At 62.1% G+C, this 115,343-nt stretch carries 90 protein-coding genes, 2 tRNA genes and 1 riboswitch (2 of these 93 only partly in view); of the genes, 28 read left to right on the top strand and 64 right to left on the bottom strand.

Annotated elements, in window-relative coordinates; translation table 11 throughout:
- A protein-coding gene (gene azu / locus J3P84_RS24705; protein WP_434631516.1) for an azurin crosses the window boundary here: on the bottom strand, window positions 1-232 show its 5' portion. It extends 215 nt beyond the left edge of the window; only the first 232 of its 447 coding nucleotides appear in the window; it begins with the start codon at window positions 230-232; its stop codon lies beyond the left edge, outside the window.
- A 342-nt stretch (window positions 233-574) separates the two neighbouring features.
- Here azu and J3P84_RS24710 point away from each other — a divergent pair, with 342 nt between their 5' ends.
- A complete protein-coding gene (locus J3P84_RS24710; protein ID WP_434626360.1) occupies window positions 575-1,162 on the top strand; it encodes a TIGR00730 family Rossman fold protein in 588 nt (195 codons plus the stop codon).
- A gap of 68 nt (window positions 1,163-1,230) precedes the next feature.
- Window positions 1,231-1,416, top strand: coding sequence for a hypothetical protein (locus J3P84_RS24715; RefSeq protein WP_434569990.1), 186 nt, complete (start codon window positions 1,231-1,233; stop codon window positions 1,414-1,416).
- 73 nt (window positions 1,417-1,489) lie between these two features.
- Here J3P84_RS24715 and J3P84_RS24720 read toward each other — a convergent pair whose 3' ends face one another.
- The 14 genes from J3P84_RS24720 to rnr form a co-directional block, all read right to left on the bottom strand.
- Window positions 1,490-1,867, bottom strand: coding sequence for an NUDIX hydrolase (locus tag J3P84_RS24720; protein WP_434626361.1), 378 nt, complete (start codon window positions 1,865-1,867; stop codon window positions 1,490-1,492).
- An 80-nt stretch (window positions 1,868-1,947) separates the two neighbouring features.
- Window positions 1,948-2,841: a transglutaminase family protein gene (locus J3P84_RS24725; RefSeq protein ID WP_434626362.1), complete on the bottom strand. Its 894-nt coding sequence runs from the start codon at window positions 2,839-2,841 to the stop codon at window positions 1,948-1,950.
- Window positions 2,841-5,327: a circularly permuted type 2 ATP-grasp protein gene (locus J3P84_RS24730; protein WP_434626363.1), complete on the bottom strand. Its 2,487-nt coding sequence runs from the start codon at window positions 5,325-5,327 to the stop codon at window positions 2,841-2,843. The genes J3P84_RS24725 and J3P84_RS24730 overlap by 1 nt, the downstream gene beginning before the upstream one ends.
- 208 nt (window positions 5,328-5,535) lie before the next feature.
- Window positions 5,536-8,829: a DUF2126 domain-containing protein gene (locus J3P84_RS24735; RefSeq protein WP_434626364.1), complete on the bottom strand. Its 3,294-nt coding sequence runs from the start codon at window positions 8,827-8,829 to the stop codon at window positions 5,536-5,538.
- A gap of 175 nt (window positions 8,830-9,004) precedes the next feature.
- Window positions 9,005-9,466, bottom strand: coding sequence for a hypothetical protein (locus tag J3P84_RS24740; protein ID WP_434626365.1), 462 nt, complete (start codon window positions 9,464-9,466; stop codon window positions 9,005-9,007).
- Window positions 9,463-10,389, bottom strand: a complete 927-nt coding sequence (locus J3P84_RS24745; RefSeq protein ID WP_434626366.1) for an NAD synthetase — start codon at window positions 10,387-10,389, stop codon at window positions 9,463-9,465. Before J3P84_RS24745 ends, J3P84_RS24740 begins: the two co-directional genes overlap by 4 nt.
- Window positions 10,390-10,690: 301 nt before the next feature.
- Window positions 10,691-12,991: a YgiQ family radical SAM protein gene (locus J3P84_RS24750; RefSeq protein ID WP_434626367.1), complete on the bottom strand. Its 2,301-nt coding sequence runs from the start codon at window positions 12,989-12,991 to the stop codon at window positions 10,691-10,693.
- Between the two features lie 206 nt (window positions 12,992-13,197).
- The gene (gene dnaB, locus J3P84_RS24755; RefSeq protein ID WP_014336312.1) at window positions 13,198-14,595 is read right to left on the bottom strand and encodes a replicative DNA helicase; all 1,398 of its coding nucleotides are present in this window, start codon (window positions 14,593-14,595) and stop codon (window positions 13,198-13,200) included.
- Window positions 14,596-14,712: 117 nt separating this feature from the next.
- Entirely contained in the window at window positions 14,713-15,159 is a 447-nt protein-coding gene (rplI, locus tag J3P84_RS24760) for a 50S ribosomal protein L9 (RefSeq protein WP_003186385.1), read from the bottom strand.
- A gap of 18 nt (window positions 15,160-15,177) precedes the next feature.
- Window positions 15,178-16,071 (bottom strand): hypothetical protein, encoded by an 894-nt coding sequence (locus J3P84_RS24765; RefSeq protein WP_305497181.1) that lies wholly within the window; start codon window positions 16,069-16,071, stop codon window positions 15,178-15,180.
- 36 nt (window positions 16,072-16,107) lie between these two features.
- Entirely contained in the window at window positions 16,108-16,338 is a 231-nt protein-coding gene (gene rpsR / locus J3P84_RS24770; protein ID WP_002551829.1) for a 30S ribosomal protein S18, read from the bottom strand.
- Window positions 16,339-16,366: 28 nt separating this feature from the next.
- Window positions 16,367-16,795 carry a 30S ribosomal protein S6 gene (gene rpsF / locus J3P84_RS24775; RefSeq protein WP_003186395.1) on the bottom strand — a complete coding sequence of 143 codons (429 nt, stop codon included), beginning with the start codon at window positions 16,793-16,795 and terminating at the stop codon, window positions 16,367-16,369.
- A 302-nt stretch (window positions 16,796-17,097) separates the two neighbouring features.
- The gene (rlmB, locus tag J3P84_RS24780; protein WP_434626368.1) at window positions 17,098-17,859 is read right to left on the bottom strand and encodes a 23S rRNA (guanosine(2251)-2'-O)-methyltransferase RlmB; all 762 of its coding nucleotides are present in this window, start codon (window positions 17,857-17,859) and stop codon (window positions 17,098-17,100) included.
- Complete coding sequence (gene rnr / locus J3P84_RS24785; RefSeq protein WP_434626369.1) at window positions 17,856-20,474, bottom strand: ribonuclease R; 2,619 nt, start codon at window positions 20,472-20,474, stop codon at window positions 17,856-17,858. Before rnr ends, rlmB begins: the two co-directional genes overlap by 4 nt.
- 226 nt (window positions 20,475-20,700) lie before the next feature.
- Here rnr and J3P84_RS24790 point away from each other — a divergent pair.
- From J3P84_RS24790 to J3P84_RS24805, 4 genes are all read left to right on the top strand, one after another.
- A tRNA-Leu gene (locus J3P84_RS24790) sits at window positions 20,701-20,787 on the top strand.
- Between the two features lie 175 nt (window positions 20,788-20,962).
- Window positions 20,963-21,049: transfer RNA gene (locus J3P84_RS24795), tRNA-Leu, on the top strand.
- Window positions 21,050-21,338: 289 nt separating this feature from the next.
- Window positions 21,339-22,349 carry an extracellular solute-binding protein gene (locus tag J3P84_RS24800; protein ID WP_434626370.1) on the top strand — a complete coding sequence of 337 codons (1,011 nt, stop codon included), beginning with the start codon at window positions 21,339-21,341 and terminating at the stop codon, window positions 22,347-22,349.
- Window positions 22,349-23,914: an ABC transporter permease gene (locus J3P84_RS24805; RefSeq protein ID WP_434626371.1), complete on the top strand. Its 1,566-nt coding sequence runs from the start codon at window positions 22,349-22,351 to the stop codon at window positions 23,912-23,914. The genes J3P84_RS24800 and J3P84_RS24805 overlap by 1 nt, the downstream gene beginning before the upstream one ends.
- Window positions 23,915-24,439: 525 nt before the next feature.
- Here J3P84_RS24805 and J3P84_RS24810 read toward each other — a convergent pair.
- The 12 genes from J3P84_RS24810 to J3P84_RS24865 form a co-directional block, all read right to left on the bottom strand.
- Window positions 24,440-26,374: a methyl-accepting chemotaxis protein gene (locus tag J3P84_RS24810; protein WP_434626372.1), complete on the bottom strand. Its 1,935-nt coding sequence runs from the start codon at window positions 26,372-26,374 to the stop codon at window positions 24,440-24,442.
- A gap of 151 nt (window positions 26,375-26,525) precedes the next feature.
- Window positions 26,526-27,818 (bottom strand): adenylosuccinate synthase, encoded by a 1,293-nt coding sequence (locus J3P84_RS24815; protein WP_003186407.1) that lies wholly within the window; start codon window positions 27,816-27,818, stop codon window positions 26,526-26,528.
- Between the two features lie 54 nt (window positions 27,819-27,872).
- Window positions 27,873-29,060: an ATP phosphoribosyltransferase regulatory subunit gene (locus J3P84_RS24820; RefSeq protein ID WP_434626373.1), complete on the bottom strand. Its 1,188-nt coding sequence runs from the start codon at window positions 29,058-29,060 to the stop codon at window positions 27,873-27,875.
- Window positions 29,061-29,381: 321 nt separating this feature from the next.
- The gene (hflC, locus tag J3P84_RS24825) at window positions 29,382-30,251 is read right to left on the bottom strand and encodes a protease modulator HflC (RefSeq protein ID WP_305497195.1); all 870 of its coding nucleotides are present in this window, start codon (window positions 30,249-30,251) and stop codon (window positions 29,382-29,384) included.
- A complete protein-coding gene (hflK, locus tag J3P84_RS24830; protein ID WP_434626374.1) occupies window positions 30,251-31,426 on the bottom strand; it encodes an FtsH protease activity modulator HflK in 1,176 nt (391 codons plus the stop codon). Before hflK ends, hflC begins: the two co-directional genes overlap by 1 nt.
- 85 nt (window positions 31,427-31,511) lie before the next feature.
- Window positions 31,512-32,813 carry a ribosome rescue GTPase HflX gene (gene hflX / locus J3P84_RS24835; RefSeq protein ID WP_434626375.1) on the bottom strand — a complete coding sequence of 434 codons (1,302 nt, stop codon included), beginning with the start codon at window positions 32,811-32,813 and terminating at the stop codon, window positions 31,512-31,514.
- Between the two features lie 12 nt (window positions 32,814-32,825).
- Window positions 32,826-33,086: an RNA chaperone Hfq gene (gene hfq / locus J3P84_RS24840; RefSeq protein WP_058546527.1), complete on the bottom strand. Its 261-nt coding sequence runs from the start codon at window positions 33,084-33,086 to the stop codon at window positions 32,826-32,828.
- A gap of 91 nt (window positions 33,087-33,177) precedes the next feature.
- The gene (gene miaA / locus J3P84_RS24845; protein ID WP_434626376.1) at window positions 33,178-34,149 is read right to left on the bottom strand and encodes a tRNA (adenosine(37)-N6)-dimethylallyltransferase MiaA; all 972 of its coding nucleotides are present in this window, start codon (window positions 34,147-34,149) and stop codon (window positions 33,178-33,180) included.
- Window positions 34,149-36,062: a DNA mismatch repair endonuclease MutL gene (gene mutL, locus J3P84_RS24850; RefSeq protein ID WP_434626377.1), complete on the bottom strand. Its 1,914-nt coding sequence runs from the start codon at window positions 36,060-36,062 to the stop codon at window positions 34,149-34,151. The genes miaA and mutL overlap by 1 nt, the downstream gene beginning before the upstream one ends.
- A complete protein-coding gene (locus tag J3P84_RS24855; protein WP_370871022.1) occupies window positions 36,059-37,489 on the bottom strand; it encodes an N-acetylmuramoyl-L-alanine amidase in 1,431 nt (476 codons plus the stop codon). Before J3P84_RS24855 ends, mutL begins: the two co-directional genes overlap by 4 nt.
- Window positions 37,490-37,492: 3 nt before the next feature.
- Window positions 37,493-37,960, bottom strand: a complete 468-nt coding sequence (tsaE, locus tag J3P84_RS24860; protein WP_434626378.1) for a tRNA (adenosine(37)-N6)-threonylcarbamoyltransferase complex ATPase subunit type 1 TsaE — start codon at window positions 37,958-37,960, stop codon at window positions 37,493-37,495.
- Complete coding sequence (locus J3P84_RS24865; RefSeq protein ID WP_434626380.1) at window positions 37,948-39,447, bottom strand: NAD(P)H-hydrate dehydratase; 1,500 nt, start codon at window positions 39,445-39,447, stop codon at window positions 37,948-37,950. Before J3P84_RS24865 ends, tsaE begins: the two co-directional genes overlap by 13 nt.
- 63 nt (window positions 39,448-39,510) lie before the next feature.
- Between J3P84_RS24865 and queG the strand changes: the two genes are divergently transcribed.
- A complete protein-coding gene (queG, locus tag J3P84_RS24870; protein WP_434626381.1) occupies window positions 39,511-40,590 on the top strand; it encodes a tRNA epoxyqueuosine(34) reductase QueG in 1,080 nt (359 codons plus the stop codon).
- Here queG and J3P84_RS24875 read toward each other — a convergent pair.
- The gene (locus J3P84_RS24875; RefSeq protein WP_305497211.1) at window positions 40,572-41,183 is read right to left on the bottom strand and encodes a trimeric intracellular cation channel family protein; all 612 of its coding nucleotides are present in this window, start codon (window positions 41,181-41,183) and stop codon (window positions 40,572-40,574) included. The two genes, queG and J3P84_RS24875, sit on opposite strands and share 19 nt — an antisense overlap.
- Before the next feature lie 244 nt (window positions 41,184-41,427).
- Window positions 41,428-41,970 carry an oligoribonuclease gene (gene orn, locus J3P84_RS24880; protein WP_305497212.1) on the bottom strand — a complete coding sequence of 181 codons (543 nt, stop codon included), beginning with the start codon at window positions 41,968-41,970 and terminating at the stop codon, window positions 41,428-41,430.
- 109 nt (window positions 41,971-42,079) lie between these two features.
- Here orn and rsgA point away from each other — a divergent pair, with 109 nt between their 5' ends.
- Window positions 42,080-43,111 carry a small ribosomal subunit biogenesis GTPase RsgA gene (rsgA, locus tag J3P84_RS24885; RefSeq protein WP_217861119.1) on the top strand — a complete coding sequence of 344 codons (1,032 nt, stop codon included), beginning with the start codon at window positions 42,080-42,082 and terminating at the stop codon, window positions 43,109-43,111.
- Window positions 43,112-43,259: 148 nt separating this feature from the next.
- Here rsgA and motB read toward each other — a convergent pair whose 3' ends face one another.
- Window positions 43,260-44,306 (bottom strand): flagellar motor protein MotB, encoded by a 1,047-nt coding sequence (gene motB, locus J3P84_RS24890; RefSeq protein WP_434602651.1) that lies wholly within the window; start codon window positions 44,304-44,306, stop codon window positions 43,260-43,262.
- 3 nt (window positions 44,307-44,309) lie between these two features.
- Window positions 44,310-45,161 (bottom strand): flagellar motor stator protein MotA, encoded by an 852-nt coding sequence (motA, locus tag J3P84_RS24895; protein ID WP_305497215.1) that lies wholly within the window; start codon window positions 45,159-45,161, stop codon window positions 44,310-44,312.
- 167 nt (window positions 45,162-45,328) lie between these two features.
- Between motA and J3P84_RS24900 the strand changes: the two genes are divergently transcribed.
- The 6 genes from J3P84_RS24900 (at window position 45,329) to J3P84_RS24925 (ending at window position 52,384) form a co-directional block, all read left to right on the top strand.
- The gene (locus J3P84_RS24900) at window positions 45,329-46,867 is read left to right on the top strand and encodes an HDOD domain-containing protein (RefSeq protein ID WP_434626382.1); all 1,539 of its coding nucleotides are present in this window, start codon (window positions 45,329-45,331) and stop codon (window positions 46,865-46,867) included.
- A 42-nt stretch (window positions 46,868-46,909) separates the two neighbouring features.
- Window positions 46,910-47,725: a rhodanese-like domain-containing protein gene (locus tag J3P84_RS24905; protein ID WP_434626384.1), complete on the top strand. Its 816-nt coding sequence runs from the start codon at window positions 46,910-46,912 to the stop codon at window positions 47,723-47,725.
- Window positions 47,726-47,744: 19 nt separating this feature from the next.
- Window positions 47,745-48,605, top strand: coding sequence for an archaetidylserine decarboxylase (asd, locus tag J3P84_RS24910; protein ID WP_434626385.1), 861 nt, complete (start codon window positions 47,745-47,747; stop codon window positions 48,603-48,605).
- 100 nt (window positions 48,606-48,705) lie between these two features.
- Window positions 48,706-49,926, top strand: a complete 1,221-nt coding sequence (locus J3P84_RS24915) for an O-antigen ligase family protein (protein WP_434626386.1) — start codon at window positions 48,706-48,708, stop codon at window positions 49,924-49,926.
- Window positions 49,916-50,494 carry a serine acetyltransferase gene (locus tag J3P84_RS24920; RefSeq protein WP_305497220.1) on the top strand — a complete coding sequence of 193 codons (579 nt, stop codon included), beginning with the start codon at window positions 49,916-49,918 and terminating at the stop codon, window positions 50,492-50,494. Before J3P84_RS24915 ends, J3P84_RS24920 begins: the two co-directional genes overlap by 11 nt.
- Window positions 50,495-50,623: 129 nt before the next feature.
- The gene (locus J3P84_RS24925) at window positions 50,624-52,384 is read left to right on the top strand and encodes a molecular chaperone (protein WP_434626387.1); all 1,761 of its coding nucleotides are present in this window, start codon (window positions 50,624-50,626) and stop codon (window positions 52,382-52,384) included.
- Window positions 52,385-52,561: 177 nt separating this feature from the next.
- Here J3P84_RS24925 and serB read toward each other — a convergent pair whose 3' ends face one another.
- Complete coding sequence (gene serB / locus J3P84_RS24930) at window positions 52,562-53,776, bottom strand: phosphoserine phosphatase SerB (protein ID WP_434626388.1); 1,215 nt, start codon at window positions 53,774-53,776, stop codon at window positions 52,562-52,564.
- Window positions 53,777-53,909: 133 nt separating this feature from the next.
- Between serB and J3P84_RS24935 the strand changes: the two genes are divergently transcribed.
- Entirely contained in the window at window positions 53,910-55,427 is a 1,518-nt protein-coding gene (locus J3P84_RS24935) for an AhpA/YtjB family protein (protein WP_434626389.1), read from the top strand.
- A 238-nt stretch (window positions 55,428-55,665) separates the two neighbouring features.
- Here the strand turns inward: J3P84_RS24935 and J3P84_RS24940 are convergent, their stop codons facing one another.
- The 9 genes from J3P84_RS24940 to J3P84_RS24980 all read right to left on the bottom strand — a co-directional run bounded on the left by J3P84_RS24940 (window position 55,666) and on the right by J3P84_RS24980 (window position 66,171).
- Entirely contained in the window at window positions 55,666-56,370 is a 705-nt protein-coding gene (locus tag J3P84_RS24940; protein ID WP_305497225.1) for a PqiC family protein, read from the bottom strand.
- 177 nt (window positions 56,371-56,547) lie between these two features.
- Window positions 56,548-58,812: a DNA topoisomerase IV subunit A gene (parC, locus tag J3P84_RS24945; protein ID WP_305497226.1), complete on the bottom strand. Its 2,265-nt coding sequence runs from the start codon at window positions 58,810-58,812 to the stop codon at window positions 56,548-56,550.
- A 10-nt stretch (window positions 58,813-58,822) separates the two neighbouring features.
- Window positions 58,823-59,344 carry a retropepsin-like aspartic protease family protein gene (locus J3P84_RS24950; protein WP_434570018.1) on the bottom strand — a complete coding sequence of 174 codons (522 nt, stop codon included), beginning with the start codon at window positions 59,342-59,344 and terminating at the stop codon, window positions 58,823-58,825.
- Window positions 59,341-60,327 carry an esterase-like activity of phytase family protein gene (locus J3P84_RS24955; protein WP_434626390.1) on the bottom strand — a complete coding sequence of 329 codons (987 nt, stop codon included), beginning with the start codon at window positions 60,325-60,327 and terminating at the stop codon, window positions 59,341-59,343. The genes J3P84_RS24950 and J3P84_RS24955 overlap by 4 nt, the downstream gene beginning before the upstream one ends.
- Window positions 60,327-62,231: a DNA topoisomerase IV subunit B gene (gene parE / locus J3P84_RS24960; protein WP_434570021.1), complete on the bottom strand. Its 1,905-nt coding sequence runs from the start codon at window positions 62,229-62,231 to the stop codon at window positions 60,327-60,329. The genes J3P84_RS24955 and parE overlap by 1 nt, the downstream gene beginning before the upstream one ends.
- A 41-nt stretch (window positions 62,232-62,272) precedes the next feature.
- Window positions 62,273-62,881, bottom strand: coding sequence for a YqiA/YcfP family alpha/beta fold hydrolase (locus tag J3P84_RS24965; protein ID WP_305497232.1), 609 nt, complete (start codon window positions 62,879-62,881; stop codon window positions 62,273-62,275).
- A gap of 1,315 nt (window positions 62,882-64,196) precedes the next feature.
- Window positions 64,197-65,012: a 3',5'-cyclic-AMP phosphodiesterase gene (gene cpdA, locus J3P84_RS24970; protein ID WP_434626391.1), complete on the bottom strand. Its 816-nt coding sequence runs from the start codon at window positions 65,010-65,012 to the stop codon at window positions 64,197-64,199.
- Between the two features lie 98 nt (window positions 65,013-65,110).
- The gene (locus J3P84_RS24975; RefSeq protein ID WP_003186471.1) at window positions 65,111-65,563 is read right to left on the bottom strand and encodes a DUF1249 domain-containing protein; all 453 of its coding nucleotides are present in this window, start codon (window positions 65,561-65,563) and stop codon (window positions 65,111-65,113) included.
- Window positions 65,554-66,171 (bottom strand): NUDIX domain-containing protein, encoded by a 618-nt coding sequence (locus J3P84_RS24980; RefSeq protein ID WP_434626392.1) that lies wholly within the window; start codon window positions 66,169-66,171, stop codon window positions 65,554-65,556. The genes J3P84_RS24975 and J3P84_RS24980 overlap by 10 nt, the downstream gene beginning before the upstream one ends.
- Window positions 66,172-66,385: 214 nt before the next feature.
- Here J3P84_RS24980 and J3P84_RS24985 point away from each other — a divergent pair, with 214 nt between their 5' ends.
- Window positions 66,386-67,132 (top strand): DUF3298 domain-containing protein, encoded by a 747-nt coding sequence (locus tag J3P84_RS24985; protein WP_434602640.1) that lies wholly within the window; start codon window positions 66,386-66,388, stop codon window positions 67,130-67,132.
- Here J3P84_RS24985 and cytX read toward each other — a convergent pair.
- The gene (cytX, locus tag J3P84_RS24990) at window positions 67,101-68,393 is read right to left on the bottom strand and encodes a putative hydroxymethylpyrimidine transporter CytX (RefSeq protein ID WP_434626393.1); all 1,293 of its coding nucleotides are present in this window, start codon (window positions 68,391-68,393) and stop codon (window positions 67,101-67,103) included. The two genes, J3P84_RS24985 and cytX, sit on opposite strands and share 32 nt — an antisense overlap.
- Window positions 68,394-68,584: 191 nt before the next feature.
- Window positions 68,585-70,474 (bottom strand): phosphomethylpyrimidine synthase ThiC, encoded by a 1,890-nt coding sequence (gene thiC / locus J3P84_RS24995; RefSeq protein WP_434626394.1) that lies wholly within the window; start codon window positions 70,472-70,474, stop codon window positions 68,585-68,587.
- Window positions 70,475-70,649: 175 nt separating this feature from the next.
- A riboswitch (TPP riboswitch) is annotated at window positions 70,650-70,755 on the bottom strand.
- Window positions 70,756-70,912: 157 nt separating this feature from the next.
- Between thiC and J3P84_RS25000 the strand changes: the two genes are divergently transcribed.
- Window positions 70,913-72,352, top strand: coding sequence for a TolC family outer membrane protein (locus J3P84_RS25000; RefSeq protein WP_434626395.1), 1,440 nt, complete (start codon window positions 70,913-70,915; stop codon window positions 72,350-72,352).
- A gap of 159 nt (window positions 72,353-72,511) precedes the next feature.
- Here the strand turns inward: J3P84_RS25000 and waaA are convergent, their stop codons facing one another.
- Both waaA and J3P84_RS25010 read right to left on the bottom strand, forming a co-directional pair.
- Window positions 72,512-73,786, bottom strand: a complete 1,275-nt coding sequence (gene waaA, locus J3P84_RS25005; RefSeq protein ID WP_434626397.1) for a lipid IV(A) 3-deoxy-D-manno-octulosonic acid transferase — start codon at window positions 73,784-73,786, stop codon at window positions 72,512-72,514.
- A gap of 22 nt (window positions 73,787-73,808) precedes the next feature.
- A complete protein-coding gene (locus tag J3P84_RS25010) occupies window positions 73,809-74,699 on the bottom strand; it encodes a LysR family transcriptional regulator (protein ID WP_434570036.1) in 891 nt (296 codons plus the stop codon).
- A 103-nt stretch (window positions 74,700-74,802) separates the two neighbouring features.
- Between J3P84_RS25010 and J3P84_RS25015 the strand changes: the two genes are divergently transcribed.
- The 4 genes from J3P84_RS25015 (at window position 74,803) to J3P84_RS25030 (ending at window position 78,229) form a co-directional block, all read left to right on the top strand.
- Window positions 74,803-75,135 (top strand): DMT family transporter, encoded by a 333-nt coding sequence (locus J3P84_RS25015; RefSeq protein WP_305497247.1) that lies wholly within the window; start codon window positions 74,803-74,805, stop codon window positions 75,133-75,135.
- A gap of 110 nt (window positions 75,136-75,245) precedes the next feature.
- Window positions 75,246-76,421: an NAD(P)/FAD-dependent oxidoreductase gene (locus J3P84_RS25020; RefSeq protein ID WP_434626398.1), complete on the top strand. Its 1,176-nt coding sequence runs from the start codon at window positions 75,246-75,248 to the stop codon at window positions 76,419-76,421.
- Window positions 76,418-77,230: an aldo/keto reductase gene (locus J3P84_RS25025; protein WP_434626399.1), complete on the top strand. Its 813-nt coding sequence runs from the start codon at window positions 76,418-76,420 to the stop codon at window positions 77,228-77,230. Before J3P84_RS25020 ends, J3P84_RS25025 begins: the two co-directional genes overlap by 4 nt.
- Window positions 77,231-77,263: 33 nt before the next feature.
- Window positions 77,264-78,229: a metal ABC transporter ATPase gene (locus J3P84_RS25030; RefSeq protein ID WP_305497250.1), complete on the top strand. Its 966-nt coding sequence runs from the start codon at window positions 77,264-77,266 to the stop codon at window positions 78,227-78,229.
- A gap of 156 nt (window positions 78,230-78,385) precedes the next feature.
- Here J3P84_RS25030 and hldE read toward each other — a convergent pair whose 3' ends face one another.
- The 6 genes from hldE to J3P84_RS25060 all read right to left on the bottom strand — a co-directional run bounded on the left by hldE (window position 78,386) and on the right by J3P84_RS25060 (window position 86,435).
- Complete coding sequence (gene hldE / locus J3P84_RS25035; RefSeq protein ID WP_434570040.1) at window positions 78,386-79,807, bottom strand: bifunctional D-glycero-beta-D-manno-heptose-7-phosphate kinase/D-glycero-beta-D-manno-heptose 1-phosphate adenylyltransferase HldE; 1,422 nt, start codon at window positions 79,805-79,807, stop codon at window positions 78,386-78,388.
- A gap of 115 nt (window positions 79,808-79,922) precedes the next feature.
- Window positions 79,923-81,356: a PIG-L deacetylase family protein gene (locus tag J3P84_RS25040; protein ID WP_434626400.1), complete on the bottom strand. Its 1,434-nt coding sequence runs from the start codon at window positions 81,354-81,356 to the stop codon at window positions 79,923-79,925.
- A gap of 37 nt (window positions 81,357-81,393) precedes the next feature.
- Window positions 81,394-82,290, bottom strand: a complete 897-nt coding sequence (locus J3P84_RS25045) for a GNAT family N-acetyltransferase (RefSeq protein ID WP_434631519.1) — start codon at window positions 82,288-82,290, stop codon at window positions 81,394-81,396.
- Complete coding sequence (gene msbA, locus J3P84_RS25050) at window positions 82,290-84,080, bottom strand: lipid A export permease/ATP-binding protein MsbA (RefSeq protein WP_305497257.1); 1,791 nt, start codon at window positions 84,078-84,080, stop codon at window positions 82,290-82,292. The genes J3P84_RS25045 and msbA overlap by 1 nt, the downstream gene beginning before the upstream one ends.
- A gap of 73 nt (window positions 84,081-84,153) precedes the next feature.
- Window positions 84,154-85,236 (bottom strand): O-antigen ligase family protein, encoded by a 1,083-nt coding sequence (locus tag J3P84_RS25055; protein WP_434626401.1) that lies wholly within the window; start codon window positions 85,234-85,236, stop codon window positions 84,154-84,156.
- Between the two features lie 77 nt (window positions 85,237-85,313).
- Entirely contained in the window at window positions 85,314-86,435 is a 1,122-nt protein-coding gene (locus J3P84_RS25060; protein WP_434626402.1) for a capsular polysaccharide export protein, LipB/KpsS family, read from the bottom strand.
- A 153-nt stretch (window positions 86,436-86,588) separates the two neighbouring features.
- Between J3P84_RS25060 and J3P84_RS25065 the strand changes: the two genes are divergently transcribed.
- Window positions 86,589-87,221, top strand: coding sequence for a toluene tolerance protein (locus J3P84_RS25065; protein WP_434626404.1), 633 nt, complete (start codon window positions 86,589-86,591; stop codon window positions 87,219-87,221).
- 16 nt (window positions 87,222-87,237) lie between these two features.
- On the opposite strand, the gene J3P84_RS25070 is transcribed toward J3P84_RS25065, so the two are convergent.
- The 11 genes from J3P84_RS25070 to glnE form a co-directional block, all read right to left on the bottom strand.
- Window positions 87,238-88,497, bottom strand: coding sequence for a capsule biosynthesis protein (locus J3P84_RS25070; RefSeq protein ID WP_434626405.1), 1,260 nt, complete (start codon window positions 88,495-88,497; stop codon window positions 87,238-87,240).
- 23 nt (window positions 88,498-88,520) lie between these two features.
- A complete protein-coding gene (locus tag J3P84_RS25075) occupies window positions 88,521-89,426 on the bottom strand; it encodes a glycosyltransferase family 2 protein (RefSeq protein ID WP_434626406.1) in 906 nt (301 codons plus the stop codon).
- On the bottom strand, window positions 89,419-91,167 hold the full coding sequence (locus J3P84_RS25080; protein ID WP_434626407.1) for a carbamoyltransferase family protein: 1,749 nt from the start codon (window positions 91,165-91,167) through the stop codon (window positions 89,419-89,421). Before J3P84_RS25080 ends, J3P84_RS25075 begins: the two co-directional genes overlap by 8 nt.
- Window positions 91,168-91,541: 374 nt before the next feature.
- Complete coding sequence (locus J3P84_RS25085) at window positions 91,542-93,002, bottom strand: lipopolysaccharide kinase InaA family protein (protein ID WP_434626408.1); 1,461 nt, start codon at window positions 93,000-93,002, stop codon at window positions 91,542-91,544.
- The gene (locus J3P84_RS25090) at window positions 93,002-93,754 is read right to left on the bottom strand and encodes a lipopolysaccharide kinase InaA family protein (protein WP_434626410.1); all 753 of its coding nucleotides are present in this window, start codon (window positions 93,752-93,754) and stop codon (window positions 93,002-93,004) included. The genes J3P84_RS25085 and J3P84_RS25090 overlap by 1 nt, the downstream gene beginning before the upstream one ends.
- Window positions 93,751-94,485 carry a lipopolysaccharide kinase InaA family protein gene (locus J3P84_RS25095; RefSeq protein ID WP_434602622.1) on the bottom strand — a complete coding sequence of 245 codons (735 nt, stop codon included), beginning with the start codon at window positions 94,483-94,485 and terminating at the stop codon, window positions 93,751-93,753. The genes J3P84_RS25090 and J3P84_RS25095 overlap by 4 nt, the downstream gene beginning before the upstream one ends.
- On the bottom strand, window positions 94,485-95,291 hold the full coding sequence (gene rfaP, locus J3P84_RS25100) for a lipopolysaccharide core heptose(I) kinase RfaP (protein WP_434602621.1): 807 nt from the start codon (window positions 95,289-95,291) through the stop codon (window positions 94,485-94,487). Before rfaP ends, J3P84_RS25095 begins: the two co-directional genes overlap by 1 nt.
- Window positions 95,291-96,412 carry a glycosyltransferase family 4 protein gene (locus J3P84_RS25105; protein WP_434626411.1) on the bottom strand — a complete coding sequence of 374 codons (1,122 nt, stop codon included), beginning with the start codon at window positions 96,410-96,412 and terminating at the stop codon, window positions 95,291-95,293. The genes rfaP and J3P84_RS25105 overlap by 1 nt, the downstream gene beginning before the upstream one ends.
- Complete coding sequence (waaC, locus tag J3P84_RS25110; RefSeq protein WP_434626413.1) at window positions 96,412-97,470, bottom strand: lipopolysaccharide heptosyltransferase I; 1,059 nt, start codon at window positions 97,468-97,470, stop codon at window positions 96,412-96,414. Before waaC ends, J3P84_RS25105 begins: the two co-directional genes overlap by 1 nt.
- A 1-nt stretch (window position 97,471) precedes the next feature.
- Window positions 97,472-98,506, bottom strand: a complete 1,035-nt coding sequence (gene waaF / locus J3P84_RS25115) for a lipopolysaccharide heptosyltransferase II (protein ID WP_434626414.1) — start codon at window positions 98,504-98,506, stop codon at window positions 97,472-97,474.
- Between the two features lie 761 nt (window positions 98,507-99,267).
- Window positions 99,268-102,207, bottom strand: a complete 2,940-nt coding sequence (gene glnE / locus J3P84_RS25120; RefSeq protein ID WP_434626415.1) for a bifunctional [glutamate--ammonia ligase]-adenylyl-L-tyrosine phosphorylase/[glutamate--ammonia-ligase] adenylyltransferase — start codon at window positions 102,205-102,207, stop codon at window positions 99,268-99,270.
- 382 nt (window positions 102,208-102,589) lie between these two features.
- Here glnE and aceE point away from each other — a divergent pair, with 382 nt between their 5' ends.
- The 6 genes from aceE (at window position 102,590) to J3P84_RS25150 (ending at window position 112,795) form a co-directional block, all read left to right on the top strand.
- Window positions 102,590-105,235: a pyruvate dehydrogenase (acetyl-transferring), homodimeric type gene (gene aceE / locus J3P84_RS25125; protein WP_434626416.1), complete on the top strand. Its 2,646-nt coding sequence runs from the start codon at window positions 102,590-102,592 to the stop codon at window positions 105,233-105,235.
- 11 nt (window positions 105,236-105,246) lie between these two features.
- Window positions 105,247-106,902, top strand: coding sequence for a dihydrolipoyllysine-residue acetyltransferase (gene aceF, locus J3P84_RS25130; protein WP_434626417.1), 1,656 nt, complete (start codon window positions 105,247-105,249; stop codon window positions 106,900-106,902).
- Between the two features lie 418 nt (window positions 106,903-107,320).
- Window positions 107,321-108,712 carry an alkaline phosphatase D family protein gene (locus tag J3P84_RS25135; RefSeq protein ID WP_434626418.1) on the top strand — a complete coding sequence of 464 codons (1,392 nt, stop codon included), beginning with the start codon at window positions 107,321-107,323 and terminating at the stop codon, window positions 108,710-108,712.
- A gap of 194 nt (window positions 108,713-108,906) precedes the next feature.
- Window positions 108,907-111,600, top strand: a complete 2,694-nt coding sequence (locus J3P84_RS25140; protein ID WP_434626419.1) for a putative bifunctional diguanylate cyclase/phosphodiesterase — start codon at window positions 108,907-108,909, stop codon at window positions 111,598-111,600.
- 84 nt (window positions 111,601-111,684) lie between these two features.
- Window positions 111,685-112,332, top strand: coding sequence for a peptide-methionine (S)-S-oxide reductase MsrA (gene msrA / locus J3P84_RS25145; protein WP_434631522.1), 648 nt, complete (start codon window positions 111,685-111,687; stop codon window positions 112,330-112,332).
- Between the two features lie 292 nt (window positions 112,333-112,624).
- Complete coding sequence (locus J3P84_RS25150) at window positions 112,625-112,795, top strand: hypothetical protein (protein ID WP_434631586.1); 171 nt, start codon at window positions 112,625-112,627, stop codon at window positions 112,793-112,795.
- Between the two features lie 87 nt (window positions 112,796-112,882).
- Here J3P84_RS25150 and J3P84_RS25155 read toward each other — a convergent pair whose 3' ends face one another.
- Window positions 112,883-113,722 carry a 23S rRNA (adenine(2030)-N(6))-methyltransferase RlmJ gene (locus J3P84_RS25155; RefSeq protein ID WP_434626420.1) on the bottom strand — a complete coding sequence of 280 codons (840 nt, stop codon included), beginning with the start codon at window positions 113,720-113,722 and terminating at the stop codon, window positions 112,883-112,885.
- A 136-nt stretch (window positions 113,723-113,858) separates the two neighbouring features.
- On the bottom strand, window positions 113,859-115,343 hold the 3' portion of the coding sequence (locus J3P84_RS25160) for a type VI secretion system tip protein VgrG (protein WP_434626421.1). It continues 543 nt past the right edge of the window; 1,485 of the gene's 2,028 nt are visible here — the last part of the coding sequence; its start codon lies off the right edge, out of view; its stop codon occupies window positions 113,859-113,861.

Raw genomic sequence — 115,343 nt, forward strand, 5'->3', positions numbered from 1 at the left:
GCTGCATGTCAGCCTCTTTGCTCAGCACCCAGTTATGACCCATGACGTTCTTCGGCAAGCTGCCCGAGTGCTTCAGCTCAACGGTGAAGGTTTTGCAGCTCTTGTCGATTTCGATGGCCTTGGTATCGAAGGACATCTGATCGGTGGAATCAATGGTGGTCTTGCATTCCGCTGCCATCAGTTGGCTGCTGGCCAGCGTCAACAGGGATACTGCTACAAGTTTGGCGAACATCATGAATCTCCAAGGCATGGTTAACAAAATTCCGTCAAAGGGGAAGACTGCCTGATTTTCCAGCAAGTTCCTATGACCTGTGTCAAAGATTGTATACAACTTAAGACTATCAGCCTGATGGACAGAATCAACCAGCCACAAGTATGACTCGCCCGTTACGATCGGCTCCATCACCTCTCTGGAGCAACCGTCATGAACCTCAACAGCCTGTTATGCAGCCTGCTCGCCGCCTACGCCTGCGGCGCCAGCGGCACCTACGAAAAACCCCGGCGCGAGGTTTAATTCTTTGCGCGACAAGGGGCAGGCTTTACTCTGGACCGGTTAGCGATCACGGAGTAAAGCATGTCCATAGCGTCTGTTTGTGTATTTTGCGGTGCCAGCGCCGGCAACCATCCCGCCTATCGCGAAGCGGCTCAGGCCCTGGGGCAGGCACTGGCGGAGCGAAAACTGACCCTGGTCTACGGCGGCGGCGCGGTCGGCCTGATGGGAATCGTCGCCGATGCAGCCCTTGCGGCTGGCGGCGAAGTGATTGGCATCATCCCGCAAAGCCTGAAAGACAAGGAAATCGGCCACAGTGGCCTGACGCGCCTGGAAGTGGTGGACGGCATGCATGCGCGCAAGGCCCGCATGGCTGAACTCAGCGACGCCTTCATCGCCCTTCCCGGCGGCCTCGGCACCCTGGAAGAACTTTTCGAAGTGTGGACCTGGGGCCAGCTCGGCTACCACGCTAAACCGCTGGGGCTGCTGGAAGTGAACGGTTTCTACAGCAAACTCACCGGTTTTCTCGATCACATCGTCGGTGAAGGCTTCGTCCGGGCGCCGCATCGTGACATGCTGCAAGTGAGCGACTCGGCCCATGACCTGCTCGATGCGCTGGATGAATGGCAACCCTCGGTGCCGCCGAAATGGGCCGAGCAAAAACCCAGCTAACGGCTCGACCCCGATACAGGGCAGAATACGCGCCGCTCAACCTCACCTTCGACCCCAGAGGATCGCCCATGGCCAAACCCAATTATTCCTTCGCCAAACGTCAGAGAGACCTGGCCAAGGAGCAGAAGAAAGAGGAAAAGCTCCAGCGCAAGAAAGCCACCGCCGATGAAGCAGCACTGAACCCCGATGCTGAAGGTGAAGTGGCGGCAGACGATGATGCAGATGCACCGAAAGACCAGGCCCCCGACGCCTGACTCCTCCAGGGCCCGATGATCCGATCCGGCCCCACGGTTTTGTGTCCAGGGCCGGCAGCCTCGCTGCCGGCCCTCACAACCCCAGCGCGTTGATAATCGACAAGCGATAACCAGCCGGCATGTTCGCTGGCAACTGGCTTGGCTCGAACAGCCCGATCTCCTTGTGCTCATGACTGATCGTCGGCACGAAACCGCCCAGCAACTGGCAGCGGTAAGTGGAGATGAACACGTGTTTGCCGGGAATCACCTCGAACAGATACGAATCCAGTGGTTCGCCCACGCTGACCTCGACCGCCAACTCCTCGGCGATTTCCCGTGCCAGGCACTGCGGCGGCGTTTCGCCCAGCTCGATCCGCCCACCGGGCAGCTCCCATTCGTCACGCTCGTTGAGCATCAGCACGACCAGGCCGTCGGGAGATTGCAGTACGCCTTTGATGGAAACCGGGAACATATAAAAGTCTCATTGTCAGTCAATTCACCTGTGGCGAGGGAGCTTGCTCCCTCGCCACAGGTGTTCATTGGAACATCAGATCACTGTTCCAACGGCATCACCGTCACCCGTACCTCCGGGTCATGGGTACCGCCCCCCAGGATCACCCCGCGCAAAGGCGACACATCGGAAAAGTCCCGGCCCCAGGCCAGGGTGATGTGCTCCAGGGACGGTTGCACGTTGTTGGTCGGATCGAAATCCACCCATCCCAGCACCGGGCAAAACACCGAAATCCAGGCGTGAGAAGCATCGGCACCAATCAATCGAGCCTGGCCGGGGGGTGGCTGCGTCAACAGATAGCCGCTGACGTAACGCGCCGCCAATCCGCGAGAGCGTACGCAGGCCAGCATCAGGTGGGCAAAATCCTGGCAGACGCCCCGGCGTCGCTCCAGCACTTCCACCAGCGGTGTCGCGACCTGGGTGGCCTCCGCGTCGAAAGTGAATTCCTCGAAGATTTTTTCCATCAGCGCCTGGACGCCGAGCATCAACGGACGACCAACCGGGAAACAACTTTCGGAAAACTCGACGAAGCTGCGCTTGAGGTGCACATAGGGTGACTCGAAACGATAGCGGCATGCATCCAGCAACTGCGCCGTCAGCGGCCGGCCGCTGTAGGTCAATGCATGACGAGTGGATTCCCAGGCGGGCGATGAACCGAAATCCAGTGGCGGGCGCGCCAGCACCTCGACGCTCAGGCGGGCATTGACCAGCAGCTCATCGTGGGGCCGCTCGAAGGCCAGGCGGGTCAGCGGATTGCCGAACACATCCTCTTCATCGCGACGGGTCGTGGGCTCCGGGCTGATGGTCAGTTGTCGTTCGGTACAGCGCTGCCATTCACAGGGCCGCGGCCATAGATGCGCCAGTTGCTGGGCGAGGGACACCGGGCTGTCGTAATGGTAGTGGGTGTCGTGAAGGATCTGGTAACGGGCATTCATCAGACGGATACCGTGCGCTGGCTGACGTCGTCAACATGGGCGAAATGGCGCAAGGCCAGGCGATCGGACACGTGCCCGCTGACATCGGCGACTTCCTGCAGCAGATCGGCCAACCCGTCGAGCGCCGCGCGCAGGCTGGCTTCGCCAAACAAAAGACTCTCCAGGCAGCGCAGGTCAAAGCGCGACAGTCGCGACACCAGTTCCGGCAGGGCGGTTTCTCTCGGCGCGCCAAAATCGTCGTTCAGACGCTTGACGGTGCGCGCCACCAGTTTCAACTGGAAGAGCACTGCGTGAGGGTTCTGTTCGTCCAGCAACAGAAGATCGAGCACCGGGATCAGCTGCGCCACCGCCAGGTATCGCGAACGGTAGGTGATGCTGCTATTGCCCAACTCCAGCAACCATTCCAGCCCGGCCTGATCGAAAACCGCCTCGCCGCGCAGGAATGCCGCCAGGCTGCTGCTGAGAAATTGCAGACGCTCCAGGCGCCGGCCGATCATCAGGAAACGCCAGCCCTCGTCGCGGGTCATGTCGTCCAGGGCGAACCCGGACAACGCGGCCAGGGACATCACCAGTCGATTGAGAAAATCCAGCAACTCACCGAAGTCCGGCTCGCTGGTTTCCAGTTCCACGGCTTCGCGTTGCAGTTCCACCAGTGCCTGCCAGTTCTCCCGGGACAGCTTGCCACGGACCTGGGAGGCCGCCCACTGCAAGCGCTGCAGATTGGAGCGCAGGCTGAACGACCAGTCATCCCCGAGCATGGCCGCCAGCAGGCGTTCGGGCAACTCGCCCTCCTCCGGCAACAACATCAGGCTCTCGCCCAGGGCGACCGCCGATTGCAAGGCCTGCGGATCATCGCCATCGACATAGCGCGCCAGCATGATCCGCAGCAGACGGGCGCTGTCGTCGCAACGTTCGCAGTAGCGGCCAAACCAGAACAGGTTTTCCACCACACGAGACGGCAGATAGGGATCGCGGCGCACCAGATCATGCACGCCCACGGTTCGCTGGGCCTTCCATTGCTCACCGCCGGGCGCCTGCTCGCCAAGTACCCAGGTGTCCTTGCTGGCGCCTCCGCGCTGCATCGACACCACTTCGGCATCAGCCTCGGCGGCCACGCGGGTCAGGCCTCCCGGCAGCACTCGATAATCGTCTTTGCCGGACACCGCATAAACCCGCATGCCAATGGCTCGAGGCTGGATCTGGCCGTCTTCGGCCTGCCATACCGGCGCCTGGGACAGTTGCGCCAGTTCCTGAGCAACATAGGCATAGGGCCGCGCCTGCATGCGTGCGGCCAATCGAGCGCGCTGGTCTTCGTCCAGGTCACGACCGAATACCGGCGTGAAGCTCTGGGACGGAAACGCCGGCTTGATCAACAACTGCGGCAGTTTCTCCAGGGCCTGGGCCAGCACCGGCGGCTCTCCGCACCACCAGGTGGCGATGGAGGGCAGCATCAGCTCTTCACCGAAAAGAAACTGACTTATTTTCGGCAGGAATCCCAAGAGCCCGGGAGACTCCAGGACTCCGCTACCCAGTGCATTGGCCACCAGCACCCGCCCCTGACGCACCGCCTCCAGCAATCCGGGCACGCCCAGGGCCGAATCGGTGCGCAACTCCAGCGGGTCGCAGAAATCATCATCGAGCCGACGCATGATCGCGTGCACCCGACGCAGCCCGCTAAGCGTCTTCAGATAGACCGTGGCGTCGCGGACGGTCAGGTCGCCGCCTTCCACCAGCGGATAGCCGAGTTGCCGCGCCAGGTAGAGGTGTTCGAAGTAGCTTTCGTTGAACCGACCGGGCGTCAGCAGTACCACCAGCGGCGGCTCGCCGTTGCTGGGAGCCTGTCGCGCCAGGGTTTCTTGCAACGTGCGGAAGAAACCGGACAGGTGTTGCACCTTGAGGTCGCGATAAAGGTCGGGAAAGGCTCGCGACACGATCGTGCGATTTTCCAACGCATAACCGGCGCCCGAGGGCGCCTGGGTCCGATCCGCAGTCACCCACCAGCGGCCGTCGGGCGCGCGCGCCAGATCCACGGCATACAAGTGCAGGAAGTTGCCGTCTGGCGGCGTGATGCCCTGGCAGGGCCAAAGGAAATTGTTGTGCCCGAACACCAGCTCTGCCGGCAACAGCCCCTCGCTGATCAACCGCTGCGGCCCGTACAGGTCGGCCAGAACGGCATTGAGCAAGCGTGCCCGCTGGGCAATGCCGGCCGACAGTTGCGTCCATTCCCGAGCGTCGATGACATGGGGCAGCAGGTCCAGCTCCCAAGGCCGATCAGCTCCCTTGGGGTCTGCATAGACGTTATAGGTGACGCCATTTTCCTGGATCTGCCGGGCGAGCAATGCCTGGCGCTGGATCAACTGAGCCGGCGTGCTGCGCTGCAATTGGTCGAACAGCCGCCGCCAATGCGCACGCACCGCACCGCTGTCATCCAGCAATTCGTGATAGGTGCCCGTCGTCAACGGGTAACGGTCAAGCAGGTCAGGCATGGAAAGCTCGGCAGGACGGCAATGAAAGGTGAGACTAGCGCAGGCAGATGACACCCGGATAGGTATGTTTGAGCTGAATCCGGCAAGAGGCTTCAGGGGCAATCATCGTGGCGAGGGAGCTTGCTCCCGCTCGGTTGCGCAGCGACCGTAAAATCCTGGGGCTGCTGCGCAGCCCAGCGGGAGCAAGCTCCCTCGCCACAGGGTAAATCTATCGCTTCAATGCCCCTTGGAAGCGTCGCAGATCGAGAGTGAAGGGAAATTCGTCATCCGTTGCCAGGTTCGGTATCGGAAGTTTCCCAGGCGTGTGTCCGATCCTAAAGAAACGCGCCATCCGCCGGCTCTCCGCCTCGTTGGCGTTGACCGGCAGGCTGTCATAGTTGCGCCCGCCCGGATGCGCCACGTGGTACTGACAGCCGCCCAGCGAACGTTGCATCCAGGTGTCGAGCACATCGAATACCAGCGGCGCATGGACCGGGATGGTCGGTTGCAGGCAGTTGGCCGGTTGCCAGGCGCGGAAACGTACCCCGGCGACGAACTCACCGACTCGACCGGTGGGTTGCAAGGGTACCGGTACGCCGTTGCAAGTCAGCAGATAACGTTGTGGCGCCAGGCCGCTGAGCTTGACCTGCAAGCGCTCCAGGGACGAGTCCACGTAGCGTACGGTGCCCCCCGCCGTGCCCTCCTCTCCCAGCACATGCCAGGGTTCCAGCGCCTGACGCAACTGCAGCTCGATACCATTGACCGCGTAATCGCCGACCTTGGGAAAGCGGAACTCCAGGTGCGCGGCGAACCACTCGGCCCGCAGCGGATAACCGGCGACATTGAGGTCGTCGATGACATCGGCAAAATCCTGCTCGATGAAATGCGGCAGCAAGAAGCGATCGTGCAGCTCGGTGCCCCAGCGCGCCAGTTTCGCCGGCGCGTAGGGTTCACGCCAGAACCGCGCCACCAGCGCCCGCAGCAGTAACTGCTGGGCCAGGCTCATGCGGGCGTGGGGCGGCATTTCGAAAGCGCGCAGCTCCAGCAAGCCGAGACGCCCGGTGGCGCCGTCCGGTGAATAGAGCTTGTCGATGCAGAACTCGGCGCGGTGGGTATTACCGGTCACGTCGATCAACAGGTTGCGCAGCAATCGGTCCACCAGCCAGGGCGGACACGCTTCGCCAGGCTCGGGCATTTGCGCGAAGGCGATCTCCAGTTCATATAACGCGTCGTTGCGCGCCTCGTCCACGCGGGGCGCCTGGGACGTCGGGCCGATGAACAGTCCGGAAAACAGGTAGGACAACGACGGATGGTTATGCCAGTAGCTGATCAGGCTGCGCAGCAAGTCGGGACGACGCAGGAAGGGCGAGTCAGCCGGCGTCGCGCCGCCCAGGACGAAATGGTTACCGCCACCGGTGCCGGTGTGTCGACCGTCGATCATGAATTTTTCGGTGGTCAGCCGGTTCAGCCGCGCCTGCTCGTAAAGAAACTCGGTGCGCTCGACCAGCTCATCCCAGGTCGCCGACGGTTGCACGTTGACCTCGATGACGCCCGGGTCAGGCGTGATGCGAAAATTGCTCAGGCGCGGATCGCTCGGCGGCTCGTAGCCTTCCAACAGCACAGGGCAGCCCAGTTCTTCTGCTGTCGCCTCGATGGCGCTGACCAGTTCCAGGTAATCCTCGACCCGTTCCAGCGGCGGCATGAACAGATAGAGCCGCCCGTCCCTGGCCTCGGCACAGAACGCGGTGCGCGTCAGCCAATCGGCCGATTCGTCGACCTTCGGCGCGCGCTCCTGTTCCAGGGCCGGCTCGCCGTGATGGGTGAGTTGCTCGGTGCCAGGCAACTCGGGCAAGTCCTGGTTCGGGTCGGTGGGGTGGATGAAGGGATACTCGGCTGCCGTCACCCATGGCTGCGACGCCAGCGGCAAGCGATAGCCCAGCGGCGAATCGCCCGGCACCAGCCGACAATGGCTGTCGCGCAAATACCAGCGGCCGCTTTGCCATTGATCGCCCTTGGCGGTGCGCGCCAGCGGCAGGACCTGGCCGACCACTTTGTCCAGGCCCTGGCTGAACACCTTGCGCAACCGCGCCCGCTCCAGGGGATCCTCGAGCCTAGGGTCCTCGGCTGTCACGTTCGAAGGCAAATTACCCTCGCGCCAGAGGTAATGGAAATTATCTTCGTAGGCAGCGAAGACGAACCGCGCAGGAATATTCAGGCGTTCGGCGACACTCGCCAGGAAGCGCCCGGCCAGTTCGCCATCGGCGCCGTAGTCCTGCTGTTCATCGGCGATCAGCGCGTTGTCGCGCCAGATCGGCACGCCGTCACGCCGCCAATAACAGTTGAGCGACCACCGCGGCAGTTGCTCGCCGGGGTACCACTTGCCCTGGCCGAAGTGCACCAGCCCCTCGGGCGCGTAGTGCTTGCGCATGCGCTGGAACAACTCGGCGGAGAGGCGACGCTTGTCCGGGCCGAGCGCTGCGGTATTCCACTCGGCGCCGTCCGGATCGTCGATGGAAACGAAGGTCGGCTCGCCGCCCATGGTCAGGCGCACGTCGCCCTCCAGCAGGTCGCTGTCGATCTGCCGGCCCAACGCCTGGATCGCCTGCCATTGCTCTTCGGTGTATGGCTTGGTGACCCGTGGCGCCTCCCAGATTCGCTCGACGGACATTTTGTGGCTGAACTGGCACTCGCAAGGTTCCACCAGGCCGCTGATCGGCGCTGCCGAGGACGGATCGGGACTACATGCCAAGGGGATATGCCCTTCACCGGCGAACAACCCGGACGTGGCGTCCAGGCCGATCCAGCCAGCGCCGGGCAGGTACACCTCGCACCAGGCATGCAGGTCGGTGAAGTCCACTTCCGTACCGGACGGGCCGTCGAGGCTTTTCACATCGGCGGTCAACTGGATCAGGTAACCGGAGACAAACCGCGCCGCCAGGCCCAGATGACGCAACAGTTGCACCAGCAGCCAGGCCGAATCCCGGCAGGAACCGGACGCATGCTCCAGGGTGTGCTCCGGCGTCTGCACGCCGGGCTCCATGCGGATCAGGTAACCGATGTCTTCGCTCAGGCGCTGGTTCAACGCCACCAGGAAGTCCACCGCCGGCAGCGGCGTGCGGTCGATGCCGTCCAGATAAGCCTTGAATCTCGGCGTCAGCGGCAGCTTTTCCAGATAGGGCATCAGCTCGTGTTTTTCGTCGGCTGCATACGTAAACGGAATTTTTTCGGCGTAGGGCTCGAGGAAAAAATCGAATGGATTGAACACTGCCATCTCGGCGACCAGATCGACCTCGACCCGCAGCTCATCGGTCTTTTCCGGGAACACCAGCCGCGCCAGGTAATTGCCCTGAGGGTCTTGTTGCCAGTTGATGAAGTGCTGATCGGGCGAGACTTTCAGCGCATATGAAAGAATGCGTGTACGGCTGTGGGCGGCCGGGCGCAGGCGCACGATCTGCGGACCGAGTTCGACAGCGCGCTCGTAGCGATAGTGTGTGACATGGTGCAAAGCGACATGGATCGACACGGCGTGCCTCCTGCGGAGCCTGGGCGTTATCGAAAGCGGCGCAAGACTTATGCCATGCAGGCAGGTCGGACACTTTCTACGTCTACTCAGGGCAGTAGAGCACTAAAACCGCGCGATGCCTGTATTGATCTGCAACGGCCGCACATAAATGCGGCGCGGGCGGTAGCGAATCGACTCAACGGCGCGGGCGCGAGGCCTTGGCGGATTGGATGATGCGTTCGCGCTGGTGGCGGATCTCGACGAGCTTGCGGCGCATTTCCCGGTGGCGTTTGCTGTTGATCAGGAGCAGTCCCAGTAGCGGTAACAGCACAGCGAAGATGTACACGCCCTGGTGCGGCCCGTAAGCAAACGTCGGCACCGCCGCCGCCAGACAGGCTAGGAAATAACCCGCCACACCCCAGATTGCCCAAGCGCGCCCGCGTGCAATCAGCAGGTTGCCCAAGACTAGAACCATCACCAGGGCCAACGTGCCGAAACCGACATAGTCGGTCCTGATCGAGGGCTCCAAGGCGCGCCAATAAGTGGCTCCGGCCAGAACGAGCAGCGTGGAACCGGAAAAACAGCCGAGCAGGATGGTGCCCATGAAAATCGGAAAATAGCGGGCCAGGAATGGCTTCAGTGATCCGCCGCCGATCATTCCGTGAACTCTTCGTACAGGCCGACGGCAACGGTTTTCACATGGCCACCACCGGTATAACTGCCGATGACGCCCAGGGCGCCGCCCAGCGAGTCCTTGATCTGAGTCAGGGTCGCATGCCGGATCTCAGCGGACGAGTAACGCTTGGGCAAAGCCCCTGCCCGTTGCTGCAACTTGAGCAACTTAGCGGTCAGGCTTGGGTCCTTCAGCGTCAGAAGTTCCTTGGTCAACTTACTGCGCTCTTGGCGATTCAGGCCCTTGAGCAACTGGTACCAGCTCTTGCCGGTGCCGGCCGCCTTGTTGGCCTTGAGCAATCGAACAGTCGTCAGCGCCGAGCCACCGACGCCCACCAGGGAAACACCGTCAAGAATCGGCGACACGATGTTGTACCAGTCAGCATCGTTCATCTCATCGTTGCCAGTAGGGTTGCTCAACTCGTTCGCCACCCGCATTCCGCCAATGACGCACTGCGCGGTACTGGCCGTAGCGGCAGCGGCGCCCAAGGCGACCACAAAAGCGCTGGCACCAGCCGTAAAGGGCACGGCAACGCTGCCACTGAATACCACCACCCAACCAATCACCGCGGCGACACAGGACAAGCCGGCATTGGTCGCCTCAATCCCGAGCTTCGACTCGCGTGGACTGCTTTTCACCTGTTCTATGAATTGCTGCGGAGCAATGTACTTTTTCGCCTCGCGCAAAATGATGCGTTTGGGCGCGATGCTGCAGATCGGCTTGAACTCCCGCAGCGTCACCACGTTGTAGTCGGAATCGACATACACCACCCCCGCACCGGTGATGTTGGGGTCGGCGTCGATCGCGGCAAACAGGCGCGGCAGGTTGATCTGGCTTTCGATGCGTTGACGGGCCATGAACTGGGAAAAGCTCAAGTCCATGCCGATGCCCGTTGAAGCGCTGCTCATATGAATCGTCCTTGAGAATCGATGGATTTAATTTCTTTCCACACGGAACCCCGTGGCGAGGGGATTTATCCCCGCTGGGTTGCGGAGCAGCCCTAAAAGGCTTAACGCAATCGACCTGCCCCACCGAGGTGGAAGGTTCTAGGACTGCTGCGCAGCCCAACGGGGATAAATCCCCTCGCCACAAGGACCTCGTATTCACCTCGGCGCCATAACGCGGCGCCACGATAACAAACGGCCAGCACTGCCGCTAGAAAGCAAAACGCCAGCACTCAGGCTGGCGTCTTGCGATTGGGCGGGGCGATCAGCGCGGCACAACCGGCTTGCGCGCAGGCTTCGGTCCCTTGCCCTTGGCCGCATCCTTGCGCTCCTTGGCAGCCTGCTGATTACGGGCGAACGCAGCGGCCTTGGCTTGCTCGCGTTTATCCCAGGCATTGCCGCCGTCACTGGCCCGCGGCGGCAGGCCGGTGTGCTGGGTCAGGATCTTGGTGGTCTCCTTACCGACCTTATGGCTGCCAGCCGGGGTCGAGTTCTTGCGACGGGCACTCTGGTAGCTGTCGGTGGCAGGCTGGTGCAACGGAATCAACTGGTTCTTGCCCGGCCCGATCAGGTCGGCGCGGCCCATGCGGGTCAGCGCTTCGCGCAGCATCGGCCAGCCTTTCGGATCGTGATAACGCAGGAACGCCTTGTGCAGGCGGCGCTGCTCTTCGCTCTTGACGATGGTCACCGCGTCGCTCTTGTAGGTGACCTTGCGCAGCGGGTTCTTGCCCGAGTGATACATCGCGGTGGCCGTAGCCATCGGCGACGGATAGAACGCCTGCACCTGGTCGGCCCGGAAGCCGTTGCCCTTGAGCCACAGCGCCAGGTTCATCATGTCTTCGTCGGTAGTGCCCGGGTGAGCCGCGATGAAGTACGGAATCAGGTACTGCTCTTTCCCGGCTTCCTTCGTGTACTTCTCGAACATCCGCTTGAATTTGTCATAGCTGCCGATGCCCGGCTTCATCATCTGGTTGAGCGGGCCTTCCTCGGTGTGCTCCGGGGCGATCTTCAGGTAACCGCCGACGTGGTGGGTCACCAGCTCCTTGACGTACTCCGGCGACTCGACCGCCAGGTCGTAACGCAGGCCGGAGGCAATGAGGATCTTCTTCACCCCAGGCAACGCACGGGCGCTGCGGTACAGCTGGATCAGCGACGAGTGGTCGGTATTGAGGTTCGGGCAGATGCCGGGGAACACGCAGGACGGCTTGCGGCACGCGGATTCGATTTCCGGGCTCTTGCAGGCGATGCGGTACATGTTCGCGGTCGGGCCGCCGAGGTCGGAAATGACCCCGGTGAAACCAGGCACCTTGTCGCGGATCTCTTCGATCTCGCGAATGATCGACTCTTCCGAGCGGTTCTGGATGATCCGGCCTTCGTGCTCGGTGATCGAGCAGAAGGTGCAGCCACCGAAGCAGCCACGCATGATGTTCACCGAGAAACGGATCATCTCGTAAGCGGGGATCTTTTCCTTGCCATACGCCGGATGCGGGACACGCGCGTAAGGCATGCCAAACACGTAGTCCATTTCCTCAGTAGTCATCGGAATGGGCGGCGGGTTGAACCAGACGTCGACTTCGCCGTGCTTCTGCACCAGCGCACGGGCGTTGCCCGGGTTGGTTTCCAGGTGCAACACGCGGTTGGCGTGGGCATACAGCACCGCATCGTTGCGCACCTTCTCTACCGATGGCAGGCGAATCACGGTCTTGTCGCGGGTCATCCTCGGGCTCGCCAGGATCTGTACGACCTTGGCTTCGCTCGGGTCATCGACCGGGCCCTTTTCCTGCTCGATGGCGCAGGCAGCGGTGTCCTGGGTATTCACGTACGGGTTGATGATCTTGTCGACCTTGCCCGGACGGTCGATGCGCGTGGAATCGACTTCGTACCAGCCTTGCGGCGTGTCGCGGCGAATGAATGCGGTGCCGCGCACGTCGGTGATGTCTTCGATCTTGTGGCCGTAGGACAGGCGCTGGGCCACTTCGACAATCGCCCGCTCGGCGTTGCCATAGAGCAGGATGTCGGCGCAGGCGTCGATCAGGATCGAGTTGCGCACCCGGTCCTGCCAGTAGTCGTAGTGGGCGATGCGGCGCAGGGACGCTTCGATACCGCCGAGGACGATCGGCACGTGTTTGTAGGCTTCCTTGCAACGCTGGCTATAGACCAGGCTCGCACGGTCCGGCCGCTTGCCCGCCAAACCGCCCGGCGTGTAGGCGTCATCGGAACGGATTTTCTTGTCGGCGGTGTAGCGGTTGATCATCGAGTCCATGTTGCCGGCCGCGACACCGAAGAACAGGTTGGGCTCGCCGAGCTTCATGAAGTCGTCTTTGGACTGCCAGTTCGGCTGGGCAATGATGCCAACGCGAAAGCCCTGGGCTTCCAGCAGACGGCCAATGATCGCCATGCCGAACGACGGATGATCGACGTAGGCATCACCGGTCACGATGATGATGTCGCACGAATCCCAGCCGAGCTGATCCATCTCCTCCCTGCTCATCGGCAGGAACGGCGCCGGTCCGAAACATTCGGCCCAGTACTTGGGATAATCGAATAATGGCTTGGCTGCTTGCATGTCGATGACCGGTATAGAAGATGAAAAATCGCGGGCGCGGAATATAGCACAAAAAATAACCAATTGTGGCGAGGGAGCTTGCTCCCGCCCGGCTGCACAGCAGCCGGATCCCCCGCACACCTGGATTACATGTGCAAACTGGGGGCTGCTACGCAGCCCAGCGGGAGCAAGCTCCCTCGCCACAAAGGCGGGTCAAGCGAACAGATTTACTCGTCATCATCAAAATTGTAGCTACCCGGCGCCAGGTTTTCGAAGCGCGTGTATTTGCCGATAAACGCCAGGCGGATGAAGCCGATCGGGCCGTTCCGTTGCTTGCCGATGATGATTTCGGCAATGCCCTTGTGTTCCGTCTCGGGGTGATACACCTCGTCACGGTAAACGAACATGATGACGTCGGCGTCCTGCTCGATCGCTCCGGATTCCCGCAAGTCCGAGTTCACCGGACGCTTGTTGGGGCGCTGTTCCAGGGAACGGTTCAACTGCGAAAGGGCAACGACTGGGCAGTTGAATTCCTTGGCCAGGGCCTTGAGGGAACGGGAGATCTCGGAAATCTCGTTGGTCCGGTTGTCGCCGCTAGAGCCGGGGATCTGCATCAACTGCAGGTAGTCGATCATGATCAGCCCGACCTCGCCGTGCTCACGCACCAGGCGGCGGGTTCGGGCGCGCATCTCCGACGGGCTGATACCTGCGGTATCGTCGATGAACAGCTTGCGGTCGTTGAGCAGGTTCACCGCCGAGGTGAGGCGCGGCCAATCGTCGTCTTCCAGCTGGCCGGAACGGACCTTGGTCTGGTCGATACGCCCGAGGGACGACAGCATACGCATGATCAGCGATTCGCCTGGCATCTCGAGGGAGTACACCAACACAGCCTTTTCACTGCGTAGCACGGCGTTTTCCACCAGGTTCATCGCAAAGGTGGTCTTACCCATGGACGGACGGCCGGCGACGATGATCAAGTCGGACGGCTGCAGGCCGCTGGTCTTCTCGTCGAGGTCGGTGTAGCCGGTGGACAGGCCGGTAATGGCGTTGTCGGTGTTGAACAAGGTGTCGATGCGGTCGATGGCCTTGGTCAGCAGGTCGTTGACGCTCACCGGGCCGCCGGTTTTCGGCCGCGCCTCGGCGATCTGGAAGATCTGCCGCTCGGCTTCGTCGAGAATCTCAGCGGCGGTGCGACCTTCCGGGTTGAACGCACTGTCGGCAATCTCAGTGCTGATGCCGATCAACTGGCGCAAGGTCGCCCGCTCGCGCACGATCTGGGCGTAAGCCTTGATGTTGGCGACCGACGGCGTGTTTTTCGCCAGTTCGCCGAGGTAACCGAGGCCGCCGACCTGGGATGTCTGACCTTCCTTGTCCAATTGCTCGGCCAGGGTCACGACGTCGATCGGCATGTTCTGATCGGCCAACTTGGCGATCGCGCGGAAAATCAGGCGGTGGTCATGCCGATAAAAATCGCCGTCGGAGACTTGATCAAGCACGCGTTCCCAGGCGTTGTTGTCCAGCATCAGACCACCGAGCACGGCCTGTTCGGCCTCGATGGAATGCGGAGGCACCTTCAGGGCAGCGGTTTGCAGATCGTATTGCTCGGGGGCGGTGATTTCGTTCATGGCCACGTCAGGTTATGAAAATCAGGAATTGCAGAAAGACAAAGGGCACGACCTGTAGACAGGATCGTGCCCGATGTTACCGGTTGGCGCCCGAGGGTGCCAACCGACAGGTGTTGCTTAGGCTGCTACCACGACAACGCGTACGGTGGCTTCAACTTCGGCGTGCAGGTGCACGGCTACGTCGAATTCACCTACGTTGCGGATGGTGCCGTTCGGCAGACGAACTTCGCTTTTCGCAACTTCAACGCCGGAGGCGGTCAGTGCGTCAGCGATGTCGTGAGTACCGATCGAACCGAACAGCTTGCCTTCGTCGCCAGCGGTGGCAGTGATGGTCACTTCCAGCTCGGCCAGTTGGGCAGCACGGCTTTCAGCCGATGCCTTACGGTCTGCGGCGGCTTTTTCCAGCTCAGCGCGACGCTCTTCGAACGCAGCCAGGTTGGCAGCGGTCGCAGCGGTGGCTTTGCCGAAAGGCAGCAGGTAGTTACGGCCGTAACCGGCCTTAACGTTTACTTTGTCGCCCAGGTTGCCCAGGTTGGCGATTTTTTCCAGAAGGATCAGTTGCATGTGAAAATCCTCTAACTTTTAACCTTCACCGTTCGCGTTGTCGGCGTCTTTCGGCGCCATACGACCGCGAAAATCAATCAGGCTGTCGACGATGGCCAGGACCACCAGCAACGGATAGATCAGCTGCATGAACAGCAACAACGTGACGTACAACCCGACCAGCCAGAACCTGGCCAGTCGCTTTTGCGCCACAAGCCCGTGAATCAGGGCCAGGGCGGCAAACACCAGCGGTACACTGCACAACGGCGTGAGCATGGCCATCTGCGGACCGAAATTCGGCCCCAGGAGCATGCCCGCCAGCAGTAACATCGCCAGCCCGAGCGGGAAACGAATGGCGCGAAATTCGCGACCAAAACCACCCGGGTTGTACAACAACGCTTGCCAGTAGCGCCCGATAATCAGGCTCAGCACACTGACGATTTGCAACAAGGCCGCAATCAGGCCGGTCAGGACCGGTGCGATCAGGGACGCGAAACGCGCCTGCTCCTCTGCCGACATCTGTTGGTAGAGATCACCGAGGGCCTCGGGCAGGATTTTTATCAAAGCCTGCGAGAGCATCTCGATCTGGGGTGCGAAAGCCACCCCGAGCACCACTGAAAACACCACTCCCATCGCTATGCTGACCAGCAGCACGCGGTTCCAGGATTCGCTGGCGCGCAACACCAACGCCAGCGCCGAAGACCCCAGCAGCACCATCAGTGCCCGCGGGTCAGCGGAATACAACCACCAGAGCAAGGCCGGCAGCAGTCCCAGAGCAAGAACGCCAAGGGCGTCCCTCAATCCGCGCCGCAGGAGTACGAGACTCACCGCGGCAGCACCCAACCAATACAACAACGGCAATGCCGCGCATCCAGCCACTACGAGAGTGGCCTGCATACGACCGCGCATGATGAACTCAGCTAAGGCGCGCATGCATTCAATCCTTTGCTACGTATCGACTGCCCGGTCTCAGCGGCCGTGGCTGTCGGTGTAGGCCAGCAGGGCCAGGAAGCGGGCGCGCTTGATAGCGGTGGCCAGCTGACGCTGATAACGTGCTTTGGTACCGGTGATACGGCTTGGAACGATTTTGCCGGTCTCGGATACGTAGGCTTTCAGAGTGTTGAGATCTTTGTAATCGATCTCTTTCACGTCTTCAGCGGTGAAGCGGCAGAATTTACGACGACGGAAGAAACGTGCCATGTGATTGGCTCCTTAAAAGGTCCGTGGATTACTCGTCAGCGTTATCGCTGTTGTCGCTGTCGCTATCGCTGTCATCGCCATCGGCGCTGTCAGAGTGCTCAGGACGGTCGCGACGCTCACGGCGCTCACTGCGGTTTTCTTCAGCCTTGAGCATCTCGGATTGGCCGGTGACGGCTTCTTCGCGACGGATGACCAGGTTACGGATCACTGCATCGTTGTAGCGGAAGTTGTCTTCCAGCTCGGCCAGGGCCTTGCCGGTGCACTCAACGTTCAGCATCACGTAGTGAGCCTTGTGAACATTGTTGATTGCGTAGGCCAGTTGACGACGGCCCCAATCTTCCAGACGGTGGATTTTGCCGCCGTCTTCTTCGATCAGCTTGGTGTAACGCTCAACCATGCCGCCGACTTGCTCGCTTTGATCCGGGTGGACCAAAAAGATGATTTCGTAATGACGCATGAATGCTCCTTACGGGTTGTAGCCTGCCGCTCAAAAACGGTCAGACAAGGAGTGAATGACACTTATGGACTTGAGGACGCTAGACACATAAGTGCCTGCCATCACAGCAAGGGGCGCAATTGTAGAGAAGGGTCGAGGGCGGCGCAAGGCAATTGGCGATTATTTGAACAACCACCGTTTTCAATTACACACAGACCAATGTGGGAGCGAGCCTGCTCGCGAAAGCGGTGCGTCATTCAAATAGTTATTGAATGTCAGTGCGCTTTCGCGAGCAGGCTCGCTCCCACAAGGTTGTACTGCGATCAGGGCTTTTTGGCAGCAGTCTTGGCCCCACGCTGGCGCTGGGCTTCGAACAGGCACACGCCGGTGGCAACCGAGACGTTGAGACTGCTGACACTGCCGGCCATCGGCAGCTTGACCAGGTAGTCGCAATGCTCGCGGGTCAGGCGGCGCATGCCCTTGCCTTCGGCGCCCATGATCAGGATGGTCGGGCCGGTCAGGTCCTGGTCATAGATGCTGACCTCGGCCTCGCCCGCCGTGCCGACGACCCACAACCCGCGCTGCTGGAGTTTCTCCAGGGTGCGCGCCAGATTGGTCACGGCCACCAGCGGGATCACTTCCGCCGCGCCGCAGGCGACTTTACGCACGACCGGGGTCAGGGTGGCCGACTTGTCTTTTGGCACGATCACCGCCAACGCCCCGGCGGCATCCGCCGAACGCAGGCAGGCGCCGAGGTTGTGCGGGTCGGTCACGCCGTCCAGCACCAGCAGCAACGGCGCGCCCTCGGTGCGATCGAGCAACTCGTCGAGCATCGCCTCGCCCCAGACCTGACTCGGGCTGACTTCGGCGACGACGCCCTGGTGCACGCCTTCAACCCAGGCGTCCATCTCACGCCGCTCGGCCTGGCCGACCGCCACGCGATTTTCGCCCGCCAGCTCGATCAACGTCTGGACACGCGGATCGCTGCGCCCTTCCGCCAACCAGATCTGCTTGACCCGCTTGGGGTGGTGACGCAACAGCGCCTCCACGGCATGCACGCCGTAGATTTTTTCCAGCTGACTCATGACTTGCCCTTGGGTTTACGCGCCCCGCCACTTTTGGCTGGGGACGAGCCCGCTTTCGGCGGACCTTTACGGTGCTTGCTCGGCTTGCTGGTCGCCTTGTCCGGGGTCGACCTTCCGGTCTTTCCCCCAGACGCCGCTTTACCACCGTTCTTGGCTTCGGCCAGCAACGCCTGTTTCATTTCACGGCTTTTGCGCAACTCGGCATTTTTCGCCGCCGCATCGCTCGGGCGATAGGCCTCGACAGCCTTCTCCTTGGCCGAACCGCGGCGCCCCGACTTGGCCGGGGCAGGCTCGGCGGCGGTCTTGGTTGCTGGCGCAGCCGTTTCGGTGCCGCGCTTCTTGCGACCGATCGGCGCGCTGATGGTTTTTTCGGCCATCTCGAAGTCGATCTTGCGCTCGTCCAGATCGACGCGCATCACCCGCACTTCAACGGTATCGCCAAGACGGAAGCTGCGACCGGTGCGCTCGCCCGCCAGGCGGTGATGCACAGGATCGAAGTGGTAGTAGTCGCCAGGCAGCGCGGTGACATGCACCAGGCCTTCGACGTAGATGTCGGTCAGCTCGACGAACAGGCCGAAACCGGTCACGGCGGTGATCACGCCCGGGAAAGACTCACCCACGCGATCCTTCATGTACTCGCACTTGAGCCAGTTCACCACGTCGCGGGTCGCTTCGTCGGCACGTCGCTCGCTCATCGAGCATTGCTCGCCGAGCTGCTCCAGGGCCGCCTCGTCGTACGGGTAGATACGCGCCTTGGGAATGGTCATCGCGCCGGCACGCTTGACGTGCGGGGTGTCCATCTTCGAGTGGATCACGCTGCGAATCGCCCGGTGCGTGAGCAGGTCGGGGTAGCGACGGATCGGCGAAGTGAAGTGGGTGTAGGCTTCGTAATTCAGGCCGAAGTGGCCCTGGTTGTCGGCGCTGTACACCGCCTGGCTCAGCGAACGCAGCATCACGGTCTGGATCAGGTGGAAATCCGGACGATCCTTGATGCTTGCCAGCAAGGCCTGGTAATCCTTCGGCGACGGACCTTCCTTGCCCTTGTGCAACGACAGGCCAAGCTCGCCCAGGAATGCCCGCAATTTTTCCAGACGCTCTGGCGGCGGACCGTCGTGGACGCGGTACAGCGCAGGAATTTCATGCTTCTTCAGGAACTCGGCCGTGGCCACGTTGGCCGCCAGCATGCATTCCTCGATCAGCTTGTGGGCGTCGTTGCGAATCGTCGGACGGATCTCGGCGATCTTGCGCTCGGTACCGAAGATGATCCGGGTTTCCTGGGTTTCGAAATCGATCGCGCCCCGCACGTGACGCGCCGCCAGCAATACCTTGTACAGCGCGTAGAGCTGCTTGAGGTGCGGCACCACGTCGGTGTACTCGCCGCGCAGCTTGCGCGATTCGGCGAGTTTCGGCGTTTCCAGCATCGCACTGACCTTGTTGTAGGTCAGGCGGGCATGGGAATGGATCACCGCTTCATAGAAGCAGTAGTTCGTCATCTCGCCGGATTTGGAGATATCCATCTCGCAAACCATGGCCAGGCGATCGACCTGGGGGTTGAGCGAACACAGGCCGTTGGACAACTGCTCGGGCAGCATCGGCACGACGCGCTCGGGGAAATACACCGAGTTGCCGCGCACCTGGGCCTCGGCATCCAATGCAGAGCCGAGCTTTACGTAGCTGGAGACGTCGGCAATCGCCACGTACAACTTCCAGCCGCCGGAGAACAAGCGCAACTTGCCTGGCTTGGCTTCGCAGTAGACCGCGTCGTCGAAGTCACGGGCGTCTTCGCCGTCAATGGTGACGAACGGCAGATGGCGCAGATCGATGCGCTTCTCTTTGTCCTTCTCTTCGACTTCCGGCTTGAGCTTGGCAGCTTCCTTGAGCACCGCCTCAGGCCAGACGTGGGGGATGTCATAAGTGCGCAGGGCAACGTCGATTTCCATGCCCGGAGCCATGTAGTTGCCGACCACTTCCACCACGTCGCCTTGCGGCTGGAAGCGCGGGGTTGGCCAGTGGGTGATTTTCACCTCGACGAACTGACCGACCTGGGCGTTGGCGTTGCGGCCCGGCGTCACCAGCACTTCCTGCTGGATCTTTGGGTTGTCGGCGACGACAAAACCGATGCCGCCCTCTTCGAAATAACGACCGACAATGGTCTCGTGGGCACGGGACACCACTTCGACGATCACACCCTCACGACGCCCACGGCGATCCAGGCCGGAAACACGGGCCAGGGCGCGGTCGCCGTCGAACACCAGGCGCATCTGCGCCGGGCTCATGAACAGGTCGTCACTGCCGTCATCCGGAATCAGGAAGCCGAAGCCGTCGCGGTGCCCGGCAATACGACCCAGGATCAGATCGAGCTTGTCGACCGGCGCATAAGTGCCACGGCGGGTATAGATGAGTTGAGCGTCGCGCTCCATGGCGCGCAGACGGCGGCGCAGGGCCTCGAGCTGGTCCTCGGTGGTCAGACCGAATTCTTCGACCAACTGCTCACGGCTAGCAGGCGAACCCCGATCGGCGAGATGCGCCAGGATCAGTTCGCGGCTAGGAATAGGGTTTTCATATTTTTCCGCTTCACGAGCGGCCTCGGGATCGAGGGACTGCCAATCGGCCATTAGAGAGTTTTCACCTTGTCTATATGCGGGTTAGTTTGGCATAGGCGTAATGAAACGGGAAATTTCAAGCGTCAGATGCCTTTTCTAAAGCCTTTTGACACGCCTTTAAAGCCTGTGATTGCACCGCTCGTGAAATTTAGCTTTTTTTTTGCACCGAGGGGTTTACAGTTAAAAACACGCTCCGTATAGTGCGCGCCATCGACGACGCACACACGCTGTCGATATTGCCCAGATGGTGAAATTGGTAGACACGCCAGCTTCAGGTGCTGGTGACCGCAAGGTCGTGGAAGTTCGAGTCTTCTTCTGGGCACCAATTTCAAGCAGCAGATAATGTCTGCGAGCTTTTACAGAAACCCGCGAAAGCGGGTTTTTGCATTTTTGCCCCCGTCGTTTCGTTTTGGCAATTACCAAAACAAAAACAGGGGTTTACAGATCAAAACGCGCTCCGTATAGTGCGCGACATCAACAGCGGCAACGCTGAAGATGCTGCCCAGATGGTGAAATTGGTAGACACGCCAGCTTCAGGTGCTGGTGACCGCAAGGTCGTGGAAGTTCGAGTCTTCTTCTGGGCACCAATTCAAGCTTCAAGGTTTACGTACCTTGAACCTCACAAAAACCCGCGAAAGCGGGTTTTTGCGTTTTCGGGATCCGAAAATTCCCTCTGTGGCGAGGGGATTTATCCCCGCTGGGCTGCGTAGCAGCCCCAAAAGCAACGATCTCAATCTTACTGGCACCGAGTTGTCTGGCCGGGGGCCGCTGGGCAGCCCAACGGGGATAAATCCCCTCGCCACAACGCACATGAGAAACAATATCGTTTATCATTGTTACAAGTTTTTGCTACACGACAGTGAGGAACCCCCGCGAATGATGTTTCGAACCACCCTGCGCCGCGCCCTGACCTGCACCCTGCTCGGCCTGACCCTCGCAACGCCCCTCACCCAAGCCGCCGACAAGGTGGAACTGACTCTCTACAACGGCCAGCACAAAGAAGTTGGCGATGAACTGGCCAAGGCCTTCGAGGCCAAGACCGGCATCCACGTCAACGTGCGCAAGGGCAGCAGCAACCAGCTCGCCAGCCAGGTTGTCGAAGAAGGCGAGCGCTCCCCTGCCGACGTGATCTACACCGAAGAGTCGCCGCCCTTGAACAAGCTCGGCGAGCAAGGGCTGCTGGCGAAGATCGACGACGCCACGCTCAACGTACTACCCAAGGATTATGTTGCGAGCAATGGCACCTGGATGGGCGTGACCGCCCGCGTGCGTGTGGTTGCCTACAACCCCAAACTGATCGACGAGAAAGATCTGCCGAAAACCGTCCTCGATTTCGCCCAGCCGCAATGGCAGGGCAAGGTCGGCTTTGTACCAACCAGCGGCGCGTTCCAGGAGCAAGCCGTCGCCATCATCAAGTTGCACGGGATGGACGCCGCCGAGGAATGGCTCACCGGGCTGCGCGCGTTCGGCAAGGTCTACAGCAACAATATGGTTGCCCTCAAGGCCGTGGAAAACGGCGAAGTGGCGACGGTCCTGGTGAACAATTACTACTGGTTCGCGCTGCAGCGAGAGATGGGCCAGCTCGACTCCAGGCTGCACTATTTCACCGGAGGTGATGCCGGCGGCCTGGTGACCGTGTCCAGCGCCGCCGCGCTGAAATCCAGCAAGCACCCCAAGGAAGCCCAACAACTGCTCGCCTACATGGCCAGTGAAGAAGGCCAGCGCGTGATTACCCAGACGTCCGCCGAGTACCCCCTCCACAAAGGCATGGTGTCGGACCGTGGCCTCAAGCCGTTCACTGAACTTGAACCGCCAAAAGTCACTCCGGCCGACCTCGGCAATGCTGAAGAAGCCCTGGAGCTGGAACGTGAAGTCGGCCTGAACTGATGACACCGTCGCTGAACGCTCCCTCTGCCGCGAGGAGCTATATTCCCCGGCGCAAGCGCCCGTCGATCGGTCTGCTGCTCCCGGTTCTGCTGCTGGTGCTGCTGAGCGCGTTGCCGCTCCTGTATGTCATCGCGAAGGCCTGGCAGGCCGGTTGGACAGAAGCATTGCACTTGCTCTGGCGGCCTTATGTATTCGGCCTGCTGCGCAACACCTTGGCGCTGATGATCGGTGTCACGCTGGCCTGTGGCGTGATCGGCCTGTCGCTGGCCTGGCTTTTGGAGCGCAGCGATCTGCCGGGACGCAGGGTCTGGGGCGTGATCCTCTGCCTGCCATTCGCAGTGCCGGCGTTTGTCAGCAGCTTCACCTGGGTATCGCTCAGCGCGCAATTCGAAGGACTGGGCGGGGCCATCCTGGTCATGACGCTGTCCAAATATCCGCTGATTTTCCTGCCGGTGGCGGCAACGCTACGCAATCTCGATCCCTCTCTTGAGGAATCCGCACGAACCCTGGGGCAAAATCGCTGGGGCGTGTTTTTTCGCGTCACCCTGCCATTGCTCTGGCCCTCGCTGCTGGCCGGCTCACTGTTGATTGCCTTGCACATGCTGGTGGAGTTCGGCGCGTTGTCGATCATCGGACTGCAAACGTTTACCACCGCGATCTATCAACAATTCGAGCTGGAGTTCAGCAACGCCAATGCCGCCATGCTGTCAGCGGTGTTGTTGGTGCTTTGCCTGGCACTGTTGTGGCTGGAATTGCGCGTGCGCGGCAAGGGCCGCCACGTACGCATCGGACAAGGCGCGGCACGCCGCGCGGAACAGGTACGGCTCGGCCCCTGGGCGTTCCTCGGCAAGCTGTATTGCGCGGCATTGACGGTCATTGGCAGCGGTATTCCGCTGGGGATGCTGGTGTATTGGCTGGCGGTGGGCACTTCCGCCGCCTTCCCGGTGGGCGAGATCGGCGAAGCCCTGCTGTCATCCCTGGCGCTGTCACTGGGCGGCGCCGCGCTCTGCCTTGTACTCGCGGTGCCGGTCGGCCTGCTGGTGGTCCGTCACAAGGGGCGCCTGGCGCTATGGGCAGAACGCCTGCCGTATTTGCTGCATGCACTGCCAGGCCTGGTGATTGCCCTGAGCCTGGTGTATTTCGCGCTGCACTATGTGCCGGCGCTCTATCAGACCTCGGGTTTGCTGCTGATTGCCTACGCGCTGCTGTTCCTGCCGCTGGCCCAGGCCCCGGTGCGCACGGCGCTGAACAAGGCCGCGCCGCAGCTGGAAGAGGCGGCTCGCACGCTGGGGGCTTCTTCTTTCAGTGCGTTTTGCCGGGTGACCTTGCCGATTATCTTCCCGGCGCTGGGGGCGGCATTTGCGCTGGTGTTCCTGGACGCGATGAAAGAACTGACTGCTACTTTGCTGCTCAGCCCGACCGGGCTCAACACCCTGGCGACAGCGGTCTGGGCACATACCTCGAACATCGAGTTTGCGGCAGCGGCGCCTTACGCGGCGCTGCTTATCCTGGTGTCGGGGTTACCGGTCTATTTGCTGACGACGCGGATGTATCTGAGCCGCTGAAATCGCTTTCGCGAGCAGGCTCGCGCCTACAGGGGCTTGTTGCGCATGTGGATGCAATGAACACTGGAGATCAGCGTGAGAGCGAGCCTGCTCGCGAAAGCGGTGGGTCAGCTTGCATCAGCGTTGAATGTGCCGCCTTCGCGAGCAGGCTCGCTCCCACAATGGGATTGGAATACAACCGAAGAGCCAGGTCGGCTGTCAGGCCGCCTCGCCGTGGATGTTGATCTCGGCGCCCCGTTAACCACGCTGGCCGAACGCAGGCATTGCGCAGTGGGCATCCCGGCATGGATGCCGGGATAGCCGCGCTGGGCCAGGGACGGCCCTTCGCGGCGGGCCCACGGAGCAATGCCGGAGTGAGGGCATGCCGAGCCCAAGCGAGGCACCGAGTGGTGGGGCAAAAGCGTTTTGCTTACTTTTGCGCTTCATAAAAGTGAGCCGCCGTCAGGGCGGAACCCTAAGCAGCCGTTACTACAGCAACGGATATGTACCCGGTCAAACTGTCAGTCCGTCATCGCCTCCACCTGATCAGGCCCTGAACTGCCCCAGGCTCGCCTTCAACTGCGCCGCCAGACTGTCCAACACCTTGCCGCTGGCAGTGGTCTCGACCACCGCCTGGGCGGCTTTTTCGGCCTGGGCGTGGATGGTTTCCACCCGTCCGCGCACCGCTTGGGCGCCCTGGGCCTGATGCGCCGCTGCCTGGGTCGCCAGGCCGATGGCCGCGTGGACCTGCTCGACCGAAGCCTGCACTGATTGCTGCAGCCGCGCGCTGTCTCGCAGCACCGCCAGACCCTCGTTCGCTTGTCGTCCAGCCTGGCCAATCGCAGCCACCGCTTCGCGCGCACCTTGTTGCAAGGCGACGATATGCGCCTGGATGTCGCCGGTCGAACTCTGGGTCTTGCTCGCCAGTGCCCGCACCTCGTCCGCCACCACTGCAAATCCGCGCCCGGTTTCGCCTGCCCGCGCCGCTTCGATGGCCGCGTTCAACGCCAGCAGGTTGGTTTGCTCGGCGATGCCATGGATAACCGTCAGGACCACTTCGATCTGCTCGCTCTGCTGCGCCAGCCGCTCGATGACCTTCGCCCCGGTGTCGACCTGTCCGGCCAGCGCTTCGATCAAGCCGCCGACCTTGGCCGCGGTGCGGGTCGTTTCATCGGTGGCCTGGCGGATCTCCACTACCTGCTGCAAGGCCGCCTGCATCGCCTGGCTTTCCGACTGCGCCTCATCAGCCATCTGCGACAGGGCCCGCAGGCTCTCGGCCACTTCGTCGCGCTGCATGCCGGCCGCCGCGTCGGCGCCGGAGTTGCGCAGGGTCATTGCACCGATTTCCTGGCCGGTGCGCTGGGCCACGTCACCCGCTTCACGCACGATAGGTTGCAATTTGTCGACAAAACGATTGACCGCCGAAGCCATGTCGCCAATTTCATCCTTGCTGCTGATCTGTACACGCTTGGTCAGATCGCCCTCGCCCGCCGCCAGGTCGTTCATCGCTGCAATCAACAGCTTCAAGCGATTGACCACTCGCCGCCCCAGCACCACGGCCAGCAATGCCAGCACGCCGAACCCGACCAGCGCCAGGCCCAGGCCGATGCGCCAGCGCAACGTTCCCGCAGCCTCCTGCACGGTGGCGGCGGTATTGGTCTGCATTTGCGTGGCGGTTGCCTGCGCCGAGCCCAGGCGGCCACGCATGGCGGTGGCGCTGTCCGCGGCTGCGCCCTTGAGGCTGTCACCGACCAATTGGTCACTGCTGGCGATCAATGCGGAGAAGCGCTGGTCCAGAGCTTTCAGATCGGTTTCCACCGAGGCGGTAGAAACGCCCATCAGCACTTTGCCAATTTCCACACCGTTGGGGTTGATCGACGCTTCGAGGTAATAGACCGACGGGTCGTTCTTCGCCGCGTCCAGCACCTTGTCCAGTGCTCGCTCGCCCTTGCCTTTTTCCAGCAGGGCCTTGTTGATCGGGTTTTCACGGTTCAGATAACGAGTCAGGTGTTCGCCGGCAGCGTCGTCATAGATGACGAACAACACGTTGGGATTGCGCTGGGCGCGGCGGGCGAATTCGGAAAGGGTCGGCACGTCGCTGTCCCACATGGCGCGAGGCGCGACCGAGGCCAAAAGCTGCGCCATATCATTGGCGGAATCCCTCAGGTCTTTTTCCAGAGTCGCACGCAGATGGGCCTGTTCCTCCTTCAGCCGCGAGGACAAACCGGCGTTCAACCGTTGGCGGGTGCTGGCGGAAAGGCTATCGAGGCTGGAGGTGACTTCACGCCCGGCCTGCTCCAGCTCACCGGAGAGTTTCTGGCTGTCAGCCCCAAGGCGCGCGTTCAGGTCGGCCTCCAGCGCAGTGACCGTGCTTCGGGTCAGCGCAACGGCGACCAGTACCTGCACCAAAAGGGCGATACCGAGCGTAACGAAAACAGGCCGCAGCAAACGGCTTTGTAACAGTGAGAGAACGGCCGACACAGGGGAATCCCTCTACTAACGCCAGTAAATTGATGGCACTTCACAAGAAGTACTTATTATCAAGGGTGCGTAGCAAAGGTCGTGCCGTCTGACAGACAGAGACGACAAAGGACCCAAACGAGGGTCCTTTGTGTGTTACATCAACGACTTATCAGGCAAAAGGGTGACGCAGAACGATGGTTTCGTTGCGGTCCGGCCCCGTCGAAATAATGTCGATCGGCGCACCGACCAGCTCTTCGACGCGCTTGATGTAGTTGCGGGCCGCCACGGGCAGCTCTTCCAGGGTCTTGGCGCCCACGGTCGATTCGGTCCAGCCTGGCATCTGCTCGTACACCGGCTCCAGGCCAATGTAGCTGTCTGCATCGGTCGGTGCGTCGATGACGGCGCCGTCCTGGTTCTTGTAGCCCACGCAGATGTTGATGGTCTCCAGGCCGTCCAGCACGTCCAGCTTGGTCAGGCACAGGCCCGAGATGCTGTTGACGTCGATGGCGCGACGCAGGATGACGGCATCGAACCAGCCGCAACGACGGGCACGGCCGGTGGTGGCACCGAACTCGTGGCCGCGCTTGGCCAGGAAGGCACCGACGTCGTCGAACAGCTCGGTCGGGAACGGGCCCGAACCGACGCGGGTGGTGTAGGCCTTGGTGATGCCGAGGATGTAGTCCAGGTACATCGGGCCAAAACCCGAACCGGTGGCGATGCCGCCAGCGGTGGTGTTGGAGCTGGTGACGTACGGGTAGGTGCCGTGGTCGATATCCAGCAGCGAACCCTGGGCGCCTTCGAACATGATGTCCTTGCCGGCACGGCGCAGCTCGTGCAGCTCGGCGGTAACGTCGAGCATCATTGGCTTGAGCAGCTCGGCGTATTCCATGCACTCGTCCAGGGTCTTCTGGAAGTCGATGGCCGGCTCTTTGTAGTAATTGACCAGGACAAAGTTGTGGTAGTCCAGCAACTCGCCCAGCTTGGCGGCGAAACGTTCGCGGTGGAACAGGTCGCCGATGCGCAGGCCGCGACGGGCGACCTTGTCTTCATAGGCCGGGCCGATGCCGCGACCGGTGGTGCCGATCTTCAGCTCGCCACGGGCCTTTTCACGGGCCTGGTCCAGCGCAACGTGATAGGACAGGATCAGCGGGCAGGACGGGCTGATGCGCAGGCGCTCGCGCACCGGTACACCCTTCTCTTCCAGCTTGATGATTTCCCGCAGCAGGGCGTCGGGGGCAACCACCACGCCGTTGCCGATCAGGCACTGCACACCTTCGCGCAGCACGCCCGAGGGAATCAGGTGCAGAACGGTTTTCTCACCGTCGATCACCAAGGTGTGACCTGCGTTGTGGCCACCCTGGTAGCGCACTACGGCGGCAGCATGTTCGGTCAGCAGATCAACGATCTTGCCTTTGCCCTCATCACCCCACTGGGTGCCCAGGACTACGACATTCTTACCCATAACACTTGTCCTCATTCGCGCAAACTTGGTGCCGGCGATGGCCGGCAGGAAAACTCAAGAAGCCAGCGGCAATACTTGCCAAAGCCCGTTCTGCTGAATCAATTGCCGGTCGCAGTCCGCTTCACGGGCGGCGGCCAAAGGTTGCCCAGGCAATGCCTGGACGACACGCTGACCCTCACCGCGCAACTGGCAGACCATCTGCCAGAGTGCCGCATCCGTACTGTCAGGCATCCAGATACCGCCAGACGGTAACTCGATCTCAGCACGCCCCAGGGTCACCAGGGTTTTCAAATCGGTAGAGAAGCCGGTCGCCGGACGGGCACGACCGAAATCGGCACCGATGTCGTCGTAGCGACCGCCTTGGGCGATGGACTGGCCAACGCCCGGTACGAACACCGCGAACACCACGCCGGTGTGGTAGTGATAACCGCGCAGTTCACCCAGGTCGAAATACAACGGCAGCTCCGGGAAACGCACCGACAGACGCTCGGCAATCGCCAACAAGTCATCAAGGGCCGCCAGCACAGGGGCCGGCGCACCGGCCAGACGCTCGCGAGCGGCGCCCAGCACCTCACGGCCGCCACACAGATCCACCAATGCCCGCAGCATGCCGGACAATTGTGTCGGCAGGCCTTCGGTCAGGCTGATGACTTCGTCGATGGCCTTGCGCTGCAACGCATCGAACAACTGCTGTTCCACTTCGCCGGACAGGCCGGCCGCACGCGCCAGGCCGCGGTAGATGCCGACATGGCCCAGGTCCATGTGGACATCCGGCACGTCAGCCAGTTGCAGCATGGCCAGCATCAGGCTGATGACTTCCACGTCGCTGCTCGGGCTCGCGTCGCCGTACAGCTCGGCGCCCAGCTGGATCGGGCTGCGCGAAGACGACAAGGCACGCGGCAAGGCATGCAGGACACTGCCGGCGTAGCACAGGCGGCTCGGACCTTCACGACGCAGGGTGTGAGCATCGATGCGCGCCACTTGTGGCGTGATGTCGGCCCGAAAACCCATCTGCCGACCCGACTGCGGATCGATGACCTTGAAGGTGCGCAGATCCAGGTCCTGGCCCGCGCCGGTCAGCAGGGATTCCAGGTACTCGATATGCGGGGTCACGACAAACTCGTAACCCCAGCTCTGGAACAGATCCAACACCTGCCGACGCGCTACTTCGATACGCGCGGCCTCCGGTGGCAGTACTTCTTCGATGCCATCTGGCAGCAGCCAGCGGTCTACCGTTGCCATTACGCCATTCCCCTATGATCCGGGCGGCCAACTTTCGGGCTGGCCTTGAGTGAAGCAGAAAATGCCCGCGCCATGCGAAAAACCGCAAACCACGCGCAAGGGCGACGTGACGAATGGCCTTGAATCGGCCTCGCCAAGCACTTTCCTCGAAAAACCTGTCGGGTCATTTCACCCGACGCCTGCAACCAACACCACAATCGAACGTGCAGACGCAAAAAAGCCGGGAATTTCCCGGCTGCCGCATCATACACACGTTTTCCCAAAGGATCACCCCGCCCGACGTTTTAGCCGCCGGGCGGAGTGCTTCAGGTCAACGTCGCATCAAGGCTTGGCCTTTTCCAGGTAGTGGAAAAAGTCGCTGCTTGGGTCCAGGACCAGAACGTCGGACTTGTTCGCGAAGCTTTCACGGTAGGCGCGCAGGCTACGATAGAACGCGTAGAACTCCTGATCCTGGCCGTAGGCCTTGGCGTAGATCGCTGCGGCCTGGGCATCGCCATCACCACGGACTTCTTCCGACTCGCGATAGGCTTCGGCCAGCAGCACACGGCGTTGGCGATCGGCGTCGGCACGGATGCCTTCAGCCAGCTCGTTACCCTTGGCACGGTGCTCGCGGGCTTCACGCTCACGCTCGGTGCTCATGCGCTCGAACACGCTGCGGTTCACTTCCTTCGGCAGGTCGATGGCCTTGACGCGGACATCGACCACTTCGATACCCAGCTCTTTTTCCGCCATCGTGTTCAGCGAACGGGTGATGTCGGACATGAGCGCATCGCGCTCACCGGAGACCACTTCATGCAGGGTACGCTTACCGAACTGGTCACGCAGACCCGATTCCAGGCGACGGGACAGACGTTCGTCAGCGATCTGCTTGAGGCCGGACGTCGCGGTGTAGAAGCGCTCGGCATCCTTCACGCGCCACTTGGCATAGGCATCGACCATCACGGCTTTCTTTTCCAGCGTCAGGAAGCGCTGCGTCGGCGCGTCCAGCGTCATCAGGCGGGCGTCGAACTTGCGCACCTTGTTGACGTACGGCACTTTCACATGCAGCCCCGGCTGGACATCAGCCTGGACCACGCGACCGAACTGCAGCAACACCGCACGCTCGGTCTGAGCCACGATGTAGAAGCAGTTCCAGGCAGCGATCGCCACGACGACACCGACAATAAGGGCGATCAGCGATTTATTGCTCATCAGCGACTCTCCCTGGTACGTGCTTGCTGTTGCTGCAGGTCCGCCGCCGCGCGGGCATTGGCTTCATTGCTGGCGGCTGCCGCCGCGCCGGTTGACGGCGTGCCGGTGTTGCGACCGCTCTCGACCATCTTGTCCAGCGGCAGGTACAGCAGATTGCTCTGGCCGTTCTTGTTGCCGGTCACGAGGACCTTGCTGGTATTACTGAAGACTTCCTGCATGGTGTCCAGGTACAGACGCTGGCGGGTCACTTCAGGAGCCTTGCGATACTCGGCCACCAGCTTGGTGAAGCGATCAGCCTCACCCTTGGCGCGGGAAACCACTTCGTCGCGATAACCGTTGGCATCCTCGATGATGCGCTGGGCCTGGCCACGGGCTTCCGGCACGACGCCGTTGGCGTAGGTTTCGGCCTGGTTGCGCGAACGCTGCTCGTCTTCACGGGCACGGATCACGTCGTCGAAGGCTTCCTGGACTTCACGCGGTGCCGCTGCGCTCTGCACGTTGACCTGGGTGACAGTGATACCGGTGCGATAGGTGTCGAGGAAGCGTTGCAGACGCTCCTTGATTTCGCTGGCCATCAGCTCGCGACCTTCGGTCAGCACCTGGTCCATGGCGGTGGAGCCCACCACATGGCGCAAGGCACTCTCAGTCGCGTGTTGCAGGCTGATTTCCGGCTGGTCGACGTTCAGCACGAAGTCCTGCAGGTTGGTGATCTTGTATTGCACGGTCAGCGGCACTTCGACGATGTTCTCGTCCTCGGTGAGCATCTGGCCCTGCTTGGTGTAGGCACGCTCACGCGTGACGTTCTCCATGTACTTCTGGTCGATCGGCGGGAAATAGATGTTCAGGCCCGGGCCGACGGTTTCGTAGTACTTGCCGAAGCGCAGCACCACGGCTTGCTCCTGCTCGTCCACGACATACACCGCGCTGTACAGCCAGACAGCCGCAAGCACGACAAGACCGATGCCGAGCAGGCCGAAACCACCGCCTCTGCCCGGACGGCCGCCGCCATCGTCACCGCGTTTCTTACCACCACCGAACAAACCGTTCAGGCTTTCCTGCAGCTTGCGGAAGGCCTCGTCGAGATCCGGTGGTCCCTTGCGGTCGCCGTTGTTACGACGCTTGCCGCCCCAGGGATCCTGGTTGTTCGAGTTGCCACCCGGCTCATTCCAAGCCATAGCGCTCTCCATCTGATAAAGCAAAGACGCACCCACGGCGCGCCGGCCAATGCTACAGAATGCCTGACACAGCTTTCTCAGGCTTTTATTGCAAAGTGTGTTGCTCGATGAATTCCATCGGTTGCAGCCCTTCACGACTGACCAGCCGGTTCAGTTCCGACCGAGGCAGGCGAACGGCCAGCAGGCAGACACCGTCTTCGTCGTGTTCTTCTTTCTGCACCGCCCCCAGCTCGAAAAACTGGGCACGCAGCCGGGCAAAACGCTGTGGCAGCTTCAGGGTGCCGACAAACAGGTCGTCGCCCAGCAGCTCCGCCACGGCCTGCTTGAGCAGGTCCAGGCCGCTGCCATCACGCGCCGACAGCCAGACCCGCTGCGGCTTGCCGTCGGCATCGCGCTGGATCTGCGGTTCCACGCCCTCGAGCAAATCGAGTTTGTTGTATACCTCGAGGATCGGCAAGTCCTGCGCCCCGATCTCGCCCAGCACCACCATGACCTGCTCGATCTGCAGCATCCGGTCCGGCTCGGCAGCATCGATCACATGCAGCAGCAGGTCGGAGTTGCTCGACTCTTCGAGCGTAGCCCGGAAAGCCTCGACCAGTTTATGCGGCAGGTGCCGGATGAAGCCCACGGTGTCGGCCAGTACGATCGGCCCGAGGTCGTCCAGGTCGAGCCGGCGCAGGGTCGGGTCGAGCGTGGCGAACAACTGGTCGGCCGCGTAGACGTCGGACTGGGTAACGTGATTGAACAGCGTCGATTTGCCGGCGTTGGTATACCCCACCAGTGAAACCGTCGGGATGTCCGCCCGCTTGCGGCCGCGTCGCGACTGCTCGCGCTGGCTGCGGACCTTCTCCAGCCGCCCCTTGATCTGGCGCAGGCGAACCCGCAGCAGGCGCCGGTCGGTTTCCAGCTGGGTTTCACCCGGGCCACGCAGGCCGATACCGCCTTTCTGGCGCTCAAGGTGAGTCCAGCCGCGAACCAGTCGTGTGCTCATGTGCTCAAGCTGGGCCAGTTCGACCTGGAGCTTGCCTTCATGGGTACGCGCGCGTTGGGCAAAGATATCGAGAATCAGCCCGGTGCGGTCGATCACGCGACACTCGAAGACACGTTCGAGGTTACGTTCCTGACTGGGCGTAAGGATGTGATTGAAAATCACCAGATCGATGTGCTCGGCCTTGACCAGGTCGCGCAACTCCTCGACCTTGCCACTGCCGATCAGGAACTTGGCGGTTGGCCGATGACGCGGCACGTTGACAAACGCGACGGTCTCGGCGCCGGCCGAAATTGCCAATTCCTGAAACTCCTGCGGATCTTCGCGCGCCTCAGGGTCCTGTCCTTCCAAGTGAACGAGAATAGTCCGTTCACCACCACCGTGGCGCTCAAAGAACAAAGGAGGCTCCTATCAAGCGTTACCCGGCTCAGCGTCAGCGCCTTCGGATTCGGTTGCGCTAGGCAGACGAATTGGACGAACCGGCACTACCGTCGAGATAGCGTGTTTGTAGACCATCTGGCTGACGGTGTTTTTCAGCAGGATGACGAACTGGTCGAAAGACTCGATCGTGCCTTGCAGTTTGATCCCGTTGACCAGATAGATGGACACCCCAACTTTTTCTTTACGTAAAGTGTTCAAGTAAGGGTCTTGTAGCGAATGCCCTTTTGACATGTGCCGCACTCCTTTAAGGATCAATTATAAAAATCGGAATCAGATGGCTTGGGCCGTCACACCCCCAAGGATAGACGGCAATTGCAAGGACTCAGCTCAATATGGAGATGGTCCCAAGGTATTTCAAGGCGCGTGGCAGATTGTCGCAATCAAGGCTGTCGAGCCAATGCAAGTCAGTCCAGCTGCGCAACCAGGTGAACTGGCGCTTCGCCAATTGGCGCGTGGCGATAATCCCACGCTCGCGCATCTCGGCTGACGTCAGCTTGCCGTCCAGGTAATCCCAGACTTGTCGATAACCTACCGCACGTATAGACGGCAACCCGGCATGCAGGTCACTTCGCTCACGCAGGGCTACGACCTCGTCTATGAACCCCTGTTCCAACATCAATGTGAATCTTTGTTCAATACGCTGATGCAACACTTGCCGGTTCGCCGGAGCGATGGCCAGATTCGCGACAGTATAGGGCAATTGTTGCAGTCCCGAAGCGGCTGCTTCAGTACTTTGCGCAGATTGTCGCTGGCGCAGGGCCGTCATGCTCTGGCCGCTGACCCGATAAACCTCCAGCGCTCGGCTGAGCCGCTGCGGGTCGTTGGGGTGAATACGCGCCGCCGACTCGGGATCGATCAGCGCCAATTGCTCGTGAAGCGCTTGCCAGCCAAGGCGCGCAGCCTCTTCTTCGATCTGCGCGCGCACCTCGGGATCGGCCGCCGGCATGTCCGCCAGCCCGTCGACCAAGGCCTTGTAATAGAGCATGGTGCCGCCCACCAGCAGCGGAATCTTGCCCCGCGCGGTGATCTCGGCCATGGCCTGGAGCGCATCACGCCGGAAATCGGCTGCCGAGTAAGCGTCGGCCGGGTCGAGTATATCGATCAGGCGGTGCGGATATTCAGCCAGCAGTTCCTTCGATGGCTTGGCGGTGCCGATGTCCATGCCCCGATAGACCAGGGCCGAGTCGACGCTGATCAACTCGCAGGGCAGCACCTTGGTCAGTTCGATGGCCAGGTCGGTCTTGCCGGCGGCCGTCGGCCCCATCAGGAAGATCGCTGGAGGGAGCTGGCTCATCAGCGACCGCGCAGGAACAGTTTGTCCAGGTCGTCCAGGCCCAATTGGGTCCAGGTCGGCCGGCCATGGTTGCATTGACCGCTGCGCTCGGTGTTTTCCATGTCCCGCAGCAGACCGTTCATTTCCGGCAGGGCCAGGCGCCGGTTGGCGCGGATTGCGCCGTGGCAGGCCATGGTGCCGAGCAGTTCGTTCAGATGCGCCTGGATCCGGTCACTGGTGCCGTACTCCATCAGGTCCGCCAGCACGTCGCTGACCAGGCGATTGGCCTCGGCCTGTTTCAGCAAGGCCGGGATCTGCCGGATCGCCAGGGTCTCCGGGCCCAGGCGCTGCAACTCGAAGCCCAGGCGCTGGAACCAGCTCACATGCTCATCGGCGCAATCGGCTTCGCGCTGACTGACAGCCAGGGACTCGGGCACCAGCAGCGGTTGCCCGCTCAAGCCTTCGCTGGCCATGGCGATCTTCAGCCGCTCGTACATGATCCGCTCATGGGCGGCATGCATGTCCACCAAGACCAGGCCCTGGGCGTTTTCGGAAAGAATGTAGATGCCTTTGAGCTGCGCCAGGGCATAGCCTAGCGGCGGGATATCGCCCTGGCCATCGGGCAATGCCGCCGCACCGGCCTCCTGCAACGGCTTGAAAAATTCGCGATAGGCAGCCTGGGCCTCCGCCGCCGGCACATTCGACTGAGGACGCGGCGTGTATTGGTATTGATAGCCGCTGCCGGCACCGTTGCCGGCCGTGTTATAGACCGGCTGGGGCTGAGGCTGCTCAAGCAGCGCGTTGGCCGCAAGGCGCATTTCGCCTTGGGGACCGAATTCGCCAGCTTCCAGTCCGCTTGGCCGGACCATGCCGGCCACCGCCGCCGGGGCCGCCAATTGATCTTCAGGACGCACGTCGCCCAGGGCGCGATGCAAAGTGCCGTAAAGGAAGTCATGGACCATGCGCCCGTCACGGAACCGCACTTCGTGCTTGGTCGGGTGCACGTTGACGTCCACCACCGAAGGGTCGACCTCGAAAAACAGCACGAAGGTCGGATGCCGACCGTTGAACAGCACATCGCGATAAGCCTGGCGCACCGCGTGGGCCACGAGCTTGTCGCGCACCGCGCGGCCATTCACATAGAAATACTGCAAGTCCGCCTGGCTGCGAGAGAACGTCGGCAAGCCGACCCAGCCCCACAGGTGCAGGCCATTGCGCTCCACCTCAATGGGCAATGCCTGCTCGAGGAAACCCGCACCGCACACCGCGCCCACGCGCCGGGCGCGGGCCGCATCATCGTGGGCCTCGTGCAGGCTGAGGATGGTCTTGCCGTTGTGGCGCAAATGGAAAGCCACGTCAAAACGCGCCAGGGCCAGGCGCTTGATGACTTCCTGCAAATGATCGAACTCGGTTTTCTCGGCCTTGAGGAACTTGCGCCGGGCCGGGGTATTGAAGAACAGGTCGCGCACTTCCACCGAGGTGCCCACCGGATGGGCGGCGGGCTGGACGCGAGAAGCCATGTCGCGGCCTTCGGTCTCGACCTGCCAGGCCTGGTCGGCATCGCGGGTGCGGGACGTCAGCGTCAGGCGCGACACCGAGCTGATGGACGCCAGCGCCTCGCCACGAAACCCCAGGCTCATGACCCGCTCAAGGTCTACCAGGTCGCGAATCTTGCTGGTGGCGTGGCGAGCCAGCGCCAGCGGCAGGTCGTCGGCGGGAATGCCGCGACCGTCATCGCGCACCCGCAGCAGCTTGACGCCACCTTGCTCGACATCGACGTCGATGCGCTTGGCACCGGAGTCGAGGCTGTTTTCCAGCAGTTCCTTGATCACCGACGCCGGGCGCTCGACCACCTCACCGGCGGCGATCTGGTTCGCCAACCGCGGGCTGAGCAGTTCGATGCGAGCGTTGCCGCCAATCACTTCATCCGTCATTGCTTGACCGCCACTTCGTTGCCGGGAATGGTCAGGGTCTGTCCGATCTTCAGCTCGTCACTTTGCAGGTTATTGGCGCTGCGCAAGGTAGCGGGCGACACCTGGTAGCGCACCGCGATCATCGCCAGGGTTTCGCCAGGACTGACGCGATGATCCCGCGGTCCCTGGGCAATCTTGCCCGAATCGCGCAGCCAGGCGATGTAGGTACCCGGCGGCGGGTTCTGCTGGAAGAACTGCCGCACACCGCTGCTGATGGAACGGGCCAGGGCCTGCTGGTGGCTCGCGGAGGACAGTTTCGAGGCTTCGTTGGCGTTGGAGATAAACCCGGTTTCCACGAGGATCGACGGGATGTCCGGCGACTTGAGCACCATGAATCCGGCCTGTTCGACGCGTTGCTTGTGCAGCGGGGTAACGCGGCCGATGTTGCTCAGGACCTTCTGCCCAACGTTGAGGCTTGACGTCAACGAGGCGGTCATCGACAGATCCAGCAACACGCCGGCAAGCATCCGGTCCTTGTCGTCGAGGCTGACATTGCCGGCACCGCCGATCAGGTCGGAACGGTTTTCACTGTCGGCCAGCCAGCGCGCCGTCTCGGAAGTGGCGCCACGATCGGACAGGGCAAATACCGAGGCGCCGAACGCAGCCTTCGAAGGCGCGGCGTCGGCGTGGATCGAGACGAACAGGTCCGCACCTTTCTTGCGGGCGATCTCGGTGCGGCCACGCAACGGAATGAAGTAGTCGCCGGTGCGGGTCAGCTCGGCGCGAAAGCCTTTCATGCCGTTGACCTGGCGCTGCAACTCCCGGGCGATGGCCAGCACCACGTCTTTCTCACGCTGACCGCGCGAGCCCGAGGCGCCCGGGTCTTCGCCACCGTGGCCGGCATCGATGACCACGATGATGTCGCGTTTGCCGGCTGGCGCCGGTGGCAGCTTGAGCGCAGGCTCGGTGGGTGTGACCGGCACGGCAGGCACCGTCGCGACCTTGGTCGGGGGCGGTGGCGCAGGCGCGGCGTCGGCCGGGTTATCGAACAGATCCACCACCAACCGGTTACCGTACTGGGCATTGGGTGCGAGGGTGAAACTCTTCGGGGTCACGGCCTGTTTCAGGTCGATGACCACTCGCAGGTCGGTGGGCGTGCGCTGGGCCGAACGCATCGCGGTAATCGGCGTGTTGGCCGTGGGCACGTTCAGCGGCGCGCCCAGGGATGCACCGTTGATGTCGATCACCAGGCGATCCGGGGCCGCGAGGGTGAACACGCTGTGCTGCACCGGGCCTGTCAGGTCGAACACCAGCCGGGTGTTGTCCGGCGCCCGCCAGAGGCGAACACTGTTGACCTTTGTCTCAGCCACAGCATCGACGGCCAGTGCCGTAAGCAACAGTCCTACGACAGCAACCACCGCGCGAAAGCGCATACCAAACCCCATCATCAATTAGTTTTCCAGTGCCAGAGCGGCACACCACGACTCGCCACGCGAGCCTTGCGGCGTCAGTTTCAGCGAACGCCCGCCGTTCTGCGCGCCAATGGTAATGGTCAGGTCGGGCTTTGGCAAAAAGCCTGCACCCTTCTGAGGCCATTCGATCAGGCACAAGGCGTCATCTTCGAAATAATCACGGATCCCGAGAAACTCCAGCTCCTCAGGATCGACCAGTCGATACAGGTCGAAATGGAAGGCGCGGGTATCACCGATCTCGTAGGGCTCGACCAACGTGAACGTGGGGCTCTTGACCGAGCCGACATGCCCGAGGCCGCGAATGATGCCACGGGACAGGGTGGTTTTCCCCGCGCCAAGGTCGCCTTCGAGAAAAATCAGACCATGGCCTGCGGTGGTCTGCGCGATGCGGGCGCCAAATTGTGTCATGGCTTGTTCGTCCGCCACGTACAGGGTTACTTCAGACACGGTGAGTGCTCCTCCAACAACTGACGAATGGCCGGAATCAGATCGGTCGCGGCCAATCCGCGGCCCGAGCGACCGACCTGCACCCCGGCATTGGCATGCAGCCAGACGGCCAGGCACGCGGCTTCGAATCCTTCCATTCCCTGGGCCAGCAAAGCGCCGGCCACGCCAGCGAGGACATCCCCCAGGCCAGCGGTGGCCATCGCCGGATGACCCTGACCGCAAACCGCCAGGCGCCCGTCCGGGCTGGCGATCAGGCTACCGGCGCCTTTGAGAATCACGCTGGCTCGGTATTTTTTGCTCAATGCGTGGGCCGCCGCTGGACGATCGGCCTGCACCTGCACGGTGGAAATCCCCAGCAGTCGCGCGGCCTCGCCCGGATGCGGGGTGATGAGGCACTGCTCCGGCAGACTGACCATGCCATGGCTCAACAAATTCAGCGCATCGGCATCCCACACCTGCGGCAGCGACGCATTGGCCGCCGCCGACAACAGGCTGCGCCCCCAAGCGGCCTGGCCAAGGCCCGGCCCCACCACCAGCACGCTGGCCTGCTTGAGCAACCCCATCAACTGGTTAGCCGAATGGGTGCCTTGCACCATCACCTCGGGCAAACGCACCAGCGCGGCGGCCACGTGCTCGCTGCGGGTCGCCATCGAAACCATCCCCGCACCGCTGCGCAAGGCGCTTTCGGCGCTCATCTGGATGGCGCCGCCAAAACCGCGGTCGCCGCCAATCAACAGCACATGACCAAACTTGCCCTTGTGGGCTGAAGGCGCACGGGGCGGCAGACGCGGCAGGTTATGCGGCAAGAGCAATCGAGCGCTGGCCGGCGCCGCGTCAACGAAGTCCGGGTCCGCGTGCAGGTCGTTGAATACCAACTCTCCCACCCGATCCGCCGCATCGCCGGTGAACAGACCGAGCTTCAGGCCAATGAAGGTCACGGTCAGGTCCGCCGTCACTGCGGTACCCAGCACCCGACCGGTGTCGGCACACAACCCGGAAGGGATATCCACCGCAGCGACCGGTAACCCGCTGACATTGATGGTGTCGATTGCCCGAACATACGGTTCGCGAACGTCACCGCTCGCCCCGGTGCCGAGCAACGCGTCGAGCAGGACACCGCGCAATTCGCAATCATCCGCCCAAGGTTCCACCGGCACACCAACCGCCACGGCTTCGGCATGGGCATTGGCGGCATCACCCAGCAACCGCCGGGGCTCGCCTACCGCCAGTACCCGGACCGCCCAGCCGGCACGCCGGGCCAGAGTCGCCACCAGGTAGCCATCGCCGGCGTTGTTGCCATGGCCGGCGAATACGGTCAACTCGCCGGCTTCAGGCCAGCGCCGAACGATCGCTCGCCAGGTGGCGCGGGCGGCGCGCTGCATCAATTCGAAGCCGCTGGTGCCCGCCACGATCAGTTGTGCGTCGAGGGCCCGGACTTGCGCGGCACTGTACAGCGCGTCGGGAAATTCATCTTTAGTCTGCGGCATGCGTCTTCGGGCTCCGATGTCTGGCAGAATTATACGCATCTCAGCTCCGGTTTCTCTCGCCTCATGCCTGCCATTCCCACAGACCTCCCCGCCCTCGCCCAATCCATCAAGGACTGGGGCCGCGAGCTGGGCTTCCAGCAAGTCGGCATCAGCGGCCTGGACCTTGGCGAGCATGAGCAGCACTTGCAACGCTGGCTCGAAGCCGGCTACCACGGCGAAATGGATTACATGGGCGCCCACGGCAGCAAACGCTCGCACCCGGAAGAACTGGTGCCCGGCACATTGCGGGTGGTGTCCCTGCGCATGGACTACCTGCCGGGCGACACCCGAATGGCGCAATTGCTTGGCGAACCGGAAAAAGCCTACGTCTCGCGTTATGCGTTGGGCCGCGATTACCACAAATTGATCCGTAAACGCGTGCAGCAATTAGCAGAAAAAATCCAGGCAGCCATCGGCCCCTTCGGCTATCGCGCGTTCGTCGACAGCGCACCGGTGCTGGAAAAAGCCATAGCCGAACAGGCAGGGCTGGGCTGGATCGGCAAAAATACGCTGGTGTTGAACCGCAAGGCCGGGAGCTATTTCTTCCTCAGCGAGCTGTTCGTCGACCTGCCGCTGCCGGTGGACCCGCCCCACGGCACCGAGCATTGCGGAAAATGCACCGCCTGCCTGGACATCTGTCCGACCAACGCCTTCGTTGGTCCCTACGTATTGGATGCCCGGCGTTGCATCTCCTACCTCACGATCGAACTGAAAAACGCTATCCCCGAGGAGCTGCGGCCGCTGATCGGCAATCGGGTGTTCGGTTGCGATGACTGCCAGATCGTCTGCCCGTGGAATCGCTTCGCCCGGCCCTCTGCGGAAGGCGACTTCAAGCCACGCCACAACCTGGACAATGCCGAACTGGCCGAGCTGTTCATGTGGGATGAGGACAGGTTTCTCAGCAGCACCGAAGGTTCGCCATTACGCCGCGCCGGTTATGAGCGCTGGCTGCGTAACCTGGCGGTGGGGCTTGGCAATGCGCCGACGACAATTCCCGTGCTGGAGGCGTTGAAGGCTCGACAGGATTATCCGTCAGCCCTGGTGCAGGAACATGTGCAATGGGCGCTGCGCCAACATGCCGAGCGTCAGACTTCGTCGTTATAGACGAACTTGGGCATTTCCCAGTGAAACCGGATCGCCAGGAGCCGCAGCAGGAAACCACCAAACAGGGTGATCAGAATCGCCTGCTCGCTGGGCAATTGCAGGTAGACACACAGCAGGTAGCACCACGCAGCGGCGAACGAGACGCTGGCATAGAGTTCGCGACGGAAAATCAACGGGATGTCGTTACAGAAGATATCCCGGAGAATGCCGCCAAAAACCCCGGTAATCACCCCACTGACCGAGGCCACCAACATGCCATGGCCCATTTCCAGCGCGGTCATGCAGCCGATCAAGGTAAACGCCACCAGCCCGACGGCATCGAGCACCAGGAACAGCGAGCGCAGGTGACGCATCCAGCGCGCGAGGAATACCGTCAACATGGCCGCCGCGGTCGTCAGCACCAGGTATTCCGGATGCTTGACCCAGGTCAGCGGGTAATGCCCCAGCAGCACGTCGCGCACCGAGCCGCCACCCAGCGCCGTGATACAGGCGATCAGCACCACGCCGAACCAGTCCATGCCACGCCGCCCGGCAGACAAGGCGCCGGTCATGGCTTCGGCGGTAATGGCGATCAGATACAGCATCAGCAGCATGGTGGCAGTCCTTGCGGGAAGGCGCGCAGTCTAGCCAGTTTGGGCAGGCACCAAAAGGGGGCGCGGCGCCGACCCTGGCTGAGAGGATCCCCTGTGGCGAGGGAGCTTGCTCCCGCTCGGCTGCGCAGCAGTCGCAAACCGGACAACTCGGTTTACCTGAAAATGGTTGGGGCCTGCTTCGCAGGCCAGCGGGAGCAAGCTCCCTCGCCACAAGAGCGGGCCCTTGCCACAAGAGCGCTTTCGATCAGAACTTGATGAAGTGCTTGCGATAATGCTGCAACTCGGCGATGGATTCGCGGATGTCGTCCAGGGCCAGGTGGGTGCTGCCCTTCTGGAAACTGTCACGCACTTCTGGCGCCCAGCGAGCGGCCAGCTCCTTGAGTGTGGAGACATCCAGGTTGCGGTAATGGAAATAGCTTTCCAGGGATTTCATGTGGGTATAAAGGAAGCGACGGTCCTGGCAGATGCTGTTGCCACAGATCGGCGACTTGCCCCTTGGCACCCATTGTTCCAGGAAGGCGATGGTCTGGGCTTCGGCCTCGGCCATGCTGATCCTGCTCTCGCGCACCCGTTGGGTCAGTCCCGAGCCGCCGTGCTGGCGGGTGTTCCACTCGTCCATGCCGGCCAGCACCTCATCACTGTGGTGGATCGCAATCACCGGACCCTCGGCCAGGGTGTTGAGATCGCTGTCGGTGACGATGGTGGCCATTTCGATGATGACGTCGGTGTCAGGGTTCAGACCGGTCATTTCCAGGTCGATCCAGATCAGGTTCTGCGGGTTTTGCATGGGGGAGCTCCTCGGCTTAGCTGCGCAGTTTAGCCTAGGCAACCGGTCGGGCGTGCTAAACTCGCCGCCGTTTTACCCTATTCGCTGCATTTCTTCATACGGAACACCCATGGCCAAACGCCAACTCAATCGTCGTCAGAACTGGCGCATCGAAAAGATCCAGGGCGAGCGCGCCGCCCGCGCAGCCAAACGTGAATCCAGTGCCGTCGAGGCCCTGGAGGGCGGAGACCTGGGCCCTGAGCAGACCGGACTGGTGATCGCGCATTTCGGCGTCCAGGTCGAGGTCGAGGCCCAGGAAGGCGAGTTGGCCGGCCAGGTATTCCGTTGCCATTTGCGGGCCAACCTGCCGGCGCTGGTGACCGGCGACCAGGTGGTCTGGCGGGCCGGCAACCAGGGCATCGGCGTGATCGTCGCGCAACTGCCGCGCCACACCGAGCTGTGCCGCCCGGACAGCCGGGGCCAGCTCAAGCCGGTGGCGGCCAACGTCGACATGATCGTGATTGTCTTCGCCCCGCTGCCTGAGCCCCACGCCAACCTGATCGACCGTTACCTGGTGGCGGCCGAACACGCCGGCATCCGCCCGTTGCTGTTGCTCAACAAGTTCGACCTGATCGACGAACACAACGCCCCGGCGCTGAACGCCCTGCTGTCGGTCTATCGGGATCTGGGTTACCCGGTGCTGGAAGTCTCGGCCCACCACGGCAACGGCATGGAGCAATTGCAGCAGCAACTCGACGGGCGCATCAGCGTGTTCGTCGGCCAGTCCGGCGTCGGCAAGTCTTCATTGGTCAACAGCCTGCTGCCGGAAGTCGAGACCCGCGTCGGGCCGTTGTCCGAGCTGTCCGGCCAGGGCACCCACACCACCACCACCGCGCGGCTGTTCCACTTTCCCGGCGGCGGTGAGCTGATCGACTCGCCGGGCATCCGCGAGTTTGGCCTGGGCCACGTCAGCCGGGCGGATGTCGAAGCCGGGTTCATCGAGTTCAACGACCTGATCGGCACCTGCCGCTTCCGCGACTGCAAGCACGACCGCGAACCCGGCTGCGCCTTGCTCAAGGCGCTGGAAGAAGGCCGCGTGCATCAACAACGGATGAACAGCTACCGCTCGATCATCGCGAGCTTGCCGGAAAGCAGTTACTGATTGTGGCGAGGGGATTTATCCCCGCTGGGGTGCGAAGCGCCCCCCTTTCCATGTAGATGAACAACAGGGCTGCTACGCAGCCCAGCGGGGATAAATCCCCTCGCCACAGATAAATCCCCTCGCCACAGGTTTGCGATCGCCAGTCAGATCACTGCGCTGGCGGCTCCGCCGGTTTCGGCGCGGCGTCGTCGAACAGGTTCAGGCGCTCGCGCAACTCATGGGCCGGCACTGGTTGCTGGTCCGCCGGCAGCGCGTTCGGATCGGCGGCCGCGCCAGGCGTGGCGGGCGATGCAGGCACTTCGCCCGGCGCGCCCTCGCCCGGGGCCGGGTCTGGCGCCGGATCGTCGGTTTGCGAACCTTCGATGGCTTTCTGGGCTTTCTTGGTCAACACCACGATGTCGATGCGGCGGTTGACCGGGTTGAACGGATCCTTGCGATCGAACAGTGCCGAAGACGCATAACCGACGACCCGCGCCACCTGCTCATCCGGATAGCTGCCCGCCACCAGGGCACGCCGTGCCGCGTTGGCCCGGTTGGCCGACAGTTCCCAGTTACCGAAGTCGCCTTTGCCGACGTAAGGCTTGGCATCGGTGTGGCCACTGATGCTGATCTTGTTCGGCACCGCTTTGATGGTATCGGCCATGGCCAGCAGGATGTCTTCGAAATACGGCTTCAGGCGCGCACTGCCAGAGTCGAACATCGGACGGTTATCGGCGTCCATGATCTGGATGCGCAGGCCGTTCGGTGTGATCTCGAAAAGGATCTGGTCCTTGAATTTCTGCAGTTCCGGGTTCTCTTCAACCTTGTTCTGCAATTCCTGCAGCAGCAATTCCAGGCGCTCGCGCTCGACCTGCTCGGCCATGCCTTCGGCCTCATTGGCGTCGACCGTCGCCTTGTCAGGCTGAGGCTGGGATTTGACCTCGGGGTTGAGGGTATTTTCCGGCGCCAGGACCGGCGAGCCGCCCAGGTCGATGATGTACGGTGTGCCGCTCTCGGAAAAACCGATCGGATCCTTGAAGTAACCGGCAATGGCGATTTTCTGTTCCGGGGTCGCGGTGGACAGCAGCCACAGCACCAGGAAGAACGCCATCATCGCCGTGGCGAAGTCGGCGAAGGCAATTTTCCAGGCGCCCCCGTGGTGCCCGCCGGCAATGCGCTTGACGCGCTTGACTATAATGGGCTGGTTATTTTCCATGGCTTAACGACCGCGAACCGCTTGTTCCAGCTCGGCGAAGCTTGGACGGTGCGCCGGGTACAGGACCTTGCGACCGAACTCCACCGCCAGGGACGGCGGCATGCCCGAGGCCGAAGCCACCAGGGAAGCCTTGATGGCCTCATAGACGTTGAGCTCTTCCTTGGCGTCATGCGCCAGGGAATGGGCCAGCGGGCCGAAGAAACCGTACGCCGCCAGAATACCGAAGAAAGTACCCACCAATGCCGCGCCCACGTGCAGGCCGATCGACGCCTGATCGCCTTCACCCAGGGATGCCATGGTCACCACGATGCCCAATACCGCCGCAACGATACCGAAGCCGGGCATGCCGTCGGCGATGCCGTTGACTGCATGAGACGGGTGCTCAAGGTCTTCCTTGAGGCTGTACAGCTCCATGTCGAACAAACCTTCAAGCTCATGGGGGGCCATGTTGCCGGACGACATGATGCGCAGGTAGTCACAGATGAACGCCGTCATGCGCTCGTCTTTCAGCACCGAGGGGTACTTGGCGAAGATCGGGCTGGCGGCGGCGTCTTCGATGTCACCCTCGATCGCCATCATGCCTTCGCGGCGGCTTTTGTTGAGGATCTCGTAGACCAGCCCCAGCACCTCGAGATAGAAGGTGTGGCTGAAACGCGAGCCGAACATGCTCAAGGATTTCTTGAGCACATGCATAGTCATATAGCCAGGGTTGGCCTGCAGGAATGCACCAAGGGCTGCACCGCCGATGATCAACACCTCGAAAGGCTGGACCAGCGCGGCAATCTTGCCATGGGAGAGCACGTATCCGCCGAGCACGCTCGCGAACACGACGATGATGCCGATAATTTTAGCCATAGATAGAAAGTACTTATTTAAGTCGGGTTCAAGGTCATATTCGGAAGCTGAAAAATCTCTTCTTCTACTTATCGGCAAAACTGCGCCAGACTATAGCCAGTTCCGGCGAAAAGCCAATTTTGCCCCGTTCCGGGCGTAGATACCCCATGCGATGATCACGTCCAACCATGGCTAACGAAACGAACGTCCCAACTCCAAGACCGACCACCCTCGAAGGCTGGGTAAAGCTGCTCGAGGGCGTACACCTGCCGGTGCCACAGGCCAGCCACGACCTGGTCTGCAAGGCGATTGGCGACAGTCGCCGCTCGCTGCGTGACATCGCCGAATTGATGCAGGACAGCCCCGCGCTGGCCCTGAGTGTCATTCGCGAAGCCAACCACCACACGCACGGTACCCTGGCGGAACCGGCGGAAAACCTTGAGGTGGCCATCAACCGCCTCGGCCTCAAGCGCACCGAAGAACTGCTTGCTCGCCTGCCCTCACTGCCGGGGCAGCAGATTCCCTTGGCCCTGCGCCAGTTGCAATTGATCAGCCAGCACGCCACGCAACAGGCCAACGGTTTTTTTGCCAGCCGCCTGGCGCGGCTGTGGCAAGACATCCATTGGGGCAGCCTGCTGTTCCTGTCACCGCTCTGGCCGCTGGCCCTGACTCATCCACGACTGCTCGGGGAATGGGAGCTGCGCGTCGTTCATAAAGGCCAGCCAGCCGGCGAAGTGGAGCGTGAACTGTTCGGCGTCAGCCTGCTGAAAATCTGCCTGGCATTGGTGGAGACCTGGCGCCTGCCGATCTGGGTAGCGCAGGGCTATCGCCTGCTGCTCAACGAGCGTCGCGAACTGGTCAAAGTGCTGCGCATTGCGCGCGACAGTGAGCATCCACTGCGCCAACAGAATCGCCTGGACGACGACCCGACCCTGCGGCGCTGGCTCAATCAGCCAGCCAACACCGTGCTGCTGGCCAACGGCCTGGCACTTTCGGCACAGCAGGCGTGGGACAGCCCGCACAGTGCCCGCTGGCAATACCTCACCAGCCTGTATCTGCAGATGCCGATGGACGACATTCAGCAACAGCTTCACCAACAGGCCGCCAACAGCGCGCGTCAGCACGCCATGCCGGACCTCTGGCATCCCGCCGTGGCGCTGATCTGGCCGCCGGGCAGCAAGCGGGTCCACCCAGGTTTGCTGCCCGCCGCCCCGCCCAGCGCCCAGGACCTGAGCCAATGGCGCAAACAATGCGCCGCGTTGCTGGTGGAGCCGAGCCCGTTCCGCAACGCCATGCACCTGACCACCTCGGCACGGGATGCGCTAGCGGCATGTGGCATGCGCCGGGTCATGATCTTGATGGCCGACCGCAGCCAGACCAGCGTGCGCGTGCATCAGATTGCCGGTTTGCCCAAGGAAGCGGCGGCCATGAGCTTCTCCATCAGCCAAAGCAAAATCCTGCAACGATTACTTGCCCAGCAGGCCCAGGTTCGCCTGACCCCGCAAAACAACGCCCAATATTCGGCATTGCTGCCAGCGGGCCTGCGCAGCCTGTTTCGCGGCGAACACTTGCTGCTGCGCTCTCTGACCTGTAACGGTCGAGTGATTATGCTGGTGGTGGTAGACCAGGGCGGCGGACCGTTTTCGGATGTGACGGTACAAGCTTTCGGTAAAACCGTGCAGTGCATCGAGCGCGCCCTGCACAGCTTCACCAACCGCGGCCGCTGAACTTGCTACAATCCTTTCCCTTTGCGCCCCAGGAGGCCTCACATGCCTGACTTCTCTGGCTTGCCGCTGGTAATCGAACCGAGCGAACTGCGGCCGCGCCTCGATGCTCCCGAGCTGATTCTGGTGGACCTCACCAGCGCGGCCCGCTACAGCAACGGGCACATCCCCGGCGCGCGTTTCGTCGATCCCAAGCGCACGCAACTGGGTCAGCCTCCGGCCCCAGGCCTGTTGCCGGCAAAAGCCGACCTTGAGGCGCTGTTCGGCGAACTCGGACACAACCCCAACGCCGTCTACGTGGTGTATGACGATGAAGGCGGTGGTTGGGCCGGGCGCTTCATCTGGCTGTTGGACGTGATCGGTCATTCGAATTATCACTACCTCGACGGTGGCTTGCTGTCCTGGCTGGATGAGGGCCTGCCGGTGTCCACTGAAATGCCCGCGCCCGGCGCAGGCCCGGTGAGCCTTGTGCTGCACGACGAACCCACTGCCACCCGCGAATACCTGCAAGGCCGTCTCGGCGCTGCCGACCTCGCCATCTGGGATGCACGCGGCCCGCTGGAGTACTCCGGCGAAAAAGTCGTCGCGGCCAGGGGCGGCCATATTCCCGGCGCGGTGAACTTCGAATGGACCGCCGGCATGGACCCGACGCGCAACCTGCGCATTCGCAAGGACATGCCCGAAATCCTCGGACAGTTGGGTATTACACCCGACAAGGAAATCGTTACCCACTGCCAGACTCATCACCGCTCTGGCTTCACCTATCTGGTGGCCAAGGCGCTCGGTTATCCGCGAGTCAAAGGCTATGCCGGTTCCTGGGGCGAATGGGGCAACCACCCTGACACCCCGATCGAGCTTTGAAGATTCCTAAGGACATTTAATGAAGAACCGCTTGTTCATCCTTTCCCAATACCTGCTGCCGCACCACTTGCTGTCGCGCCTCGCCGGCTGCATCGCCGAATGCCGCGTGCGCTGGTTCAAGAACGCCTTTACGGCCTGGTTCGCCAAGCGCTACCAGGTGGATATGTCCCAGGCCCTGGTGGAAGACCTGAGCGCCTACGAGCACTTCAACGCCTTCTTCACCCGCGCGCTGAAAGACGGTGCCCGCCCCCTGGATCAAACCCCAGGCGCGATTCTGAGCCCCGCCGACGGCGCCGTCAGCCAGCTCGGCCCGATCGAGCATGGCCGCGTGTTCCAGGCCAAGGGCCACAGCTTCAGCGTGCTGGAACTGCTCGGCGGCGATGCGGCCAACGCGGCGCCATTCATGGGCGGCGACTTCGCAACGATTTACCTGTCGCCCAAGGATTACCACCGCGTGCACATGCCGTTGGCCGGCACGCTGCGGGAAATGGTCTACATCCCGGGGCGCATTTTCTCGGTCAACCAGACCACTGCCGAGAACGTTCCGGAGCTGTTCGCCCGCAACGAACGCGTAGCGTGCATTTTCGACACCGAACGCGGGCCGATGGCCGTGGTGCTGGTGGGTGCAATGATCGTGGCGTCCATCGAGACGGTCTGGGCCGGCCTGGTGACACCGCCCAAGCGCGAACTCAAGACCTTCCGTTATGACGAAGCCGCCCGTGCGCCGATTCACCTGGAGAAGGGTGCCGAGCTGGGCCGTTTCAAACTGGGTTCGACCGCTATCGTGCTGTTCGGGCCGGATCAAGTGAAGTGGACCGAAGACCTGGTAGCCGGCTCGCCGGTGCAGATGGGTCAAGGACTGGCATTACCCAAGGCTTGATCACCGAGGCAGCGACGTGAGTCGCTGCCATCGCCGGCGGTCTTCCCCCACGCCTTGGAAACCTCAGCCCTGGCTCCCATTCACTGCCCCTGGAATAGGTATGACACGTTCGGTTTTTACCAGATACACCGTGCTAGTTCTGATGATCGGATTCACCGTACACCTGACAGGGCTACTCTTCATCACTGACGGCAGTAGCTACACGACGATTTCCAACCTGAGCCTGTTCCTGCCTGCATTGCTCTTGTGCATTGTCGACGCACGCCTGCGCCAAAGCCTGATGCAGAAACGCTATTGGCCGGTCCTGCTGATGCTGGCCTTCTCATTGCTGATCGCATTCCTGAACCCCGGCTCATCGACATCCGCCTTCTCGCAGTTCAAAACCGTGCTCTACGTGACCTTGTATCTCGGCACTGTGCATATACTGGCTCGAGAGGGGCTGCTTGAAAAAAGCCTCACGTTTGCCTTCGCCGTGGCAGGACTCTTTGCAATCGCAGGCCTGCTGATTCATTTCGTACAGCAAGACCAGAACATCTTTTTCATGGGCGGACGCTTGTTCAACCTGGGATATGGCGACTACGCGAATTTCAAGAACCCGATCATCGCTGCGCTGTACTACGGTTTTTTTGGCATCTACGGGTTCCACCTCCTGCTGACCAAACCCTGCGGGCCATGGCTCAGGGTCTTCTACATGGCGTGCGTGGCAGGTCTGTCGCTGTACCTGTTCTGCACCCTTTCAAGGGCCGTCTGGCTTGGGTATGGCCTGGCCATCTGCACCAGCGTGGTGTTCCAACACACACCACGAACAAGAAAATGGCTGTACCTCACAGGTGCTCTTTTTCTTGTGGCAGTTGCATGGTTATGGCCAGTCATCGTCGATCAGCAAAGTCGTGGATTCAGCCTTCGCGACCTGATCTGGGCTGGCTGGCTGAGCCGCATCGAAGAGTTCTGGCTATTCGGGGCCGGCGCGGGGAGCAATTTTGACATCTGCGTTTTGGAAACCCAATGCTACAACCAGGTGCACAACCTGTTCCTGCAGTTCTTTTATGAGTTCGGGGTCGTCGGGGCGGCGCTGCTGCTGCTGGCCGTTTTCCATGTCTTCATCTGCGCCGTTGACAGAAAAACCTGGATAAACCCTATAGGCTCGGCGGGTTTTCCTCTGCTTATCTTCGCAATAGTGACGGCCATGTTCGACTACCACACGGTATTCAACAGGCCCGGGGTCTATTGGATCGTCTTCTGGCTTCCTGTCGGGATCATTCTTTCCCAGCGTTTTTTACCAGGCCCTGCGTCTTGCAAAGAGGCTGTCGATGCTCATTGATATTTTCCGATCAGCCAAACGCTACTGGCATATCGAAATTCTTGGTGGCCTGGACAAACCGTTCAGATGGCGCCGGCTTTACCAGAAGTGCCAGCGCATCAACCGGTACCGCTATCTGTTCTGGTTTCGCCTGGCCTACGCCATGCATCAGCAGGACAGCAAGTTCTGGAGACGGCGCGGCAAACTGCTGAACGAGCGAATCAGTCGCCAGTTCAATGTGGAGATCATGCTCGGCGCCACCATTGGAGAAGGGCTTTGGATCGCGCACCCGAATGGAATCGTTATCACCTCGCACGCCGTTATCGGCAAAGACTTCAAGATCTGGCAGAACTGCACGCTGGGCATCAAGGGCCAAAGCGAGGCTGCGCTCTTGCGTATCGGTGACGGCGTCAGGGTACACGCCCATGCCTGCATCATTTCAGACGACTTGGAGCTGGGCGACAACGTGATCGTCGGCGCTGGCGCCTTCGTCAACAAAAGTATCCCGGCCAACCACTTGTATATCACCCGCAGCGTCGGCGAAATGAAAGCCTACGATCCCCAGTCAATGGGCCGTCTGCAAAGCTAGCGTGGCCGACCGGCGCTGCGGCGGTCGTGGACGCCGCGGGCGCCAGGTGTCGCCGCAGCATGATCTTTTGCCCACACCTGCTAGAGTTGGAAACATTCCCTTCATTTCCCGCCGGAGCCCATCCACGGCATGAATGAGACCAGCCCTCTCCAGTTACTGCGCGTCTCGACACCGACCCAGTCGCGCCTGTCCTTCTGCGATGCCACGCCACGCGACCTCAAGCGCTGGATCGGCAACCTGCCCAAGGCCAACATCGGTGAAACCGCGCGCCTGCTGTACCAGGCCCTCGGTGAACTGAACCAGTTGCTCACCCCGAGTGAAAACCGCCTGCAACTGCTCGAACTGTTGCGGCCCGAGGTTTATTACGTCTGCAAGCACCTGGAGCGACATTTCCTGCAACAGGCCATCGTGCTGGATGAGCGCTCGCGCAAGATCGTCAACCTGAGCCAGGCCCTGCAGACTCATTTGGCGATGGGATACAAACAAATCGTTGCGCGCATCTCGCCAAAATTCACCAAGGACCGGGCGCGCCTGCTGGCGACAGCGCTGCAACGGGCGATACATGCCCTCGACGGCACGCTGTTGCGAGCCAGCCAGCTATACAGCCCCGTGCCTGAAGGTTTATGGCTCGATTTGCACCAGCTGTACCGGATCGCCTGCCAGCACCGATTGCAGCACCTCAGCGTTGGCGATGAGCTGGCCAGCCAGGTCCCTCAATTGAATGCCGAGCAGACCTACGTCGTCGCCCTGCTGCTGGGCGCTTCGCGCAGCAACCAGTTACGCCAGAGCCAGATCGCCCGGCTGGCCGAAGTGCTGGAGCCGTGGAGTCAGAGCGTCAAGCTCGACCCGGCCCTCACCGCCGCTAGCCTGTTTGCGGTCGCACCGCAACTGGATGTAGGGCCGCGCTATCGCTCCAAATTTCGCGCCGAACAGCAACCGAGCCTGCAGGGGTTCGATCCCCAGCCCCTGGTGCGTGCCATCAGCGCTCACCTGGCGCAACCTGGCGACTCGTCCCTGGCGGTACCTGCCGGCATGAGTGCCGATACCTTGCATCATCTGCAAGCGGCCTGGGGCGAAGCCGCCGAACGCAGCTTCCAACGCACCGAAGGCAACGGCACGCTGACCCTGTGCGTGGGCATGAGCGCGCTGCACTATTACCTTGGGGGCGAACGTTCCTTCAGCGAAATCCTGAAGAACCCGGCCATGCGCAAGGCCCGATTCGAGGCCTCGCCGACCAAAACCAACGACACCTGGAACCAGGCGTTTGACGCCGCGCCAGCTGGCGACAGCGACCTCTTGCCCTACGAGGAAATCGAGTATCCGGTCAACCCGGCCGATGATGACGGCGCCAGTTCCGACAACCAGCATCATTTCCCGACCTTTGAGCTGCCGATCATCAATCACAGCCCGGGTGGGTACTGCCTCGGCTGGCCGAAGGAAGTGCCGGAGCAATTGCAGGCCGGGGAGATGGTCGGGATTCGTGACACCAGCGACCAGGCCTGGAGTATCGCCGTGGTCCGCTGGATCCGGCAGGTGCGCAACGGTGCGATGCAAATGGGCATTGAACTGGTAGCTCCCCATGCCCAGCCTTGCGGCGTGCAATTGGCGCGCGAGCAGAACGAGCAAGGCCACTACTTGCGGGGGTTGCTGCTGCCGGAAATCAGCGCGATCGACCTGCCGCCCACGATGATCGCTCCGCGCCTGCCCTTCCAGGAAGGCCAGCGAGTGTTGATCAATACCAACGGACAGGAAAGACGAGCCTCGCTGGATCGGCGCGTGACCAGCACCCACAGCTTCAATCAGTTTGCTTATCACCCCGAAGACTCAGGCACCGGCGGGGATGGCAGTGACAAGGAAGGCGATTTTGATTCGCTGTGGAAGTCACTCTAGGAAGCGACCCGCTCCCGTGGCGAGGGAGCTTGCTCCCGCTGGGCTGCGCAGCGGCCCCAAACCGAGCGACACGGTGTACCTGAAATAACGCGTCGCCTGGATTACGACTGCTTCGCAGCCGAGCGGGAGCAAGCTCCCTCGCCACAAGAGCGTATGCCCTGAAAATTGATGCAGGGCTCAAATCTGCCCGTCGCGATCCCTGAAGCCCAGCAAATACAGCACCCCATCCAGCCCCAGGGTCGAGATGGCCTGCCTGGCTGATTGCTTGACCAGCGGTTTGGCCCGGAACGCCACGCCCAGCCCGGCGATCGCAAGCATCGGCAAGTCGTTGGCGCCGTCACCGACCGCGATGGTCTGCTCCAGTCGAAGGCCTTCTTTCGCGGCCAGCTCACGCAGCAAGTCCGCCTTGCGCTGGGCATCGACGATCGGCTCGACAGCCACGCCGGTGACCTTGCCATCCACCACTTCCAGTTCGTTGGCGAACACGTAGTCGATGCCGAGTCTGGCCTGTAACTGTTTGGCAAAATAAGTGAAGCCGCCGGACAGGATGGCGGTCTTGTAACCCAGGCGCTTGAGCTCGGCGAACAAGGTTTCGGCGCCTTCGGTCAGGCGCAACGAGGCACCGATCGAGTCGAGCACATTGACATCCAGGCCTTTGAGCAACGCCAGGCGCTCCTTGAAGCTGGCGCGGAAATCCAGCTCGCCGGCCATCGCCCGCTCGGTAATCGCCGACACCTTGTCGCCGACGCCGGCAGCCTTGGCCAACTCATCGATGACCTCGGCTTCGATCAACGTCGAGTCCATGTCGAACACCGCCAGGCGACGGTTGCGGCGAAACAGCGAATCCTCCTGGAAGGCGATGTCAACGTTCAGCTCTTGCGCCACGCTGAGGAACTCGGCGCGCAAAGCCTGGGGATCGGCGGGTTCGCCGCGCACGGAAAACTCGATGCAGCCCTTGCCTTGATCGGCCGGAGTATCCAGCGGCATGCGCCCGGACAGTCGGTCGATATGGTCGATGTTCAAGCCGTATTGGGCAGTGATCGAACTGACACGCTGCAATTGCTCGGCGGTCACCTTGCGGGTCAACAGCGTCACGATATGGCGTTTCTTGCCCTGGCCAGCCACCCACTGTTGGTAATCTTCCTCGGAAACCGGGGTGAAACGCACCTGCTGATCAAGCTTGTATGCGGTGAACAAGATGTCCTTGAGCACCGATTTGCTGTGTTCGGCGTCCGGGATTTCAACCAGGATGCCAAACGACAGCGTGTCGTGGATCACCGCCTGACCGATATCGAGAATGTTCACACCACCCTGGGCCAGAACGCCGGTAATGGCCGCAGTCAGACCCGGACGGTCGCTGCCAGTGATGTTTATCAGGACGATTTCACGCAAGGCGCACCCCCGCAGGTGGAAAAAAACCGCATTCTACCCACATTCAGTGACCATCGGGCACCGCCAGTGCTTTGCCGGTCATGGGGCTGTCGCTATACTGCGCGTCAATTTCACGGACAAAGAGCCGAGCTCAGTGAACCGGCCCACGCCAGTCAAAACCGACAATTTCTTCCTGCTGATCTTCCGAGCATTGCGCCATCGCCGCGTGCCGATCGCATTGCGCATTGCCAGCCATAACGTGATTCTGGTCGCCTTGGCCCTGGTCATCTATGCCTGCGTGATGGGCCTGCAATTCAAGCAGGCCATGCACGAGCAGGCGGATGCCCTGGGCGAAAGCCTGACCACCCAGACCGCCACGTCCGCCACCGAGCTGCTGGTGTCCAACGACATCCTCAGTCTCAATGTGCTGCTCAACAACCTGACCAAGAACAAGCTGGTGGCCCACGCCGCCATCTACAGCGTGGACAACCGCATCCTCGCCGAGGCCGGCCAGCGTCCCAAGCCAGGCTTGCTCGGCGAAACCGGCGGCATGTACCAGAGCAAGATCACCTTCCAGGACGTGACCGCCGGCCAACTACGCATCAGCCTGGACATGGACCAGTTCCAGCAACCCATGACCATCAGCCTGCAAAGCATGGGCATCCTCAGCGCGATCCTGCTGGCATTGGCCCTGGCGTTGAGCTTGCGCCTGGGGCGGCATATATCCACGCCGCTGTTGCAGTTGCGCGTCTGGCTGCGAGACATCGACGAACACACGCCAGCCACCCAGCGCCAGGATGAAATCGGCGACCTGGCCCGGCAGCTGCACGCCAGCTTCGCGCCGGAGCCGGAACCCGTGCCGGAACCTGAAGACATCGACTACGTTGACGAGGACGATGCGGAGCCGGGCTTCGAAGTGCGCAACCTGCGCGACCCGGGGTTCGACGAAAGCGCGCCGCTGCCCGCTGCCCGCCCCGCGCCGCGACATGTGGTGCGCACTGTCGAAGACGACGATGACGACGAGGCCTTTGCCGATTTGCGCGACGATTCGATCGGCGCCGAACCACAACCGCTTGCCCGCCCTGTCGCCTCGAACCAGCCCCAGCACAGCGCCGTACTGGCCGTGCAACTGGGCGCCCAGGACCAACTGCGGCGCCTGCCCCAGGCTCGCCTGAAAGAACTGCTCGAACGCTATCGCGACTGCCTCGACCAGGCCGCATCGCTTTATCAGGGCGAACTGCACACCCTGAACGACGGCAGCACGCTGATGCTGTTCCACACCGAGGACAGCGGCGACGACTACCTGACCAACGCCATCTGCTGCGGCGAATTGCTGCGGGCGCTGGGTCATCAATTGCAGATCGAAGTCGCCGACAGCGGCATCACTCTGCAATTGCAACTGGGCCTGACCTTGGGCGATGGCTTGTTCGGCCTGAGCCAGATCGACCTGCTGCTGACCGAAACCGCCCAGGACGCCCTGGCCCTTTCCCAACACAGCCGCAACCTGCTGCTGGTGGAACGCAAGATAAATGACGACGCGCTGATCCGCCAACGCGCACGCATCCGTCCGATCGCCAGCCCCGAGGGCGCCTGCTGTGTGGAACGACTGATGGAGCCTTATCCGTCGATGCTGGAACGGCAACTGGCGCGGATGCATGAGCGCCAGGCCTGAGTTCCGTTGCCAGGCATAAACGAAGCCCGCAGATGAGTGATTGTCTGCGGGCTTTTTTATTGGCTTCGATGGCCTCTTCGCGAGCAGGCTCGCTCCCACAGTGGATCTGTGGCTTGCCGCCCTCCCCTGTGGGAGCGAGCTTGCTCGCGATGAGGCCGGCCCAGGCACCGGAATTCCAGCAGACAGACATGAAAAAGCCCGCATCAACGCGGGCTTTGTCTTGCATCCATACCAACCGTCAGAACCGGAACACTTCCATGTCCGTCCGAATCGGCAGGGCCATCGGAATCTTGTCCTTTTCCTTTCCTGCCGGCTTGGCCGGGGCGGGAGCGGGCTTGCGTGGAACTTCAGCGATAGGAGGCTGGTTGGCCAGCGGCTTGAGCGAGACGGACAACTGTTCGGCCAGTCGTTGCAGCAGCACACCCTGGGCCTGAACCTGCGCCGCCGTGGTGCCGGCGTGTTGCTCTTGCAGATGAACGATGCGGTTCTCACGCACCTTGCCGCGACGGTCAATCAACCGCCATTGGGCATCGAGTACCGCCGGTTGTGATTCACCCGAGTCCAGGCGGGTAATCGACAGCAGGACCTGCACATCCGGGGTGAAGCCTTGGGTAGCCGGCGCCAGCACCACGCGCTGACTGTCCAGGTGACCGGCGACCTGGCGCAGCAGCAGCTGGTCGATGTCCGAGGACAGGCTGCCGGCCCAACGACCGTCCGTGGCGGCTTGCAAGCTGCCGTCCGGTTGGCGTTGCAGGAGAGTTTCGCGTTGCAGGTAGTCGGCAATCAATACAGGGCCCAGCAAAACCGCCATGCCTGTGCTTTGCGCAGGCTGGGCCGGGGTACCGCTGTCCAACTGATACAGCGACACCGGCTGGTGCATGCTGCAACCCGCCAGGCCAAGCAGGCCGGCGAGCCACAAAATAGGTAGGCGCAGAGCAGTCATCGTCCCGTCCAGGTGGCAGCCACAAGGCTTACCACAGTGAAAATACTCGGTCATTATGAAGAACGCTCGGCCACGCCGGCGCTTGAAAGGGCCTATCATCCGTGAATATGCGTTCCGACTCCAGCGCCAAAGTTCCGATCTGCGGCTTTTAATCGCAGACCGAGCCCTCTAGCACGGTCAATTGAGGTTTTCGACGAGCAGTGCATCCACCCGTTGAAAACCCCTTGGAAGCTTGTTGCCCCGCCGACCGCGTTCACCTTTGTAATGCTCAAGATCGTCTGCTTTCAGTGAAAGCGTACGCTTTCCAGCCTGCAGCACAAGCGTGGCACCTTCAGGTAGCACTGCAATATCCGTGACAAATTCTTCGCGACTCGCCACCCGTTCGCCAGGAATCCCGATGATCTTGTTGCCTTTGCCTTTCCCAAGCTGTGGCAGGTCGCTGATTTTGAAGACCAGCAACCGACCTTCGGTCGTCACCGAAGCCAGCCAGTTGTTATCGCGATCGCTGACCGGGCGCGGGGCAATGACCTTGGCGTTGTTCGGCAGGCTCAACAACGCCTTGCCCGCCTTGTTCTTGGCTTGCAGGTCTTCACCCTTGACGACGAACCCGTAGCCGGCGTCCGACGCGATAACGTACAGCCCGTCATCATCAGGCATCAGCACACATTCAAAAGTTGCACCCGGCGGAGGTGTTAATCGTCCGGTCAGCGGTTCACCCTGGCCACGCGCCGATGGCAAGGTGTGGGCCGGCACCGAATAGCTGCGCCCGGTAGAGTCGATGAACACTGCGAACTGGTTCGAGCGCCCCGGCGCCAAGGCCTTGAAGCCGTCCCCGGCCTTGTAGGAAAGCCCGGCAGCGTCGATGTCATGGCCCTTGGCGGAGCGCACCCAGCCTTTTTCCGACAGTACAACGGTGACTTTCTCGTTCGGCAACAGGTCGTGCTCGCTCAAGGCCTTGGCCTCGGCACGCTCGACAATCGGCGAACGACGGTCATCGCCGTAGGTTTCGGCGTCCTTGAGCAACTCGGTGCGTACCAGTTTCTTCAGTTTGGCTTCGCTGCCCAGCAAGGCTTGCAGCTTGGCCTGTTCCTTGAGCAATTCATCCTGCTCGGCACGCAGCTTCATTTCTTCCAGGCGTGCCAGTTGGCGCAGGCGCGTGTCGAGGATGTAGTCGGCCTGGATTTCACTGAGGGCGAAGCGCTCGATCAGGCTGGCCTTGGGATGCTCCTCGGTGCGGATGATGTGGATCACTTCATCGAGGTTGAGGTAGGCAATCAGCAAGCCGTCCAACAGATGCAGGCGACGCTCGACCTTGTCCAGGCGAAATTGCAGGCGCCGACGCACCGTCTTGACCCGGAATTCGAGCCACTCCACGAGCAATGCCCGCAGGTTTTTCAGCTGCGGCTTGCCGTCCAGGCCGATGATGTTGATGTTCACCCGATAGCTGGATTCCAGATCGGTGCTGGCGAACAAGTGCTGCATCAGCGCGTCGTGATCGACCCGGCTGTTCACCGGAATGATCACGATGCGGCAGGGATTCTCGTGGTCGGATTCGTCGCGCAAGTCAGCAACCTGCGGCGCTTTCGACGGTTTTGCCTGCATCATCGCAGCAATCTGCTCAAGGACTTTTGCCCCGGAAACCTGATGCGGCAGCGCGGTGACGATAATGTCACCGTCTTCAACGTGATAGACGGCGCGCATGCGCACCGAACCGCGACCGGTCTCATAGATTTTCAGCAGATCGGCACGCGGCGTGATGATTTCCGCTTCGGTCGGATAGTCCGGGCCCTGGATATGTTCGCAGAGCTGTTCCACCGTGGCTTTCGGCTCGTCCAACAAGCGCACGCACGCTGTGGCGACTTCCCGCAGGTTGTGCGGCGGCACGTCGGTGGCCATGCCCACGGCAATGCCGGTGGTGCCATTGAGCAGGATGTTCGGCAAACGTGCCGGCAACACCAGGGGTTCATCGAGGGTGCCGTCAAAGTTCGGCCCCCAGTCCGCGGTGCCTTGGCCCAGCTCGCTGAGCAGCACTTCGGAATAGCGTGACAGGCGCGCCTCGGTGTACCGCATGGCCGCGAAGGACTTGGGATCGTCCGGCGCACCCCAGTTACCCTGCCCGTCCACCAGCGTGTAGCGATAGCTGAACGGCTGGGCCATCAGCACCATGGCTTCATAGCAGGCCGAGTCGCCGTGGGGGTGAAACTTGCCGAGCACGTCACCGACGGTACGCGCCGACTTCTTGTGCTTGGAATCGGCGTCCAGCCCCAACTCACTCATGGCATAGATGATCCGCCGTTGGACCGGCTTCAGACCGTCGCCTATATGCGGCAAGGCGCGGTCCATGATCACGTACATGGAGTAATTGAGGTAGGCATTTTCGGTGAAGTCAGCCAGCGATCGGCGTTCTACGCCGTCCAAGCTGTCTGCAAGAATGTCGCTCATGCGGGCCTCATCAGTTCGTTGTCTGGCGCAGCAGCATGGTGCCGTCGCGCTGGGTAAATTCAAGTTTGTTCAGGGCGCTCATGCCCAGCAGCACTTGCGTGCCTTCCAGGCCTGGCGCCACCAGGGCACGGACATCACGCAACACGATGTCACCCAATTGCAGCCGGTCGATACGGGTGCGGTAGCCTTCGCTCAAACCATTGGCGGTGCTCAACCTCACGCCAAGACCTTTTTCCAGCTTGAGGCGCTCGGCCAATTCCTGCGGGATCGCCACGTCGGTGGCCCCGGTATCGAGCATGAAATCCACCGGCTGGCCGTTGATCTGGCCGCTGGCGACAAAATGTCCCTGCCGGTTGCCGATCAGCTTTACTTCGATAAAACCTTCGCCCTTCTGCGAATGCACCTCGGCATTGGGGTTGAGCTCTCGCTGCTCCCACTGGGCAAAAAACCGCGTTGCCAGAAACAGTGCCGCGCACCAGGCCAGGATCATCAGTACCCGGCCGGCGCGCTTGCCCGGTGGTTGCTGGCTCATGGCGCGGCACCCCAGCCACCCTCGGGCGCGGCGAAGCGCCAGATAACCGGCCGCTGCTCGCCGTCAGCCCGCGCACCGTCGTTGTTGTCCACGCCGATCCAGGCGCCGTCGGCGTCGACGATGAGCGCTTCGACCAGGCCGAAGGGCTGTGGATAACGGCGATTTTCCTGCAACGCCTCCCCCGCAAACGACCAGCAGCGCTCGACCTTGGCGGTCTGCGGGTCACGCCGGCAGATCTGATAGGCGTTTCGCTCCAGGGTAAACAGCTTGCCGTTGAACAATGACAGATCGGCGAAGTCCCGGGAAACCGCCTTGGCCTCGGGAAACTGCGCCGGCTGCATCTCCTGCCCCGCTTCGCTCAACAATACGCAATTGCCGTCGCAGTCCCACACCGTTTGCTGGCGCTTGAGCAACACCAGCCCACGACGCTCCCGTTCGGCGGCCAGCCATAGCTGATCGCCAGCCGGGTTGACCGCCACACCTTCGAACAGGGCATTAAAATGCAGCAGCATGCCGCTGCCCCGGGCCTGGCGGAGCATGGTCGGGGTGATTTTCAGCCAGGCTGCTTCGCCTGCCGGCGATATTCTCAGCACGGCGGCGTGGGACTCACTGACCACATAACGCTGACCGGCGCTGTCGCAACTGATGCCTTCGTAGTCCAGTTCGCCACCGCGCACGAACGATGCCGCCCAGGTCCGCGACTGCAGGCCCCAAGGCAAATCATTCTCCGGCACGGCAGGCACCTCGATACCGACAGCTTCGGCCTGCCAGGCCCGGGCATCGGAGGGTTGAAGCCGGTAAATCCGGTCATCGTCGCGATCGGATACCGTCCACATCTCGTTGCCACACAGGGCCAGCCCGGACAGATTGCCGCCGCGCATGCCATCGACGACATGCTCGGACAGCAACTTCAGTTCCGGCACTGGCGCTGCGACTACCACCCCCGCCCACAGCAACAACGCCAGGGCGAAACCGTTGCGCATCAGGCCAGGACCTCGGCCAGATCACCCTTGGATTCAAGCCAGTTCTTGCGGTCGCCGGCGCGTTTTTTCGCCAGCAACATGTCCATCATTTCCGACGTCGCTTCGAAATCATCCAGGGTCAACTGCACCAGCCGACGGGTGTTCGGGTCCATGGTGGTTTCGCGCAACTGCGGCGGGTTCATCTCGCCCAGGCCTTTGAATCGGGTGACCTGCGGCTTGCCGCGTTTTTTCTCGGCCACCAGCCGATCAAGGATGCCGTCGCGCTCGGCTTCATCCAGGGCGTAGTAGATCTCCTTGCCCAGGTCGATACGGTACAACGGCGGCATCGCCACGTAGACGTGACCGGCATCCACCAGCGGGCGGAAATGCTGGACGAACAAGGCGCAGAGCAAGGTGGCGATGTGCAAGCCGTCGGAGTCGGCGTCGGCGAGGATGCAGATCTTGCCGTAACGCAACTGGCTCATGTCCTCGGCGCCCGGATCGACGCCGATGGCCACCGCGATGTTATGCACTTCCTGACTGGCCAGCACTTCGCTGCCGTCGACTTCCCAAGTGTTGAGGATCTTGCCCCGCAGCGGCAGGATCGCCTGGAACTCCTTGTCCCGCGCCTGCTTGGCCGAGCCGCCGGCGGAGTCACCTTCCACCAGGAACAGCTCGGAGCGCATCGGGTCCTGCCCCGCACAATCGGCGAGCTTGCCCGGCAGTGCCGGCCCCTGGGTGATGCGCTTGCGCTCGACCTTCTTGCTTGCCTTGAGGCGACGGCCGGCGTTGTTGATCGCCAGTTCGGCGAGGGCCAGGCCGGTTTCCGGATTGGCATTGAGCCACAGGCTGAACGCATCCTTGACCACCCCGGAGACAAACGCAGCCGCCTCGCGGGACGACAGGCGCTCCTTGGTCTGGCCGGAGAATTGCGGCTCCTGCATCTTCATCGACAATACGAAGGCGATGCGCTCCCAGACGTCTTCCGGCGCCAGCTTGACGCCACGGGGCAGCAGGTTACGGAATTCACAGAACTCGCGCATCGCATCGAGCAGGCCCTGGCGCAAGCCGTTGACATGGGTGCCGCCCTGGGCAGTGGGGATCAGGTTGACGTAGCTTTCCTGGACGCTTTCGCCGCCCTCGGGCAGCCACAGCAGCGCCCAGTCCACGGCTTCCTTGTTACCGGCCAGGCTGCCGCAGAACGGCTCGTTGGGCAGGCGTTCGAAACCGTTGACCGCATCGACGAGGTACGAGCGAAGGCCGTCCTCGTAATGCCACTCGACTTTCTCGCCGGTGGCCTTATCCTCGAAACTCACCAGCAGCCCCGGGCACAACACCGCCTTGGCCTTGAGGACGTGCTTGAGGCGAGTGACGGAAAACTTCGGTGAATCGAAGTACTTCGGGTCCGGCGCGAAATACACGCTGGTGCCGGTGTTGCGCTTGCCGACGGTGCCGACCACTTCCAGCTCGGTGGCCTTGTAGCCGTCAGCAAAGGTCATCTGGTATTCGTTGCCGTCACGCTTGACCCGCACCCGCACCTGGGTCGACAAGGCGTTGACCACGGAAATACCCACCCCGTGCAGGCCGCCGGAGAACTGGTAGTTCTTGTTGGAAAACTTGCCGCCGGCGTGGAGCTTGGTGAGGATCAGCTCGACGCCCGACACACCCTCTTCAGGGTGAATGTCCACTGGCATGCCGCGGCCGTCATCGCTGACTTCCAATGAATGATCGGCGTGCAGGATGACCTGCACCGACTTTGCGTGCCCGGCCAAGGCTTCGTCGACGCTGTTGTCAATGACTTCCTGGGCAAGGTGATTCGGCCGACTGGTGTCGGTGTACATGCCGGGGCGCTTGCGCACCGGGTCGAGGCCCGAGAGGACTTCGATGGCGTCTGCGTTATAGGAGCTAGCGCTGGGAGTGGCCATGGGGTCTCGTCGTCAGTGTTCAGTGAAATAGAGGCAATGGTTCACAGTGAGGTGAAGTCGATCGCCTGGTACAAATCGGCGCCAATGCCGGCAAAACTCAATAACGCCGGCAACTGCTGGGCAAACCCTTGGAAACTGTGGTCGCCGCCGGCCTGGATACGCAACGCGCAGGCACGGTAATACTGCTGGGCGTGGCGATAATCCAGCGTTTCGTCACCGGTTTGCAACCATACCTGAAACCGCTGCGGATCCCGGGGCGCCGGCACTTCCAGCTCGGCCAGGGCCGTCACGTGGTCGTGGGTCAATTCCCAGGTCTCGTCGGTGTACAAATTCTTCTGCGTGCCCAGATAACCGTCGAACATCCGATGCGGGCTGACCGCCGGATTGACCAACAGGGCCTTGAGGCCGTGGCGCTCGGCCAAGTGAGTCGCATAGTAGCCGCCGAGCGAGCTGCCGACCAGCAGCGGCCGCCCCAGTTCTGTGATCGCCTGCTCCAACTGAGCAATCGCCTCGCGCGGATGGTGATGCAAGGCCGGCACCCGCAACTGGTCCCCCAGCCCGAGGCGCGTCATCACTTCGGTCAGTTGACAGGCCTTGGTCGACGCCGGGGCACTGTTGAAGCCATGGATATAAAGGATCGAACCCGACATGGGCAACTCCCTGGGTGCTGGGCAAAGGCCGGAGTTTACAGGGAGTTTGTGGAAGTTTGGGCGGTTTCGAATACCCCTCCGTCTTCGTGGCGAAGGAGCTTGCTCCCGCTGGGCTACGCAGTAGCCCCTTGAGCAGCAACGCCCGTTCCGACTGATAGAACACGGTGCCTGGTCTTGGGCCTGCTTCGCAGGCCAGCGGGAGCAAGCTCCCTCGCCACGGGGGGCTTTGTCAGCCGTTAAAACTTCATTGTCTCGGCTCAACGATTGTTTCTGGGGGGTTGGGCGTGGCTTTGAACATGGTGCAGTTCCTTTTTCCGTAGGGGAACCGCCATCTCCCGTTTCCAGGCGAGAGGGTGGCAGCTATGCGCGGGCTGGAAAACCGGAGTAAAGGAGCAAAACCCGGCAGACTCGAAAGTCTCCCGCGCATAGCCGCCATAACGCAGAACTGCACACGCAAAAAAAGCGCTGCAGTATCTCATGTGGCGCGCTGAAGCATCCTTACTATCGGGTTTCCAGGCCCGGCCGCTGAATTTTGCAGCGACGGGAAAAGACTAGCGACGCCCCTTCCCACCCGGCAACCGCGAGCACTCGCCGGAAAAATCCGCTTGCGTCAGAAAGGTCTTCCGCCCCTTCCCACAACCCTGGCTGACTACCGCCGCCATCGCGAGCAAGCCCGCTCCCACACAAATCCGTGGTCATTAGATTTTTCCGGCACAGCAAAAATCCCCCTGTGGGAGCGAGCCTGCTCGCGAAAGCGGTGGGTCAGCCTGCATCAGCCTTGAATGTGCCGCCGCCTTCGCGAGCAGGCTCGCTCCCACATTAAAACCGGCGTACCCCCGTGAGAATAAGGCCGGCTGTCAGGCCGCCTCGCTTTAGACCTTGATCTTGATCTGGGGAGCCCCGTTAACCACGCTGGCCGAACGCAGGCATTGCGCAGTGGACAACCCGGCATGGATGCCGGGTTAGCCGCGCTGGGCCATGGATGGCCCTTCGCGGCGGGCCCACGGAGCAATGCCGGAGTGAGGGCATGCCGAGCCTTGGCGAGGCACCGAGTGGTGGGGCAAAGCGCTTTTGCTTACTTTTGGCGCTCTCCAAAAGTGAGCCGCCGTAAGGGCGGAACCCTAAGCAGCCGTTACCGCAGCAATGGATATGTACCCGGTCAACAAAGCCCTGGTCGACTGTCAGGCCGCCATCGCGAGCAAGCTCGCTCCCACAATAGAATCGGAATACGACCGGTAAAGATATGCCGGTTGTAAAGCCGCCTTCGCGAGCAAGCCCGCTCCCACAGTTTGGGGTCAGTCCAGCTTGATCGAACTCAATAGCCGTTGGATCCGTAGTCAGGCGTAAACGCAAACCCAACCAACCGCTCAACCCCCGTCTCCAACCGCCCATCCGGCAACAACCGCAACCACCGATACCCTGGCGCCTGCGAGCCCACCGCAAAATCCTCACTCCCCGGCTCAAACTGAATACAGGTCGAAGGCGAAGCCAACAAACGAAACCCCTCGCGCACCCGGTCTATTTCCTGATGCACATGCCCCCACAACACCGCCCGCACCTGCGGAAACCGATCCAACACCGCAAACAGCGCCTCTGGATTGCGCAACCCGATCGGCTCCATCCACGCACAACCAATCGACACCGGATGATGATGCAGACACACCAGATGATGCCGCTCCGGCGCCTCGCTCAAGGCATTGGCCAACAGAATCAACTGCTCCTCGGCCAAAAAACCCGGCACCGAACCTGGCACGGCTGAATCCAACAGAGTGACTCGCCAATTGCCGATGTCCACCACCGGATCGAGCAACATGCTCTGCACCGCCGCCTCAAGCATCACCTGCGGCTCATCATGATTGCCCGGAATCCACCGCGCCGGCGCATCGATACGCGCAGTCAGGTGCCGAAATGCCTCGTAGGATTGCAGCGTACCGTCCTGGGACAAATCGCCCGTGGCGAGCATCAGGTCGATATCCGGGTGCTGCCGGAGTACGAGGTCAACCACCGCCCGCAAGCTGTCACGGGTGTTCATACCCAGCAACGAAGCATCGGCCTCGGCGAACAAATGGCTGTCAGACAGTTGGACCAGCAGCGCCGCGTCGGCAGTGGTCAAGCTGGATACGCTCGGCAAATCGCTTTCTCCCAGGCGCAATCACGCCGTTGCATGAGCGGCAATTATGCTGGGGGATGATCGAAAGGGGAAACCCGCGAACCGGAACCGGTTCACAACTACCGTACGACTTCGAACTCGTGGCCCAGCGCCAGGCAATGACTCAGCCACTCGCCCAGGAAAAGGTTCAACTGGGCCTTTTCGTCCGGCTGGTGCATTGACGCATTGGGGTAAGGATAGATGCCGCGAAAGCGTCGTGCATGTTCGGCGCTGACCACTTCGGCCATGCGTGCATCGTGATAGACCTGCACTTCCAGCTGCGGCACCGGCAGCCAGGGCAGGCTGTGCTCCTGGCGCACCTGCAATGTGGTGGTGTATGGACAGGTCTGCAGCACTTCCAGGGCCAGCACGCCGAGCATCTGGTCGCCGTGGGTCACGGCGATGCGGCGCGGTGCCGGGTCGTTGCGCATGTCCGGCAACAAGCGCATCAGGCGGGCATAGTTGGCCTCGCAGGCGGCCTGCAACCCCACCAGGTCGACGCGATAACGATCGCGCAGCTTGTTCAGGACCATAGCCCCCTCACTTCATCTCGATTCAAGGCCAGCCATTGCAAGGCAATGATGCTGGCCGCGTTGCAGATACGTCCGTCGCGCACCGCTTGCAGGGCGTCTTCGAATGCCCAGGTCTTTACGCGGATATCTTCAGCCTCTTCCAGCAGGCCATGCAGGCCGCCGGCCCCCGTACTGTCGCAACGCCCCAGGTAAAGATGCACGAACTCATTGCTGCCGCCCGGCGACGGGAAATACTTGGTCATCGGCCAGAGCGCAGCGAAGACCAGCCCAGCTTCCTCCTGCGCTTCGCGATGAGCAACTTCTTCCGGTTGCTCGTCCTTGTCGATCAGACCAGCCACCAGTTCAACCAACCAGGGATTGGCGGCCTTGCCAATGGCACCCACGCGAAACTGCTCTATCAATACCACTTCGTCGCGCTGCGGATCGTAGGGCAGCACACACACCGCATCATGACGTACAAACAGTTCACGACTGATCTCACGGCTCATGCCACCGGCAAACAGCTCGTGGCGCAAGACGAGGCGGTCGAGCTTATAGAAACCCTTGAAGCAGGTTTCACGCTTGACGATGTCCACGTTGCTCGGTGTGGCGTTGGCGAAATCGGTCATGACAATCCTCGTGTGCAGTGGAACGATGCGGGGTTCCAACCTCGGCTTCGCGCCATCCTAACGCGCCCGTACCGTTTGATGCAGCCCCTTTCCACTGATCGGGATGGACGGCAGAAGGTGAAAGAACTCTAATGAGCTTAGTGGCGAACTGATTGCCCTGCCGACAGTCGAAGCGGGTAACTTTTTGCCTTTCCCTGTTTCACGAAGGACGCCCATGTCGCTTTTCAAGATTGCTTCGCTGGCCGCCATTGCCCTGATCCTGGGCGCTTGCCAGAGCCTGTTCCAACCCAATTACCGCGCCCCGCTGGAGACCACTCGCGATGCGTCGGAGCAATTGCAGCCTGGCTGCGCCAGCGCCGACTGCCCGCTGGTCAACATTGACACACTGCATTTCCCCACCGAGCCCGCGCTGGACGGAATCATCGAAAAACGTCTGCTGCAAATGACCCGCACGACCCCGGACGCCCCGGTGGCGCCGACCCTGGCCGCCTATCGCGAGCAGTTTCTGCGCAGCGCAGCGCCGCGCAACAGCAGCTATCTGCAGGCCAAGGTACGTGAGCAACATGACGGCCTGGTGATCATCGAGCTGTCCAGCTATCTGGACACCGGCGGCGCTCACGGCACCCCTGGTCGCGGTTTCATCAATTATTCGCGCCAGCAGCAAAAAGTGCTGACGCTGTCGGACATGCTGCTGCCGGGCCAGGAAGAAGCCTTCTGGAAAGCCGCGCAAGTGGCCCACAACAGCTGGCTGATCAGCACCAAGCTGGATCAGGAACCGGAATTCCTGAAGCAGTGGTCCTTCCAGAAAACCCCGCACATCGCGCTGACCTACGGCGGGGTGATCCTCAAATACGAAGTGAGCACCATCGCGCCGTACGCCCTGGGCCACATCGAATTGAAGATCGCCTACCCCCGCCTCAACGGCATCCTCAAGCCCGAGCTGTTTCCCGGCCGTAGCTGAAAGCCCGGCCCAGCAACAATTGCAGCACCCCTGCCAGGATCAGCGACGGCAGGGTAGCGCCGATGTCCGGATAGAAGTTGGCCAGCAGGTGGTAGGTACTCACCCCGCCCAGCCAGGCCAACAACGCCGGCCAGCGCAACGCGACCGAGCGCACCTGGCTGCTGCGCTTGCGCAGAATGAAGTGATCCACCAGTACCACGCCAAACAGCGGCGCGAACACCGAGCCGATCAGCAACAGGAAGTTCTGGTACTGAGCCAGCGGCGCGAAGCAGGCGATCACGGTGCAGATGACACCAATCGCCAAGGCCAGGTGCTCGACCTTCAGCCCCGACAACATGCTCGTCGACACCGCCGCCGAGTGGATGTCGGCGAAAGCGTTTTCCGACTCGTCCAGAAGAATCAGCAACAGCGGGATGCCCAACCCGGCACCGGCCAGGGCCAGCAGCAACGCGTTGACTTCACCGCTCGGCGCGAACGCCAGGGTGTAGGCCACGCCGAGGCTCATCAGCCAGACGTTACCGATGAAGAACCCCACGGCCGTGCCGCCGAAGACGTTTCTGGCGCGTTTGCCGAAGCGCGAGTAGTCGGCGATCAGCGGCAACCAGGACAGCGGCATGGCGATGGCGATGTCAAAACCCACCGCGAGCGACATCGAACCGTCGCCGGCCTGGGCCCACAGCGCCGGCAGATCGGCCTTGGCGAACAGGTTCCAGGTCAACCAGATGCACGCCGCCAGCAGCAGCCAGATGCCCCATTTGCGCAGGATTTTGCGTACGAAGGTCAGCGGCCCGCTCACCGCGAGCAGGGTCGCCAACGCGCCGAAGAACAGCGTCCACAGCAATGGATTCGAGCCCAGGCTGCCTTCGCTGAAGGCCCGCGCGCCGAGCAGGCTGGCGGCATCGCGCATGACGATGATTTCGAACGAGCCCCAGCCGATCAACTGCAACAGGTTCAACAGCGCCGGCACGCTCGCGCCCTTGCCACCGAGGCTGAGCTTGAGCGCGGCCATGGCCGACAGGCCGGTGTCGCTGCCAATCACCCCGACCGCCGCCAATAGCAGGACGCCCACCAGCGTGCCGAGGAAAATCGCCAGCAGCGAACCGCTCAAGCCCAGGCCCGGCGCAAGCAAGGCGCCGACCTGCAAGACCATCAGGCCGATGCCCAGGGAGAACCACAGGGAAAACAGATCGCGGGCGCCGAAGACGCGTTTGTCCAGGGGCACGGCGGTGTCTGGGGAATAGGTGCTGGGTTGGATGTTCACAGAGATATCTCAGGGGAGATTATTGTTTTGGGTCGCTGATGTGGCGAGGGAGCTTGCTCCCGCTGGCCTGCGTAGCAGGCCCAAAACCAGTCAACTCGTTCTGGCAGCCAGAATGGTGGTGACTGGATTTGCGGCTGCTTCGCAGCCGAGCGGGAGCAAGCTCCCTCGCCACGGGGTGAGCGCCGCTCAAATCACACTTTCTTGTAAAGCTGACTACCTTCTTTCTTGAACCGCTCCGCCTGCTCCGCCAGGCCTTGGGCGACCTCGACATCCACCGCTTCAATGCGCTGGTTGGCCGCGTACTCGCGCACTTCCTGGGTGATTTTCATCGAGCAGAATTTCGGCCCGCACATCGAACAGAAATGCGCGACCTTGGCCGAATCCTTCGGCAGGGTTTCGTCGTGGTACGAGCGGGCGGTGTCCGGGTCGAGGCCGAGGTTGAACTGGTCTTCCCAGCGGAACTCGAACCGCGCCTTGCTCAAGGCGTTGTCACGGATCTGCGCGCCCGGATGCCCTTTGGCCAGATCGGCCGCATGGGCGGCGATTTTGTAAGTGATGATTCCCGTCTTGACGTCATCCTTGTTCGGCAGGCCGAGGTGTTCCTTCGGCGTGACATAGCAGAGCATCGCGCACCCGAACCAGCCGATCATCGCCGCGCCGATGCCGGAAGTGATGTGATCGTAGCCCGGCGCGATGTCGGTGGTCAGCGGGCCGAGGGTGTAGAACGGCGCCTCGTCGCAGCACTCGAGCTGCTTGTCCATGTTCTCCTTGATCAACTGCATCGGCACGTGGCCGGGGCCTTCGATCATGCACTGCACGTCGTGCTTCCAGGCGATCTTGGTCAGCTCGCCGAGGGTTTCCAGCTCGCCGAACTGCGCTTCGTCGTTGGCGTCGGCAATCGAGCCCGGACGCAGGCCGTCGCCCAGCGAGAAGCTGACGTCGTAGGCCTTCATGATTTCGCAGATGTCTTCGAAGTGGGTGTAGAGGAAATTTTCCTTGTGGTGCGCCAAGCACCACTTGGCCATGATCGAACCGCCACGGCTGACGATACCGGTGACGCGCTTGGCGGTCATCGGCACATAACGCAGCAACACGCCGGCATGGATGGTGAAGTAGTCGACACCCTGCTCGGCCTGTTCGATCAGCGTGTCGCGAAACAACTCCCAAGTCAGGTCTTCGGCCGCGCCGCCGACTTTTTCCAGGGCCTGGTAGATCGGCACGGTGCCGATCGGCACCGGCGAGTTGCGGATGATCCACTCGCGGGTTTCGTGGATGTGCTTGCCGGTGGACAGGTCCATGACCGTGTCCGAACCCCAGCGGATGCCCCATGTCAGCTTCGCCACTTCTTCTTCGATGGACGAACCCAGCGCGCTGTTGCCGATGTTGCCGTTGATCTTCACCAGGAAGTTACGGCCGATGATCATCGGTTCCAGTTCGGTGTGGTTGATGTTGGCCGGAATGATCGCGCGGCCACGGGCGATTTCGTCACGCACGAATTCCGGGGTGATGACTTTCGGCACGCTGGCGCCGAAGCTGTGACCGGCGTGTTGCTGGTCCAGCAGGCCGGCGGCGCGGGCCACTTCCAGCTTCATGTTTTCGCGGATGGCGACGTATTCCATCTCGGCGGTGATGATGCCTTTGCGCGCGTAGTGCATCTGGCTGACGTTGGCGCCCGGCTTGGCGCGACGCGGGTTGTTTACATGGGCGAAGCGCAGCTTGGTCAGCTCGGGATCGGCCAGGCGTTCCTGGCCGAAATTGGAACTCAGGCCGGCGAGACGCTCGGTGTCGCCACGAGCTTCGATCCACGGCGAGCGCACATCGGCCAGGCCCTTGCGCACATCAATGGTCACGTTCGGGTCGGTGTAGGGCCCCGAGGTGTCATACACCACCACTGGCGCGTTGATTTCGCCGCCGAAGTCGGTGGGGGTCACGTCGAGGCTGATTTCGCGCATCGGCACGCGGATATCCGGGCGACTGCCCTGGACGTAGATTTTTTGCGAGCGGGTAAACGGTTGGACCGATTGCTGATCGACCTGGGCCGATTCACTGAGGTTGGTCGCGTTTTTTGATTTTGTCGTCATCACGGGCTCTCCAGACACACATCCAGGCAGTGGATTTTTGTCGGAGCGAACCTGTGGCGAATGGACGCGTCCCTGCACGAAAGTGCGAACGCTGTGCTTGCTGCTCGAGCCTGTTCGAAGATCGAAAGTCGATTGTCGAACAACATCCCGGACGAAGCACAAGAGGACTCGCCGGGTGACGAGAAATCTTGTTCCCTACGCAGGCGCTAACCTGATCAGGTTCAACGGGATCCGAAATTATTCGATCTCAGCCTCATAGCAAGGCACCCCGACAAGAACCCGGCCAGTCTAGACACAACCGGCGCAGAACGCCATCGCCAGGGCAAAAGCCGTGATGAATGGCGCATATACAGGATTGTTGCCGTGCGTAGGCGCAACTACACTCGCTACGCCGCGCGCCTGTTATGCGCATTCAATCTTGAACGTAGGGATCGCCTCATGCTGCGCAAACTCTCACTGGCCCTTGCCGTGTCTTGTGCGACCAATGGAATGGCCTGGGCCGCCGAAGCCCCGTTATCCACCAGAACCGACCTGGTCAGCGTGTACCAGGAAGCGGTGGACAACAACGCCGACCTGGCCGCCGCCCGCGCCCAATACGGCGCCCAGAAAGAAGTGGTGCCCCAGGCCCGCGCCGGGCTGTTGCCCAATCTTTCGGCCGGAGCCGACCTGAACAACACCCGCACCGAGCTCGACCAGCCGGCGATGACCGCCACCCGCAGCTCGACGGTGTACCAGGCCACCTTGTCCCAGCCGATTTTCCGCGCCGACCGCTGGTTCCAGTTGCAGGCCGCCAAATCGGTCAACGAACAAGCGTCGCTGCAGTTGTCGGCCACCGAGCAGAACCTGATCCTGCAAAGCGCCGAAGCCTATTTCAATGTGCTGCGCAGCCAGGACAACCTGGCCTCGACCAAGGCCGAGGAAGCCGCGTTCAAGCGCCAGCTCGACCAGTCCAACGAACGCTTCGACGTCGGTCTTTCGGACAAGACCGACGTGCTGCAGTCCCAGGCCAGCTACGATACCGCGCGGGCCAACCGGATCATCGCGCAGCGCCAGGTCGAAGATGCCTTTGAAGCGCTGATCACCCTGACCAACCGCCAATACAATGCGATCCAGGGCGTCGTCCACACCCTGCCGATCCTGCCGCCGGCGCCCAACGACGCCAAGGCCTGGGTCGACACCGCTGCCCGGCAAAACCTCAATCTGCTGGCCAGCAACTATGCCGTCACCGCCGCCGAAGACACCCTGCGCCAGCGCAAGGCCGGCCACGCGCCAACCCTCGACGCCATCGCGCAATACCGCAAAGGTGACAACGACGGCCTCGGTTTTACCAACCCGAACCCCACCGGCCAGCGCTACGGTGGCGACGCCGAGCAACGGACCATCGGCCTGCAATTGAGCATTCCGATCTACAGCGGCGGGCTGACCAGCTCTCAGGTGCGCGAGTCCTACTCGCAACTCACCCAGACCGAGCAGCAGCGCGAAGGCCTGCGCCGCCAGGTGGTGGAGAACACCCGCAACCTGCACCGCGCGGTGAACACCGATGTGGAACAGGTCCAGGCCCGGCGCCAGTCGATCATTTCCAACCAGAGCGCGGTGGACGCCACGGAAATCGGCTATCAGGTGGGCACCCGCAACATCGTCGATGTGCTCGACGCCCAGCGCCAGCTGTACACTTCGGTGCGCGATTACAACAACGCCCGGTACGACTACATCCTCGACAATCTGCGCCTCAAACAGGCCGCCGGGACGTTGAGCCCGGAAGACCTGCAGGCCCTGTCACGCTACCTCAAGCCCGACTACAACCCGGACAAGGACTTCCTGCCGCCGGACCTGGCACAGGCCGCCGCGCAGCAACTGCGCGCTCGGCCGGCGCAGTAGCACACCTGCAAGCAATCCCCCTGTGGCGAGGGAGCTTGCTCCCGCTGGCCTGCCAAGCAGGCCCAAGGCCAGTCACCGCGTTCCGCCAGCCAGAACGGTAGTGCCGATTTTACGACTGCTTCGCAGCCGAGCGGGAGCAAGCTCCCTCGCCACAAAAGCTCAATCGAGCAACCGCCCCAACCCGTCCAGCAATCGCTGCAACGCGCCCTGGTTGCTGCGCATCACCTTCAACCCCGCCTCGGCCATGCGCTGGGCATCGCGGGGCAGTTCGAACAGGCGCTGTACCGCCAGGGCCAGGCTTTCGGCATCTTCGACTTCCTGCAACGCCCCGGCCGCCCGTAGTTGCGCGGCGATTTCGAGGAAGTTGAACAGATGTGGGCCACTTAGGACCGGTTTTTCCAGCGCCGCCGGTTCGAGCAGGTTGTGCCCGCCGTTGGGCACCAGGCTGCCGCCGACAAAAGCGCTGTCGGCCAGCGCGTAGAGAAACAGCAGCTCGCCCATGGTGTCGCCCAGCAGCACCGATGCCTGGGCAGTGACCGGTTGCGCACTGGAACGCCGGACCGTGGCGAAACCTTCACGCTCACACAACTGCGCCACCGAATCGAAGCGTTCCGGATGCCGCGGCACCAGGATCAACAACGCATCGGGATAACTGGCGAGCAGCCTTTGGTGGGCTGCCAGCACCACTTCATCCTCACCCCCATGGGTGCTGGCGGCGATCCACACCGGGCGCTCCACGGCTTGCCATTGGCGGCGCAGGGCGCTGGCGCTTTCGAGCAGTTGCGGGTCGATGGTCAGGTCGAACTTGATCGAGCCCGTCACCTCGACGGTTTCGGCTCGGGCACCGAGTTGGCGAAACCGCTCGGCCTCGGCTTCGGTCTGCACGGCAAACAGGCTCATCTCGCCGAGCATCGGCCGGGTCAGTTTGGGAAAACGGGCATAGCCGCGCGCCGAACGCTCCGAGAGCCGGGCATTGGCCAACGCCACCGGGATACCGCGCCTGGCGCATTGATGGATGTGGTTGGGCCACAGCTCGGTTTCCATGATCACCGCCAGCTTCGGCCGGACCTGATCGAGAAAACGCCTGGCCGCGCAAGGCAGGTCATAAGGCAGATAGCAATGCTGGACGCGCGGCTCCTCGGCGAACAACGCCTTGATCCGCTCCGAACCGGTGGGCGTCATGCACGTCACCGTGATCAGCAGCTGTGGATAACGTTGCAGCAAGGCGCGGATCATCGGCGCGGCGGCAATGCTCTCGCCCACCGACACCGCATGGACCCAGATGCCGCCCGGAACCAGTGCTGGCAAGCCCCACGCAAACCGCTCGCCGATGCGGCGGGCATAGGCCGGCGCCTTGCGTGTCCGCAACCACAGCCGAATCGCCACCAGCGGCAGCCCCAGATAAAACAATGCGCTATAGAGAGTTCTGTTCATGGCGGCGGAGTTTATCGGTTTTTCAGCCAATCGCCTGCAACTGCACGGCAAAACGTTCCGCCAGCCAGCGCGCGGCCGGGCCCAGCGGTTCATCGCGACGCCAGACCAGCTCCACCACCAGGGCCGGCGGGGTCCATTCGCTGCTCAGCTCGACCATCTCTCCCAGATAGGCCGGGTATTGCACAACGTGGCGAGGGAGCCAGGCCCAGCCCAGGCCACTTCTGAGCCATTCGGCGAGCACATAGAAGCTGTCGGCGCGCCAGACCTGCGGGCTGGCCTGCTCGCTGCCGGGGTAGACGCTGGTCTGGGTCGCCATCAGCAACTGCCGGTGCCGGGCCATTTCCCGGCACGACACATAGCCATGGTGCGCCAGTGGATGGCCCCGGCCACACACCGTGACCATCTCGACGCTGCCCAGCACCCGCCGCTCCAGCGCCTCTGGGATCTGATCGTGATAGAACAGCAAGCCGAGATCGGCGCGACGTTCCACCAGTTTGCGCGCCACGTCGCCCTGGGCGGCGCTGGCAAGCTGCACTTCGAGCGTTGGAAACTGCTCGGCCAGCGCCACCAGGCTGTCGATTACCGGTTGATAGGGCATGGCTTCATCCTGGGCCAGGCGCAGCGAAGCCTCCTGCCCGCGCATCAAGGCCAGGGCTCGACCGTTGAGCCGCTCGCATTGGCGCAACACTTCCCGCGCCTCTTCCAGCAGCGTCTCGCCCGCATCGGTGAGCCGGGGTTGGCGACCGCTGCTGCGCTCGAAAAGGTTCACGCCAAGGTCGGCTTCGAGCAGGGCAATCGCGCTGCTGATGGCCGACTGCGCCTTGCGCTGGTCCCGAGCCACGGCGGAAAACGAGCGTTTCTCGGCCACACCGACAAACAGCCGCAACTGCTCCAGATTCCATTGAACATTCATGGCGCAACCTATCTCCATTACAGATAGGTAATGACTTTACCGCATCTGCTCGTTCTCTAGAATGGCCCCATCGAAACACGCAACCGTCAATGAGGATCTGCCCATGAACGCCTATTACTACCTGGCCATCGCCATCTGCGCCGAAGTGATCGCCACCGTTTCGATGAAAGCGGTCAAAGGCTTGAGCACACCGCTGCCCCTGCTGCTGGTCGTCGCCGGTTACGGCATTGCGTTCTGGATGCTGACGCTGGTGGTGCGCACCGTACCGGTAGGCGTGGCCTACGCGGTCTGGGCCGGGATGGGCATCGTCATGGTCAGCGTGGCGGCGCTGTTCATCTACGGCCAGAAACTCGACGTACCGGCGATGCTGGGGATGGCGTTGATCGTGCTGGGGGTGGTGGTGATTCAGTTGTTTTCCAAGACGGCGGGGCACTAAAGCAGCGCAAGCTCCAAGCTTTAAGCTGCAAGCGGAAGCGATACCCTCTCGCTTGTAACTTGCAGCTTGAAGCTTGAAACTTGCCGCTTCATTTCCTCCGAGGTCGCTGCATGCCATCCGTTATTTCCACCGACATCCTGATTGTCGGCGCCGGAGTCGCCGGCCTCTGGCTGAACGCGCGCTTGCGCCGCCAGGGGTTTTCAACCGTGCTGGTGGAAAGCGCCAGCCTCGGTGGCGGGCAGAGTGTCAAATCCCAGGGCATCATTCATGGGGGCGCCAAATACGCGCTGCACGGAGCCCTGACCGGCGCCTCGGAAGCCATCGCCGATATGCCGCGACGCTGGCGCGAAGCCCTGAAGGGCGACGGTGAGTTGGATCTGTCCGGCGTACGCATGTTGTCCGACGCTCATTACCTCTGGTCTCCCGGCACCCTGGCCGGCAACCTGACCAGTTTCTTCGCCAGCAAGGCCGTGCGCGGTCGCGTCGACCAGGTCAAAGGCGAGCAACTGCCGCCGGCCCTGCAGGACAAGCGCTTCAAGGGCAAGGTCTACCGCCTCGCCGAGCTGGTGGTGGACGTTCCCAGCCTGATTGCCCGCCTGGCGGACCTGGCCGGCGACAGCCTGCTGGCCGGGCAGCGCATCGAACCCTTGCACGAACAGGGCGAGCTGGTCGGACTGAAGGTCGACGACCGCGAGATCCGCGCCCAACGCATTGTCCTCAGTGCTGGCGGAGGCACTGCCGACTTGCTCAACGCCCTTGGCCTGGATCAGCCGGCCATGCAGACCCGGCCGCTGCACATGGTGCTGGTCAAGGGGCCGAGCCTCAAGCCGTTGTATGCGCACTGCCTGGGCGGCGGACCGAAGCCACGCGTCACCGTAACCACGCACCCGGCAGCCGACGGCCAGTGGGTCTGGTACCTGGGTGGCGACCTCGCCGAGGGCGATGCCGTCGCTCGCGAACCCGCCGCGCAGATTGCCGTCGCCCAGAAAGAAATCAGCCAGTTGTTGCCGTGGGTCGACCTCAGTACGGCGCAATGGGCCACGCTGCGGGTCGCGCGCGCCGAACCGCTGCAATCGGGCCTGACCCGTCCGGACAATGCTTTTGTCGCCGAGCAAGGACGCCTGCTGGTGGGTTGGCCGACCAAGCTGGCGCTGGCCCCGGACTTTTCCGACCGGGTCATCACCGCGCTGCAACGCGACGGCATCCAGCCCAGCCACCCCGCCCCGCTGCCGGCCCTGCCGAAACCGCCCATGGGCGTCCCCGCCTGGGAGCAATTGTTGCCATGAGCCTACCGACCCTGCACGACCTGCATCGCCCGCTGGGCCATAACGGCCCGCTGGTTTCTCCCCTGGGCCTGGGCACGGTCAAGCTTGGCCGCGACCAGGGCGTCAAGTACCCCAACGGTTTTCGCATCCCGGATGACAGCGAAGCGCGCATGCTGCTCAAGCTGGCCCGCGAGCTGGGCATCAACCTGATCGACACCGCACCGGCTTATGGGCACAGCGAAGAACGCCTCGGCCCACTACTGCGCGGCCAGCGTCACGACTGGGTGATCGTCAGCAAGGTCGGTGAGGAGTTCAACGATGGCCAGTCGCGCCACGACTTCAGCGCCGCCCATACGCGGTTTTCGGTGGAGCGCAGTCTCAAACGCCTGGAAACCGAGTATATCGACCTGGTACTGGTGCACTCGGACGGCAACGACCTGGCGATCCTCAACGACAGCGAGGTCTACCCGACCCTGGCGGCCCTCAAGCGCGAGGGCAAGATCGGTGGCTTCGGTTTCTCCGGCAAGACCGTCGACGGCGGCTTGAAAGCCCTGGAGCAAGGTGATTGTGCGATGGTCACCTACAATCTGAACGAACGAAGCGAAAAGGCGGTCATTGACTACGCAAGCGAGCACGGCAAGGCGATCCTGGTAAAAAAAGCCCTGGCCAGCGGTCACGTCTGCCTGAGCCCCGGCGAAGACCCGGTTCGCACCAGCTTCGAACTGTTGTTTGAGCATCCCGGGGTTGCCAGTGCTATTGTCGGCACCATCAATCCGCTGCACCTCGCCCATAACGTCGCGACCGTAGCCAAGGTCCTGCGTAAAAACTGACGCCGCCTACGCGGTCTTAAGCAAGGAGCCGACATGCCGCGTACGCTCATCAGAAAAAACCCGAGCAACTTCAAGACCCTGCCCCTCGCTGTCGAAGCAACGCCCGAAGGCCTGACATACCAGAGCGTGGGCATGCCGCTGAATTTCGCCCAGACTTTGCAGCGGCGCCGCCCCGTGACAGTCGACGATGCCGAGCGTTTTTCCGTGGAACTGGCGAACCTGGGCGTCTCGGTGCGCCTGACGCTGCATTGGCAGAACCGCGATTATTGGGTGCTCGTGCGTCAACGCCGACAGGATCGCGGCGATGTAGTGCTCAAGCTGATTTCCGGCTACGTCCCGGCCCATGAACTGAACCTGCCGCTGCTCACCGCGATCAACGAAATAGCCGAAGAATGCCTGCTGGAAACGCCTGAAGGCTGGCTCGGCGGACGTTTCAACGACACGTGGTTGCCGGCGCCCTATTCAAGCGCCCTGCATTACCGTGAGGCCCTGCCGTTTCGACTGGCCCCGCTATCGGGCTCGGCTCGCCCGGTGCGCTGCGCCAACCTGCAACTGATCGAACGCCCAAGGGCCTACGTCCATTTGCCCACGGCATCGCTGCAGTTGATCTACGATTTGCGCCTGGATGTACCCAAGGAAGCCAAGTCCCTGAGCCTTTTCCATGTCGATGAACGGCTGGAGGGCGACCAACTGGTCGCGCGCCTGGACCGCAAGCGGCCCGATCTCTACCTGATGCCGCTGCAGGACGGACAACCCTTGCCCGAGCTGTATACGTTGAAGAAGGATCAGCTATACCCGGCCAGCACCCGAGGGTTGTATCTGGCGGAGAGCTTCGCCCGACAGGACGGCTGGCTGGTGCGCGAGGAGCGGATTCGCTGGAAGGACTGGCTGCGCCAGCAAGGGCTGACGCCGCCAGGAAAAGAATCCGGGCTGACCCGATTGAAGGGCAAGGCCCGGCAGTTGCTCAAGAAGATCGTGCCACGCAAGGTGGTGCGTTAGTCACAGCGATCTGGAAATGCTCTTGTGGCGAGGGAGCTTGCTCCCGCTGGGTTGCGCAGCGACCCCCATTTTTCATGGGCGCTGCGTAGCCGAGCGGGAGCAAGCTCCCTCGCCACAAAAGCTCCCCAGCCATGGAGCTAGCTCGACGGCAATGGCTCAGTTATTGCGGATCTTCTCCACAATTGCCGTCGTCGAGCTGTTCTCCACCAGCCCCAGCACCTTCACGGTGCCGCCATAAGCCGCGACGATATCGGCGCCGACGACCTGGTCGATGCCATAGTCGCCACCCTTGACCAGCACGTCCGGCTTGACCTGACGCAGCAGGTTTTCCGGCGTGCCTTCGCTGAAGCTGATCACCCAGTCCACCGCGCCAAGGCCGGCCAGCACCGCCATGCGGCGGTCAACGCTGTTGATCGGCCGGCCCGGCCCTTTGAGACGACTCACGGAGGCATCGTCGTTGACCGCGACGATCAGACGATCGCCTTGGGCCCTGGCCTGTTCGAGGTACGTCACATGGCCGGCATGGAGGATGTCAAAGCAACCGTTGGTGAACACGATTGTTTCGTTGTGCGCGCGGGCGTCGTCGACGGCCAGCAGCAACTGCTCCAGCCCGAGCACGCCACGCTCGGAACCCTCTTCACGCTGGATGGCGCGACGCAGCTCCGGAGCGCTGATGGCCGCCGTGCCCAGTTTGCCAACCACGATACCCGCCGCCAGGTTCGCCAGGGCCACCGCATGGGGCAGTTCCTCGCCAGCGGCGATGGCCGCCGCCAGTGTGGAAATCACCGTATCGCCGGCACCCGTCACGTCGAATACCTCACGGGCACGGGCCGGCAGGTGCAGCGCCGGATGATCGGGACGCAACAAGGTCATGCCATGTTCGCCCCGGGTGACCAGCAGCGCACCGAGCTCCAGGTCGTGCATCAGCTGTGCGCCTTTGCTCACCAGCTCGTGCTCGTCGGCGCAGCCACCGACGATGGTCTCGAATTCGCTGAGGTTCGGGGTGATCAGGCTCGCGCCACGGTAGATGGAAAAATCCTTGCCCTTGGGGTCGGCCAACACCGGAATACCCCGGGCCCGGGCCGCCTGGATCAGCGTCTGGTGATTTTTCAAGGCGCCCTTGCCGTAGTCCGACAACACCAGCACCTTGATACCTTCGAGCAGTTGATCGACCTCGGCGCCAAGGGCCAGGGGATCGGTGGCAAACGGTTCTTCGAAGTCGATCCGCAACAGTTGTTGATGGCGGCTGATGACCCGCAACTTGACGATCGTCGGCTGGTGCGCAATGCGCTGGAATATCGCCCGCACGCCCGCGCCCTTGAGGCTGTTGGCCAGGCTGTCGGCGGCTTCGTCGTCGCCGGTCACGCCGACCAGGGACGCCGGCGCGCCGAGCGCGGCAATGTTCAGGGCGACGTTGGCGGCGCCACCTGGCCGATCCTCGATATGCTCGACCCTGACCACCGGCACCGGTGCCTCGGGGGAAATCCGTGATGTACCGCCATGCCAATAGCGGTCGAGCATGACATCGCCGACCACCAATACAGGGGCTTGATCGAATCGCGGCATGGACAACTTCATGGAGCATCCCACATACAAAATGAACAGGGGCGCGATATTAGCACAGGGTTGGGGAAGGCTCGTCCATGGCGGTTGTCGGATGAGATGCACGGGCTGGCCGAGGCACCTCGACGGTTCAAGGTCGACGGGCCTGGTCGTCTTCCGGCGGCGTCCCTTTCAGCCGCCGGACCCAGAAAAGCTCGTGGCGCCGAACCGCCTTGCGGAAAAACTCGTCTTCTCCGGTGCTGGGCCAGCGGCGCCCGGCCAGCAGTCGCTGGATGATACGGCGCAGCCGTCGCTTGAATGGAGGTCGGCCCTGCAAGTCATGCTGCATGCCCAGGGCCATGGCCTTGTCCATGCGGGTGGAGGCGTCCAGCGACGGGCTCCACAACCCATCGGCCGGCAACGGTTCGATGGCCGGCGGCAGCGCAATGCCATGGCCTGCCGGGCCCATCGGCCAGCGGTCGTTGTCGTGCAGGTGATTGGCATAGAGCAGCAACGTCTGTGGCCGCCAGGTGCCGAGTTCGATCGCCTCCATCAGCGCCCGGGTACTGGCGACATGATCGCTGTGGGGGTCCAGCTCGGGGTGCGGCGTCAGCACCACCTCGGGCCGGTGATGTTCGAGCAGCCGCGCAAGGTCAGCCACCAGGTTGCGCCACGTCGGCAGGCCATCCGCGTCACCCGGCAGGTTCAAGGCATTGAACCGACGAACCTGGCGGATATCGCTCTCGCCCGACTCCCGCGAGCCAAAGCCCTGGTCCGGCGTCTTGGCCATGGCCTCCAATTGCAGGCAGTAGTAACCCAGCTGCACGCACTGCTGTTGCGCCACGCCCCCCCACAATGGCACGGCCAAGCTGTCCCAACTGCGCAGGCGACCCTTGAGACGAGCGGCCTCGGCGGGATCCAGGCCCATGTCGCGATAACGCTCGGCCTCGATCTCACCCTGGGTCAGCGTAACGATCGCAACCTCGCTGGCACGACTGTACAGCCCGAACGCCGCGAGTTCGGCGTCATCGGCATGGGGCGCGACGATCAGCAGGCGCTGCCGGGCGAAATCCGGGTTGCTCAGCACATGCAACATAGCCTGGGGAGCCAGGCTGCAAAAACGCCCGCGCAAGGCCAGGGTCCCGGTAGTCAGCGCGGCTCCTTGCCCGGACAGATTGAGGAAGCGCTCGCCACAGACGCCCCGCTCAAGATCCTGGCGATCCTCACCGATCCACACCTGTGGGTCGAGGAACCGCCCCAGCCAACGACTTTTTACCCGTACCTGCAGGATCAGCGTCTGCCGGGCATCGAACTGACCCGTGACCTGCAGGCGTCCGCCGCTCAGCGTGACGGGAAATTGCGGGGTATCTGGCGGAAAGTCATAGCGATAATCATCGCTCGGAGCATAGAACAGATGGTCGGAGAACCAGGCTTCATGAGCCACCCAGCCCAACAGGAGAAACACCGGCAACGACCACCACGAGACCGTGAAGCCGAGCACCAGCGCCGCCAGCAGCGCGCCGGCCAGAACCAGGCGCTTGCGTTGACGGTGGCGTTTGAGCAGTTGCTGCTTGCGTGCGCTCACGGTGCTGTTCCCTCGTTCATCAGCTGCGTGTCCTCGCTCAAACCTGGTAGACCGGAACCCGGTTGCACCAGCGATCCTTGTATTCGCGATCGGCGCGGCCGAACGAGTAGCGCAACGGTTTGCCCGCCGCCCGGGCGTGCTCCCATTGTGCCTGGGTGTTGACGAAGCTAAGCACGCTGCCCGGGCTGAAATCTCGGCTCTGCGGGTCAACCCCGCCATTGATATATTCCAGGCTGAACCAGCCGGGCGCCTCGACCCGATACAGAATCTGGATCGCCACCGGTTCGTCATTCAGATAGATCAGCGAGCCGGTCATGAATTCGCGCATCAGGCTGAACACCTCGGCCAGATGGGTCTTGCCGGGGGCTTCGAAATTCCAGCGACGCTGGAACAGGTCGGCATACACCGCAGCCTGCTCGCCGGGGCTCAGGTCGAGCATTGGCCGGATACTGCCACCGGCGTCTTCCAGCAGGCGCTGCTCGCGACGCTGGTTGTAGCGAAACTTCTTGCTGTAGTCCTCGGGCTCACGCGCCAGCGCCAGGCCTTCGGGTTGTTCGGCGAGACCGATGATGTGCGGTGCATTCAGTTCGGACACATACCGCATGCGGTGCCGCAGGCGAACCTGGGCGCCTTGGCTGACGGGCAGGATGACCTCGGCATTGCCGAGGTCGAGCATGCCACGCTTGCCTTCACGCTTGAGCACATCCTTGGACAGCGCCACATGCCGGCCCCAGGTAGGCATGGCGGCACACAGCTGGCCGTCAACGAGCCAGCCCAGGTAGCGCACCGGAATGCCCACCAGCCCGGCCAGGCGCTCGACCACATCAGGGTGTGTCGCCACGCTGCCACCGAATTGATGCCAGGCCTGGGCGTAAGCCACGGCGTCTATGGGGGTCCAACCGTTTTCGCGCCAGGCCCGCCAGTAACTCAGGATCAAACGAAGGTCTCCTTCGCCACCTCGTCGGCAGCCTCGACGAAGTCCTTCTCGTGCAAGCGTGCGTAGAAGCCATTCAGCGCCAGCAACTCGGCGTGGGTACCGCGCTCGACGATACGGCCCTTGTCCATCAGCAGGATGAGATCGGCTTTCTCGATCGTCGATAACCGGTGGGCGATGACCAACGTGGTGCGCCCTTTCATCACCTGGTCGAGGGCTGCCTGGATGTGCCGCTCGGACTCGGTGTCCAGCGCCGACGTGGCTTCATCGAGGATCAGCAGCGGAGCGTTCTTGAGCAACGCCCGGGCAATCGCCAGGCGCTGGCGCTGGCCGCCGGACAGCAGCACGCCGTTCTCGCCCACCAGGGTGTCGTAACCCTGGGGCATCTGCTCGATGAACTCCGCGGCATAGGCATCTTCGGCAGCCCTGCGGACGTCTTCAAACGGTGCGCCGGCAAGATCGCCATAGGCGATGTTGTTGGTGACACTGTCGTTGAACAGCGTGACCTGCTGGTTCACCAGGGCAATGTGCCTACGCAGGTTGGTCAACCGGTACTGCTCGACATCCACGCCGTCGAGCAATATCTGGCCCTTGTCGTGGTGATAGAACCGTGGGATGAGGTTGGCAAGGGTCGACTTGCCGCTGCCCGAGCGCCCTACGAGGGCGATCATCTGGCCCTCTTCGGCGGTGAAGGAGATATCGTCGAGCACCAGCTTTTCCGTACCCGGGTATTGGAAGCTCAGGTTGCGCACTTCCAGGCGACCGTTGACCCGGACCATTTCCTGGGTGCCGGTATCGATTTCGGGCTCTTCGTCGAGCTGCTCGAAAATGCTTTCCGCCGCGGCCAGTCCTTTCTGGATCGTGGCGCTGACTTCCGACAACTGGCGGATAGGCTTGGGTAGCAGACCGGCGGCGGTGATGTAGGCGACCAGTTCCCCTGCCGACGCATCGCCACGCAGGTAAAGCACCAGGTACATCAACACGGCCATGCCGATATAGATCACCAGTTGCAGCATCGGCGTGTAGATCGACTGGGTCCGCGTCATGCCCAGGCTGCGGTTCATGTTGTCGGCGCTGGCCTTGTGAAACCGCTCGATTTCGTAGTGTTCGCCGCCGAAGCTGCGTACCACGCGGTAGCCCTGGATGGTCTCCGACGCCACGTGGGTCACATCGCCCATCGCCACCTGGATCTTCTTGCTCTGCTTACGGAATTTCTTGCTGGCGCTACTCACCAGCACGGCAATGACCGGCAGGATCGCCAGCAATACCAGGGTCATTTTCCAGTTGCTGTAAAGCAGGTAGCCGAACAGGAACACCACGGTCAGGCCTTCCCGGATGACAACCTTGATGGCATCGGTGGCGGCGCCGGTGACCATGGTCACGTTGTAGGTGATACGGGAAATCAGGTGGCCGGAGTTATGGTTGTCGAAATAACGGTTGGGCAAGGTCAGTAGATTGTCGAACAGCGCGCAACGCAAGTCATGGACGACGCCCCGGGCGACCTTGGCCAAGTAGTAGTTGCCCAGGAACGAACCGATCCCCTGGTAAACCGCGATCAGCACGATCAGCAGCGGCACCCCGAGCACCAGCGAGACCCCCATGAAGCGGGTGTCATTGGGCTTTTGCAGCGCGTCGAGAAAATGCTTGAGCATGTCCGCCAGCATCGGCTGGCTGGATGCAAACAACACGAAGCCAACGATACTGACGGCGAAAGCGCCCCAATACGGGAGAACGTATTTCAGCAATCGCAAGTAAATCTTCATGCTCGATTGCTGGTCGGAATTGGCCATTCGGTGCGCCTCGCACGTTTGAAAAGACAGACAAGCTGCGGATTGTAACAGCGAACCAATTACATCGGTTCAGTCAGGAGGAAGTCCCTGCGGCGCGACCTCGGGCAGCCAGCACGATGCTCAACGCAATGGGCAGCCAGATGACCATCCAGTCCGCATTGGGTTTGAGCCACAAGCCAATGCCGTCGGTCATCAAGGAAACCGATGCGAAGACCCAGAGCGCCAACAACACCTGGCCCAGCGGTTGCGCGCGGCACATCCAGCCTCTCCAGCCTGCGACCAGCCACAGCCCGCCAAACAGCAGCAGGCCAGGCACGCCAAGGCGCACACCGGTATCCAGGAACAGATTGTGCGGATGCTTGAAAGCCTGGCCAATTTCAGGGACGGGAATCAGGTAGGAATGGAACCCCACGCCCATCGCCCAGTGATCGAGCATCAATTGAACACCGCCCCGCCACAGCTGGGGACGATAAGACAGGCCCCGCTGCAGGAGGATTTCCGGCTCGAATGCGGCAACCATGGCCACCCCCACCACGACCAGGGCTACCAGCGCGCCGCCCAGGCGTGAAGGTCGCGCCATCGCCATCACCAGCAGACAGGCGCCCAGCCCGATCCACACCCCACGGGTCTGGTTGGAACCCAGAAATAACAGATAGCCCAGCGCCGCGATCATCAGCAGCGCCATCAAAGCCGGTTTCAGATGCCTGGATCGCCAGGTGAAAGCGCCCATGATCGCCAGGCTCCCCACCGCATGGGCAGCCATGATCGGCGTATCCCACAGGCCGATGGCAATCAACCGGTCGCTCAAAGGCCGGGCACTGAGCCCGTAGAAATACACCCAGGACGCGGCTGCGAATAACCCGCCGAGAATCGACGCCCCCAGCACCATGGACTCCAGCCGCCAGTGGCGATTCTGCGCAGCCAGCAGCACGCCTGCCAGGGTCAGCGTCACGTAGAGAACCACCTTGCTCTTGCCCAAGGCGTTATCGCCGCCCTCGACCATCAGCACTGCCAGCGTCCAGGCCACTAGCACGGCGAAAAGTACGCATTCGGGCAGCTTGAGCATCGAGCGGAAATCCCGATGCAGCAGTCCCAACAACGCGGGCAACCACAACAGGAAAATCAGCAATTGGTGGTACAGCTTGTTGCTGGGCAACACCCATGCTCCACACAACAGCACAAGGAAGCCGATGGATGCCCATATCGTCAGATTGTCTCTATCGACCAGCCGCCTCAGGCAGATGGGCATTGGTCTTTACCCAACAGCCTGTCGGCGACCCGTTGCAACTGAGCCTGATCGGCATTCTTCCAGCCACCCTTGATGCAATAGCACTCGGAAAGGTAATGGAAGAAGTTGCGTCGCAAGCGCTCATCAAGCGGCCATTGCGGGAATGCACGGGCCAATGATACGACCTGATCGGCATCGTCGGCGTGCATCACCAGCCCGTCGATATTAAAAAACGCCTGGCCCAGGGTCAGCACCGGCTTGCCCAACAACAAGCTCTCCAGGCCCACGGTCGAATTGATCGTGATCACGAACTGACTGGCCTCGATCAACTGCTGCGTGGCATTGCCGTTGGCGAAGAGCAGCCGCTCATGGGTCCGTTCGTGCAGCTCGGGGTACGTCTCGCGGCTGGACGGGTGCTCCTTGAACACCACCGTCAGGCCCGTCTCCTCGGCGAGTCGCTCGCCCAAGGCAAACATCTCGCGCATGTTCCTGATCCAGGGCGAGAATAGCCGGACCTGGCTGTCACGATCGTCCTGGAACGGAATGAACACGAATTGCGCCGGCAGCTCGATCGGCGCCGGGCCGGCGCTGCGTGGCGCACGCGGAATCAGCACCGGTGCAGCCTGGTTTTCCGGCACCGGATACGGGTAGTCGAGGTAGAAACCGGCATCGCGAGGAACCGCGTTCAGGTAGTTCACGCCGCGCGGGTCCACGGTGGTGGTGTCGGGCAACAGGCCGTTCTCGAAAAAGAACGTCTTGCAGCCACTCGGTGCCAGCGCCGTGAGCAACCGGCAATAACGATGGGAACCGTTCCAGAACGCCAACGCATCGGGGCGTTCCCGATCAAGCAAGGCCTGGGCGCGCAGGGCCATCCAGAGAAGTTCGAGGCGCAGCAACAGGCGATACAGCGCGCCATTGTTCTTGTTCTTGACCCGACGTTCCGCGCACTTTTCCTCGATCAGACTCGGCCAATCGATGCGCGAAACAACCTTGGAGATCCGTCGGAACCCGGGCCAAGGCATTTGTTGAGGAGAAACGACTTTACCCTGCAGCTCGGTTTCGTTGAGCAAGCGGTTGAAATAAAGGCCTTGGTGCTTGGCCAGGGAAATGAACAGCGTTTTTGTCATGGAATGTCCAGAAAGACGGCGCCAGGCAGCCCCGCAAACAGGGCGAACACCCTGGGAAAATTGACGCGACTATACCACAGCGGTTTTTGCCGCCTGCACACTGCGCTAACATACCCGGCTGCCCCTCCCAGCGGGCCAAGCCTTGGAGCCTTGATGCAAACGCTCGACCCTACTGTTTACCTCAGCCTGCGCGAAGGTGCCGATGTCCTTGAGGCCGATCGCCAAGGGGATAAGGTGCTGCGCCTGGCCGATGGCTCGATGCTCAAGCTGTTTCGCCGCAAACGCCTGCTGACCTCCGCGCTCTGGTCACCGTATGCCAAGCGCTTTGCCGACAACTGCCAGACCTTGCAGGCGCGCGGCATCGAATGCCCGCGCATTCGCCAGGTCTACCGCATTCCCGCCATCGAGCGTGATGCCGTGCATTACGACCCGCTGCCCGGCAGCACCCTTCGTCAACTGCTCGGCGCGGACACCTCTATCGACCTTCGGTCACGACTGGGTGAGTTCATCGCTCGCCTGCATCAGAACGGTATCTATTTTCGCTCCGCGCACCTGGGCAACGTGGTGCTGACGCCTGAAAACACCTTGGGACTGATCGATGTCGCCGACCTGAAGGCCTATCGCAAGCCGCTACGCAAAGGGCTGCGCCTGCGCAATTTCAAACACATGTTGCGCTATCGACAGGACCGCGAATGGCTGCTCCAGGACAACCAGTTCCTGGAGCATTATCTCAGTCATCAGAAGGTGTGCAACGAGCGGGAGCTGAAGCTCGCGCTCGGCATTTGAGCGGCAGGCTGCGACGTCAGCCGACGGCAGGCAGCCTGAAGGTTTCGAATTTTTCTGCTGGGTCTCTGCCGCGTAGCAAGTCATCGACCAGCTCGACGGTTTTTGCCAACCCTCTGGAGCCGTGCACCAGATGGTAGTCGGCGAAGCCCCGAGCCTTGGCCACGCATTGCGGATAGTCCTGCTCAAGCGCGTGCAACTGCTGGGAAAACGCCCGTTCATCGCGCACTTGCGGCCCGAAGAACAACGCGTGGGAAAAGATATCCACATCGCGGCCGGCATTCACGTGAACTACCGGACGCCCCGCCAGCCCTGCCTCGATGCCGGCATTGGACATGATATTGATGACCACGCTGGCCTGGGCGAGCGCCTGTGCCAGCGAGCACTCCACATCCAGCAACTCGATGTTGGCGAACCGCGTCGCCGCGTCGCGCCAGAACTGCGCCTTGCTGCGCGGATGGCGCTTGAACAGCACGCGATAATCCGGGTTGCGCCCGGCCCAATCGCGCAGCAACTGATAAGTGTCTTGGTAACCGGCTTCTTTCTCCCGATCAGGCCCTACCCCCAACACCAGCAGCGTTTTGATAGTTGGATCAGCGACGGGCAGGTCATAGGTTTCGTCGGCGAGGTAGGAACCGACCAGCACCACCGTCGACTCACCGAACCGCAGCGTCCGCTCTTGCAGTGCTTCCAGCGAACTGCGGCCGAAGACGCCGTAATAATCGTAGTCGTTCATTCCCAGCCGGCGGGACGACTCCAATGTCGTGGCATGCGCCAGGTGCAGCAGGCGGGCACCCCGTGCAGCCAGCGCCAGGCGCAGGAACGGCGCGTGCAGACTGCCATTGCGTTCGTTGATCAGTACTTTGGGCTGATAGGTCATCACCAGCCATTGGGCGTGGGCGGCATAGACCAGGTAACGCAGCGGCACGGACTGTGGCGGCGGTGCCAGCATGCGCTGGGCACAGGCATCCGCGGGAGCGCGCAGCGCAGCTTCCGTCAGTTGATGACCGCGCTTGCGCAGGGCATCGATCAGGATGTTCTTGCGCTGCAGCGCCATGGACTTGGGCGCTGAATGCAGCAGCAGCACTTCGCAAGGTACCGTGTCGGTCGAATGCTTCAAGCACGCCTTGGCGCGCAAACCAATCGTTACATCCACCAGCACGTCACGAACCAGGCGCAACAGGCTGCCCAGGCGACCGTGGCGCTCGCGCAGCAGTTTCCAGCGGTAGCGGTCCAGTTCACGAGCCTTTCGAGCCCAGCTTCCGTCGGCCTGGAACATGCTGTCGTCAGACCTTGCGGCGTTCACTTGAACAACAACCGGATAGCCTTGCGCGTATAGGACCAGCGCGTGATCGAGCGAACATCGGTACGCACGGCCTGGGCATAAAAAGCCTTGGCATTGGCATAGTCACCGGCGCTGTAGCAATCGCGGAACAACGACAGGCAACGCTGGGCCATGAAGGCCTTGCGCAAATCTTGCAACGACTGCGGCATGCGCGCCGGGGAAAACACCTCGTCGACCATGCCCACGCCCGCCGCCAGGCTTTGCCTGAGGTCATGCCGCATGCTGTCGCCATGCTTGTAGATCAGCGCCAGCGGCTGATCGAGCACGGTGCATGGAAAGCGCGCCAGTACCTGGGCAAACACCGGAATGTCTTCGACGTTACGCAGATGCTCGGGATAGTTACCCGGCCCGAACACCTCGCGGTGCATGGCACAGGCGCCGTTGGACAGGGTCACCGTCTTGTCCAGCAGGTAGCCCCGAACGCGCCCACGCGGCGTGGCCGGCAGCGGCTTTACCGCATGCTGGACGCGACGCCCGTCCGTGAACACCGACCAGTGGCCGCCGATGACCAGGCGAGTTTCGGGATGACTGGCAACATGCCGGGTCACGGCGGCAAGCGCGCCCGGCGCCATCTCATCGTCGGCATCCAGGAAGATCAGGTATTGCCCCCGAGCCTCCTCGATTCCGCGATTGCGTACCGACGACAAACCACCATTGGGTTTGCGCAGGGCCCGGAAGAGCCCGGCATGTTCGGCCTGCAATTGCTCCAGGACCTGCGGTGTTGCATCAGTGGAACCATCGTCGATCACCAACAGCTCGGCCTGGGCTTCGCCCAACTGCGCAATGACCGAGTTCACCGCGCGCGGCAAGGTCTCGGCGTAGTTGTAGGCCGGGATGACGACACTGATCAGCACCTCAGTCATAAGCGTCCACACCGTCCTTGACGACCAGAATGTCTTCCATGATCAGGTACTGCAGGTCGGAGCCGAAGAACATGTTCAGCGCATCGGTCGGCGAGCAGATCATCGGCTCGCCACGACGGTTGAGCGAAGTGTTCAGCGACACGCCATTGCCGGTCAGGACTTCCAGCGCCTTCATCATGTCGTAGTAGCGCGGATTGTATTCACGCTTGAGCACCTGGGCCCGGGAAGTGCCGTCTTCGTGAACCACTTCCGGCACGCGGGTCTTCCATTCCTCGGCCACTTCGAAGGTAAAGGTCATGAATGGCGCCGGGTGATCGACCTTGATCATCTGTGGGGCAACGGTGTCGAGCATCGACGGGCAGAAAGGCCTCCAGCGCTCGCGGAACTTGATCTGCTCGTTGATGCGATTGGCCACGCCGCTGGCGCTCGGGCAACCGATGATCGAACGACCGCCCAAGGCACGCGGGCCGAACTCCATGCGCCCCTGGAACCAGGCCACCGGGTTGCCGTCGACCATGATCCTGGCGATGCGCTCGGGGGTGTTGTCGATCTTGCGCCATACCGGCTTGCTCGGATGACGGGCGCACGCGGCGATCACGTCTTCGTTGCTGTAGGCCGGGCCGAGGTAGACGTGTTCCATCTTCTCCACCGGCACGCCACGGGCATGGGACACATAAGCCGCCGCGCCTACCGCGGTGCCGGCGTCGCCGGAGGCCGGCTGCACGAACAGCTCCTTGACGTCGTCACGGGCGATGATTTTCTGGTTGAGCTTGACGTTCAGTGCGCAGCCGCCGGCGAAGGCCAGCTTGCCGGTTTCCTTGAGCACGTCGCCCAGGTAGTGGTCGATCATCTGCAGCGCGAGCTTCTCGAACAGCGCCTGCATGCTGGCGGCGTAATGGATGTACGGCTCGTCGGCGATGTCGCCTTCACGCTTCGGACCGAGCCATTCGATCAGCTTTGGCGAGAAGTAGAAGCCCTTGCCTTTCTCTTTATAGCGACGCAGGCCGATCACGTTGGCGTAGTCGGTGTTGATCACCAGTTCGCCGTTTTCGAACGAGGCCAGGCGCGAGAAATCGTACTTGCTGGCATCGCCATACGGCGCCATGCCCATGACCTTGAATTCGCCGTCGAGCATTTCAAAGCCGAGGAACTCGGTGATCGCGCCATACAGACCGCCCAGGGAGTCCGGATCGTAGAATTCCTTGATCTTGTGGATCTTGCCGTTTTCGCCGTAGCCGAAGAACGTCGTGGCGTATTCACCCTTGCCATCGATACCCAGGATCGCGGTTTTTTCCTGGAAACCCGAGCAGTGGTAGGCGCTGGAGGCATGAGCCAGGTGGTGCTCGACCGGTTCGATCTTGATTTTTTTCGGATCGAAGCCCAGTTGCTCAAGGCACCAGACGATCTTGCGGCGATAACGCTTGTAGCGACGGTTACCCATCAGGATCGCATCGAGGGCGCGATCCGGGGCGTACCAGTAACGCTTGGCGTAGTGCCAGCGCGCTTCGCCGAACAGGCTGATCGGGGCGAACGGGATCGCCACCACATCAACATCGGACGGCTTGATGCCGGCCTGCTCCAGGCAGAACTTCGCCGACTCGTAGGGCATGCGGTTCTTTGCATGTTTATCGCGTACGAAGCGCTCTTCCTCGGCCGCCGCGATCAGCTTGCCGTCAATGTACAGCGCTGCGGAAGGATCATGGCTAAGGGCGCCGGACAGGCCAAGAATCGTCAATGCCACAGGGGTCTAGCCTCTTATGTCTGCATACGGGCGACAAGCGCCGCGAAGAATTGATGTGCCGCGCGCCAAGGGCGCTGGGCAGCTAAAGGGCGGGATTATAGCTTAAAAGCGCCGGCAAACCTCTAGCGGCGAGCAAGTGACGAAGCTTACCTGAAGGACCTGAACACCCGTGGGAGCGAGCCTGCTCGCGAAGGCGGCAACGAATCTACACCTAACCCCAGGATTTACCCGATCCGTGGCGAGGGAGCTTGCTCCCGCTCGGCTGCGCAGCAGTCGTAAACTTGGCAACTGTGTTTTCCTGGCACACCGCGCTGAATGGCTTTGGGGCCGCTGCGCAGCCCAGCGGGAGCAAGCTCCCTCGCCACGGTGATCGGTCACAAGGCCGAGAGGGTGTTTTCGACATCCTTTGGCAAGCGCTCATCAATCACCCGATACAGCGCGCTATCCTGCGGCCAGTTGCGCATGAACCGCGCGCGATCCCGGGCGTAGGCCTGGGCGAAGCTCGCCTGGGTGCGGTGTTGGCACATGGAGTCGAGGTCGATCAACGCCCAGCGGTCGTGTTGCCAGAACAGGTTGTGGCCCTTGAAGTCGCCATGGCTGATCCGTTCGCGGATGAGGTCGGCGAACAAGCGATCCAGCGCCAGCAATTCTGTTTCGGGCGCTTCACCGGTCTCCACGTATGGGGCGAAGCGTTCGATGATGTCCGGGCCCGGCAAGTACTCGGTGACCAGATACGCACCACGGCGCAGCCACAGGAAACGCTTTTCCAGCAGCGCCAGCGGCTTGGGCGTGGCAATGCCGAGAAAGGCCAGGCGATGACCTTCGCGCCAGGCATGCCAGGCACGGCTCGGACGCCAGAAGCGCTTGAGCCAATGGGCGAAGCCCTTGATGTTGTAGCGCTTGATGATCAGCGTACGGCCGTCCGCCACCACCCTGCCGACACTCGCCGCGCCGCCGGTCTTGAACAGATGTCCCTGGTCAAGCAGGGCATCGGCCTGCTCAAGCACGGGCGCTATCGCGGCCTCTTCATCACGGCGGATAGCCCGCAGGCCGAAGGCCCCACGCTTGACGCTGAACAGGCTGCATTCTCGCCCGACCTTTTCGAGGAAATCCTTCAGGCGCCAGGAATGCACCTTGTCGATCTGTTTTTGCAACGCCTCCATCGGCAACGCATGTTCGGCATTGCCCAGCAGATAATGCACCAGCAACTCTTCGGTGAACGGCGCCAGGGACTTGGGCAACTGGGCGAAAAACACACCGAGATTCTCCAGCACTTTTTGCCGCGACAACGGCTGCCCTGCGGTTTCGACCCGAATACCGGCGCCATCGATCAGGTAGAGTTCCCCATCGTGGCGCAGCAGGTTGTCCAGGTGCAGATCCTCTTGCCACAGGCCCTTGGCGTGCAGTTGTGCAATGGCACCCAGGGCCTCCGCCAACACTGCGGCCTGCTCATCGGCCAACGGCGGCAATTGCTCGACTTGCCTCCAGGCGTCGCCCAGGCTTTGGGCCCCTTCGAGCAATTCGAACAGCAGCCAGCCACCCTCGCCGTCCTTCAAGCCGTCCACCAGCAACAGCGGTGTGGTCAGGCCCTGTTCCGCCAGCAGACGCACGCCTTGCAGCTCACGCTGGAAGTGACGAGCCGCCTTGGCGCCAACCAACAATTTCGCCAGTACCGGGCGACCGCGCCAGACACCCGCGCCCACATAACGCTGCCCCGGTAAAACGCGCAGAAGCGTCAGCAATTGCAATTGCGCCGGTCCGGCGGCGTCCGCCAGCTCCAGGCTCAAGGGCAGGCCAGGGCTGCGGCCGGCATTTTTCAGTTCGGACAAAAGCATCAACGCGCCTCCTTATCGGTACGGCGGGCGGCCACGCGTGTCATCCAGCTGTCGACCAGAGCGCTGTCCAGCGGCTGCTCCAGATAAGTAGCCAGCAACTGGCGCACATCGTCACCCTTCCAGGCACCTGCCCGGCGCAACAGCGGTTCCAGGTCCTTGATCCGGTCACGTTGGCCGAACAGCAGCGGCCGGGTCTTCTCCAGGTCGATCAACTGCGCTTGGTAGCCGCTGTCGCCGGCTTGCAGAAAAATGTGCTTGGGATAAAAACAACCATGCATCTGATGCGCATCGTGCAGGCGCCGCGCCAGGTGCCCGCAGGCCTGCAGGATGCCCGTGCGCTGCGCGCCACTCAGCGTCGACCAGCGCTGCAGCAATGAATCGAGGTCATCCCAGCCGTCCAGCGCACGCGTCAGCAGAACCGCACGAGCCTCGCCGTTCACCTTGCGCTGGCCATAGAACACGGCCTGCAGCGCGGGGATGCGCAGTTGCCGATAACGGCTGATATTACGGAATTCCCGGGAAAAACTCGGCTCGCCGAACGGATGCGACAAGGTTCGGGTCAGGTAATTGCTCTGACGCTTGAGGTAGTACCCCTGCCCTTCCAGTTCCAGGCGGAACACGCTGCTCCAGCCTTCCCCCGAGGTGTTGGGTTCGTCCACCGCTTCCAGTTGTCGTGCCCACAAGGCCTCGAAGCTGTCCAGGCCATGGCGTTGCAGCAACGCGCGGTCTTCATCGGCCAGAAAATCAGTCATTCACGCCCCTCGAAAAATTTCACCACGTGCCGGATACGCTTCTTGTCCAGGGCATCCAGCCGGTCGCGCTGCCGGTATTGCAGGTAAAAACGCAGGCGCTGAGTGGCCGACAGGTGATATTTGGCGACCTTGTCCAGGCACGCCAGGTCCTTGATGATCCGGTACTTGAGCCAGAAGCCGCGCCAGAAATCACCGTTCGGACAATCGATCAGGAACAACCGCGACTGATCGTCGATCAGCAGGTTGCGCCACTTCAAATCGTTATGGGTAAAGCGCTGCTCGTGCATGGTCCGCGTGTAACCCGCCAACTGCCGGCTCACACCGTCGACCCAGGCGCGATCCGCCAGCCTGCGGTCGCGACGTTCGGCCAGGGCCGAGAGGTCTTCGGTGCGAGGCAATTCGCGGGTGATCATCGCACCACGGGCGAACGCCGCGCCGTTTCGCTCCAGTCCCCAGGCAATGATTTGCGCGGTCGGGATCCCCCATTTGGCGAAGCGCTTGAGGTTCTGCCATTCGGACTTGACCCGCGGCCTGCCCAGGTAACGCCGCAAGCCCTTGCCGGCGCCGGTGTAGCGCTTGACGTAATAATTGACGCCGTTGCGCTGTACACGAATCACCTCCGACAGCGGGTCGCGCGTCAGGCGCTCGCCCTGGAGGGCGAACACCGCGTCCAGGCTACCGAAATCCGCCGCCAGTTCGGCGTAGGCCGGTTCCAGTGTCCAGCCTGACATCAGAGCGCGTCCCCATACCGCTGCTTGCGCGCATACAGCTTGTTGGCCTTGCCTTCGAGCCAGGCCAGCAGCGACGCTTCTTCAGCCAGTACCTGGCGCAACGGCTGCTGGAAATAGCCTTTGAGGAAACGCAGCTTGTCGCGGCGCGTCAGGCCGATGTCCAGCGCCGAAAAATACAGCGCGGCCAGGTCTTTGTTGCGCCAGCGCGTGGTGATGGCCGGGCGGGTCTGGGCGCGGTGCAGGTCGATCACCGAGAGCTTGAAACCGTCGGCCGTCACCGGTGTGTCGGTATGCAGCAGGAAATGGCAGATGTAGCAGTCGCGATGGTTGACCCCGGCGCGGTGCATCATGCCGGTCATGCGCGCCACTTCAGCGATCAGTGCCCGCTTGAGCCTGGGCTGCGGCGGCTGCCTGACCCAGTCGATGCTGTAATCTTCAAGGCTGATGGTGGGCGCCAGTTCTTCGGTGACGATGAACGAATGCTGGTCGGCCGGGTTGCTGCCCTTCTCGCCATACGCGACGGCCGTCATGGTCGGCACGCCGACTTCCTGCAGACGCTGGATGGCTTTCCATTCCTGTCCCGCGCCAAGTACCGGCAGCTTGGCGGTCAGCAGGTTCTTGAAAATCTCGCCCCAACCGATGCCACGGTGGATCTTCACGAAAAAGCCGCGACCGTCCACCTCGGTGCGCAAGGTGCGCCGGGCTTCGAGTTCACGGTAGACCTCGCCCTTGAGCGCCTCGACCTCGGTGAACGCATCGCGTCCAGCCCAAAGGCTCTTGAACGGTTCGGCCAGCATCAATTTCATCAAGCGTGCTCCGCCAATATCACATCGGCCGCGTGCTGCGGCATGCTGTAGAGGTCGGCCGTCTCGGCGAAGGCCAGACCGTTGCGGCTCCAGGCCGCTCTTGCCTCGGAATCACCGAGCATCCGCCCCAGGTATTCGGTCAGTTGCGTCTGCTCGAACGGCTCATCCAGCACCAGGCCGCTGTCGGCCTCGGCGATGTAATGGGCGTACCCGCACACCGCGCTGACCAGCACCGGCAACCCGGCCACCAGCGCTTCGAGCAGTACCGTGCCGGTGTTTTCGTTGTAGGCCGGGTGGATCAACAGGTCGGCGCCAAGCAGGAAACGCGGGATATCGCTGCGGCCCTTGAGGAACCGCACATTGTCGCCCAGACCCAGCGCGGCACTCTGCAGTTGGAATACCTTGGGGTCGTCCTGGCCGATTACAAACAGCCGGGTGCGTTTTCTCAATTCGGCCGGCAGCGCGGCCAGGGCCTTGAGGCTGCGATCCACACCCTTGGTCTTGAAGCCGGAGCCGATCTGCACCAGTAGCAGGTCATCGTCGGCCAGCTGGAATTCGGCCCGGAACGCGGCACGGATCTCGTCGGCGTCGGCGGGCCGGCGACGGTCCTGGGCGATGCCGGGCGGCAGCAGATGGAAGCGTTCCAGCGGCGTGTCGTAGTGCTTGATGAACAGCGGCTGCTGGACTTCGGAAATCATCAGGACTTCGGTCTTGGCATCCTTGGCGAACACCGCCCGCTCGTATTCGGCGAAATGCCGGTAGCGGCCCCAGCGCCGGTACAGCGAATTGCGCAGGTTCTGTGCCTTGTCTTCGAAGCAGCCGTCGGCGGCGTAATAGACGTCCAGGCCAGGCATTTTGTTGAAACCGATCAGACGATCCACCGGGCGCTGTGCCAGGTCGGCCTCCATCCAGGCGCTGAGCTTCTCATTGCGACGGTGGTTGAACAGCGCCTTGACCGGCGCCACCAGCACCTCGAAGCCGGGCGGCACGTCGCGCTCCCAGATCAGCGTGTAGACGCGGATCTGGTGGCCACGCCGCTGGCATTCCAGGGCGATGCGCATGAAGTCACGCTGCAGGCCACCGAAAGGAAAATATTTGTAAAGGACAAAAGCCAATTGCATCAGCGCGGCTCCTCAGCCAATAACGTGCTCAAGTGGCTGGCAACACGCTCGGGGTTTACACGCGTGAAGCACAGGGGCTGCTCGCGCTTAAGGTCAAACCGACGGGCATCTTCGGCAGTCGGTGGATAAGTACACTGTTTCTGCATGCAGGGCGCGCAGGGGAAATCACTGGCGAGGTGAATCTGGCCCTTGCCGTAGGCACCGGTCAGCACCGGGTTGGTCGGGCCGAGCAGCGAAACGGTCGGCACGTCCAGGGCCGCAGCCAGGTGACCGAGGCCAGTGTCCACGGCTACGCAGGCCTGTGCACCGGCGAGCACCTTGCCCATGCCGCCAAGGTTCAGTTTCGGCAGTACCAGGGCGTTGCGCAGCCCGCTGGCGATGCGCTCGGCGCGGGCCTTTTCGACAGGGTTGCCCCACGGCAGTTTTACCACCACGCCGTACTGGCCCATGCGCTCGGTGAGCTGGCGCCAGTAAAGCTCGGGCCAGTGCTTGGAGTCCCAGGTCGTGCCATGCAGGAAAACCACATAGGGATAGGGGCGCGGCAGTTCCACCAGGCGGTCGATGTCGAGGCCATAGTTGCCCTGGGTCTGCGGCAAGTCGTAGCCCAGCGCCACGGCAAACAGCTGGCGCACGCGCTCGACCGCATGCTGACCACGGGCCACCGCCAGGCGCCGGGAGTAAAACCGCGCCGCCAGGGGTTCGCGCGCCGAATCCTTATCCAGGCCAGCCACCGGGGCCTTGACGTAGCGAGTCAGCCAGGCGCTTTTCAGCAAGCCTTGGGCGTCAATCACCAAGTCATACTTCTCGGCCCGCATGCTTTGCTTGAACCGCCGCCACTCGCCGCTCTTGATGGTTTGCCAGATATTCTTGCGCCAGCGCCGGATCGCCACCGGGATGACTTTGCCCACCGCGGGGTGCCACGTAGGGATTTCGGCGAACCCCTCTTCCACCACCCAATCGAAGCGGATGCCGGGAATCGCCCGCGCCGCATCGGTCAGCGCCGGCAGGGTGTGGACCACATCCCCCAGGGAGGAGGTCTTGATCAGCAATACCCGCAAGTTACCGGACCTCCACGGGTGAGCCCTGCAATCGCTCCAGGGCCTCGTTCACCGACGGCGGCATGAGCTGGCGCAGGCAATTGTAGTGGCCGAAGCGGCAGGTGCGATCGAAGCACGGGCTGCATTCGATGCCCAGGCGCACGACTTCGACTTTGTCGGCCAACGGCGGCGTGAAGCCCGGCGAGGTGGAACCGTAGACCGCCACCAGAGGGCGGTTCAACGCCGCCGCGACGTGCATCAGGCCGGAGTCGTTGGACACCACGGAATCGGCACAGGACAACAGATCAATGGCCTCGGCCAGGGACGTGTCGCCGCTCAGATTGGTCGACTCCTCCCGCAGGCCCGGGATCAGCCGCGAGCGGATCTCCTCGCCCACGGAGTGATCGTTTTTCGAACCGAACAGCCAGACTTGCCAGCCTTCGCGGATCTTCGCCTCGGCCACCTGGGCGTAATGCTCGGCCGGCCAGCGTTTGGACTCACCAAATTCGGCACCCGGGCACAGCGCCAATACCGGCCGGTCCAGGGTCAGGCCGAACTTGGCCAGGGCCGTTTCGCGCGTGACCGGGTCGATCTGCAGGCTCGGTCGCGGATAAGGCTTGGGCAACTCGGCGCCCGGCTCGTAGGCCAGGGCCATGAAGCGCTCGATCATCAGCGGATAACGATCTTTATCCAGCGTGCGCACATCGTTGAGCAAGCCATAGCGAAATTCGCCACGCCAGCCAGTGCGCTTGGGGATGCTGGCGAAGAACGGCACCAACGCCGATTTCAGCGAATTGGGCAGCAGGATCGCCTGGTCGTACTGACCGGCCAGGGATTTGCCGATGCGCCGGCGGGTAGCCAGCTCAAGCACGCCATGACCGAGCGGGAAGCTCAAGGCCTTGCGCACCTGCGGCATGCGCTCAAGAATCGGCCGGCTCCACTCGGGGGCCAGGACATCGATTTCGCATTGCGGATGACGCTGTTTGAGGCACTGGAACAGTGTCTGCGCCATCACCATGTCACCGACCCAACTGGGTCCAACGATCAGAATATTCATGAGCTTTCCAAAAACGCTACGGGGAGGCCTACGCCTCCCCGCCTCGAGAATCACTGTGGCTTAGGTCGCTGCCTGTTGCCCTAATCTACAACACACCACCGATCTGTTGTGGGAGCGAGCCTGCTCGCGAAGAGGCCGGCACATCCAGCATCCACGGCGCCCGGCACTCCGCCTTCGCGAGCAGGCTCGCTCCCACAGGGTCCTGCACAAGTTTCAATTACTGCGCAGCACCACAAATCCAGTGTGGGAGCGAGCCTGCTCGCGAAGAGGCCGGCACATCCAATATCCATGGCGCCTGATACTCCGCCTTCGCGAGCAGGCTCGCTCCCACAGGGTCCTGCACAAGTTTCAATTACTGCGCAGCACCACAAATCCAGTGTGGGAGCGAGCCTGCTCGCGAAGAGGCCGGCACATCCAGCATCCATGGCGCCTGGCACTCCGTCTTCGCGAGCAGGCTCGCTCCCACAGGGTCCTGCACAAGTTTCAAGTACTGCGCAGCACCACAAATCCAATGTGGGAGCGAGCTTGCTCGCGAAGCGGCCGGCACATCCAGCATCCATGTTGCCTGATACTCCGCCTTCGCGAGCAGGCTCGCTCCCACAGGTTCCTGCACAAGTTTCAAGTACTGCGCAGCACCACAAATCCAATGTGGGAGCGAGCTTGCTCGCGAAGCGGCCGGCACATCCAGCATCCATGTTGCCTGATACTTCGCCTTCGCGAGCAGGCTCGCTCCCACATTTATATCTTCAGCTCATATACCTTCAGCTGAGCCCCAACTCCCGCCAGATTCGCATCACCTGTCGACGCTCCTCGACGAACTGATCGCCTGCGATCACCCCGGCGTCTTTCTGCAGAGCCTGGCGGTGGGCGGCTGAGCGGTAGGCCTTGTAGGCTTCGCGCAACAGCGTGGCGTCCTCGGCGGGCAGCAACCCGACCTCCTGCAACCCGTCCAGGATGCGGATGTTGTCGGTATAGCGGACCAGCGATGGATGTTCCTCGGACCACGCCAGGGCCGCGTATTGCACCATAAATTCAATATCGACGATACCTCCGGCGTCCTGCTTGAGGTCGAAGGGTGCCGTGGCTTCGAAGGCATTTGGCGCGGTTCCGGCAGCGGTGGCCTTGCTGCCGAGATTATCGCGCATCTTGGCGCGCATCTCGCTGACCTCCTGGCGCAAAGTCGGCAAGTCACGCGAGCGTCCCAGTACCTGAACGCGGACTTTTTCGAACGCCTGGCCCACATCCTGGCTGCCCACCAGCACCCGGGCACGTACCAGCGCCTGATGCTCCCAGGTCCAGGCTTCGTTTTCCTGGTAACGGGCAAACGCCCCCAGAGAACTGACCAGCAAGCCCGACGCCCCGGAAGGTCGCAGGCGCATGTCCACCTCATACAGCTGCCCAGAGTTGGTCTGGGCCGTCAGCAAATGAATGATTCGCTGACCAAGCCGGGTGAAAAACTGTGCGCCATCGATGGGTTTCGGACCGTCGGTTTCGGCCTGCGGGTCACCGTCGTGGATAAACACCAGATCCAGGTCGGAACCATGCCCCAGTTCCAGCCCCCCGACTTTTCCATAACCGACAATAATGAAGCCCGGATCACACAGGCTGCCGTCGGTGCGCAGTGGCACCCCATGCTTGGCCGTCGTCTGGCGCCAGGCCAGGGCCAGCACCTGTTCGAGAATCGCTTCGGCCAGCCAGGTCAGGTAATCGCTGACTTTCATCAGCGGCAGGCTGCCGGCGATTTCCGAGGCGGCCACCCGCAAGCGGTGCGCCAGTTTGAAATGCCGCAAGGCTTCCATCTGCTGCTCAAGATCGTCCTCGGGAATCCGTGTCAGACGCTCACGCAACTCCGCCGCGAGCTCAGGCGCCAGGGGCGGCTTGAACAAACGGCCTTCATTGAGCAATTCATCGAGCAACAGCGGGAACCGGGTGATCTGCTCGGCGATCCACGGACTCGCCGCGCACAGCGTCAACAAACGCCGCAGGGCGCCGGGGTTCTCGGTCAACAGCACCAGATAGGCCGAACGGCGGGCGACGGCCTCTACCAGCGGCAATACCCGTTCGAGCACCAGGTCCGGGTCGGCATGTTCCACCGCCTGGGCGAGCAGGCGCGGAATGAACGCGTCCAGGCGCTCGCGCCCCAGGCGCTGCATGGCGCGCAGCTGCGGGCTGGCACGCAGGACAGCGAGGGCCTTGAGCGCTTTGGGTGCATCGGCAAAACCGGCCTCCTCCAACTGACGACACGCCGCCTCCTCGTCCTGACTGTCTTCCCACAATGGCAACCATTCGCCGCCAACCACCACTTCGCCTTCGCCGCCCTCGTCCTCATCCGGGTCAGCGATGACCTGGCCAAAATGCCACGCCACCCGACCGCGCCAGTACATCAACTGCTCGTGGAACGCCGCCCAATCGACGAAGCCCAGCATGAACGCAATGCGCGCCTGGTCTTGCGGGTTATCCGGCAGCATCTGGGTCTGGCGATCGGCAATGGCCTGGATCGCGTGCTCGGTGTATCGCAGGAATTCATACCCCTGGCGCAATTCATCGATGACCTTGGCCGGCAGATAGCCCTGGCCTTCCAGGGTACCCAACACCTTCAACAACGGCCGTTGCTGCAAGCTCAGGTCACGACCGCCATGGATCAGCTGGAACGCCTGGGCAATGAACTCCACCTCGCGAATGCCGCCCGAGCCCAGCTTGATGTTGTCGGCCATGCCTTTGCGCCGCACCTCCTGCTGGATCAGCTGCTTCATGGTGCGCAGCGCTTCGATGGCAGAGAAATCCAGGTAACGGCGATAGACGAACGGGCGCAGCATGTCGAGCAATTGCGCGCCGGCCACCTGGTCGCCGGCCACCACCCGCGCCTTGATCATGGCGTAGCGTTCCCAGTCGCGCCCCTGATCCTGGTAATACTGTTCCAGGGCATTGAAGCTCAATACCAGGGCACCGGCCGAGCCGTAGGGGCGCAAGCGCATGTCGACGCGGAACACGAACCCGTCGACGGTCATCGGGTCGAGGGCCTTGATCAGCCGCTGGCCGACGCGGATGAAAAACTCCTGGTTATCCAGCGGCCGCTTCGCGCCAACGGTTTCGCCGCCTTCGGGGTAGGCAAAGATCAGGTCGATGTCCGACGACAGGTTCAGTTCCACCGCTCCCAGCTTGCCCATGCCCAGGATGACCATCTGCTGCGGCTCGCCACTGCGCCGGCCGGTGGGGGTGCCGAATTGCTGGCTCAGGCGCTGGTACAACCACTGATACGCCTGATCGATGCAGGTGTCGGCCATGTCCGAGAGATCACGGCAGGTCTGTACCAGATCGGCCTGGCGGGTCAGGTCGCGCCAGATGATCCGTACTTGCTGACGGGTGCGCTGGCGACGCAGTACGCGACCCAGTTCATCCTCGCTCTCGGCGGCTCGTACGGCAGCGGCGATCTGCCCGCACATTTCACCCGCCGCCAGGCTGCGGTCCAGCTCACCGCTGCGCACCAGTTCCAGCAGCATCGCAGGATCCCGTACACTTTGTTCGATGACAAAGTCACTGGCAGCGGCGACGCGGTTGAACTCGGCCCAACGCTGCGGCGTCCAGGCGGACAGCCCGTGATCGTCGTCCAGCGAAGCGACCGCCGCGCGGAACGACTGCTCGGCGCGACTGACCAATGACTGGAGAATTGCCGGAATTTCGGCAAGCGAGGGCAGGCTCATGGTCTATCCTTGATCGGCGCGGGAAAGGCTGGATGTAGTGTTTTTTGCAAAGCCACTACCTGATCGACTGTCGAACAAAGATGATAAATAGCTGATTTTCTGATTTTATTGGCAGCCGGCATCAAGTTTTTACCTGTTCGAGTTGGCTAAAGACCAACAGTAACGATTATTCTCACAACGAAACGAGGGGCCATAAGCCGCTCATGTGTAGTTTTACTACTCGTCTATACATTCGAAAGGCTGAAACGGCCAACGATTTGTAGTAAAACTACACGCCGCCGAAACAACCTTCGGCAATCCAAGAATTTATATCGTCTGCCCACAAGGCCAGTCGCAAACTCAGGCAACCGATTCTGGTAGCCTTTCCGCCCTGGAGCAAGCCATGCAAGACCTCGATCCCGTCGAAACCCAGGAATGGCTGGACGCCCTGGAATCGGTTCTCGACAAAGAAGGCGAAGACCGTGCTCATTACCTGATGACCCGTATGGGCGAACTCGCAACCCGCAGCGGTTCGCAACTGCCCTACGCCATCACCACGCCGTACCGCAACACGATCCCCGTTACCCACGAAGCACGCATGCCTGGCGACCTGTTCATGGAACGCCGCATTCGCTCGCTGGTGCGTTGGAACGCGTTGGCCATGGTCGTGCGGACCAACCTGAAAGATTCTGACCTGGGCGGTCACATCTCCAGCTTCGCCTCCAGCGCGACACTGTATGACATCGGCTTCAACTACTTCTTCCAGGCCCCGACCGACGAACACGGCGGCGACCTGATCTACTTCCAGGGTCACGCATCGCCCGGCGTCTACGCCCGTGCGTTCATGGAAGGCCGCATCACCGAAGACCAGATGAACAATTTCCGCCAGGAAGTGGACGGCAACGGCCTGTCCTCCTATCCGCACCCTTGGCTGATGCCCGATTTCTGGCAGTTCCCGACCGTATCCATGGGCCTGGGCCCGATCCAGGCGATCTACCAGGCACGCTTCATGAAGTACCTGGAAGCCCGTGGCTTCATCCCGGCCGGCAAGCAGAAAGTCTGGTGCTTCATGGGTGACGGCGAGTGCGACGAGCCGGAATCCCTGGGCGCAATCTCCCTGGCCGGCCGCGAGAAGCTCGACAACCTGATCTTCGTCATCAACTGCAACCTGCAGCGCCTCGACGGCCCGGTTCGCGGCAACGCCAAGATCATCCAGGAACTCGAAGGCGTGTTCCGTGGCGCCCAGTGGAACGTCAACAAAGTCATCTGGGGCCGTTTCTGGGACCCACTGCTGGCCAAGGACGTCGACGGCATCCTGCAACGTCGCATGGACGAAGTCATCGACGGCGAGTACCAGAACTACAAAGCCAAGGACGGCGCGTTCGTCCGCGAGCACTTCTTCAACTCGCCTGAACTCAAGGCGATGGTCGCCGACCTGTCCGACGACGAGATCTGGAAGCTCAACCGTGGCGGCCATGACCCGTACAAGGTCTATGCGGCTTACCACCAGGCGGTCAACCACAAAGAGCAGCCGACCGTCATCCTGGCCAAGACCATCAAGGGTTATGGCACCGGTGCCGGCGAAGCGAAGAACACCGCGCACAACACCAAGAAGGTCGATGTCGACAGCCTGAAGCTGTTCCGCGATCGCTTCGACATTCCGGTCAAGGACAGCGAGCTGGAAAACCTGCCGTTCTTCAAGCCGGAAGAAGGCAGCGCCGAGGCCCGTTACCTGGCTGAGCGCCGTGCCGCATTGGGTGGTTTCGTGCCGCAGCGCCGCGCCAAGAGCTTCAGTATCCCGACCCCACCACTGGAAACCCTCAAGGCGATCCTGGACGGCTCGGGCGACCGTGAAATCTCCACCACCATGGCCTTCGTGCGGATCCTCGCGCAACTGGTCAAGGACAAGGAGATTGGCCAGCGCATCGTTCCGATCATCCCGGACGAAGCCCGTACCTTCGGTATGGAAGGCATGTTCCGCCAGCTGGGCATCTACTCGTCCGTCGGCCAGCTCTACGAGCCAGTCGATAAAGACCAGGTGATGTTCTACCGCGAGGACAAGAAGGGCCAGATCCTCGAAGAAGGCATCAACGAAGCGGGCGCCATGAGCTCGTTCATTGCCGCCGGTACTTCGTACTCCAGCCACAACCAGCCGATGCTGCCGTTCTACATCTTCTATTCGATGTTCGGCTTCCAGCGTATCGGCGACCTGGCCTGGGCCGCTGGCGACAGCCGTACCCGTGGCTTCCTGATCGGCGGTACCGCCGGCCGGACCACGCTGAACGGCGAAGGCCTGCAGCACGAAGATGGCCACAGCCACATGCTGGCCGGGACCATCCCGAACTGCCGCACCTATGATCCGACCTACGGCTACGAGCTGGCGGTGATCATCCAGGACGGCATGAAAAAGATGATCGAAGAGCAACAGGACGTCTTCTACTACATCACCGTGATGAACGAGTCCTACCAGCAGCCAGCCATGCCGGCCGGCGTCGAGGCAGGTATCGTCAAGGGTATGTACCTGCTCGAGGAAGACACCCGCGAAGCGGCGCACCACGTCCAGCTGATGGGCTCCGGCACCATCCTGCGCGAAGTGCGTGAAGCGGCGAAGATCCTGCGCGAAGAATTCAACGTCGGCGCCGACGTCTGGAGCGTCACCAGCTTCAACGAATTGCGTCGCGACGGCCTCGCTGTAGAGCGCAGCAACCGCCTGCACCCTGGCCAGAAACCGAAACTGAGCTACGTCGAAGAATGCCTGAACGGTCGCAAAGGGCCGGTCATCGCCTCTACCGACTACATGAAGCTGTTCGCCGAGCAGATCCGCCAGTGGGTTCCTTCCAAGGAGTTCAAGGTGCTGGGCACCGACGGTTTCGGCCGTAGCGACAGCCGCAAGAAGCTGCGTCACTTCTTCGAAGTCGACCGTAAGTTCGTTGTGTTGGCAGCCCTGGAAGCACTGGCTGACCGCGGCGATATCGAACCCAAGGTGGTGGCCGAGGCCATCGTCAAGTTCGGCATCGATCCGGAAAAACGCAACCCACTGGACTGCTGAGGAGAATTTTCGTGAGCGAACTCATTCGCGTACCTGACATCGGCAGCGGTGAAGGTGAAGTAATTGAACTGTTTGTGAAGGTCGGCGACCGCATCGAAGCCGACCAGAGCATCCTGACGCTTGAATCGGACAAGGCCAGCATGGAAGTGCCCGCGCCGAAGGCCGGTGTCATCAAGAGCCTGAAAGTGAAGCTGGGCGATCGCCTGAAAGAGGGCGACGAGCTGTTGGAACTGGAAGTCGAAGGCGCCGCTGCGGCACCTGAAGCGCCAGCGCCCGCTGCGGCCCCGGCGGCGGCTGAAAAGCCTGCCGCCGCACCGGCTGCAGAAGCCGCTCCGGCGACTGCGGCTGCACCTGCCGCGGCCTCTGTCCAGGACATTCATGTCCCGGACATCGGTTCGTCGGGCAAGGCCAAGATCATCGAAGTACTGGTCAAGGCCGGCGACACCGTCGAAGCCGACCAGTCGCTGATCACCTTGGAATCCGACAAGGCCAGCATGGAGATCCCTTCGCCGGCTGCCGGCGTGGTGGAAAGCGTCGAGGTCAAGCTGGACGACGAAGTCGGCACCGGTGACTTGATCCTGAAGCTGAAAGTAGCCGGTGCCTCGGCACCTGCCGCGCCAGCCCCGGCTGCTGCGCCTGCTGCGCCTGCTGCCAAGGCTGAGTCGGCCCCGGCTCCGGCTCCAGCCGCCGCGCCTGCCGCCAAGGCCGAAGCGGCTCCTGCCCCTGTCGCCGCTGCGCCTGCGCCAAGCGGTGCCAAGGTGCACGCCGGCCCAGCCGTGCGTCAGCTGGCCCGTGAGTTCGGCGTCGAGCTGTCGGCCGTCGGTCCAAGCGGTCCTCACGGCCGCGTGCTGAAGGAAGACGTGCAGGCCTACGTCAAGGCCATGATGCAGAAGGCCAAGAACGCACCGGCCGAAGGCGCCACTGGCGGCGCGGGTATCCCGCCGATTCCGGCGGTGGACTTCAGCCGCTTCGGTGAAACCGAAGAAGTCGCGATGACCCGCCTGATGCAGATCGGCGCGTCGAGCCTGCATCGCAGCTGGCTGAACATTCCACACGTGACTCAGTTCGACCAGGCTGACATCACCGAACTGGAAGCCTTCCGCGTCGCACAGAAAGCCGTGGCCGAAAAGGCCGGCGTGAAGCTGACCGTGTTGCCGCTGCTGCTCAAGGCTTGCGCGCACCTGCTCAAGGAATTGCCGGACTTCAACAGCTCCCTGGCCCCAAGCGGCAAGGCTGTGATCCGCAAGAAGTACGTGCACATCGGCTTTGCCGTCGACACCCCGGAAGGCCTGCTGGTACCGGTCATCCGTAACGTCGACCAGAAGAGCCTGCTGCAACTGGCTGGCGAAGCCGCTGCCCTGGCCGAAAAAGCCCGGAACAAGAAGCTCACCGCCGACGACATGCAGGGCGCCTGCTTCACCATCTCCAGCCTCGGTCACATTGGCGGCACCGGCTTCACGCCGATCGTCAACGCGCCGGAAGTGGCGATCCTGGGTGTCTCCAAGGCCACCATCCAGCCAGTCTGGGACGGTAAAGCCTTCCAGCCCAAGCTGATGCTGCCGCTGTCGCTGTCCTACGATCACCGTGTGATCAATGGTGCGGCCGCTGCACGCTTCACCAAGCGCTTGAGCGACCTGCTGGGCGACATCCGCACCATCCTGCTGTGACACCGAAGGGCCCTCCTCACAGAGGGCCCTTTGGGATTCGTTTTCCGAGCGCCACGCTCGTACCTCAACCCCGCCCGTCTGGCGGGGCTTTTTTTGTCTGCAATTCAAGTCAGGTACATCGGTGCAGGATGTGCCGACCTCATCGCGAGCAAGCTCGCTCCCACAATGGATTTGCGGCGCCGCCCAGCATTTGAAACTGATGAAGACCCCTGTGGGAGCGAGCCTGCTCGCGATAGCGGCAGGTCAGGCGACGCGGTAATTCCCTACTGCGCAAGATTCAAATAACTACACCCCCTGTAGTCATTGCCTACAACGTGCGCCCCCTTCCCTATGGATATTTACGACACGCCAAGCCTTAGCATCGAAGCGCCAAGGCATCTTGATGCGTGCCCCATTAAAACTTCGAATGGATTCGAATATGTTCAAACCTACCGTCGGCCCCATCGTCGGCCACACCACGACCCACCATGCGCGGATATTCCTGCGCGGCGACCACGCCAGCAACAGGGTCTTCGCCGGGATTCGCCACAGGCGCCAAGGTGACACCGGCTGGTCGCAAGGCCAATTCGTGCAATTGAAGGCTTACCGCGACATGACCGCTGTCATCGTGCTCAAGGGTCTTCGCGCCGATACCGCCTACGAATACCAGGCGGGCTGGTTCAGCCCCATGCGCCCGACCCATACCGCGGCGACCGTGGGTCAACTGCTATTGCCATGGCCAGGGGAGGTTTACCACTTGCGCACGCCGTCCGGCACCGACAACGCTACTCGCAGTTATATCCTAGGCTCCTGTCGCTATTTGCAGATCGTCGGCGACATGCCGTTGCTGCCCGGGCTCGGTGATCGGATCTTCGCGAGCATCAACCGCCTCGTGAAACAGGCTGATCCGCCGATCAGTGCCGTATTGATGACCGGTGACCAGGTCTACCTCGATGACCTGAACAGGGTCGCCCCGGACCGCAGCGCCCGGGACATTCTGTTCAAGTACCGCACGGCCTTCTCCCAGCCGCACATCAGGCGCTTGATGTCCAGCGTACCGACCTACATGATCCTCGATGACCATGAAATAGAGGACAACTGGCCCGCCAATAAAGAACCGGACGATGAGCGTCTATACGCCAACGCCCTGGATGCCTATGCGCTGTATCAGGCCAGCCATGGCCCGGCTGGCGAAGACCTGGACGACGCAAGCCCAGGCCGACCGCCGCGACGATTCTGGTACCTGTTCGCTCACGGGGATATCCAATGGTTCGTCACCGACAGCCGGACCCGACGCAACCTGTCGGCGGCTGACCGGCGCATCCTTGATCAGGAACAGGAGCAGGCGTTGCTGGAATGGCTCATCGGCAGCACTGCCCGGGTCAAGCTTGTCGTAACCAGCGTCATGTTCTATCCCGATCGCAAACTGGATGACGGAGACGCCTGGCAAGCCTTCCCGAACCAACGCCTGCGCCTGATCGAAGCCATCCGCACGCACCGGATCAAAAACGTGATTTTTGTGTCCGGCGACGTGCACGGCTCCCTGACCAGCCGCCTGGTTCATAACCAGGATCCTGATTTCGCAGTCCACACCATCGTTTCCTCGCCGCTGTGCAACAGCCTGCTGCTGCCCTACGCCACAGCCTCGAGTTTTATCATCGGCGAGCCCATGGCCAAGGCAGCGGGCGGCGAGTATCGATATGAACTGACCAGCAAGGTCATCAGCCAGGACAATTTCGCTCAGCTGCGAGTAACGACCCAGAGCATTCAAGTGACCTTTCATGACCGTGACGGCGGCCCCTTGGAGGTCGTCGATATACCGTTGCGCTGACCTGCGGTGGCACCACGAATGCCTCTGATCGGCCGGCCACTGGAGAAATCCGCTGATCGGCCGATAAAAGGTTTATAGCACTTGGCCTTCATGTCTCTTGTCAGCTAGTGCCGCAATGATGCAACCTTGCGGCAATCCGTAATAACGAGGGCGTCAGCCCGGCGCGATCAGCATCTTCGAAGCGAGTTTCCCTCATGAAAAGCCAACCCGATGCCGCCAGCCGTATGGCGGCCGAGGTAGTGACGCAGTTACCGGTGCCCTCGCGGCTCGGTATGCTGCGTTTCGAACGGCTGAATGAAGCAAGCTGGGCGCTACTGTTTCTCGATCCCAACTGCGAACGTTACTTTGGCCTGCCGGCCGTCGAGCTGTGCTCGCTGGTGAGTTCACCCTATGCCAGCCTCATGGAGCCGGAAGCACGCTACCAGCTGCACGACGCGATCCAGCAGCAGTTGACCCAGGCTCCTCATTACCAGATCCGCTACACGCTGCACACCGCCAGGGGCCCGTTGAACCTCCTGGAAACGGGTGAAACCTACAAACAGCACAACCGCCATTTGCTGCGCGGCTATCTGCTGGTGGTGGACAGTCTGCTGCCGACCGAGCCCTCCGTGCCGGCGCTCGATCTGGAAACCCAGAACTCGCGCCTGCAGATCGCCCTGGAACTGAACCAGCGCGCCCAGCAGGAGCAGCTCCAGCATCTAGACCGGGTGCGCGCCCAACAAGACCTGATTCTGCTGCTGACCCGCCAGCGCTATAGCGCCAACAATTCGTTGCAGGAAGCCGCCGAGCTGATTACCCGTAGCGCCTGCGATATCTACCAGATCGACAGCGCCAGCATCTGGAATCTGGAGGACGGCAAACTGCTGCCGATCTCGGCCTATAACCGCGCCTCCCAGGGATATTTCCTTCCAGGGGTAATCAACGCCAGCGACTTCCCAACCTACATGGAAGCGTTGCAGACCTGCCGCGCCATTGATGCCCACAATGCGATGCGCGACCCGCGCACCCGCGAGATGGCCGAGAACCTGCGCATCCGCGACGTCAACGCAATTCTCGACGCCAGTATCCGTATCGACGGCCAGGTGGTAGGCGTCCTGTGCCTGGAGCAAGTGGGCGCCACCCGCGCCTGGCAATCGGATGAAATCGCCTTTGCCGGCGAACTGGCGGACCAGTTCGCCCAGGTCATCAACAACCACAACCGGCGCACCGCCACCAGCGCACTGCACTTGTTCCAGCGCGCGGTGGAACAGAGCGCCAACGCGTTCCTGCTGGTCAACTGCGACGGCGTGGTGGAATACGTCAACCCGAGCTTCACCGCCATCACTCAGTACACCACTGAAGAAGTCCACGGTCAGCGCCTGTCCGAGCTGCCGGCCCTGGAGAATCTCAGCGAACTGCTCTTCGACGCACCGTCGGCCCTGGCCCAGAGCAACAGCTGGCAGGGCGAATTCAAGAGCCGACGCAAAAACCTCGAGCCCTACTGGGGCCAGCTGTCGATTTCCAAGGTCTATGGCGACAACCGCGAACTGACCCACTACATCGGCATCTACGAAGACATCACCCAGACCAAACTGGCGCAGCAGCGCATCGAACGCCTGGCCTACACCGACAACCTGACCAACCTGGGCAACCGCCCGGCGTTCATTCGCAATCTCGATGAACGCTTCGCCCGGGACAGTGACTCGCCCATCAGCCTGTTGCTGGTGGACATCGACAACTTCAAGCGCATCAACGACAGCCTCGGCCACCAGACCGGCGACAAGCTGCTGATCAGCCTGGCCCGACGCCTGCGCAACAGCCTGAGCCCAAGCGGCAGCCTGGCGCGGTTCGCCAGTAACGAGTTCGCCGTACTGCTGGATGACACCGGCCTGGAAGCCGGCCAGCAGATCGCCAGCCAATTGCTGATGACGCTCGACAAGCCGATGTTCGTCGACAACCAGTTGATCAGCGTGACCGGTTCGGTCGGCCTGGCCTGCGCACCGTTGCATGGGCGTGACCCGCAGACGCTGATGCGCAACGCCGGCCTCGCCCTGCACAAGGCCAAGGCCAACGGCAAGCATCAGGTCCAGGTGTTCACCGAGGCGCTGAACGCCGAGGCCAGCTACAAGCTGTTCGTGGAAAACAACCTGCGCCGCGCCCTGACCCAGAATGAACTGGACGTTTTCTACCAGCCCAAGCTGTGCCTGCGCAGCGGTCGCCTGCTGGGCATGGAGGCGCTGCTGCGCTGGAACCACCCGGAAAAAGGCATGATCCGTCCGGACCAGTTCATCAGCGTGGCCGAGGAAACCGGCCTGATCATCCCCATCGGCAAATGGATCGCCCGCCAGGCTTGCCGCATGAGCAAGCAATTGACCGCAGCCGGCCTGGGCAACCTGCAGGTGGCGATCAACCTGTCGCCCAAGCAGTTCTCCGACCCGGACCTGGTGGCCTCGATCGCCAGCATCCTCAAGGAAGAGCAACTGCCCGCCCGCTTGCTGGAACTGGAGCTGACCGAAGGCTTGCTGCTCGAAGCCACCGAAGACACGCACCTGCAACTCGACCAGCTCAAGCGCTTGGGCCTGACCCTGGCCATGGACGATTTCGGTACCGGTTATTCATCCCTGAGCTATCTGAAGAAATTCCCGATCGACATCATCAAGATCGATCGCAGCTTCATCCATGAGATCCCCGACAACCAGGACGACATGGAAATCACCTCCGCCGTGATCGCCATGGCCCACAACCTGAAACTCAAGGTCGTCGCCGAAGGCATCGAGACCGCCCAGCAGCTGGCGTTCCTGCGTCGCCACCGCTGCGACGTCGGCCAGGGCTACCTGTTCGACCGGCCGATTCCCGGTGCAGAGCTTGTCGAGAAGCTCAAGCGCTACCCGCGCGGCCCTCTTGTCTGACAGCCGCTTATAGCGAGCAGCGGCTTTTCTGAGGCACACTGACGGTCTATTTCGCTCAATTCAATCTGACTGAGAGGACTGATGATGGTCTTGCGCTCGGAAATCCTGGTGAACAAAAACGTGCTTCCTACTCAAGAACAAGCTCTGCCTGGCCGTGAAACCCCGATGACCGTGCCGGAAAAACACTTCGTCCATGACGCGCCGCTGCTGGGCCCGTTTGCCATGGACGTGGACTTCGCGATCTTTGGCCTGGGTTGCTTCTGGGGTGCGGAGCGCAAGTTCTGGCAACGTGAAGGCGTGGTCAGCACGGCGGTGGGTTACGCGGGCGGCTTTACGCCAAACCCGACTTACGAAGAGGTCTGCTCGGGCCTGACCGGCCACAGCGAAGTGGTGCTGGTGGTCTACGAGCCGGAGAAAGTCAGCTACAACGAACTGCTGGCGATGTTCTGGGAACTGCACAACCCGACCCAGGGCATGCGCCAGGGCAACGACATCGGCACCCAGTACCGCTCGGTGGTCTACTGCACCACGCCCGAGCAGCTGGAAGCGGCGAAAAAGAGCAAGGAACTATTCCAGGCTGAACTGACCAAGGCCGGGCTGGGAGAAATCACCACCGAAATCGACGAAGCGCCGACCTTCTACTTTGCCGAGGCGTATCACCAGCAATACCTGGCGAAGAACCCTGAAGGTTATTGCGGGATTGGCGGTACGGGCGTGACTTGCCCGATCTGACAATTCTAAAAGCTTCGCGAGCAGGCTCGCTCCCACAATGGCCAGGGTCGAACCCATATAGTGAGTACACCCCAAGCCCTGTGGGAGCGAGCTTGCTCGCGAATGCGGCCTGACAGTCGGCCAGGGGGTTTGTTGACCGAGTACATATCCGTTGCTGCGGTAACGGCTGCCTAGGGTTCCGCCCTTACGGCGGGTCACTTTTGGAAAGAGCGCCAAAAGTAACCAAAAACGCTCTGCCCCACCACTTGGTGCCTCGCTTGGGCTCGGCATGCCCTCACTCCGGCATTGCTCCGTGGGCCCGCCGCAAGGGCCGTCCCTGGCCCAGCGCGGCTATCCCGGCATCCATGCCGGGATGCCCACTGCGCAATGCCTGCGTTCGGCCAGCGTGGTTAACGGGGCGCCTCAGATCAAGATCAAGATCAAGATCAAAATCAAAATCAAAATCAAAAGCAAGGCGGCCTGATTCTTGCGGGGGTACCCCGGTTTCATTGTCGGAGCGAGCCTGCTCCGGGCGGCGATCCGACGAAGGCGGCCTATCAGGCGTCATCAATCAGCTTTCAGCAATCAACCAATCCATCTGCCAACCACCCTGGGTCTGCCCGAGCTTCCTGGATAACCAGGGCAGCAATTCCCGCAATTCTTCCTCAAGCCCCCAAGGCGGATTGGCGATGGCCAGGCCGGAGCCGTTCAGGCTGTTCGGCGTGGCCAGCGGATGCACCAGCAATTCCACCCGCAACAGCTTCGGCGCGCCGGTGCCGGCCAGGTCCTGGTAGAAGCGACGCAACATGCGCTGGTCCTTCACCGGGTACCAGATCGCCGCGACCGTCTGGCGCATCCGGCCGATGGCTTCCTTGAGCGAAGCGGCGCAGCGCTGCATCTCGTCGAGCTGTTCAAAGGGCGGATCGATGAGCATCAGCCCGCGCTTCTCGCTCACCGGCAGCAGAGCCCGCGGCACATGCCAGCCTTCGCCCAGGTGCACCGCCACGCGACGGTCACCCTTCATGTTGTCCTTGAGCAGAACGCCGTCTTCGGGATGTTTCTCGTTGAGCAGCACCCGGTCCTGCGCCCGGGTCAGGCGCCGCGCCAGTTCCGGTGAGCCCGGGTAATAGCGCAACTGACCGTCCGGGTTCATCTCGTGCAGCACCTTCATGTACTCGGCGGTCAGCGGCGGCAGGTCATCCTGGCCCCACAACCGCGCGATGCCTTCCAGATATTCGCCGGTGCGATTGGCCTGGTCACCCTGCAAGTCGTACAGCCCGATGCCCGCGTGGGTATCGAGGTAGGCAAAGGGCTGCTCCTTGCGCGACATCAGGGCAATGAGGCGGGTCAAGGTCAGGTGTTTGAACACATCGGCGTGATTGCCGGCGTGGAAGGCATGGCGATAATTCATGGCGGCTCCTGCGAAGGCCGAGGAGTTTACCTTGAAGCGTGCCGAACGTCAGGGGTTCGCAGCCGAGCGGACGAACAGACCCGTGGCGAGGGAGCTTGCTCCCGCTGGGCTGCGCAGCAGCCCCTTACAACGAGCCTCAATACGCCAACAGATCACAGGCGCCCTCCTTGCAGCGCTCGCATTCCTCGCAGAACGGCGCGGGGCTTTTCAGGCTGAGGATCTGCGCATGGCTAAGGGACGAGGCCGGCGCGGCGGCGAGTTTTTCCGCCGCGCCGGGCGCAATGGCTTCGGCCCCCATGGCTGCCATCGGTGCACCACCGACCTGGATCGGTACGCTGCTGAAGATTCCGCCCGGACCGATGTTGATCCAGTGCCCACCGGCCTGGATGGTCGCGCTGGCGCCACCCTCCAGCACGATCTGCCGGCCGGCACTGACATGAAAGCCCCCCACGGCGCTGATGGCCTGGTTGGCCACGCGGATATGCCGATCGCCCGTGACCAGCAGGTGATCGTCCTGGCGGACCTCGACCTGACGCCGACCTGCGGTGATGCGCTGCTCGCCGTTCTGCAGTTCATGCCGCGACAAGCCTGCGACCACGATGCTGCGCTCGTGATCGACCTGCACGCGCTGGTCGTGCAACACGTGCTGGGTCCAGTTGCGCTGGGCCCTCAGGTAGATTTCCTCGGCACCCTTGCGGTCCTCGATGCGCAACTCGTTGTAGCCACCGCCACCGGGGCTGCTCTGGCTGCGCAATATGCTGCGGGTCTTGTCCGCCGGCAGGTCCAGCGGTACCGGGTTGGCGCCGTTTGGCAGACAGCCCACCACCAGCGGCTTGTCCACGTCGCCCTCCATGAACCCCACCAGCACTTCCATGCCGACCCGGGGAATCATCACGCCGCCGTAGTGATCGTGTGCCCAGCCGCTCGCCACCCTCAGCCAGCAACTGGAATGCTCGTCACGCTTACCGTCGCGATCCCAGACCAGTTGCACCTTGACCCGCCCGAACGCGTCGCAATGTATTTCGCTGTCCGCCGGGCCGGTCACCACCGCGGGCTGGTAGCCGTTGACGGACGGCTTCCTGTGTTGCAAGGGCGGACGAAAGAACACTTCACACGGCGTCGCGAGGAAGCTATTTCGGTAGCCCTGGAACTCATCCGCGCCGACAGAGGCGTTTTCTTCCAGCACCTGCGGCTGGCGGCCATGGTGGTCAACCTGCGTCAGCAACCAGAGGTCGTTCCATTGCGCCCGGGGATGCTCCTTGATACACATAAAATGTCCGCTGGCAAAGGCGCTGTCATCGCTGCCGCCCTCCGCCAGGCACCCATCACCCGCCTGCCGCTCGAGAGCATGCTGGGCCAGATGCTGGCCATCGTCGCGGTCGGTGAACTGGCCGGGGTAGTGATAACTCTCCAGAACGGGAAGTTGCTGATTGTCGATGTCCGCCTGCAACGAGAGGCCCGGCTTGCGAAAATCGTAGTCGCGCAACATCACGGCGTTGGTGTGGGTCTGCAGCCGCACCGCCAGGCGCTTGATGGCCGGCTCGGCGGCAGCCATGCCGCTGCCGGGCAGATACACAGTGGACTCGGGCAAGCGCGGGAACACCGTCTGGTCGTCGCCAAA

Source organism: Pseudomonas sp. Z1-29 (assembly GCF_051131995.1).
Classification (GTDB): Bacteria; Pseudomonadota; Gammaproteobacteria; order Pseudomonadales; family Pseudomonadaceae; genus Aquipseudomonas.

Coding starts and splice junctions, on each gene's coding strand:
- asd (WP_434626385.1), top strand. CDS start 47,745: ATGAAGAACCGCTTGTTCATCCTTTCCCAATACCTGCTGCCGCACCAC.
- J3P84_RS24855 (WP_370871022.1), bottom strand. CDS start 37,489: ATGATGGGGTTTGGTATGCGCTTTCGCGCGGTGGTTGCTGTCGTAGGA.
- rplI (WP_003186385.1), bottom strand. CDS start 15,159: ATGCAACTGATCCTTCTGGAAAAAATCGCCAACCTGGGCAACCTGGGC.
- waaF (WP_434626414.1), bottom strand. CDS start 98,506: ATGAATATTCTGATCGTTGGACCCAGTTGGGTCGGTGACATGGTGATG.
- J3P84_RS24750 (WP_434626367.1), bottom strand. CDS start 12,991: ATGCAAGCAGCCAAGCCATTATTCGATTATCCCAAGTACTGGGCCGAA.
- J3P84_RS25095 (WP_434602622.1), bottom strand. CDS start 94,485: ATGTCAGGCTGGACACTGGAACCGGCCTACGCCGAACTGGCGGCGGAT.
- J3P84_RS25085 (WP_434626408.1), bottom strand. CDS start 93,002: ATGCTTTTGTCCGAACTGAAAAATGCCGGCCGCAGCCCTGGCCTGCCC.
- J3P84_RS24815 (WP_003186407.1), bottom strand. CDS start 27,818: ATGGGTAAGAATGTCGTAGTCCTGGGCACCCAGTGGGGTGATGAGGGC.
- queG (WP_434626381.1), top strand. CDS start 39,511: ATGCCTGCCATTCCCACAGACCTCCCCGCCCTCGCCCAATCCATCAAG.
- J3P84_RS25140 (WP_434626419.1), top strand. CDS start 108,907: ATGAAAAGCCAACCCGATGCCGCCAGCCGTATGGCGGCCGAGGTAGTG.
- rfaP (WP_434602621.1), bottom strand. CDS start 95,291: ATGAAATTGATGCTGGCCGAACCGTTCAAGAGCCTTTGGGCTGGACGC.
- J3P84_RS24865 (WP_434626380.1), bottom strand. CDS start 39,447: ATGCCGCAGACTAAAGATGAATTTCCCGACGCGCTGTACAGTGCCGCG.
- motB (WP_434602651.1), bottom strand. CDS start 44,306: ATGGAAAATAACCAGCCCATTATAGTCAAGCGCGTCAAGCGCATTGCC.
- J3P84_RS24805 (WP_434626371.1), top strand. CDS start 22,349: ATGACACCGTCGCTGAACGCTCCCTCTGCCGCGAGGAGCTATATTCCC.
- rnr (WP_434626369.1), bottom strand. CDS start 20,474: ATGGCCGATTGGCAGTCCCTCGATCCCGAGGCCGCTCGTGAAGCGGAA.
- msbA (WP_305497257.1), bottom strand. CDS start 84,080: ATGGCCAATTCCGACCAGCAATCGAGCATGAAGATTTACTTGCGATTG.
- miaA (WP_434626376.1), bottom strand. CDS start 34,149: ATGAGCCAGCTCCCTCCAGCGATCTTCCTGATGGGGCCGACGGCCGCC.
- orn (WP_305497212.1), bottom strand. CDS start 41,970: ATGCAAAACCCGCAGAACCTGATCTGGATCGACCTGGAAATGACCGGT.
- J3P84_RS24730 (WP_434626363.1), bottom strand. CDS start 5,327: ATGCCTGACCTGCTTGACCGTTACCCGTTGACGACGGGCACCTATCAC.
- J3P84_RS24745 (WP_434626366.1), bottom strand. CDS start 10,389: ATGAGCAGCGCTTCAACGGGCATCGGCATGGACTTGAGCTTTTCCCAG.
- J3P84_RS25135 (WP_434626418.1), top strand. CDS start 107,321: ATGTTCAAACCTACCGTCGGCCCCATCGTCGGCCACACCACGACCCAC.
- J3P84_RS24715 (WP_434569990.1), top strand. CDS start 1,231: ATGGCCAAACCCAATTATTCCTTCGCCAAACGTCAGAGAGACCTGGCC.
- rsgA (WP_217861119.1), top strand. CDS start 42,080: ATGGCCAAACGCCAACTCAATCGTCGTCAGAACTGGCGCATCGAAAAG.
- J3P84_RS24955 (WP_434626390.1), bottom strand. CDS start 60,327: ATGCGCAACGGTTTCGCCCTGGCGTTGTTGCTGTGGGCGGGGGTGGTA.
- J3P84_RS24820 (WP_434626373.1), bottom strand. CDS start 29,060: ATGGCAACGGTAGACCGCTGGCTGCTGCCAGATGGCATCGAAGAAGTA.
- J3P84_RS25010 (WP_434570036.1), bottom strand. CDS start 74,699: ATGAATGTTCAATGGAATCTGGAGCAGTTGCGGCTGTTTGTCGGTGTG.
- glnE (WP_434626415.1), bottom strand. CDS start 102,207: ATGAGCCTGCCCTCGCTTGCCGAAATTCCGGCAATTCTCCAGTCATTG.
- J3P84_RS25000 (WP_434626395.1), top strand. CDS start 70,913: ATGCTGCGCAAACTCTCACTGGCCCTTGCCGTGTCTTGTGCGACCAAT.
- J3P84_RS25105 (WP_434626411.1), bottom strand. CDS start 96,412: ATGCAATTGGCTTTTGTCCTTTACAAATATTTTCCTTTCGGTGGCCTG.
- waaA (WP_434626397.1), bottom strand. CDS start 73,786: ATGAACAGAACTCTCTATAGCGCATTGTTTTATCTGGGGCTGCCGCTG.
- dnaB (WP_014336312.1), bottom strand. CDS start 14,595: ATGAACGAAATCACCGCCCCCGAGCAATACGATCTGCAAACCGCTGCC.
- J3P84_RS24940 (WP_305497225.1), bottom strand. CDS start 56,370: ATGACTGCTCTGCGCCTACCTATTTTGTGGCTCGCCGGCCTGCTTGGC.
- J3P84_RS24925 (WP_434626387.1), top strand. CDS start 50,624: ATGAATGAGACCAGCCCTCTCCAGTTACTGCGCGTCTCGACACCGACC.
- J3P84_RS25070 (WP_434626405.1), bottom strand. CDS start 88,497: ATGTTCCAGGCCGACGGAAGCTGGGCTCGAAAGGCTCGTGAACTGGAC.
- hflK (WP_434626374.1), bottom strand. CDS start 31,426: ATGGCTTGGAATGAGCCGGGTGGCAACTCGAACAACCAGGATCCCTGG.
- J3P84_RS25060 (WP_434626402.1), bottom strand. CDS start 86,435: ATGACAAAAACGCTGTTCATTTCCCTGGCCAAGCACCAAGGCCTTTAT.
- parC (WP_305497226.1), bottom strand. CDS start 58,812: ATGAGCGACATTCTTGCAGACAGCTTGGACGGCGTAGAACGCCGATCG.
- J3P84_RS25025 (WP_434626399.1), top strand. CDS start 76,418: ATGAGCCTACCGACCCTGCACGACCTGCATCGCCCGCTGGGCCATAAC.
- J3P84_RS24875 (WP_305497211.1), bottom strand. CDS start 41,183: ATGCTGCTGATGCTGTATCTGATCGCCATTACCGCCGAAGCCATGACC.
- J3P84_RS24710 (WP_434626360.1), top strand. CDS start 575: ATGTCCATAGCGTCTGTTTGTGTATTTTGCGGTGCCAGCGCCGGCAAC.
- J3P84_RS24900 (WP_434626382.1), top strand. CDS start 45,329: ATGGCTAACGAAACGAACGTCCCAACTCCAAGACCGACCACCCTCGAA.
- J3P84_RS24965 (WP_305497232.1), bottom strand. CDS start 62,881: ATGTCGGGTTCGATCCTTTATATCCATGGCTTCAACAGTGCCCCGGCG.
- J3P84_RS25155 (WP_434626420.1), bottom strand. CDS start 113,722: ATGAATTATCGCCATGCCTTCCACGCCGGCAATCACGCCGATGTGTTC.
- J3P84_RS25030 (WP_305497250.1), top strand. CDS start 77,264: ATGCCGCGTACGCTCATCAGAAAAAACCCGAGCAACTTCAAGACCCTG.
- J3P84_RS24725 (WP_434626362.1), bottom strand. CDS start 2,841: ATGAATGCCCGTTACCAGATCCTTCACGACACCCACTACCATTACGAC.
- J3P84_RS25020 (WP_434626398.1), top strand. CDS start 75,246: ATGCCATCCGTTATTTCCACCGACATCCTGATTGTCGGCGCCGGAGTC.
- J3P84_RS24765 (WP_305497181.1), bottom strand. CDS start 16,071: ATGCGCGCCTTAGCTGAGTTCATCATGCGCGGTCGTATGCAGGCCACT.
- parE (WP_434570021.1), bottom strand. CDS start 62,231: ATGGCCACTCCCAGCGCTAGCTCCTATAACGCAGACGCCATCGAAGTC.
- motA (WP_305497215.1), bottom strand. CDS start 45,161: ATGGCTAAAATTATCGGCATCATCGTCGTGTTCGCGAGCGTGCTCGGC.
- thiC (WP_434626394.1), bottom strand. CDS start 70,474: ATGACGACAAAATCAAAAAACGCGACCAACCTCAGTGAATCGGCCCAG.
- J3P84_RS24950 (WP_434570018.1), bottom strand. CDS start 59,344: ATGAGCCAGCAACCACCGGGCAAGCGCGCCGGCCGGGTACTGATGATC.
- J3P84_RS24905 (WP_434626384.1), top strand. CDS start 46,910: ATGCCTGACTTCTCTGGCTTGCCGCTGGTAATCGAACCGAGCGAACTG.
- rpsR (WP_002551829.1), bottom strand. CDS start 16,338: ATGGCACGTTTCTTCCGTCGTCGTAAATTCTGCCGCTTCACCGCTGAA.
- J3P84_RS25065 (WP_434626404.1), top strand. CDS start 86,589: ATGCAAACGCTCGACCCTACTGTTTACCTCAGCCTGCGCGAAGGTGCC.
- msrA (WP_434631522.1), top strand. CDS start 111,685: ATGGTCTTGCGCTCGGAAATCCTGGTGAACAAAAACGTGCTTCCTACT.
- J3P84_RS25090 (WP_434626410.1), bottom strand. CDS start 93,754: ATGACTGATTTTCTGGCCGATGAAGACCGCGCGTTGCTGCAACGCCAT.
- J3P84_RS25075 (WP_434626406.1), bottom strand. CDS start 89,426: ATGACTGAGGTGCTGATCAGTGTCGTCATCCCGGCCTACAACTACGCC.
- J3P84_RS24975 (WP_003186471.1), bottom strand. CDS start 65,563: ATGGTCCTGAACAAGCTGCGCGATCGTTATCGCGTCGACCTGGTGGGG.
- hfq (WP_058546527.1), bottom strand. CDS start 33,086: ATGTCAAAAGGGCATTCGCTACAAGACCCTTACTTGAACACTTTACGT.
- rlmB (WP_434626368.1), bottom strand. CDS start 17,859: ATGAGTCAGCTGGAAAAAATCTACGGCGTGCATGCCGTGGAGGCGCTG.
- J3P84_RS24915 (WP_434626386.1), top strand. CDS start 48,706: ATGACACGTTCGGTTTTTACCAGATACACCGTGCTAGTTCTGATGATC.
- J3P84_RS25015 (WP_305497247.1), top strand. CDS start 74,803: ATGAACGCCTATTACTACCTGGCCATCGCCATCTGCGCCGAAGTGATC.
- J3P84_RS24920 (WP_305497220.1), top strand. CDS start 49,916: ATGCTCATTGATATTTTCCGATCAGCCAAACGCTACTGGCATATCGAA.
- hflC (WP_305497195.1), bottom strand. CDS start 30,251: ATGAGCAATAAATCGCTGATCGCCCTTATTGTCGGTGTCGTCGTGGCG.
- J3P84_RS24720 (WP_434626361.1), bottom strand. CDS start 1,867: ATGTTCCCGGTTTCCATCAAAGGCGTACTGCAATCTCCCGACGGCCTG.
- mutL (WP_434626377.1), bottom strand. CDS start 36,062: ATGACGGATGAAGTGATTGGCGGCAACGCTCGCATCGAACTGCTCAGC.
- J3P84_RS24800 (WP_434626370.1), top strand. CDS start 21,339: ATGATGTTTCGAACCACCCTGCGCCGCGCCCTGACCTGCACCCTGCTC.
- J3P84_RS24980 (WP_434626392.1), bottom strand. CDS start 66,171: ATGACCGATTTCGCCAACGCCACACCGAGCAACGTGGACATCGTCAAG.
- J3P84_RS24740 (WP_434626365.1), bottom strand. CDS start 9,466: ATGATCGGCGGCGGATCACTGAAGCCATTCCTGGCCCGCTATTTTCCG.
- rpsF (WP_003186395.1), bottom strand. CDS start 16,795: ATGCGTCATTACGAAATCATCTTTTTGGTCCACCCGGATCAAAGCGAG.
- aceE (WP_434626416.1), top strand. CDS start 102,590: ATGCAAGACCTCGATCCCGTCGAAACCCAGGAATGGCTGGACGCCCTG.
- hldE (WP_434570040.1), bottom strand. CDS start 79,807: ATGAAGTTGTCCATGCCGCGATTCGATCAAGCCCCTGTATTGGTGGTC.
- J3P84_RS24985 (WP_434602640.1), top strand. CDS start 66,386: ATGTCGCTTTTCAAGATTGCTTCGCTGGCCGCCATTGCCCTGATCCTG.